General features: G+C 62.4%; 97 protein-coding genes and 1 tRNA gene (1 of these 98 running past the window's edge). 55 read left to right on the top strand and 43 right to left on the bottom strand.

Annotation, left to right across the window (positions count from 1 at the left end; translation table 11 throughout):
• A protein-coding gene (locus BPNPMPFG_RS32220) for a TIGR03808 family TAT-translocated repetitive protein (protein ID WP_258592567.1) crosses the window boundary here: on the bottom strand, positions 1-960 show its 5' portion. It extends 417 nt beyond the left edge of the window; 960 of the gene's 1,377 nt are visible here — the first part of the coding sequence; its start codon is at positions 958-960; the stop codon falls past the left edge of the window.
• A 121-nt stretch (positions 961-1,081) separates the two neighbouring features.
• Here BPNPMPFG_RS32220 and greA point away from each other — a divergent pair, with 121 nt between their 5' ends.
• On the top strand, positions 1,082-1,555 hold the full coding sequence (gene greA / locus BPNPMPFG_RS32225; protein WP_258592568.1) for a transcription elongation factor GreA: 474 nt from the start codon (positions 1,082-1,084) through the stop codon (positions 1,553-1,555).
• Here the strand turns inward: greA and BPNPMPFG_RS32230 are convergent.
• The 4 genes from BPNPMPFG_RS32230 to BPNPMPFG_RS32245 form a co-directional block, all read right to left on the bottom strand.
• Positions 1,552-1,941 carry a type II toxin-antitoxin system death-on-curing family toxin gene (locus BPNPMPFG_RS32230; RefSeq protein ID WP_258592569.1) on the bottom strand — a complete coding sequence of 130 codons (390 nt, stop codon included), beginning with the start codon at positions 1,939-1,941 and terminating at the stop codon, positions 1,552-1,554. The genes greA and BPNPMPFG_RS32230 overlap by 4 nt on opposite strands.
• On the bottom strand, positions 1,938-2,159 hold the full coding sequence (locus tag BPNPMPFG_RS32235) for an AbrB/MazE/SpoVT family DNA-binding domain-containing protein (protein WP_135863661.1): 222 nt from the start codon (positions 2,157-2,159) through the stop codon (positions 1,938-1,940). Before BPNPMPFG_RS32235 ends, BPNPMPFG_RS32230 begins: the two co-directional genes overlap by 4 nt.
• A 73-nt stretch (positions 2,160-2,232) precedes the next feature.
• Entirely contained in the window at positions 2,233-4,353 is a 2,121-nt protein-coding gene (gene scpA, locus BPNPMPFG_RS32240; protein WP_258592570.1) for a methylmalonyl-CoA mutase, read from the bottom strand.
• A complete protein-coding gene (locus BPNPMPFG_RS32245) occupies positions 4,350-5,792 on the bottom strand; it encodes a methylmalonyl-CoA mutase subunit beta (RefSeq protein WP_258592571.1) in 1,443 nt (480 codons plus the stop codon). Before BPNPMPFG_RS32245 ends, scpA begins: the two co-directional genes overlap by 4 nt.
• A gap of 355 nt (positions 5,793-6,147) precedes the next feature.
• Between BPNPMPFG_RS32245 and BPNPMPFG_RS32250 the strand changes: the two genes are divergently transcribed.
• Positions 6,148-7,695, top strand: coding sequence for a helicase HerA-like C-terminal domain-containing protein (locus tag BPNPMPFG_RS32250; protein ID WP_258592572.1), 1,548 nt, complete (start codon positions 6,148-6,150; stop codon positions 7,693-7,695).
• A 35-nt stretch (positions 7,696-7,730) separates the two neighbouring features.
• On the opposite strand, the gene BPNPMPFG_RS32255 is transcribed toward BPNPMPFG_RS32250, so the two are convergent.
• Both BPNPMPFG_RS32255 and BPNPMPFG_RS32260 read right to left on the bottom strand, forming a co-directional pair.
• Positions 7,731-8,558, bottom strand: coding sequence for a L,D-transpeptidase (locus BPNPMPFG_RS32255; RefSeq protein WP_258592573.1), 828 nt, complete (start codon positions 8,556-8,558; stop codon positions 7,731-7,733).
• Between the two features lie 230 nt (positions 8,559-8,788).
• Positions 8,789-9,451 carry a haloacid dehalogenase type II gene (locus BPNPMPFG_RS32260; RefSeq protein ID WP_258592574.1) on the bottom strand — a complete coding sequence of 221 codons (663 nt, stop codon included), beginning with the start codon at positions 9,449-9,451 and terminating at the stop codon, positions 8,789-8,791.
• 156 nt (positions 9,452-9,607) lie between these two features.
• Here BPNPMPFG_RS32260 and BPNPMPFG_RS32265 point away from each other — a divergent pair, with 156 nt between their 5' ends.
• The 4 genes from BPNPMPFG_RS32265 (at position 9,608) to BPNPMPFG_RS32280 (ending at position 12,821) form a co-directional block, all read left to right on the top strand.
• Positions 9,608-10,486 carry a branched-chain amino acid aminotransferase gene (locus BPNPMPFG_RS32265; protein WP_258592575.1) on the top strand — a complete coding sequence of 293 codons (879 nt, stop codon included), beginning with the start codon at positions 9,608-9,610 and terminating at the stop codon, positions 10,484-10,486.
• 176 nt (positions 10,487-10,662) lie between these two features.
• The gene (locus BPNPMPFG_RS32270) at positions 10,663-11,262 is read left to right on the top strand and encodes a superoxide dismutase (RefSeq protein ID WP_027053553.1); all 600 of its coding nucleotides are present in this window, start codon (positions 10,663-10,665) and stop codon (positions 11,260-11,262) included.
• 160 nt (positions 11,263-11,422) lie between these two features.
• Positions 11,423-11,860, top strand: coding sequence for a c-type cytochrome (locus BPNPMPFG_RS32275; protein WP_258592576.1), 438 nt, complete (start codon positions 11,423-11,425; stop codon positions 11,858-11,860).
• Between the two features lie 10 nt (positions 11,861-11,870).
• The gene (locus BPNPMPFG_RS32280) at positions 11,871-12,821 is read left to right on the top strand and encodes a cytochrome c (protein ID WP_258592577.1); all 951 of its coding nucleotides are present in this window, start codon (positions 11,871-11,873) and stop codon (positions 12,819-12,821) included.
• Positions 12,822-12,919: 98 nt separating this feature from the next.
• Here BPNPMPFG_RS32280 and BPNPMPFG_RS32285 read toward each other — a convergent pair whose 3' ends face one another.
• Positions 12,920-13,321, bottom strand: a complete 402-nt coding sequence (locus tag BPNPMPFG_RS32285) for an SET domain-containing protein (protein ID WP_258592578.1) — start codon at positions 13,319-13,321, stop codon at positions 12,920-12,922.
• A gap of 173 nt (positions 13,322-13,494) precedes the next feature.
• Positions 13,495-15,612 carry a S9 family peptidase gene (locus BPNPMPFG_RS32290; RefSeq protein ID WP_258592579.1) on the bottom strand — a complete coding sequence of 706 codons (2,118 nt, stop codon included), beginning with the start codon at positions 15,610-15,612 and terminating at the stop codon, positions 13,495-13,497.
• A 113-nt stretch (positions 15,613-15,725) separates the two neighbouring features.
• Here BPNPMPFG_RS32290 and BPNPMPFG_RS32295 point away from each other — a divergent pair, with 113 nt between their 5' ends.
• Together BPNPMPFG_RS32295 and BPNPMPFG_RS32300 are read left to right on the top strand one after the other, a co-directional pair.
• Entirely contained in the window at positions 15,726-16,121 is a 396-nt protein-coding gene (locus BPNPMPFG_RS32295; protein ID WP_258597014.1) for an SH3 domain-containing protein, read from the top strand.
• Between the two features lie 411 nt (positions 16,122-16,532).
• Positions 16,533-16,958 (top strand): Ros/MucR family transcriptional regulator, encoded by a 426-nt coding sequence (locus BPNPMPFG_RS32300; RefSeq protein ID WP_258592580.1) that lies wholly within the window; start codon positions 16,533-16,535, stop codon positions 16,956-16,958.
• Positions 16,959-17,141: 183 nt separating this feature from the next.
• Here BPNPMPFG_RS32300 and BPNPMPFG_RS32305 read toward each other — a convergent pair whose 3' ends face one another.
• Both BPNPMPFG_RS32305 and BPNPMPFG_RS32310 read right to left on the bottom strand, forming a co-directional pair.
• Positions 17,142-17,570 carry a SufE family protein gene (locus BPNPMPFG_RS32305; RefSeq protein ID WP_258592581.1) on the bottom strand — a complete coding sequence of 143 codons (429 nt, stop codon included), beginning with the start codon at positions 17,568-17,570 and terminating at the stop codon, positions 17,142-17,144.
• Positions 17,571-17,669: 99 nt separating this feature from the next.
• Positions 17,670-18,023 carry a DUF5330 domain-containing protein gene (locus tag BPNPMPFG_RS32310; RefSeq protein ID WP_258592582.1) on the bottom strand — a complete coding sequence of 118 codons (354 nt, stop codon included), beginning with the start codon at positions 18,021-18,023 and terminating at the stop codon, positions 17,670-17,672.
• A gap of 534 nt (positions 18,024-18,557) precedes the next feature.
• Here BPNPMPFG_RS32310 and BPNPMPFG_RS32315 point away from each other — a divergent pair.
• The 3 genes from BPNPMPFG_RS32315 (at position 18,558) to BPNPMPFG_RS32325 (ending at position 21,600) form a co-directional block, all read left to right on the top strand.
• Entirely contained in the window at positions 18,558-20,291 is a 1,734-nt protein-coding gene (locus tag BPNPMPFG_RS32315) for an ATP-binding protein (protein ID WP_258592583.1), read from the top strand.
• Positions 20,266-21,078: a peptidoglycan-binding domain-containing protein gene (locus tag BPNPMPFG_RS32320; protein ID WP_258592584.1), complete on the top strand. Its 813-nt coding sequence runs from the start codon at positions 20,266-20,268 to the stop codon at positions 21,076-21,078. Before BPNPMPFG_RS32315 ends, BPNPMPFG_RS32320 begins: the two co-directional genes overlap by 26 nt.
• A gap of 174 nt (positions 21,079-21,252) precedes the next feature.
• Positions 21,253-21,600 (top strand): DUF1491 family protein, encoded by a 348-nt coding sequence (locus BPNPMPFG_RS32325; RefSeq protein WP_258592585.1) that lies wholly within the window; start codon positions 21,253-21,255, stop codon positions 21,598-21,600.
• Here the strand turns inward: BPNPMPFG_RS32325 and BPNPMPFG_RS32330 are convergent.
• The gene (locus tag BPNPMPFG_RS32330) at positions 21,578-22,639 is read right to left on the bottom strand and encodes a hypothetical protein (RefSeq protein ID WP_258592586.1); all 1,062 of its coding nucleotides are present in this window, start codon (positions 22,637-22,639) and stop codon (positions 21,578-21,580) included. The genes BPNPMPFG_RS32325 and BPNPMPFG_RS32330 overlap by 23 nt on opposite strands.
• A gap of 212 nt (positions 22,640-22,851) precedes the next feature.
• Here BPNPMPFG_RS32330 and BPNPMPFG_RS32335 point away from each other — a divergent pair, with 212 nt between their 5' ends.
• Positions 22,852-23,031 carry a hypothetical protein gene (locus tag BPNPMPFG_RS32335; RefSeq protein WP_258592587.1) on the top strand — a complete coding sequence of 60 codons (180 nt, stop codon included), beginning with the start codon at positions 22,852-22,854 and terminating at the stop codon, positions 23,029-23,031.
• Here the strand turns inward: BPNPMPFG_RS32335 and BPNPMPFG_RS32340 are convergent.
• From BPNPMPFG_RS32340 to BPNPMPFG_RS32360, 5 genes are all read right to left on the bottom strand, one after another.
• Positions 23,028-23,597, bottom strand: coding sequence for a DUF1254 domain-containing protein (locus BPNPMPFG_RS32340; RefSeq protein ID WP_258592588.1), 570 nt, complete (start codon positions 23,595-23,597; stop codon positions 23,028-23,030). The genes BPNPMPFG_RS32335 and BPNPMPFG_RS32340 overlap by 4 nt on opposite strands.
• Positions 23,590-24,174 carry a DUF1214 domain-containing protein gene (locus BPNPMPFG_RS32345; RefSeq protein WP_258592589.1) on the bottom strand — a complete coding sequence of 195 codons (585 nt, stop codon included), beginning with the start codon at positions 24,172-24,174 and terminating at the stop codon, positions 23,590-23,592. The genes BPNPMPFG_RS32340 and BPNPMPFG_RS32345 overlap by 8 nt, the downstream gene beginning before the upstream one ends.
• Before the next feature lie 369 nt (positions 24,175-24,543).
• Positions 24,544-26,697, bottom strand: coding sequence for a transglycosylase domain-containing protein (locus tag BPNPMPFG_RS32350; RefSeq protein ID WP_258592590.1), 2,154 nt, complete (start codon positions 26,695-26,697; stop codon positions 24,544-24,546).
• 152 nt (positions 26,698-26,849) lie between these two features.
• On the bottom strand, positions 26,850-27,782 hold the full coding sequence (locus BPNPMPFG_RS32355; RefSeq protein ID WP_258592591.1) for a dimethylarginine dimethylaminohydrolase family protein: 933 nt from the start codon (positions 27,780-27,782) through the stop codon (positions 26,850-26,852).
• Between the two features lie 30 nt (positions 27,783-27,812).
• On the bottom strand, positions 27,813-29,402 hold the full coding sequence (locus BPNPMPFG_RS32360; protein WP_258597016.1) for a zinc-binding metallopeptidase family protein: 1,590 nt from the start codon (positions 29,400-29,402) through the stop codon (positions 27,813-27,815).
• Between the two features lie 83 nt (positions 29,403-29,485).
• Between BPNPMPFG_RS32360 and BPNPMPFG_RS32365 the strand changes: the two genes are divergently transcribed.
• The 14 genes from BPNPMPFG_RS32365 (at position 29,486) to BPNPMPFG_RS32430 (ending at position 42,390) form a co-directional block, all read left to right on the top strand.
• Positions 29,486-30,412 (top strand): LysR substrate-binding domain-containing protein, encoded by a 927-nt coding sequence (locus BPNPMPFG_RS32365; protein WP_258592592.1) that lies wholly within the window; start codon positions 29,486-29,488, stop codon positions 30,410-30,412.
• Positions 30,413-30,504: 92 nt separating this feature from the next.
• Positions 30,505-31,599, top strand: coding sequence for an ABC transporter ATP-binding protein (locus tag BPNPMPFG_RS32370; protein WP_258592593.1), 1,095 nt, complete (start codon positions 30,505-30,507; stop codon positions 31,597-31,599).
• A 68-nt stretch (positions 31,600-31,667) separates the two neighbouring features.
• Complete coding sequence (locus BPNPMPFG_RS32375) at positions 31,668-32,783, top strand: ABC transporter substrate-binding protein (RefSeq protein ID WP_258592594.1); 1,116 nt, start codon at positions 31,668-31,670, stop codon at positions 32,781-32,783.
• Between the two features lie 24 nt (positions 32,784-32,807).
• Positions 32,808-33,641, top strand: coding sequence for an ABC transporter permease (locus BPNPMPFG_RS32380; protein WP_258592595.1), 834 nt, complete (start codon positions 32,808-32,810; stop codon positions 33,639-33,641).
• Positions 33,641-34,447 carry an ABC transporter permease gene (locus BPNPMPFG_RS32385; protein ID WP_258592596.1) on the top strand — a complete coding sequence of 269 codons (807 nt, stop codon included), beginning with the start codon at positions 33,641-33,643 and terminating at the stop codon, positions 34,445-34,447. Before BPNPMPFG_RS32380 ends, BPNPMPFG_RS32385 begins: the two co-directional genes overlap by 1 nt.
• A gap of 83 nt (positions 34,448-34,530) precedes the next feature.
• Positions 34,531-34,938 (top strand): DUF3168 domain-containing protein, encoded by a 408-nt coding sequence (locus tag BPNPMPFG_RS32390; RefSeq protein ID WP_258592597.1) that lies wholly within the window; start codon positions 34,531-34,533, stop codon positions 34,936-34,938.
• A 173-nt stretch (positions 34,939-35,111) separates the two neighbouring features.
• A complete protein-coding gene (locus BPNPMPFG_RS32395) occupies positions 35,112-35,411 on the top strand; it encodes a hypothetical protein (RefSeq protein WP_258592598.1) in 300 nt (99 codons plus the stop codon).
• Between the two features lie 72 nt (positions 35,412-35,483).
• Entirely contained in the window at positions 35,484-36,149 is a 666-nt protein-coding gene (locus tag BPNPMPFG_RS32400) for a response regulator transcription factor (protein ID WP_258592599.1), read from the top strand.
• On the top strand, positions 36,133-37,566 hold the full coding sequence (locus BPNPMPFG_RS32405) for an ATP-binding protein (RefSeq protein WP_319945966.1): 1,434 nt from the start codon (positions 36,133-36,135) through the stop codon (positions 37,564-37,566). Before BPNPMPFG_RS32400 ends, BPNPMPFG_RS32405 begins: the two co-directional genes overlap by 17 nt.
• A 185-nt stretch (positions 37,567-37,751) precedes the next feature.
• Positions 37,752-38,189 carry an RT0821/Lpp0805 family surface protein gene (locus BPNPMPFG_RS32410; protein WP_258592600.1) on the top strand — a complete coding sequence of 146 codons (438 nt, stop codon included), beginning with the start codon at positions 37,752-37,754 and terminating at the stop codon, positions 38,187-38,189.
• Positions 38,190-38,289: 100 nt separating this feature from the next.
• Complete coding sequence (gene ccmI, locus BPNPMPFG_RS32415) at positions 38,290-39,429, top strand: c-type cytochrome biogenesis protein CcmI (protein WP_258592601.1); 1,140 nt, start codon at positions 38,290-38,292, stop codon at positions 39,427-39,429.
• 8 nt (positions 39,430-39,437) lie between these two features.
• The gene (ccmE, locus tag BPNPMPFG_RS32420; protein ID WP_258592602.1) at positions 39,438-39,881 is read left to right on the top strand and encodes a cytochrome c maturation protein CcmE; all 444 of its coding nucleotides are present in this window, start codon (positions 39,438-39,440) and stop codon (positions 39,879-39,881) included.
• Between the two features lie 59 nt (positions 39,882-39,940).
• Complete coding sequence (locus BPNPMPFG_RS32425) at positions 39,941-41,926, top strand: heme lyase CcmF/NrfE family subunit (RefSeq protein WP_258592603.1); 1,986 nt, start codon at positions 39,941-39,943, stop codon at positions 41,924-41,926.
• Positions 41,923-42,390 carry a cytochrome c-type biogenesis protein gene (locus tag BPNPMPFG_RS32430; RefSeq protein ID WP_258592604.1) on the top strand — a complete coding sequence of 156 codons (468 nt, stop codon included), beginning with the start codon at positions 41,923-41,925 and terminating at the stop codon, positions 42,388-42,390. Before BPNPMPFG_RS32425 ends, BPNPMPFG_RS32430 begins: the two co-directional genes overlap by 4 nt.
• A gap of 10 nt (positions 42,391-42,400) precedes the next feature.
• On the opposite strand, the gene BPNPMPFG_RS32435 is transcribed toward BPNPMPFG_RS32430, so the two are convergent.
• A complete protein-coding gene (locus BPNPMPFG_RS32435) occupies positions 42,401-43,291 on the bottom strand; it encodes a LysR family transcriptional regulator (protein ID WP_258592605.1) in 891 nt (296 codons plus the stop codon).
• A 97-nt stretch (positions 43,292-43,388) separates the two neighbouring features.
• Between BPNPMPFG_RS32435 and BPNPMPFG_RS32440 the strand changes: the two genes are divergently transcribed.
• The 6 genes from BPNPMPFG_RS32440 to BPNPMPFG_RS32465 all read left to right on the top strand — a co-directional run bounded on the left by BPNPMPFG_RS32440 (position 43,389) and on the right by BPNPMPFG_RS32465 (position 51,927).
• A complete protein-coding gene (locus tag BPNPMPFG_RS32440) occupies positions 43,389-44,162 on the top strand; it encodes an SDR family NAD(P)-dependent oxidoreductase (RefSeq protein WP_413776819.1) in 774 nt (257 codons plus the stop codon).
• A 164-nt stretch (positions 44,163-44,326) separates the two neighbouring features.
• Positions 44,327-45,880: a Do family serine endopeptidase gene (locus BPNPMPFG_RS32445; RefSeq protein ID WP_258592607.1), complete on the top strand. Its 1,554-nt coding sequence runs from the start codon at positions 44,327-44,329 to the stop codon at positions 45,878-45,880.
• 361 nt (positions 45,881-46,241) lie between these two features.
• Entirely contained in the window at positions 46,242-46,916 is a 675-nt protein-coding gene (locus BPNPMPFG_RS32450) for a response regulator transcription factor (RefSeq protein WP_164548653.1), read from the top strand.
• A gap of 7 nt (positions 46,917-46,923) precedes the next feature.
• Positions 46,924-48,393 (top strand): sensor histidine kinase, encoded by a 1,470-nt coding sequence (locus BPNPMPFG_RS32455; RefSeq protein ID WP_258592608.1) that lies wholly within the window; start codon positions 46,924-46,926, stop codon positions 48,391-48,393.
• On the top strand, positions 48,393-51,398 hold the full coding sequence (locus tag BPNPMPFG_RS32460) for a bifunctional [glutamine synthetase] adenylyltransferase/[glutamine synthetase]-adenylyl-L-tyrosine phosphorylase (protein ID WP_258592609.1): 3,006 nt from the start codon (positions 48,393-48,395) through the stop codon (positions 51,396-51,398). Before BPNPMPFG_RS32455 ends, BPNPMPFG_RS32460 begins: the two co-directional genes overlap by 1 nt.
• Before the next feature lie 49 nt (positions 51,399-51,447).
• Positions 51,448-51,927 (top strand): EF-hand domain-containing protein, encoded by a 480-nt coding sequence (locus BPNPMPFG_RS32465; protein WP_258592610.1) that lies wholly within the window; start codon positions 51,448-51,450, stop codon positions 51,925-51,927.
• Positions 51,928-51,974: 47 nt separating this feature from the next.
• On the opposite strand, the gene BPNPMPFG_RS32470 is transcribed toward BPNPMPFG_RS32465, so the two are convergent.
• Positions 51,975-54,296 (bottom strand): PAS domain-containing sensor histidine kinase, encoded by a 2,322-nt coding sequence (locus BPNPMPFG_RS32470; RefSeq protein ID WP_258592611.1) that lies wholly within the window; start codon positions 54,294-54,296, stop codon positions 51,975-51,977.
• A 331-nt stretch (positions 54,297-54,627) separates the two neighbouring features.
• On the opposite strand from BPNPMPFG_RS32470, the gene BPNPMPFG_RS32475 reads away from it, so the two are divergent.
• Positions 54,628-54,927, top strand: a complete 300-nt coding sequence (locus tag BPNPMPFG_RS32475; RefSeq protein WP_258592612.1) for an addiction module antidote protein — start codon at positions 54,628-54,630, stop codon at positions 54,925-54,927.
• Positions 54,928-54,970: 43 nt separating this feature from the next.
• On the opposite strand, the gene pepN is transcribed toward BPNPMPFG_RS32475, so the two are convergent.
• Positions 54,971-57,616: an aminopeptidase N gene (gene pepN, locus BPNPMPFG_RS32480; RefSeq protein ID WP_258592613.1), complete on the bottom strand. Its 2,646-nt coding sequence runs from the start codon at positions 57,614-57,616 to the stop codon at positions 54,971-54,973.
• Positions 57,617-57,772: 156 nt separating this feature from the next.
• Here pepN and BPNPMPFG_RS32485 point away from each other — a divergent pair, with 156 nt between their 5' ends.
• Together BPNPMPFG_RS32485 and BPNPMPFG_RS32490 are read left to right on the top strand one after the other, a co-directional pair.
• Complete coding sequence (locus tag BPNPMPFG_RS32485; RefSeq protein ID WP_258592614.1) at positions 57,773-60,079, top strand: xanthine dehydrogenase family protein molybdopterin-binding subunit; 2,307 nt, start codon at positions 57,773-57,775, stop codon at positions 60,077-60,079.
• A 94-nt stretch (positions 60,080-60,173) separates the two neighbouring features.
• Positions 60,174-61,154, top strand: coding sequence for a DMT family transporter (locus BPNPMPFG_RS32490; protein WP_258592615.1), 981 nt, complete (start codon positions 60,174-60,176; stop codon positions 61,152-61,154).
• On the opposite strand, the gene BPNPMPFG_RS32495 is transcribed toward BPNPMPFG_RS32490, so the two are convergent.
• The 3 genes from BPNPMPFG_RS32495 to BPNPMPFG_RS32505 all read right to left on the bottom strand — a co-directional run bounded on the left by BPNPMPFG_RS32495 (position 61,155) and on the right by BPNPMPFG_RS32505 (position 63,839).
• Entirely contained in the window at positions 61,155-61,967 is an 813-nt protein-coding gene (locus BPNPMPFG_RS32495; protein WP_258592616.1) for a helix-turn-helix domain-containing protein, read from the bottom strand. It lies immediately after the preceding gene.
• 307 nt (positions 61,968-62,274) lie between these two features.
• Positions 62,275-63,144: a uracil-DNA glycosylase gene (locus BPNPMPFG_RS32500; RefSeq protein WP_258592617.1), complete on the bottom strand. Its 870-nt coding sequence runs from the start codon at positions 63,142-63,144 to the stop codon at positions 62,275-62,277.
• Positions 63,145-63,194: 50 nt separating this feature from the next.
• Positions 63,195-63,839: a hypothetical protein gene (locus BPNPMPFG_RS32505; protein WP_258592618.1), complete on the bottom strand. Its 645-nt coding sequence runs from the start codon at positions 63,837-63,839 to the stop codon at positions 63,195-63,197.
• A gap of 213 nt (positions 63,840-64,052) precedes the next feature.
• Between BPNPMPFG_RS32505 and BPNPMPFG_RS32510 the strand changes: the two genes are divergently transcribed.
• Both BPNPMPFG_RS32510 and BPNPMPFG_RS32515 read left to right on the top strand, forming a co-directional pair.
• Positions 64,053-65,732, top strand: a complete 1,680-nt coding sequence (locus BPNPMPFG_RS32510) for an electron transfer flavoprotein-ubiquinone oxidoreductase (protein ID WP_258592619.1) — start codon at positions 64,053-64,055, stop codon at positions 65,730-65,732.
• A gap of 57 nt (positions 65,733-65,789) precedes the next feature.
• Positions 65,790-66,389, top strand: a complete 600-nt coding sequence (locus tag BPNPMPFG_RS32515) for a DUF922 domain-containing protein (protein WP_258592620.1) — start codon at positions 65,790-65,792, stop codon at positions 66,387-66,389.
• A gap of 59 nt (positions 66,390-66,448) precedes the next feature.
• Here BPNPMPFG_RS32515 and BPNPMPFG_RS32520 read toward each other — a convergent pair whose 3' ends face one another.
• The 5 genes from BPNPMPFG_RS32520 to BPNPMPFG_RS32540 all read right to left on the bottom strand — a co-directional run bounded on the left by BPNPMPFG_RS32520 (position 66,449) and on the right by BPNPMPFG_RS32540 (position 70,205).
• Positions 66,449-67,456, bottom strand: coding sequence for an endonuclease/exonuclease/phosphatase family protein (locus tag BPNPMPFG_RS32520; protein WP_258592621.1), 1,008 nt, complete (start codon positions 67,454-67,456; stop codon positions 66,449-66,451).
• Between the two features lie 217 nt (positions 67,457-67,673).
• A complete protein-coding gene (locus BPNPMPFG_RS32525) occupies positions 67,674-69,137 on the bottom strand; it encodes an AMP nucleosidase (RefSeq protein WP_258592622.1) in 1,464 nt (487 codons plus the stop codon).
• A gap of 106 nt (positions 69,138-69,243) precedes the next feature.
• Positions 69,244-69,438 (bottom strand): hypothetical protein, encoded by a 195-nt coding sequence (locus BPNPMPFG_RS32530; protein ID WP_258592623.1) that lies wholly within the window; start codon positions 69,436-69,438, stop codon positions 69,244-69,246.
• Between the two features lie 40 nt (positions 69,439-69,478).
• Positions 69,479-69,637 (bottom strand): hypothetical protein, encoded by a 159-nt coding sequence (locus tag BPNPMPFG_RS32535; RefSeq protein WP_167458833.1) that lies wholly within the window; start codon positions 69,635-69,637, stop codon positions 69,479-69,481.
• 226 nt (positions 69,638-69,863) lie between these two features.
• Positions 69,864-70,205, bottom strand: a complete 342-nt coding sequence (locus BPNPMPFG_RS32540) for a DUF2147 domain-containing protein (protein ID WP_258592624.1) — start codon at positions 70,203-70,205, stop codon at positions 69,864-69,866.
• A 452-nt stretch (positions 70,206-70,657) separates the two neighbouring features.
• On the opposite strand from BPNPMPFG_RS32540, the gene BPNPMPFG_RS32545 reads away from it, so the two are divergent.
• The 3 genes from BPNPMPFG_RS32545 to BPNPMPFG_RS32555 all read left to right on the top strand — a co-directional run bounded on the left by BPNPMPFG_RS32545 (position 70,658) and on the right by BPNPMPFG_RS32555 (position 73,288).
• A complete protein-coding gene (locus BPNPMPFG_RS32545) occupies positions 70,658-70,924 on the top strand; it encodes an SEL1-like repeat protein (RefSeq protein WP_010915070.1) in 267 nt (88 codons plus the stop codon).
• A gap of 551 nt (positions 70,925-71,475) precedes the next feature.
• Positions 71,476-72,597: an ABC transporter substrate-binding protein gene (locus BPNPMPFG_RS32550; protein WP_258592625.1), complete on the top strand. Its 1,122-nt coding sequence runs from the start codon at positions 71,476-71,478 to the stop codon at positions 72,595-72,597.
• A 421-nt stretch (positions 72,598-73,018) separates the two neighbouring features.
• Positions 73,019-73,288: a hypothetical protein gene (locus BPNPMPFG_RS32555; RefSeq protein ID WP_258592626.1), complete on the top strand. Its 270-nt coding sequence runs from the start codon at positions 73,019-73,021 to the stop codon at positions 73,286-73,288.
• Positions 73,289-74,265: 977 nt separating this feature from the next.
• On the opposite strand, the gene BPNPMPFG_RS32560 is transcribed toward BPNPMPFG_RS32555, so the two are convergent.
• The 7 genes from BPNPMPFG_RS32560 to BPNPMPFG_RS32590 all read right to left on the bottom strand — a co-directional run bounded on the left by BPNPMPFG_RS32560 (position 74,266) and on the right by BPNPMPFG_RS32590 (position 81,412).
• Entirely contained in the window at positions 74,266-76,248 is a 1,983-nt protein-coding gene (locus BPNPMPFG_RS32560) for an acetyl/propionyl/methylcrotonyl-CoA carboxylase subunit alpha (RefSeq protein WP_258592627.1), read from the bottom strand.
• A gap of 291 nt (positions 76,249-76,539) precedes the next feature.
• On the bottom strand, positions 76,540-76,911 hold the full coding sequence (locus BPNPMPFG_RS32565; RefSeq protein WP_258592628.1) for a hypothetical protein: 372 nt from the start codon (positions 76,909-76,911) through the stop codon (positions 76,540-76,542).
• A 120-nt stretch (positions 76,912-77,031) separates the two neighbouring features.
• Complete coding sequence (locus tag BPNPMPFG_RS32570; protein WP_258592629.1) at positions 77,032-77,559, bottom strand: O-acetyl-ADP-ribose deacetylase; 528 nt, start codon at positions 77,557-77,559, stop codon at positions 77,032-77,034.
• A 1-nt stretch (position 77,560) separates the two neighbouring features.
• Positions 77,561-79,168 carry a carboxyl transferase domain-containing protein gene (locus tag BPNPMPFG_RS32575; RefSeq protein ID WP_258592630.1) on the bottom strand — a complete coding sequence of 536 codons (1,608 nt, stop codon included), beginning with the start codon at positions 79,166-79,168 and terminating at the stop codon, positions 77,561-77,563.
• A 1-nt stretch (position 79,169) separates the two neighbouring features.
• The gene (locus BPNPMPFG_RS32580; RefSeq protein ID WP_258592631.1) at positions 79,170-80,333 is read right to left on the bottom strand and encodes an isovaleryl-CoA dehydrogenase; all 1,164 of its coding nucleotides are present in this window, start codon (positions 80,331-80,333) and stop codon (positions 79,170-79,172) included.
• Between the two features lie 65 nt (positions 80,334-80,398).
• Positions 80,399-81,055 (bottom strand): TetR/AcrR family transcriptional regulator, encoded by a 657-nt coding sequence (locus tag BPNPMPFG_RS32585; RefSeq protein ID WP_258592632.1) that lies wholly within the window; start codon positions 81,053-81,055, stop codon positions 80,399-80,401.
• A gap of 72 nt (positions 81,056-81,127) precedes the next feature.
• Positions 81,128-81,412: an acylphosphatase gene (locus tag BPNPMPFG_RS32590; protein WP_258597019.1), complete on the bottom strand. Its 285-nt coding sequence runs from the start codon at positions 81,410-81,412 to the stop codon at positions 81,128-81,130.
• Between the two features lie 168 nt (positions 81,413-81,580).
• On the opposite strand from BPNPMPFG_RS32590, the gene BPNPMPFG_RS32595 reads away from it, so the two are divergent.
• Positions 81,581-82,573, top strand: coding sequence for a bifunctional helix-turn-helix transcriptional regulator/GNAT family N-acetyltransferase (locus BPNPMPFG_RS32595; protein ID WP_258592633.1), 993 nt, complete (start codon positions 81,581-81,583; stop codon positions 82,571-82,573).
• Positions 82,574-82,654: 81 nt separating this feature from the next.
• Here the strand turns inward: BPNPMPFG_RS32595 and BPNPMPFG_RS32600 are convergent, their stop codons facing one another.
• Complete coding sequence (locus tag BPNPMPFG_RS32600) at positions 82,655-83,767, bottom strand: pyridoxal phosphate-dependent aminotransferase (protein WP_258592634.1); 1,113 nt, start codon at positions 83,765-83,767, stop codon at positions 82,655-82,657.
• Positions 83,768-83,880: 113 nt separating this feature from the next.
• Between BPNPMPFG_RS32600 and BPNPMPFG_RS32605 the strand changes: the two genes are divergently transcribed.
• Positions 83,881-85,539: a tetratricopeptide repeat-containing sulfotransferase family protein gene (locus tag BPNPMPFG_RS32605; protein ID WP_258592635.1), complete on the top strand. Its 1,659-nt coding sequence runs from the start codon at positions 83,881-83,883 to the stop codon at positions 85,537-85,539.
• 436 nt (positions 85,540-85,975) lie between these two features.
• Here BPNPMPFG_RS32605 and BPNPMPFG_RS32610 read toward each other — a convergent pair whose 3' ends face one another.
• Positions 85,976-87,142: a porin gene (locus BPNPMPFG_RS32610; protein ID WP_258592636.1), complete on the bottom strand. Its 1,167-nt coding sequence runs from the start codon at positions 87,140-87,142 to the stop codon at positions 85,976-85,978.
• Positions 87,143-87,291: 149 nt separating this feature from the next.
• Positions 87,292-87,382 (bottom strand) — tRNA-Ser (locus tag BPNPMPFG_RS32615).
• Positions 87,383-87,833: 451 nt separating this feature from the next.
• Here BPNPMPFG_RS32615 and BPNPMPFG_RS32620 point away from each other — a divergent pair.
• Positions 87,834-88,991: a porin gene (locus BPNPMPFG_RS32620; protein ID WP_258592637.1), complete on the top strand. Its 1,158-nt coding sequence runs from the start codon at positions 87,834-87,836 to the stop codon at positions 88,989-88,991.
• Positions 88,992-89,234: 243 nt separating this feature from the next.
• Positions 89,235-90,293, top strand: coding sequence for a tyrosine-type recombinase/integrase (locus tag BPNPMPFG_RS32625; protein ID WP_258592638.1), 1,059 nt, complete (start codon positions 89,235-89,237; stop codon positions 90,291-90,293).
• Between the two features lie 88 nt (positions 90,294-90,381).
• Here the strand turns inward: BPNPMPFG_RS32625 and BPNPMPFG_RS32630 are convergent, their stop codons facing one another.
• Positions 90,382-91,284 carry an alpha/beta fold hydrolase gene (locus tag BPNPMPFG_RS32630; RefSeq protein ID WP_258592639.1) on the bottom strand — a complete coding sequence of 301 codons (903 nt, stop codon included), beginning with the start codon at positions 91,282-91,284 and terminating at the stop codon, positions 90,382-90,384.
• A gap of 199 nt (positions 91,285-91,483) precedes the next feature.
• On the opposite strand from BPNPMPFG_RS32630, the gene BPNPMPFG_RS32635 reads away from it, so the two are divergent.
• Positions 91,484-92,584, top strand: coding sequence for an ISAs1 family transposase (locus BPNPMPFG_RS32635; protein WP_258590521.1), 1,101 nt, complete (start codon positions 91,484-91,486; stop codon positions 92,582-92,584).
• A gap of 187 nt (positions 92,585-92,771) precedes the next feature.
• Here the strand turns inward: BPNPMPFG_RS32635 and BPNPMPFG_RS32640 are convergent, their stop codons facing one another.
• Positions 92,772-94,802, bottom strand: coding sequence for a lytic transglycosylase domain-containing protein (locus BPNPMPFG_RS32640; RefSeq protein WP_258592640.1), 2,031 nt, complete (start codon positions 94,800-94,802; stop codon positions 92,772-92,774).
• Between the two features lie 290 nt (positions 94,803-95,092).
• Here BPNPMPFG_RS32640 and dapA point away from each other — a divergent pair, with 290 nt between their 5' ends.
• From dapA to BPNPMPFG_RS32655, 3 genes are all read left to right on the top strand, one after another.
• On the top strand, positions 95,093-95,974 hold the full coding sequence (dapA, locus tag BPNPMPFG_RS32645; protein ID WP_258597020.1) for a 4-hydroxy-tetrahydrodipicolinate synthase: 882 nt from the start codon (positions 95,093-95,095) through the stop codon (positions 95,972-95,974).
• Positions 95,975-96,125: 151 nt separating this feature from the next.
• Positions 96,126-96,605, top strand: coding sequence for an SsrA-binding protein SmpB (gene smpB, locus BPNPMPFG_RS32650; protein WP_136621238.1), 480 nt, complete (start codon positions 96,126-96,128; stop codon positions 96,603-96,605).
• A gap of 15 nt (positions 96,606-96,620) precedes the next feature.
• On the top strand, positions 96,621-97,364 hold the full coding sequence (locus BPNPMPFG_RS32655; RefSeq protein WP_258592641.1) for a glycoside hydrolase family 25 protein: 744 nt from the start codon (positions 96,621-96,623) through the stop codon (positions 97,362-97,364).
• A gap of 15 nt (positions 97,365-97,379) precedes the next feature.
• On the opposite strand, the gene BPNPMPFG_RS32660 is transcribed toward BPNPMPFG_RS32655, so the two are convergent.
• Positions 97,380-97,742, bottom strand: coding sequence for a winged helix-turn-helix transcriptional regulator (locus tag BPNPMPFG_RS32660; RefSeq protein ID WP_258592642.1), 363 nt, complete (start codon positions 97,740-97,742; stop codon positions 97,380-97,382).
• 111 nt (positions 97,743-97,853) lie between these two features.
• On the opposite strand from BPNPMPFG_RS32660, the gene BPNPMPFG_RS32665 reads away from it, so the two are divergent.
• Complete coding sequence (locus tag BPNPMPFG_RS32665) at positions 97,854-98,867, top strand: zinc-binding alcohol dehydrogenase family protein (RefSeq protein ID WP_258592643.1); 1,014 nt, start codon at positions 97,854-97,856, stop codon at positions 98,865-98,867.
• An 8-nt stretch (positions 98,868-98,875) separates the two neighbouring features.
• Here the strand turns inward: BPNPMPFG_RS32665 and BPNPMPFG_RS32670 are convergent, their stop codons facing one another.
• Together BPNPMPFG_RS32670 and BPNPMPFG_RS32675 are read right to left on the bottom strand one after the other, a co-directional pair.
• Complete coding sequence (locus BPNPMPFG_RS32670; RefSeq protein WP_258592644.1) at positions 98,876-99,532, bottom strand: uracil-DNA glycosylase; 657 nt, start codon at positions 99,530-99,532, stop codon at positions 98,876-98,878.
• A gap of 11 nt (positions 99,533-99,543) precedes the next feature.
• Positions 99,544-100,125, bottom strand: a complete 582-nt coding sequence (locus BPNPMPFG_RS32675; protein WP_023762095.1) for a LabA-like NYN domain-containing protein — start codon at positions 100,123-100,125, stop codon at positions 99,544-99,546.
• Between the two features lie 326 nt (positions 100,126-100,451).
• Here BPNPMPFG_RS32675 and rpoZ point away from each other — a divergent pair, with 326 nt between their 5' ends.
• The 6 genes from rpoZ to acpS all read left to right on the top strand — a co-directional run bounded on the left by rpoZ (position 100,452) and on the right by acpS (position 105,653).
• A complete protein-coding gene (gene rpoZ, locus BPNPMPFG_RS32680) occupies positions 100,452-100,853 on the top strand; it encodes a DNA-directed RNA polymerase subunit omega (protein ID WP_258592645.1) in 402 nt (133 codons plus the stop codon).
• 215 nt (positions 100,854-101,068) lie between these two features.
• The gene (locus tag BPNPMPFG_RS32685; protein WP_258592646.1) at positions 101,069-103,297 is read left to right on the top strand and encodes a RelA/SpoT family protein; all 2,229 of its coding nucleotides are present in this window, start codon (positions 101,069-101,071) and stop codon (positions 103,295-103,297) included.
• Positions 103,298-103,362: 65 nt separating this feature from the next.
• A complete protein-coding gene (gene pyrE / locus BPNPMPFG_RS32690; protein WP_258592647.1) occupies positions 103,363-103,941 on the top strand; it encodes an orotate phosphoribosyltransferase in 579 nt (192 codons plus the stop codon).
• A 46-nt stretch (positions 103,942-103,987) separates the two neighbouring features.
• Entirely contained in the window at positions 103,988-104,389 is a 402-nt protein-coding gene (locus tag BPNPMPFG_RS32695; RefSeq protein WP_258592648.1) for a VOC family protein, read from the top strand.
• Between the two features lie 254 nt (positions 104,390-104,643).
• The gene (locus BPNPMPFG_RS32700) at positions 104,644-105,243 is read left to right on the top strand and encodes a DUF2062 domain-containing protein (RefSeq protein ID WP_258592649.1); all 600 of its coding nucleotides are present in this window, start codon (positions 104,644-104,646) and stop codon (positions 105,241-105,243) included.
• Positions 105,240-105,653: a holo-ACP synthase gene (gene acpS, locus BPNPMPFG_RS32705; protein WP_095086581.1), complete on the top strand. Its 414-nt coding sequence runs from the start codon at positions 105,240-105,242 to the stop codon at positions 105,651-105,653. The genes BPNPMPFG_RS32700 and acpS overlap by 4 nt, the downstream gene beginning before the upstream one ends.
• Positions 105,654-105,731: the final 78 nt, after the last annotated feature.

Here is a 105,731-nt window from a genome sequence, read left to right on the forward strand (position 1 = left end):
GAAGTTGACGATCGAAATGCCATTGGCGGCGCCGTCGACGATGTTGTTGCTGATAATGGCGCCTTCGAACGAGAATTCCGAATAGACCGCGGTCTCGCCCGAGCGCGAGCAGGTGTTGCCTGATATCTGCAGATTGCTGGCGCTGTTGGCGCGGATTGCCGAGAAGGCGCAGTCCGAGACGATGTTGCCCGAGATGACGACATTGCCGGCGCGGAAGGCGTTGATGCCATTGCCGTTCTGGCCGGTTCCGCCACTGCGCGCCTGGATGCGCTCGACACGGTTGCCGGTGACCATGGTGCCGTCTTCCGCCGCCTGCCAGCGATGCACGAGGATGCCGCCATTGGCGCAGTCGGAGACGGTGTTGCCCGTAATCGCCAGCCCGTCGGCCTCGACCGAATAGATGCCGGCATCGGCGGCCCCCGATATGTCCGAGCGCTCGACCCGGCCCGCCGCGTGTTCCAGCGCCAGTCCGTTCTTGCCGCTGCCGGTGATCTGACAATTGTCGACGACGAGGTGCGCGATCCTCCGCAGATCGAGCAGCCCTTGCGCGTAGTCGCCCATCGAGCGGTTAGCGCCATCGAAGACCAGCCCGCTGAGTTCGATATGGTCGGCCTGTTCGGCCATGAACAGGTGGCCGTCGCCGCCATAGACGATCCGTGTTGCGCCCGGCACGCCGGAAAGACGCACGCGGCCGGGCAGCGAGAGGTTGGAGACGACATAGGTGCCGGGTGGCAGAAACACCGGCACGTCGCGATCGTTGGCGTCGCGCAGCAGCTTGGCGAAGGCTTTGCTCTGATCGTCGAAGGTGCCGGGCTGCACGCCAAGTTCGGTGGCGTTGATCGAACCGCGCATGGAGGCTTTCTCGATGCCGGTCAGGCTGGCGGCTGCCGCTCTGCCAAGCGAGAGGCCCATGACGGCAAAGCCGGCGGTTCCGGTTAAAAGTGTTCGTCTGTTCAACATCGGCACAGGGTCCTGGCGTTCAACCCTGAGATCGCAGGAATCGTGCCAGACATTCTGTCTCTCCTCTCGAGGGCAGCGACAATGGCTTGTCGAGCAGCCTCTCCACGCCTAAGTTCAACGGATGAGCAGAGCTTTTACCCGCGAGGAAGACAGCGAAAACGCCATTGCCGGTGTCGGCGAGCGGCCGATCAGCCAGCACCGCAATCTGGTGACGGAGCGCGGCCTGGCGATGATCGAGGAAAATCTCGCCGATCTGCGCGACATACTGGCCAAAGCCGAGAGGAAGGCGGACCGCGAGCGCATCGCGGTGGTGTCGCGCGACCTGCGCTATTGGACCGCCCGGCGCGAAAGTGCCGAGCTGTCCGTGCCGGAGCCGGGCAGCGACCTGGTGCGCTTCGGCATGGGCGTCACGCTCGAGGGCGATGACGACAGGAAGGTGCATTGGAAAATCGTCGGCGAGGATGAGGCCGATCCGGCCAAGGGCACGATTTCCCATGTATCGCCGATGGCTGTCGCCCTGTTCGGCAAGAAGGTTGGCGACATAGCCGTGGTCAACGGCAAGGAATGGGAAATCGTCAAGCTGTCGGAAAGCTAATCCTCGAGCTTGACGACATGGTCGCGGAAGAAAGCCGCGGCTCCGGCTTCATCGATTTCGCCTGAAGCGACTGCCATGACGAATTCGTAAAGCGTGCCGTTGTCGGCTGTCAGGACATGCCCGTTCACAATCAAAAATGCGCCGGCGGCCACGATGGCAGTCCGTTTGTTGCCATCGACAATGGCATGATTCCTGGCTATGCCGAAGACATAGGCGGCTGCAAGATCTTCAACTGAGGGATCCCCGTAGTTGGCCTTGTTCTCGGCGCGGGCGAGCGCCGATTCGAGAGCGTTTTCATCTCTCAAACCTTGCGCTCCGCCATGCCTGCGCAACTGCTCGGCATGCATCGCTTCGACCGCGCGACGTGACAGAAACTCCCAGCTCATTCGGCGAGCTTCTGAAGCGCTACCTTGTATTTGTCCATGACCTTGCGAGCAGCTTCCATCTGCCGCTCGAAACTGTCGTCCACCGGCTCAAGGGCAATCCCCTTGTCCGTTTCGACGATCTGAAGCTGATCGCCTGTCTTCATGTTCAGACGGTCGAGCAGATCCTTTGGCAGGATCACACCTTCGGAATTGCCGATCTTGCGAATGGTCGTGTTCATGATGGATCATCCTGTTGCAACGCCGATTATAACACAATCGATGTTTGTTGCAACGGATATTATAACAAGCTTGTCAGGCCGATAGCAGCCGGTCCAGCAAGCGATCCGCCGCCTCCGGAATGACGGTGCCTGGCGGGAAGATTTCCGCCGCACCGGCTTGCAGCACGGCGTCATAATCCTGCGGTGGGATGACGCCGCCGGCGACGATCAGCATGTCGCCGCGGCCGAGCTTTTTCAGCGCGTCGCGCAGTTCAGGGATCAGCGTCAGATGTCCCGCCGCCAGTGACGAGGCACCGACAATATGGACGTCCTGCGCGACTGCCAGCCTGGCGATCTCATCCGGCGTCTGGAACATTGCGCCGACGGTGACGTCGAAGCCGAGATCGGCGAAAGCCGTGGCGATGACCTTCTGCCCACGGTCGTGCCCGTCCTGTCCCATCTTGGCGACGAGAATGCGCGGCTTGCCGCCGGATTTCTTTTCGAACGCGTCGAGCTTGGCCTGCAGCCCGTCGACCACGGCATTGTCGCCGAGCGCGTTGCGGTAGACACCGGAGATCGTCTGCACCGTGGCGACGTGACGGCCGAACACCTTTTCCAACGCCAATGAAATCTCGCCGACCGTAGCATTGGCGCGCGCGGCGCGGATGGCGAACTCCAGCAGGTTTTCATTGCCCTCCGCGGCGCGGCTTAGCGCATCGAGCGCGCTTTCCACAGCGGCGACATCGCGGGTGCCCTTCAGGCTTTGCAGCTTCGACAATTGCCGCGCCCTGACTTCGGCATTGTCGATCTTCAGCACGTCGACCTCGATGTCGGTCTCCGGGCGATGCGCGTTGACGCCGACCAGCATCTGTTCGCCGGAATCGATGCGCGCCTGCGTGCGCGCGGCGGCTTCCTCGATGCGCAGCTTGGGAATGCCTTGCTCGGTGGCGGCCGCCATGCCGCCGAGAGCCTCGACCTCCTCGATATGGGCAAGCGCGCGCGCCGCCAAATCATGCGTCAGCCGTTCGAGATAGGCCGAACCGCCCCACGGATCGATGATGCGCGTGGTGCCGGATTCCTTTTGCAGGATCAGTTGCGTGTTGCGGGCGATCCGCGCCGAATGGTCGGTCGGCAGCGCCATCGCCTCGTCGAAGGAATTGGTGTGCAGCGACTGCGTGTGCCCCTGCGTCGCCGCCATCGCCTCGATCATGGTGCGGACGATGTTGTTGTAGGGGTCCTGCGCCGTCAGCGACCAGCCCGAGGTCTGGCAATGGGTGCGCAATGACAGCGAGCGCTCATCCTTGGGCGAAAAATTCTTCTCCATCAAAGTCGCCCACAACAGGCGGGCGGCCCTGAGCTTGGCGACTTCCATGAAGAAGTTCATGCCGATCGCCCAGAAGAAGGACAGGCGCGGCGCGAAGCGGTCGATGTCGAGGCCCGCCGCGACGCCGGCGCGGGCATATTCGATGCCGTCGGCGATCGTATAGGCAAGCTCAAGGTCGGCCGTCGCGCCGGCCTCCTGCATGTGGTAGCCGGAGATCGATATCGAATTGAACTTCGGCATGTTCTTCGACGTGTAGGAAAAGATGTCCGACACGATCCGCATCGAGGGCTTTGGCGGATAGATGTAGGTGTTGCGGACCATGAACTCCTTCAGAATGTCGTTCTGAATGGTCCCGGCCAGATCCTTCTGCGCAACGCCCTGTTCTTCCGCAGCAACGATGTAGAGCGCCATGATCGGCAGCACGGCGCCGTTCATCGTCATCGACACCGTCATGTCGCCAAGCGGAATGCCATCGAACAGCTGCCGCATGTCGAGGATGGAATCGATGGCGACGCCCGCCATGCCGACATCGCCGGCGACGCGCGGATGGTCGCTGTCATAGCCGCGATGCGTGGCGAGATCGAAGGCAACCGACAAGCCTTTCTGGCCGGCGGCAAGGTTGCGCCGGTAGAAAGCGTTGGACTCCTCCGCCGTCGAGAAGCCGGCATATTGCCGGATCGTCCAGGGCTGCTGGACATACATGGTTGGGTAGGGGCCGCGCACGAAGGGCGGCAGGCCCGGATAGGTGTCGAGATGCGGCAACCCCTTGAGGTCGCTTTGGGTGTACAGATGCTTGGCGACAAGGCCTTCCGGCGTCATCCGCTGGCCTTTGACCTCGGCGGGTGCGCGGCGTGGCGATACCCAGCCGATCTGGCTGAAATCAGGGATCAAGAGGCGGCTCCGATCGATTGGTCGATGCGAACCGGAAACAGCGGCTCGCAGACGGCAACGCCTTCGGTAAAGGCAGGCCGCCGTTCCGCTGTCAGCGTCTCGACCGGACGCTCGCTTTTCAACGGGTAGAGCGTGGTGCCGACGATGACCCGTTCGCCTGCCTGATAGGCTGCATTACGCTGTGCTGCCGCAGCGTGAACGCGCTTCTGGATATGTCCGTCCTGAAGGCTGGACAAGACGCCGCCCTCGGCCTCGATTGCCTGCAATTCAGCCCAGGCCATTTCGCAGAGTTCCGTGGTCAGCGCTTCGACCGCGCCGGACCCATAGGCAGGATCGGCGACATGATCGATATGGCTTTCATTGGCCATGATCAGCTGCGTGTTGCGGGCGACGCGGCGGGCAAAACCCGCCGGCAAGCCATGCGCGATCGTGTGCGGCAGGATGGAGATCGAATCGGCACCGCCAGATGCCGCCGCAAAGCAGGCAATCGTGGTGCGCAGGATGTTGGTTTCCGGGTCCATGGCCGTCATCATGCGAAACGACGTCTCGGCATGGATGTTGGCCGTGGAATTGGGGATAGAGCAGGCTTCCTGCAGCCGCGCCCAAAGCCTGCGCAGCGCCCGGACCTTGGCCATCGACAGCAACTGGTCCTGGTCGACGCTGAGCGCGAAGCCGATATGGGGTGCGGCATAGACAAGCGGTTGCCGCGCCGTCTCGAACATTCTGAGGTAGGACACGGCGGAAGCCAGCATGATGCCGAGCTCCTGCGCTTCGGTGGCGCCGGCATTGTGGAACACCCGCCCGTCCGCCTCCAGCAGCACGCCCGGAACACCCATCGAGAAGAAATGCGCCAGCGATTGCGGCATCGAGGCCTGCAAAGCCTCGATCGACATGCGCAGCCGGCCGGTTCCGGCGAAGATCGCCGCCGGATCGATGCCGAAGGAAAGATTGAGCTTTGCCGGATCGGACCGGCGCTTGCTCAGGAACGCTACCAGCCAGTCGGCCACGGCGCGGCTCCAGGGATGGGCATCGATGCGGACCTGGATGCGGTTGAGCGGCACGCCGTCCAGCACCGTCTCCAGCGCTTTAACCGTTCTCGGCAGGCCGTAGCCGAACGCGTTCGGTGCTCCTTCGAAGACAAGCGACAGTCCCGTCGCGCCTTGCGCCACGTCCTCCATGGCCTGGGCTCTGGCACGGTCGACATCCGGATCGTCGACGCGCTGGCTGACGATCCAGGGCGATCTCGGATTTGCGCGCACGATCGGTTCCGCCGCGATGCTGCGGTCGTAGAGCGGTTCGATGCGGATGTTGTCGTCGGTATGCGAGACCAGTTTTTCCTCGAAGGAAGCGCCGGCCAACGCCTTTTCCGCCAAAGCCAGCCATCGCTGGCGCTCGGCGTTCTCAGGTTCGACATCCCTAGTCAAGGCTCCGGCGCCCATCCATTTTCCTCGTTTCATGCGGCCGCACCAGCCTGGAGCGGTTCAGTCTACGGTCCCCGGTCCGTTACCGCAATGCAATGCGCTTTCACGGTCGAAATTCGATCCCTTTGATATAGGTCGGCTTGCGTGGACGAACCATGAACGATTGCCAAACACCGGCAAAATCCGCAAGTTCCAAAAATCCGATTTTCGACGATTAGCCCGGATTGGGGCGATTGGCATCATTTGAACGATTGGCCCCGATTTGGACGATTGGCCCCGATTTGGACGATTGGCATTGTCGCTGTGCAACGGCCTCACTATACCTGCGGCAAGGCCACTGGCTTGGACACATCAGTTTGCGGAGACCGGACATATGGCTGACGACACCAGTATTTTCATCGGCGCCAGCCGCAAGCCGGACGACAGCTATCAGCGTGCCGAGCATTTGTTGCTGCAATATGGGAACCGCCATGGCCTGGTGACCGGCGCCACCGGCACCGGCAAGACCGTCACCTTGCAGATCCTGGCCGAAGGGTTTTCCAACGCCGGCGTGCCGGTGTTCTGCGCCGACATCAAGGGCGATCTGTCCGGCATCGCCATGATGGGCACGGCGCAGGATTTTCTCGTCAAGCGGGCCGAGCAGGTCAAGCTCGACCCCTACGACTTCCAGGAATTTCCGGTCATCCTCTGGGACCTGTTCGGCGAGCAGGGCCATCCGATCCGCGCCACGGTTTCTGAAATGGGGCCGTTGCTTTTGTCGCGCCTGATGAACCTGACCGATGCGCAGGAAGGCATCATGAACATCGCTTTCCGTCTGGCGGACGAGGAAGGCCTGCTGCTGCTCGACATGAAGGACCTGCAGGCGCTGCTGGCCAACATCGCCGAGCGCGCCGACGAACTGGGTTCGCGCTATGGCAATGTGACGAAGCCTTCCGTGGGAGCCATCCAGCGCACGCTGCTGGTGCTGGAGCAGCAGGGGGCTGCGCATTTCTTCGGCGAGCCGGCACTGCGCATCGCCGACATCATGCGCACCACCCGTGACGGACGTGGCGCCATCAGCGTGCTTGCCGCCGACAAGCTGATGATGAATCCGCGGCTCTACGCGACCTTCCTGTTATGGCTGATGTCGGAGCTGTTCGAGGTGCTGCCGGAAGTCGGCGATCCCGACAGGCCGAAACTGGTGTTCTTCTTCGACGAGGCGCACCTTCTGTTCGACGAAGCACCGAAAGTGTTGATCGACCGCGTCGAGCAGGTGGTCCGCCTGATCCGCTCGAAGGGCGTCGGTGTCTATTTCGTTACGCAGAACCCTTTGGATGTCCCGGAAAAAGTTCTGGCCCAACTTGGCAACCGCGTACAACACGCGCTGCGCGCCTATACGCCACGCGAGCAGCAGGCGGTGAAGACCGCAGCCGAAACCTTCAGGCCGAATCCCGACTTCGATTGCGCCACCGCGATCACCCAGCTCGGCACCGGTGAGGCGCTGGTCTCCACGCTCGAAACCAAAGGCATTCCGTCCATGGTGCAGCGGACGCTGATCCGCCCGCCCGCCTCGCGCCTCGGGCCGATCACGCCCGCCGAGCGACAAAAGCTGATCCAGGAAAGCCCGGTCGCCGGCCAGTACGATCAGGTCATCGATCGCGAATCGGCTTTCGAGATGCTGCAGAAGCGGGCCAAGGAGGCGCAGGACGCCGAAGAGCAGGCACAGCAGACGAGCAGCGGCGGCTCGCGCTGGACCATTCCCGGCTTCGGCAATGACGATCCGGCACCGCAATCGGGAGGCAGGCGCCCACCGGCGCCGCGCCCATCCAATCGTCAGACGGTGGCCGAGGCCGCGATAAAGTCGGTGGTCCGATCTGTCGGCTCGTCGGTGGGCCGGGCGATCGTGCGCGGGATATTGGGCAGCCTGTCGAGGGGGCGGTAAGATTTGAGCCAGCGGCGTTGCCGCTGCCTCGTGGATCAGAAGATCGAATTGGTGATCGCTTTCACCGGGCCGAGCAGCACCGATCCTTCCGGCACGCCGGCATCGATCGGGATGGCCTTGCGGTTGGCCGTCGCCACCATTGCCTGACCGATATCAGCGGTAACAATGACCGGGCTCTTCGACGGCACGCGATCGTAGAGATCGATGATGTCCTGGTTCATGAAGCGAACGCAGCCTGAAGAGACCGACTTGCCGATCGACTTCCATTCCGGCGAACCGTGCAGGCGGTAGAGCGTGTCAACATTGCCCTGGAAGAGATAGAGCGCGCGCGCACCGAGCGGATTCTTCAGCCCGCCTGGCATGCCGCCATTGTCGGCGCTGTACGGCTTCAGTTCCGGCTGCCTGGCGATCATTTCATCCGGCGGCGTCCACTTCGGCCATTTCTGCTTCCATTGGACGACGGCGTCGCCGGACCATTCGAAGCCGGCGCGACCGAGACCGACGCCATAGCGGATCGCCTGGCCGCCTGGGCGCACGAGATAGAGGTGGTGCCCGGTCGTGTCGACGATGAGGGTGCCGGGCTTCTGTCCCGTCGGATCGGGAACGATCTGGCGCAGGTATTGCGGATCGATCTTCTCGAACGGTATGGCCGGAAGATCGAAGCCACCATCGCTGACGGCCGCGTACATCGTTGCATAGTCCGGCAGCGGCGGCTCGACATAGGTTGGCGGCGGCGGCGGCTCGACCGGTGCCGGTCCGGTGGTGGCACATGCGGAAACCGCGATCGAAGCGGCGCCCAATGCAGCGGCGTTGAGAAAGCCGCGACGGCTCAGGCGAAAGGATTCGATTTCAGTTATGGACATGATTGCCTTCTTTAGGTCTCAAATCGCAACAAAGCGTGAATTCGCGGACCGCTGCGCGGGTGCCTGACAACACCTGGCCCGATAGGCGGTTCCGATTCTGGCCCGAACGTGGGCAAACAAAGGCGAAGCTGTGACTGCGCCGCCACTGTGGCGCCAGAGACACAGGGTGTGCGACCTCTGTTTTGTGCATGGCGTTGTGCCAAAGCCCGAGCCACTTTGCGCGACATGCGCTAGCTGCCGGGCACCAGCGCTTCGAGCGATGGCAGGATCAGGGCCGGCGGAAAGTCCCGGTATTCCTCGGGCTGGTCGGAGCGGTTGATCCACACCGTGCGGAAGCCGAATTTGGTCGCTCCGGCAATGTCCCAGCGGTTGGAGGACTGGAAGGAAACCGCGCCGGGGTAGAGGCGCCAGCCGGTGGTGACCATGTCGTAGACCGTCGGGTCGGTCTTGAAGCGCCGCACGGCATCGACGGAATAGATATCGTCCAGAACCTGGTCGAGCGCTGCGGATTTGACCGCTGCCTCCAGCATTTCGGGCGAGCCGTTGGACAGGATCGCCAGCCTTGCGCCCGAAGCCTTGAGCGCCTTGAGCACGGCCGGCACTTCCGGATAGCAATCCAGCCGCCAGTAGGCGTCCAGCAGTTTCGCCTTGAGGCCGGGATCGGCCGAGGGAACCTTGCGCAAGGCGAAATCTAGCGCTTGTTCGGTCAGTTGCCAGAAATCGGCATAGGCGCCCATCAATGTGCGCACCCAGGAATATTCGAGCTGCTTGGCGCGCCAGATTTCGGACAGCAATTGGCCGTCCGGCCCAATCTGATCGGCATGGCGGCGCACGGCGGCATGCACGTCGAACAGCGTGCCATAGGCGTCGAAAACATAGGCGGCGTATTGCATGGCAACAGTTTTGAGGCGAGGCGGCGCAAGGTGCAAGCCTTGATTGCATCGCGCCCGTCGCTGGCCTCAACAAAACTCCGCGATGCCGGTTGACGGCGCCCGCCAAAGCATCTTCCAATGGTGGTGACACGAGAGCGGTTGAAACGGGATAATGCGATGACACTGGCGGCTGCGGCGCAATCCGCGACATGGACTTTCGTCGATGGTGATTGGCACGAGGGCAATGTCGCCATTCTGGGACCGCGCAGCCACGCCATGTGGCTTGGCACCAGCGTGTTCGACGGTGGCCGCTGGTTCGAAGGCGTCGCGCCCGACCTCGAGCTCCATGCCGCCAGGGTGAATTCCTCGGCGATTGCGCTCGGCCTCAAGCCGTCGATGACCGCCGACAAGATCGTCGGGCTCACCTGGGACGGGTTGAAGAAATTCGACGGCAAGACGGCGGTCTACATCAGGCCGATGTACTGGGCCGAGCACGGCGGCTACATGGGCGTGCCGGCCGACCCTGCCTCGACCCGGTTTTGCCTTTGCCTTTATGAATCGCCGATGATCCCGCCGACCGGTTTTTCGGTGACCGTGTCGCCGTTCCGCCGCCCGACCATCGAAACCATGCCGACCAACGCCAAGGCCGGCTGCCTCTACCCCAACAACGGCCGTGCCATTCTCGAAGCCAAGATGCGCGGTTTTGACAATGCACTGGTGCTCGACATGCTGGGCAACGTCGCCGAGACCGGAACCTCGAACATCTTCCTGGTCAAGGACAGCCATGTGCTGACCCCGATGCCGAACGGCACCTTCCTGTCCGGCATCACCCGCTCGCGCACCATGACGCTGCTTGGCGAGTATGGCTTCAAGACCACCGAAAAGACGCTGTCGGTACGGGATTTCCTCGAAGCGGACGAAATCTTTTCGACCGGAAACCATTCCAAGGTGGTGCCGATCACCCGTATCGAGGATCGCAACCTGCAACCCGGGCCGGTGGCCAAGAAGGCACGCGAGCTCTATTGGGATTGGGCGCATTCGACGTCAGCTGGCTGACGCGTCCGGCCTGGCCTTTTGTCGCGGCGCGGTTCGTTGCCGGAAAACCGTGTGACAGTTTTCCGCAACCCGCTTAGAAAGGGAACCGGCGCTTCATTCCGGAGTTGTTCCAGCTCAATCCAGACCTATCTTAGTCCGGTATCGACACCGGATTTTTCCACGAGGGAGTACTACCCATGGCTTTTGAATTGCCCGCCCTGCCTTACGACTACGAGGCCCTGCAGCCTTACATGTCGAAAGAGACGCTGGAGTATCATCACGACAAGCACCACAAGGCCTATGTCGACAACGGCAACAAGCTCGCCGCCGAAGCCGGCATGGGCGATCTGTCGGTCGAAGAGGTGGTCAAGCAGTCGTTCGGCAAGAATGCCGGTCTCTTCAACAATGCCGCCCAGCATTACAACCACATCCATTTCTGGAAGTGGATGAAGAAGGGCGGCGGCGGCAACAAGCTTCCCGGCGCTTTGCAGAAGGCGGTCGACAGCGATCTCGGCGGCTACGACAAGTTCAAGGCCGACTTCATCGCCGCGGGCACGACGCAGTTCGGTTCCGGCTGGGCCTGGGTTTCGGTCAAGGATGGCAAGCTGGCGATCTCGAAGACGCCGAATGGTGAGAACCCGCTCGTCCATGGCGCGTCGCCGATCCTCGGCGTCGATGTCTGGGAACACTCCTATTACATCGACTATCGCAACGCCCGCCCGAAATATCTCGAAGCGTTCGTCGACAGCCTGATCAACTGGGATCACGTGCTCGAATTGTACGAAAAGGCGAAGTGATCGATCGTCAGAAAGCCCCGGCAACCCGGGGCTTTTCTTTTTCTGCGTCGTGATCCCGTAGCAGAGGTTCGGCAAAATCATCCCGGGGGAAGGGAATATTCCCCCGGTCGCATCCGTTAGCGCTCTGTCCCGAAATGCCTTCACCCATGGAGCCAATTGAATGAGAAAGCTTGCCCTCGCCATCTCTATGCTCGCTCTCGTCGGTTCGGCGGCCTTTGCTGACCCGATCCTGGATCGGCAGGCTCTGATGAAGGAACGTGGAAAGATTGCCGGCGGATTGTCGAAAGTGGTCAACGGCCAGGAGCCTTTCGAAGCAGCAGCGGTGCTGACAGCGTTGCAGGCGCTGCAGGCGAATGCCGAAAAGTTGGATATTGACACTCTTTTCCCGGTCGGCAGCGACGCTGGCGACACCACGGCTGCACCCAAGATCTGGGAAGACATGGCCGGCTTCAAGACGGTTCACGCCAAGTATCTCGCTGACGTCAAGGCTGCGGTCGCAGCCGCGCCAGCGGATGTCGACGCCTTGAAGGCGCAGTTCAACACGATCGGCTCCGATTGCGGCACTTGCCATCAGACCTACAGAATCAAAAAGAGCTGATCGCGGGCAAATGCCCTGGCTGAAAAAACTCGTCGGCGCCCTCGTCGTTCTGGGCGGCGTCGGCGCGGTTGCCGGGTGGTTCCTGTCGGCGCCGGTGAGGCTCGACAGTGAGACCCTGGCCAAGCTTGGCCCTGGCGACGCGGCCAGGGGCAAGCGTATTTTCTATGCCGGCGGCTGCACCTCCTGCCATGCAAAGCCGGGGTCGCAGGACGTTGCGCGGCTTCAACTGGTGGGCGGCCTCGAGCTCAAGACGCCATTCGGCACCTTCGTTCCGCCCAATATTTCGCAAGACCCCAAGGACGGCATCGGCGCCTGGTCGGTCGCGGACCTCGCCAATGCCATGCTGAAGGGGGTGTCGCCTTCGGGCGAACACTTCTATCCGGCATTTCCCTATGCGTCCTACGCGCGCATGAAACCGGCCGACATTGCCGATCTCTATGCCTTCCTGAAGACGCTGCCGGCCGTCGCCGGCAAGGCGCCGGGCAATTCGCTGGCATTCCCATTCAACATTCGTCGCGGCATCGGCCTGTGGAAGCGGCTCTATCTCAGCGATCAGCCGGTCGTTTCACTCCCCGAAGGCACGCCCGACCGGGTGGTGGCCGGCCGCTATCTGGTCGAAGGGCCGGGTCACTGCGGCGAATGCCACACGCCGCGCGACTTTGCGGGCGGTACGAAGAGGAACGAGTGGCTGGCGGGCGCTGTGGCCGCCGAAGGCAGCGGTATCGTGTCGAACATCACCTCGGGCGAGGGCGGCATCGGCAACTGGTCTGACGCCGACATCGCCAACTATCTCGAAACCGGCTTTACGCCGGAGTTCGATTCCGCGAGCGGTGCCATGGTCGATGTACAAAAGAACATGGCCGAACTGACGTCGGATGACCGTGCGGCGATCGCCGCCTACCTGAAGGCGATACCGCCGCATCCAAACGGCTATCCCGCGCGCAAGAAGACGGCGAACTGACGCGTGGCGCTCAAAAGCGCGCAGCGGTTTCGAAACAACGACATGCACCAAACAAGGACCAAAGCGCGGCGTTTGAATCTCTTCAAACACCAAGCGCTTCAATTGTCGGATGGCAGGTGGCGGTCGCCCAGAAAATCGAAGCCCGTCTCGAAGAAATGGTTGTAGTTGCAGGTCAGTTCCTCGCCGGCCGCGATGTCGCGCAGCGCAAAGCTCTTCTCGGGCGAGGACACGTCGCAATTCGGCTCGTCGGCATGGTTCATGTAGCGCGCGTCGTCGGCTTCGAAGACGATGTAGTTCGGGTCGCGGCGGTCGGGATAGGAATAGCGGTCGAGATAACTCTTCACCGCTCCGGTCTCGCGCTCATAGGTCTCGACCTCGATGAGCCGGTCGAACCTCGGATCCAGCTTCCAGATCAGCGTGCCACGGGGAATGGGGCTCTTGGCAAAGACACCGATGCCCTGGATGGGCGATTTGTCGAGATAGACGTCGACGAGCAACATGGCAGACCCTTGTGAGATGGGTGATTGGAAGTTGTGAAAAAGCCGCGCACTGGGTAGCGCGCGACCATCGCAATTGCGAGCGGAAAATCGGCTGGCAATTGCATGTCACCCAAAAGTGCGCGCCGGGTTCCGCAGCGCGAAAGCGCCGCGTGAACTCTTCAAATGCAAAGTGCCTACCGGCTCGCGCCAAGACCGGCCTTTCCCATCACCTTGAGCGCGAAGGAATAGGTGTAGGCGATCTCCTCCAGCCGTGAAAACCGGCCGGAGGCGCCGGCATGGCCGGAATCCATGTTGATCTTGAACAGCACCGGATTGTTGCCGCTCTTGCGGTCGCGCAGCCGCGCCACCCATTTGGCCGGCTCCCAATAGGTGACGCGCGGATCGGTGAGACCGGCGAGCGCCAGGATCGGCGGATAGTCGAGCGCGGCGACATTGTCGTAGGGCGAATAGGCGGCGATGGTTCGGTAATCGTCGGCGGACGCGATCGGGTTACCCCATTCCGGCCATTCCGGCGGCGTCAGTGGCAAGGTTGCATCGAGCATTGTGGTCAGCACATCGACGAAGGGCACCTCGGCGACGATGCCGCCGAAACGGTCCGGCGCCATGTTGGCGATGGCGCCCATCAGCATGCCGCCGGCCGATCCGCCTTGCGCGACGATGCGATCATGGGTCGTGTAGCGCTCGACGACCAGATGGTGAGCCGTGGCGATGAAATCGGTGAACGTGTTCATCTTGTGCGCCCGCTTGCCGTCATCGTACCAGCCATAACCCTTGTCCTTGCCGCCGCGGACATGGGCAATGGCAAAGACAAAGCCGCGGTCGACCAGGGAGAACCAGTTGGTGTTGAATGCCGCCGGCACGGTGATGCCGTAGGAGCCGTAGCCGTAGAGCAGGCAAGGCGCCGACCCATCCAGCGGCGTATCGCGATGGTGCAGAAGCGAGATCGGCACCAGTTCGCCATCGGCGGCGGGCGCCATCAGCCGCCTCGTCACATAGTGGTCCGGGTCATGGCCGGACGGCACTTCCTGGGTCTTGAGCAGCACCCGCTCGCGGGTGCGCATGTTGTAGTCGAACACCTGGGCCGGCGTCGTCATCGACGAATAGGAAAAGCGCATGACCTCGGTGTCGTACTCATAGGAACCCGACAGGCCGAGCGAGAAAGCCTCCTCGTCGAGCGACAGGAGATGCTCCTCGCCGCTGGTGCGGTCGCGTACGACGATGCGCGGCAGGCCCTCCTTGCGTTCCAGGCGGACCATGTGGCCCTTGAAGCCGATCACCGACAGGATCAGCCGGCCGGGTTCATGCGGCACCAGTTCCTGCCAGTTGGCGCGCACCGGATCGCTGGCCGGCGCCGTCATGATCTTGAAATCCTTGGCGCCGTCGGCATTGGTCAGGATGAAGAAGATGTCGCCGCCTTCTTCCATGTCGTATTGAAGGCCAATCTCGCGTGGAAAGACCAGCTTGGGTTCGGCAAACGGCTCGCTGGCGCGCAACAGGCGGTATTCCGACGTCTCATGATCGTTGATGCCAATCATGATCCATTCGTTGGAACGGGTGCCGCCGACATCCATGAAGAAGCCGGGATCGGTTTCCTCATAGATCAGCCGGTCGCTTTCCGGGGTCTGCCCCAGTGCATGGAACAGCACCTTGCACGGTCGGTGGTTCGGATCGAGCCGGGTGTAGAAGAAGCCGTCATCGCCGGCGTTCCAGACGCCTGAACCGCCGGTGTCGGGAATCTGGTCGGCGAGCTCCTTGCCATCGGCAAGGTCGCGCACGCGAAGCGTGTAGAATTCCGAGCCCTTGTCGTCGAATGCCCACAGGAGCTTGCCATGGTCGGCCGAATGATCGACGCCGCCAAGACGGAAATAGGCCTTGCCCGCCGCCTCCGCGTCGCCGTCGAGCAGGATCTGCTCGGCGCCGCCTTCACGCGGCGTGCGGAAGTAACGCGGCTGTTCGCCGCCGAGCTTGAAGGACGAGCCATAGGCATGGGGTCCATCCTTCATCGGTACGGAAGAATCGTCTTCCTTGATACGGCCCTTCATCTCCTTGAACAGCTGCTTTTGCAGGTCGACCGTGTCGGCCATCAGCCTCGACTGGTAGGCGTTCTCGGCATCGAGCTGGGCGCGAATCCCGGCGTCGAGCAATGACGGGTCACGGAACATCTCCTGCCAGTTGTCGGCTCGCAGCCAGGCATAGTCGTCGGTTCGCGTGATGCCGTGATGCGTGTCGGTAACCGGCCGTTTCTCGGGCGTTGGCGGGTTGACGATCGGAAATGCGGAAGTCTTGGTCATTGCGTCTCGCTTTGCCAGTATCTTGAACGGGCCAGTATCTTGGATGGGCCAGTATCTTGGATGGGCCAGTATCTTGAATGGGGAAGTATCTTGAATGGGGAAGTATCTTGATTGTGAATGAACACGCCGATCAGGGCGGGTTCAAGAGCCGCGGTGTATGGGTCGTGTCGGCTCCGGGAGATGAGCCTGGAGGAGAGATGATGACTATTCGGTCTCGGATTGCCGCGGTTTTCGCTGTTGCTTCGCTAACTCTGGCTTTTACCGGCCAGTCTCATGCGACCGTATTCGCGGCTTGGCAAGTGGCCAATGTGCTGTCCGGCGATGCGCTCAATGTGCGCAAATACCCTTCGGGCACATCCCAGAAACAGGCAGCATATCCGAACGGCACCGTTCTGCGGACGACCGGACGATTCACCGGCGGGACAAACCTGCTCGACATCGCCAATCAGCCGGCGTGGAAGCAGCGACAGACGGTGCTATCGCTGGTTGATCCCGAGCCGGTCGGATGACAGGCACGTCGCCTGGTTGCTTGCGCGGGATATTCGGCAACCTGTGGTTTTGTGGACAGATGTGAACAACCAAGCTTGCCCTTTCGACAGGCAAGCAAAATCAAGCATTGAAACCCGCTTAGTGAGTTATCGCGAATGTAACGGCGAGCTGACGTTGCGTCAGCGGTTGCTGGTTGGCGAGCGGAATATCGAAAAATTATACAACGCACGAAAGATTGAAGCTGATCCGGGAATAATTGATCAACACTGTCCAATATAGGGCAACGAGCGAATTGACTTACTTGGTTCGGAGGCTCATTGGTGTGCGCGCGTCACGAATCGCGGAAGCTCTATCTGCATGAAATTCGTGCAATGCCCTGCCAGTAAAAAAGGGGCGCACACCGACGTAACTCTTGTTGGGGCCTGATGACCATGGATATTGTCGAAACACCTTCCAGAAACAGCGATGCGCTGATCGAATTGACCGCCGATGTGGTGGCTGCCTATGTCAGCAACAATCCCGTACCGGTCGGCGAACTGCCGAACCTCATATCCGATGTCCATGCCGCGCTCGGGCGTGTGGGCGGAACCGCCGAACTGCCGCCTGCCGACAAGCAAAAGCCGGCGGTCAACCCGAAGCGCTCGGTTCATGACGACTACATCGTTTGCCTCGAAGACGGCAAGAAGTTCAAGTCGCTGAAGCGCCATCTGATGACCCACTATGACCTGACGCCCGATCAGTATCGCGAAAAGTGGAACCTCGACCCGGCCTATCCGATGGTTGCTCCCAATTACGCCGCTGCCCGGTCCCAGCTGGCCAAGAAGATGGGTCTCGGCCGCAAGCGCAAGGCGCGGTAATCGCCGCTTGCCAGGTCGCATCGACATCAACGGCGCCTTCGGGCGCCGTTTTGATTTTGCGGATGGTAAGACGCTGATCGATTGGAGCAATTCCAGGAAAAGTGTGAAACGGTTTTCCGTCCGGAATTGCGTCAAAACAGCGAAATAGAGCGGTTCTGCGTGAAACGATGAACCGCTGACCTGTCAGGCGGTCTGCTTGAGCGCCGCCTCGGCATCGCGCTTGATGCGCTTGACCATGGAGCGAAGGCCGTTGGCGCGCTGCGGCGACAGATGTTCGTCGAGACCGAGCTCTTTCAATGTTGCGTCCGCATCGGTCTTCTGGATCTCGCTGGCCGTCCTCCCGGAAAACAGCGCCAGCATGATCGCGACCAGCCCACGCACGATGTGAGCGTCCGAATCGCCTGTGAAGGTGATGACCGGGTCGGCCCCAGGTCCGCGTTCGGTGGTCAGCCAGACTTGGCTGACGCAACCCGGCACCTTGTTGGCGGCGTTGCGATCGTCGTCCGGAAACGGCGGCAGCGCCTCACCGAGTTCGATGACGTAACGATAGCGGTCTTCCCATTCCTCAAGGAACGAAAAATCGTCGCGGATCGTCTGGATCGTGGTCGTCATGGCTCGGATATAATCACGCGGCAGCGCCGCGTCACGGAAAAAACAAGGACACCACGGGCGTCGAGAGGGCAGACAGCCCGCGGTGCGCCGTCGGACGGCTTAATTCTGAACGGGCAGGTTGACTGTCTCGGGCAAGACGATTTCCCCCGGCACGCTGCCGGTCATCGTCGAAGTATCGGGGCCTGCGGCGGATTTGTCGTCCAGCATCGCCGCCGCGATCTTGGCGGTCTCCTTGGCGCGGGCGGTGATGGTGTGCATCGCCGACTTGCCGGTTTCGCAAACCTCGGGTTTGCGTTCGCAAATGCCGGCGATGTCGCCAACCGCCTCGCGTGCCGCAAACAGGGCCTGGATCGGCCCGACGCTCTCGCGGCCCGATTCGTCGGGGCCGACAGTCAGCGGCAGCGCCAGCAGCACTAGCGAAAACCAGAAAGCCATTCTTATCAGGAAAATCATTCCCTTGCCCTCGTCGTGACCGGATCATGCATCCATATGGCATGACCTCTTTTGTAGGCAGCATGTTGGCACACAGGCGCAAAGGACGGCTTGCAGGCAAACCGAGAATTTTCCTCAAATTTTAGGCAAATTCGAAACGAACGATTGTGCAATCGATTTGTTTCAAATCCGAGCGGGTTTTCTTAACCCTGGATAACCATCTATCTTTCTGCTTTTCCTGTATTTTTCCTGAAAACCGGGAGTCCGGGTGCCGTACGCATCCACCCGATGGGCGCCGTCGCCGGATAACCCTCCGTTTACTATGGCGGCATTTGCCCGGGCATTCGGCTGCCGGCATCCCGATATTTGCCGCAGGCCGGGGCCTTGGTCGGCGCTGCCTTATCCATTCCTTAAACGCTGGATGCGAGTTTCAAAGCCAACCAGAACAATCTGCAAAGCAGAGCTGTCCACGACGAGTACGGGTGCGTTGAGTTGAGTTCGATCAAGGCCAGATACGTTGAATTGCCTGGCGCGATGGCCGCTGGTTGCGAACGCATGGTTCATCCGTCCATCCTTGGGCGGAGCGATCGCGAGCGCCAGCGTCGCTTCATCGGCGTCATGCTGGCTGCTCCCTTCTTTGCCGCCGGTGCCGCGGTCACGCTGGTCACTTCGGGCATGGGCGTCGCGGTCACCATGGCCGCCATCTTCGCGGCCTTTGGCCTGTGCTGGTTCGTTGCCTTGCTGGTGGCGGCGACCGGCAAGATGGCAGTGGCGGGTCAGGTCGCCCTGGCGATGGCGGGAGTTGCTCTCGGCAGTCTCATCGCCGCCGCCGGCGGGCTGAGTTCGCCGGTCGCCATGCTTGTCGTGGCGCTGCCGTTCGAAGCCTGGTGGATCGGCGCCTCGCGGCGTGCGGCAGTTTGGGGAGTCGTGTCGGCTGCTGTCGCCATCCTGGCTCAACCTCTGGCCGGAACCATGCTCCCGTTCGAAGGCGCGCAGATCGCCGCGTGGCACTGGCTGGTGCCGTTGGCCTGGGCGCTCACGCTGATCCCGCGCAGCTCGGCGTTTCGCAACACGACCAGTGCGGCTGATGTCGTCGACACAGCCGACCGGCTCGAAGACATCATCGATGCGGTGGTCTTGCGCGTCGCCCGCCATGGCGAGGTTCTGGACGCTTCGGCAAAGGCGCGCACGCTTTTGAAATTGCCGCCCGAACTGCTCTCCGGAAGCGGCCTCTTCGATCGCGTCCATCTGTCGGATCGCGTCTCTTATCTCAGCGCGTTGGCCGACATGCGCGATGGCGCGCTGGCGCGCCGGCTCGAATTGCGCATCAGGCTGCCTCAGAATGGCAGTGGCCTTGCGGCGGACAACTATCGGCCGTTCTCGCTCGATCTGGTGCGGGGTGAGGAACAGGGCGACGTCTTCACGCTTGTCCTGCGCGAGAATGACGAAATTGCCCGGCTGCGCGAAAATTTCGCGGCGGCCAATGAGGCGGCCGCGTCCGCCGAGGTGGCCAAGGGACGCTTCCTGGCAGTGGTCAGCCACGAACTGCGCACGCCGTTGAATGCCATCATCGGCTTCTCGGATATGCTGCTGCACGAGATGTTCGGCGCTTTCAAGGATCCGCGCCAGAAGGAATATGTCGGCCTGGTAAGGGATTCGGGCCAGCATCTGCTTGCCGTCGTGACCTCGATACTCGACGTGTCCAGGATCGAATCAGGCGTCTATGCGACCGAGCCGGAGCCATTCCGGTTCTCGGAAGCCGTCGACATGTGCCAGTCCATGATGCAGCTGCAGGCGCAGGCGAAGACCATCGATCTGCGGGCGCAGATCGCGCCGGACGCTGGCGACATCAATGCCGACCGGCGTGCCGTGCAGCAGATGCTCATCAACCTGGTCTCCAATGCGATCAAGTTCACACCCGATGGTGGCGATGTCGTCGTCGGCGCCAAGCGGATCGGCTCGCGCCTGCATTTCTGGGTCAGGGACACCGGCATCGGCATCGCCGAGGAGGATTTTGCCAATCTCGGCAAGCCCTTCATGCAGATTCAGAACGATTATACCCGCCGTTTCGAGGGGACGGGTCTCGGGCTCTCGCTGGTCAAGGGCCTGGTGGCGCTGCACGAAGGCACGATGTCCATCGAAAGCATGCCGGGCGAAGGCACCACGGTGACCATCAGCCTGCCGGTGAACGGGCCGAAGGGCCATCAGGCGGAAAAGGCTGGAGTGCTGACGATGCCGATGGCCATGGCGAAAGGGGACAGAAATGGCTCGCTCCGCAAAACAGCCTAAGGCGGTCAAGCGCCGCGGCAACACCTTTCAGGATGGCGCCGTCGCCGTCGGCGGCATGATCTCGCGCAATCCTGTGCTGGTGGGCGGGTCGACGGCATTCCTGGTGACGCTGTTCTACGTTTCCGCCAATGCCTTGTGGTATCAGCCTTTCCCGCATGCCGGCGCTTTCTTCGCGACCCGCAGCATGCAAGGCTTTCCGCGCACGGCATCCGACGAACCGGAGACGACGTTCAACATCGTGAGGCCATCCGGCGCGCCGGCACCGATCAAGGGCGACCCTGTGGTCGAGCAGGTGCAAGGCATACTGAAGGATCTCGATTTCTATCCTGGAACGGTCGACGGCATTTCCGGACCCAACACGCGCAAGGCCATCCAAGCTTACCAGCAGAAGGTCGGGCTCAATGCGTCGGGCGAGATCGACGCTGTTCTTCTGGATCAACTGGGTGCGACGCCGAAAACGGCGGCCGCGATACCAAAACCGCAACCGCGCCCGGATATGCCGGCCGCCGTTCCAGTGTCCTTGCAGACGAATTCCGGGCAGACCAATTCTGGGCAGGCGAATGCCGCACAGGTGAATGCCGCGCCACAAGCACCCGATGCCCGCATCGTCAAGATCCAGGCCGGGCTCAAGGCATTCGGCAATGACGGCATGCAACTGGACGGTGTCGTCGGCGCGCGCACCAAGGCAGCGATCAAGGAATTCCAGTCGCTGTTCGGCCTGCCGCAGACCGGCGAACCCGACGAGATCACCTACGTCAAGATGCGTGAGATCGGCCTCACCAACTGACGGCCGAAACGACGGCTCGCCGCGCGGCGGAAATATCGATAGATAGCCCGCATGCCTAAAGCGCGTCGCACCCGCAACGGATTCATGCGACGCGCTTTAGGCTTTGTTTTCGTGCATGTCGTTGTCCCAAAACCAGGGCCACTTTTGGGCAACATGCATTAGCGGAGTTCTCCCATGCGCGTCACATCGGATCTGTGGGTCTCGGCCCTGTTGCGCCGGGTTTTCGGCGCTGGCGGATTTGCCGCCGTGGTCAAGCGCGGCGCAACCGAAGCGGGCGCTGTCTTCGTGCTGGCGCGAGGCAGGTCGGGAGACATTGCCCTGTTCGGACCGGCGCCGCAGACGAGCTACGATTCGGCGAAGCCCGATGAGCGCTTCTTCAGCCTTCTCGGCGCCGGTGACGATGCCGCCGTGCTCGATGCGCGGCTGGAAAGGGAAAAGAAATTCGATCCCGACATCTGGGTGGTCGAGATCGAGGCCGGCACTGTGCCCGTCGAAGAGCTTATTTCCGTAAAGACGCCCTGAGGCCGGACGAGGCCGCAGCATCGTCGCTGTTCGATGCAGTGCGGGTATCGCTGTTTGCCGGTGCGGCGTCGCGAACCACCCTTGACAGGGTCTCGGCTTTCCAGAGCCGCACCTTGTCTTGCGCCACATCGCGATGCAGCAGGCGGTAGCGGTCGAGGAAGGTGCGGATGGCCTGCGGATGCGGGAATTGTGTAGGATAGACCGCAACCGTGATCAGGAATGCCCGGTCCTCGCTGAGGTCGAGCGAGCGCAGCGCGGCAAGCAGGGACGCATAATTCTGGTTGGCGGTAAGCGATCGTGCGATCGAGAAATCGATATCGAGCGCATCGGCGAGCGCGGTCTGGAAAAACGCGGCGTTACCGGTCAGCGCAGTCTCGCGCAATTTGACATAAGTGTCCGCGCCTGAGAAAGGATCGGCGTTCGGTCCGGCTGCCTGTTCACCGGTGCGCATCATCGAGCGCAGCCTGCGCCGTGCATTTTCGGCGGCGATGCCGGTCGCCCGTTCTCTCGTGAGCTCTTCAGAGGCGGCTTGCGTGCTCACCGGTGCAGCCTTGTCCGCTGCCGCCGCCGCGGCTTTGTCCGCCGGCGCCACACTCACATCCGGCTCCCGCACCCGCACCAGAGTCGGCCTTTCCAGCGCCCTGATCAGATCGGCGATGGTCGGGTTCAAATCCTTGCGGCGCGCAATGGCGCGTGCATGCGGCAGGCCATGCCGCCCGATCAGCGCGATGAGATCGATGTCGCTGACCGCGCGGGAGCGGATAAGCAGCGGCGCGGCAATGTCGACCGGCTCCTCGCAGAGCCGGCGCACCAACCCGGCGGGGGCATATTCGCATTCGGAAAGGGCGGCTGCCACGTAACGGCGCGATTCGACGGACACATCGCCGAACAGCGGCAGCGTCAGGTCTTCGAGCTGGCCGATCTCGCGGCGTGACGGGCGGGTGAGCGAGCAGAACGCCGACACCGCGGCGCGGAACAGCCTTTCGGCCTTTCCCGAGTCCGTCCGTATCGCGATTTGCCTGAAGTCCGAAGATGACACGAAGGATACGCCCGTACACTCGACACAAACTTGATCACGCGCCACCGGGACTGTGTCGGTTTCGCGTTGGCCTCGGGTCAGGATGTCCCGACCTCTAGACAAAGATCAAGTTAGCGACGATCCGTTAGCGCTCCGTTAACCCTCTGCCGTCCTTAATGATATTTGGAGGCGTTGCGTTGTGCTCCGGGGAAACCGAGAGGAATGCGCGAGTCATGGGCATGGTACTGTCTTTCGTGCCGCGAACGGCACCAAGCAATCGGACAAAGCAAACCGCCGAAATGCCGGCGGCGGTGATCATCTTTCCCGGCATCCGCTATGAGCGGTCTCATGCCGGCGAAGTGCGGCCGGTCGATCCGGACAAGCCGGGATCAAAGCCGGTTCCGCATCACTAGAAGTCCTGCAACTCGCAGGAACTCTGTTCGAGGAAGCTTGACACGATCGGCTTCCAGCTGTCGTCGGGCACGAAGGTGCGGATGACGAAGATGCCTTCCTCGATCGGGGCTTCGACGAAGATCGCTCCCTGAAGGTCCTCGGGAAGATCCTTGCGCACGTCGATCATCTGCGCCGGCGTCAGCACGACGGCATCCAGCACGCCGCCGGTCGCCGTGTGGTCGTTGAAGGAATAGATGTTGTGGCCGTTGCGGTCATAGACCGACACCGACCAGAACGGGACATGTCCCGGCGCCTTGATGCGGACCATTCCTTCACCCAGGTCGAACCGGCAAGCCGTTGCATAAAACAGCGGGTCGACGGATTTCACCACGGGCGCACCGCCGGCCTCGGCATCGAGACGGATCATCTTGTAAAGGTCCGATGCCATGGAAAGCCGCGACCAGGCGTCGCGTTCGGAAAATTCAGGCACCAGCAGCAGCACGATAATGTGCACGATGCCGGCGCCAAGCAGGCCGAGCAGCACAGCGTGCAAAAGCTTGCGCGTCGCCGCATAAAAGCTACGCATCGCAGCCGACCTTCACGATCTTCGGCAGCGAAACGTCCGACAGGCCGGTGCTGCTGGCGATCGGCGTGTCGTAGAATGTCAGCACGAAATACATCCTGCCGAAGCCGTCGGTCAGCAGCCAGTTGCCTGGCATCGGGTGACGGCTGACGGAAATGATGACCGAATTGTCGGGCTGGCGCACCATCCCATAGGATTGCAGCGCCGCCAGCCGCGGTTTGCCGGTTTCGACCACGCCGAGCGACTGGTCGGCGGCATAGAGCGTCCAGAACCGCGCCGTCGGAAATCCGCCCTTGATCGTGTAGGTGCATTCGCGCTTGAGCTCGTCGCCGCCCGCGTCGTGCTCGGCGACGAAGGACAGCCCTTCGGCGCGACCGAGCGCAAGCACGCCCTCGCGCGCCACACGGGCCTTCGAATAGGGATCGGCGGCTGGTGTGCCGATATCGGGAAAGGCCGTCCACTGGCCGATCCGGATGGCGCCGACACCATCCTGGACCTTCAGCGCATACCAGACGCTGCCGCCACCGCCGCCGATGGCTATGGCAAGCGAAAGCAGCGTCAGGAAGGCGTTCTTGAGCATGAGGGGCCGGGGACAAGAAGAGTTGCCGCTCGGGATATCGCGGCGTAGGGCCTCGTGGCAAGCGGCGGGCGCAGATTTGCAGACAAGCGTCGTGGCCAGGTACGGCTTCCTCCCACAGGGCTGGGCTATCGCATATGGATTCTTGCGAAGGCGGACCCCACCCTAACCCTCCCCACAAGGGGGAGGGGATGCTGCCGCGCGCCTTCTCATATTGGGCGAGATATCGACAGTGTGCCGAGATCAGCGCCTACTGAAGTCTCCCTTCCCCTTGTGGGGAGGGTTAGGGGTGGGGGTATTCGTAGAGCGAAAACCTCAGCGTCTCATATGCGATGGCCTATCCCACGAGGGGAGAGGGGAGAGCCGTACCAATCACAGAGCCGACAGCGTCTCCGGCGGTTGCGGCGCACTGAGACTGGGCGCCGACTGGAACAGCTTGGTCATGTCCCTCAATGTCTGCGTGGTCCGGCTAGACAGCACCGGCGGCCGCTCGGAGGCTGCATCGGCCGCCGCTTGCGCGTCGTTCTTCTTCTGCGCCTCCTCGGCCTTGGCCGCGACGGTCTCGTCGACGAAGGGCTTGTCGATGCCCGGGATCGGCTTGAGGTCGATGTTCTGGTGGGCGTAGACCATCAGGCGCTGCCAAACCATCGCCGGCAGCGAGCCGCCCGTCATGTTCTTGGTCGGCGTAAAGTCGTCATTGCCCAGCCATACCGCCGCCGTGTAGTTGCCGGTGAAGCCGACAAACCAGGCGTCGCGGTAGGATTGCGTCGTGCCGGTCTTGCCGGCGACGACGATGTTGGGGATCTGAGCGCGGCGCGCCGTGCCCATCACCGGCACGGCTGCCAGCATTGTATTCATCGATTTGAGCGCTTGCTCCGACAGCACCCGATGCGGTGGTGGCGCATCCTTGGCAAAGTCGTAGACCACGTCGCCGGTGCGGGTGACGAGCTGCGTGATGCCGTGCCGGGAGCCGACGAAGCCGTTCTGGGCGAACACGCTGTAGCCCGTCGCCTGATCCATCACGGTCATGCCCGAGGTGCCGAGCACCATCGTCTTGTGTGCTTCGAGCGGTGATTCCACACCCATCGCCTCGGCCATTGCCTTGATCGGCGGGATGCCGAGATGGTCCTTGGCCAGTCGCACCGGCACGGTGTTGATCGACTTGGCCATCGCCATGATCAGCGTGATGTTGCCGGCCGATTCGCCGCTGTAATTGTGCGGCGACCAGGTGCCCCAGCTGATCGGGCCGCCGGAAATGATGGAGTTGGGCGTAAAGCCGTGCTCCATCGCGGTTGCATAGACATAGGGCTTGAACGACGAGCCGGTCTGGCGCAGCGCCTTGGTGGCGCGGTTGAACTGGCTGGCGCCGTAGTCGCGACCACCGACGATGGCCCTGACCGCGCCGTTGGTCTCGATGACGACGACAGCGCCTTCGGTGACGTTGTACTCCTTGCCGAACTGGCGCAGGTGGAACTCCACCGATTCTTCCGCCGCCTTCTGGATGTTGGCGTCGAATGTGGTGTGGGCAACGAGCGAATGCTGTCCCGGCTTCGCGATCTTCTTGACCTCATCGAACGCCCAGTCGAGGTAATAATCCGGGCTTTTCTGTTCGCCGCGATCGACGACATCGGCTGGATGCAGCCTTGCCTGCAGCACTTGACCCTCGGTCATGAAACCGGAATCGACGAGATTGGACAGCACCACATTGGCGCGCGCACGCGCCGCCGGCAGGTTGATGTGCGGCGCGTATTTGGTCGGCGCCTTGAACAGCCCGGCCAGCATCGCCGCCTCGGCGAGGTTCAGGTCCTTGACGCTCTTGCCGAAATAGAAGTCGGCGGCCGCCTCGATGCCGAACGTGCCGCCGCCCATATAGGCACGGTCGAGATAAAGCTGCAGGATTTCCTTTTTCGACAGGTTGGCCTCGAGCCACAGCGACAGGAAGGCTTCCTTGATCTTGCGCTCGAAGGTGCGCTCATTGGTGAGGAACAGGTTCTTGGCCAGCTGCTGGGTGATGCTCGAGCCGCCTTGGACGACCGAGTTCGCCCGCACATTCTCGAAGATCGCGCGTGAAAGGCCAAGCACATCGATGCCGTAGTGCTCGAAGAAGCGGCGGTCCTCGGTGGCGAGGACTGCCTTGATGACCTGGTCGGGCATCTCGTCGACCGGCACCGAATCGCGTTGGATGATGCCGCGCTGGCCGATCTCGTTGCCATAGCGGTCGAGGAAGGTGACGGCGAAGTCGCCCTGGGCGCGCCAGTCGCCAGTTGTATCCTGGAAGGCAGGAATGGCCAGCGCCAGCATCACGACAATGCCGCCGGCTCCCAGCGTAAAGCCTTCGCTCAACAGTTCGATGATGCCGCGACGCCAGCCGGTGAGGCGGAAGCGCCGCGAGAAGATCGTCGCGGCTTCCCAGAACTGGCGTGCCTTGAAACCGATCTCGTAGAGCGAGGAATCGATCCATGCGTCGAGCGCCAGCAGCCGGGCGGCGATCGGACCTCTTCTCTTGCGCGGTTCAGGACTGGCCATTCAAAAACCCGGCTAGGCGATGGCGCGACCTGAAAACCGCAAGCCGGCAATTTCAGGGCCGCACACCCTGGCAGACTATTCCTCCATTTTTCCCATACTCACAAGGGCGGCGAAGACACAGTGCGGGGTTTGTTGCAGAAGGGCGAGCCGCCTCAGGCCGGCTCGCGCTTCAACGCCTGGGCCATGCAATGGATGCCGCCGCCGGTCTTGGAGATCTCGCTCATGTCGACCGCCGCGACCTCGAAACCGCGTGCCTTGAGCTGGCCGATCAGCGTCTGGCTGGAGGTCGGCGCGATCACCCGGTCCTTGCCGAGCGACATGAAATTGCAGCCGAGTGCCATCGTATCCTGGAACGGCACATCGATGATCTCGTGGCCCTTGCCCTTCAGCCAGTCGACAATGCCGGGTTCGGTGCAGGCGAGGCAGACGGCGGTCAGTTTTTCGGCGATCGGCACCACCATCAGGTCGATATGGACATAGTACTCGTCGATGAAAGCGATGCGGGTTTCCCAGCCTTCCTTGTCGAACCAGGCCTGCACCTGGCGCGCGCCTTCCTCCTGCGTGCGAGCACCGCCGCAGCCGATCAAGACGACGCCGTCCTCGATGACGTTGAAGTCGCCGCCCTCGAAGGTGCCGGCGGTTACCATGTCGTAGATCGGGATGCCGAGTTTTTCGTAGGTGCGGATGGCGGCATAATTCTCGCCGCGCCGCCACCAGTTGGCCATGGCGGTGATGACGGCGCCGTAAGGCGTCATCACGCTGGAATCGCGTGAGTAGACCTGCATGGGCAGTTCCGGCGTCGGCTCGTGCCAGTGGATGTTGACGCCGAAATGCTCGTAGGCGGCGACAAGATCCTTGTGCTGCGCCTGCGCGATCTGGACGTTGCAAGGCGCCTCGCGCAGATGCTTGCGCGACAGCGAGCTTGTCGACAGATGGCGCAGGAAATTGGGCGAGCCGAGCAGGACGTCGGTCAAGACATCGGTCTCGTTGGCAAAGCCCCAGACGGTCAGCGGCTTGGTGCCGCCGGCCGGGTTGCGGCGCTGCAGCGAAAACGGCTCGGCGACGATGCGGTCATGAACGGTCATCGGGTTCTCCTCGTGAGGCGGCTTGGTTGATCATTGGGTATTGCTCGGTATCCACCAGTCGCGTCCGCGCGGGGTGGTGACGTATTCCGGCCAACGAAATCCAATCGGCGGTTCGTAGTCGCAGAGCGGCGCGATCCAGTTGGAGCCACCGATGCCGCCACCGGTGCGGGCGACGAATTCATCCAGCGCCGCGTCCCGCGCGGCCTTGTCTTCCAGGAGGCGAAGGGCGGCCAGCGCTATGGTCTTCGATGCACAGATGACCATCGGGCCGATGGTGGCGGGAATGCCGCCCAGCGCATTCATCACCCAGGCCGGCCAGGCATGTCCGCTTGCCGAACGCAGCGCCGGACGGGCGACGTAGAATCGGGCTGTCGGCGTATGCCACGACATGTCGGTATAATCGTCGGAGGTCGAATTGATCTGCGATGGCGGCAGGTCGCGGCGCAGGATCGCTTCCGCGTCCCGCGGCGCGATCAGGCGCTCCAATTCGGCGATGAACGGCTCCTCCGTCGCCACCCCACCGGCATTGACCTGAATCTCGCGGGCGACCGCCTTGGCCGCTTCGTCCCAACGTGGCGGCCCGACCGTCGACAGCGCCTCATAGGCGATTTCGGCCATCGCATGGTTGGCAAGCCCCGGTCGCGACTTCGACACCCAGTGCCGCTCGGTGCGGCAACCGCTCATGCCCGCGGCGGCTTGCGCATTGCGGTCGAGCATGGCGGTGACCTGCTCGGCCATGGCAAGCGTCGGCACGCGGACCATGTACTGGATCTCGGCCAGCCCCGCCGGCAGATTGTCGGCGGTCGCTTGCCCTGCCGTCAGGATCGCCTCGCTGATCGACCAGCCGCCCTGATGCGGCAGCATGGAATCGCGCAACGCCTTCGAGGCCATGTACATCATCGACAGCGCGTCGTTGGCGCCGGGCGCGCGCACCGCCGAATGCGCTTGCGGGATGGGTGCGCCATCGCTTGCGCGAACCCAATTTTCAGGTTCGTCGCACACAAAGCGATAGATCATTGCGTAGGCCGCGCCGCAATGCGTGTCCCAGCGCGCCGTGTTGCAGAGCGGCAGCATGTAGAAAGGATGGAAGGAGATCATCCCGGCAAGGCCGTCATAATAACCCTTGGCGGCATGGATCGGCTTTGACCCGCGCACCTTCTCGGCCGGTTCGCCGGTGAAGCGCAGCGTGCCCGGTATGCCGTGACGCTGCATCGCCGCCTTGGCCGCCAGCAGCCCGCCAAGGCTTGAAATGCCCAGTCCGGAATGCGGATCCGTATGACCGCCGGCCTGGTCGCCAAGCCCCGGGCGCGGACGCTTGACCGTCGCGGCATCCTGGCAGTTGCCCGGCACCGCGTCGTACTCCGCGTACATGCCGATGGTCGGGCCGGGACCATTGGTCCAGTGGGCACAGAAGGCTGTCGGCATGCCGCCGGAACCTTCCTCGACGGAAAAGCCTTCGTGTTTCAGAAGCTCTACATACCAGGCGGCTGACTGATACTCCCGCCAGGCGGTCTCACCGAAATCGAAGATGGTTCGCGTCCACGCCGACAGCGACGGCTGGATGTCGTCGAGGCAGGCAAGCGCGGTTGCTTGCGCCGATGTGGTGGCCGCTTTCTCCATGGCAGAGAAGAAAGCAGTGAAGCGGTTCGCCAAAAAGTGATATGTTTTCCCGGCTCATGCAAATTCGGTTCACCTGAGGCCTCTTGCGCATACCATCGACACAAGCGCTGCGCGCGCTCGACAGCTTTGCTCGCCACGGCAGCGTCTGGCGCGCCGCCGACGAGTTGCATCTGACCCGCAGCGCCGTCAGCCATCAGCTTCGCCTGCTCGAGCGCGACCTCGGCTTCGACCTGCTCGAACGCATCGGCAAGGGCGTGACCCTGACGCCACGCGGCCAGCGCTACGCCAGCGATGTGCGCAAGGCGCTGACCGTGCTGGGTGACGCGGTGACGCGCCATGCCGGCACCGGCGTCGGCGGCTCGTTCAGCGTCAGCTGCACGACGGGCTTCGCCTCGCTGTTCCTATGCACCCATATTGGCGAGTTCAGGCAGATGTACCCCGACGTTGCGCTGCGCATTCTGACGCCGCGACGGCTGGACGATGTCAGCAACGCCGACGCCGACGCCTTCATTGCCTTTGGCGTTGGCAATTGGCCGAACCGGGCCGCCGAACTGTTGTGCGACATTTCCTTCACGCCGCTCTGCAGTCCGACGCTCCTAAACAAGGTCGGCGGATTCTCCAAGCCGGCCGATGTGCTGCGCGCCAATCTCCTGCATCTCGGCGACACCGAGGATTGGGCGCGCTGGCTGGCGCTGTCCAAGGTCGAGAACCCCGACCCGGAAGGCGGTATCTTCTTTTCCGACATGAATCTTGTCTTTTCGGCCGCGATCGCCGGCCAGGGCATGGCCATGGGCGACGAACTGACCAGTGGCAAGGCTCTGGCCGAGGGCAGGCTCGTGCGTCCCTTCGACATCGCGATCAAATCGCCACGCTCCTACTTCCTGGTCTCCGAACACGCCAAGGCGACGCACCCGGTGCTTGACGCATTTGCCGGATGGCTGCGATCGAAACTCGCGGAGAGCAATGCCAAGGGCATGGCCGACCACTGGCGCCACCGACTGGATAGATGAATGAAATTTGCCGATGCGGCGAAAACTATTCGGTTGCGGTGAGGCCGCGCGCTGCCCTACGATTTCTCTTGGGAACCGAGGAAACAGGCAGGATGCAGCAACCCGGCCGGGCCGCAGAGATCAAGGCAATCGGGATCGGCAAGAGCTTCGGCTCGTTCCGTGCGCTGGACAACCTGACGCTCGACATTGGTCGTGGCGAATTTCTGACCCTGCTCGGGCCGTCCGGTTCGGGCAAGACCACCTTTCTGATGATCCTTGCTGGCTTCGTGCAGCCGACCGAGGGCCGGTTGTTCAGCGATGGCGTCGACATCACCGAACGGCCGGCCGAACAGCGCGCCGCCGGCATGGTGTTCCAGGGCTACGCGCTGTTTCCGCATATGAGCGTCGAAGCCAACATCGCCTTCCCGCTCAAGGTGCGCAAGAAATCGGCGGCCGACATCAAGCGTCGTGTCGGCGAGATGATCGAACGCGTGGGCCTCAAGGGCCACGAGAAAAAACTGCCGGCGCAACTTTCAGGCGGTCAGCAGCAGCGCGTGGCGCTCGCCCGCGCGCTGGTGTTCGAGCCGGGCGTGCTGTTGCTCGATGAGCCATTCTCGGCCCTCGACAAGGGCCTGCGCGGCCAGATGCAGGCCGAGATGAAGCGGCTGCACCAGGAAACCGGCACCACCTTCGTCTTCGTCACCCACGACCAGAGCGAGGCGTTGGCACTGTCGTCGCGCGTCGCCATCTTCAATCACGGCAAACTGCTTCAGGTCGGCGCGCCCGACGAGGTCTACGACCGGCCGGACAATCGCTTCGTCGCCGAGTTCCTCGGCGAGATCAACATGCTGCCGCTGAAGGGGGTGCGCCCGGCCGAAAATGGCTCGACCGGCCTCTGCGAAGGCCGCGCGATCTCCATGCGCTGCAAGGCCGAGGCGGTGCGCGGCGATGCAATCCTGGCGATCCGGCCTGAATACATGTCGATATCAGGTGAGGCGGCGGCCGGCGAGAACGGCATCGCCGCGACTGCGATCAACTCCACCTATCTCGGCGCGGCAACGCGGCTCGACCTGACGACGCGGCAAGGCGCCAAGGTCACGGTCTCGGTGCCGAACGAGGTCGCTGCCGCTGCGCTGAGCAAGGGCAACTCCGTCTGGCTCACCTGGCCGGCGGAAAAGGGTTTCCTCCTTCCGCATGGAGGACAATGACGAACGGTGTGGCGAGACATCAGCACCACCGCTTTCCGGTACTATCAACGACAAAAAGGGGAACTGACATGACAAACGACACCAAAAAACAAGCCATCGAGAGCCTGTCCGCCAGGGCAGGTCGCGGCGAGATCTCGCGCCGGCAATTCGCGCAGCTGGCGGCACTGGTGCTGGCCGGCGCGCCGATGCTGCTGCGCTCGACCGGAGCCTTCGCCGCGGCGAAGGAGCTGGTGCTGGTGAACTGGGGCGGCGACGCCATCACCGCCTATGATGCGGCCTATGGCCAGGCCTTCACCAAGGACACCGGCATCACCGTCAAGATGGACGGCTCCGGCCCGACCGAAGGCGCCATCGCCGCGCAGTTCAAGAGCGGCGCCCCGACCTGGGACCTGGTCGACGTCGATCCCTTTTCCGCTATCACCCTCGGCGCCCAAGGCATGCTCGAGCCGATCGACTACAACATCGTCGACAAGAAGAAGATGCGGCCGGGCTTTGGCTGGGACTACGCGGCCTCGACCTATTTCTTCTCCTACGTCATCGCCTATGATTCCGAAAAATACGGCAAGGACGCACCGACCGGCATGGCCGATTTCTTCGATGTGAAGAAATTCCCCGGCAAGCGCTCGCTCTACAAATGGGGCGTGTCGAGCTGGGAGGCGGCACTGCTGGCCGACGGCATCGCGCCCGCTTCGCTCTACCCGCTCGATCTGAAGCGCGCGCATGACAAGATCGCCGCCTTCAAGGAAAACGTCGTCGCCTATTGGGGCGGCGGCGCCGAAAGCCAGAGCGTGCTGCTCAATGGCGAAGCCTCGATGGCCATCGTCTGGTCGACCCGCGCCTCGCTGATCGAGCAGGACTCGGGCGGGAAGATCAAGTTCATCTGGGACCAGGGCCTGATCTCGCCCGGTGCGCTCGCCGTGCTCAAGGGCAATCCCGGCGGCAAGGACGCGGCGATGAAATTCATCGCCAGCGCCCAGGACCCGCAAAAGCAGCTGATCATGTTCGACAAGCTCGGCCAGGGCCCGGCCAACCCGGCCGCCGACGCGCTGATCCCAGCCGACAAGAAGCGCATCAACCCGGTCGACCCAGAGAACATGAAGAAGCAGATCGCGCTCAATATGGACTGGTACGCTAAGAACTATGGGGCAGCGCTCGACGAATACACCAAGATCATCTCCGCCTGATCAAGGCCGGATGACCGGGTCGAAATGAGAGCATATCTCTCCGACAGGATGGGCGCGGCGCTGTTGATGGCGCCGCTGCTCCTGTTTCTTGTGTTGGCCTATGCCTGGCCGTTCCTCGGTGTCGTCAAATGGAGTTTTACCCTGCCGACGCCGGGGCTCGGCCAGTATGAGGCGCTGCTCGCGGATGATCTGGTGCAGTCAGTGTTCATCCGAACGCTGCGCATCGCGGCCATCGTCACGCTGGTTTCCGTCACCGCTGCCTATGCCATCACCGTCGTATGGGTGCGAGGAACCCCTGCACAGCGCCTGATCGCCGAATTCTGCATCCTGGTGCCGTTCTGGATCTCGGTGCTGACCCGCGCCTTCGGCTGGGTGGCGCTGCTGTCCAATCGCGGCCTGATCAACACCTGGCTGCAGGCGATCGGCTTCATTTCCGAACCGCTGGCGCTGGTGCGCAACGAGTTCGGCGTCATCGTCGGCATGACGCATTTCCTCATTCCTTTCGCCGTCTTTCCGCTGGCGTCCGCCATGCGCAGCCTTGACGACCGCGTGCTGCTGGCGGCGCGCGGGCTCGGCTCCAGCCGCATGCGCACCTTCTGGACAGTCTTCGTGCCGATGACCCGCTCCGGGATTATCGGTTCGGCGATGATCGTTTTTGTGTTCTCGCTCGGCTTCTTCGTCACGCCGGCGATCCTCGGCGGCGGGCGCAGCGTCATGATCGCCGAGCTGATCTATCTCAGGATCTTCCAGAGTCCGGACTGGGGGCTGGGCGCGGCGATCAGCGTCGTGCTGGTGCTGTTCGTCGGCGCGCTGATGGCGCTCTTGTTCCGCTATGTCAGACCGAAGCAATTGATCTGATGCCGACCTACCGCCCCGGTCCCGTCTCACTCATCATCGCCGCCTTCGTGGCGCTGTTCCTGCTGCTGCCGCTGCTCGCCGTCATCCCGGTGTCGCTGACGCCGAGCCGCATGCTGGCGATGCCATCCAGCGAACTGTCGCTGCGCCATTACCGGGCGCTGATCGAGGATTCGCGCTGGATCGACTCGATCCTGCTCTCGATCCGGATCGGCATCGTCAGCAGCGCCCTTTCCACCGTGCTGGCGCTGTGCTTCAGCCTCGGCGTGTGGATGTTCCAGCCGCGCTTCACCGCGGCGCTCGTTGGCTTCGTGCTGCTGCCCATGGTCGTGCCACCGGTGGTTTCGGCCATCACGCTCTACTTCCTGCTGACCTCGATCTCCGGCTTCAGCTCTCTCTTCGGCTATGACACCTGGCTTGGCGTCGCCATGGCGCATTCGGTGATGACGGTGCCTTTCGCCACGGTGCTGATCCTGGTGTCGCTCAGCCAGCTCGACCGGCGCATCGATCTCGCCGCGCGTGGCCTGGGCGCATCGGTGTGGGAGCGCGCCACCCGGATCATCGTACCCAACATCAAGTTCGGCATCATTACGGCAGCGCTTTTGTCCTTCGTGCTGTCCTGGGAAGAGATCGGCGTCACGCTGTTCATCACCTCGGTCAATGCCATCACGCTGCCCAGGCTGATGTGGATGGGTCTGCGCGACAACATCGACCCGGCGATTGCAGCCCTATCGGTGATCCTGATCATCATCACGGTGCTGGTGCTTGCGCTGCGCAGTTTCGTGGTTAGGCTGCGGGGCGTCCACTGATTGGCAAGCCGGGCAGAATCCGGATACCCCTTGAGGGGCAGTCCTGGCACATGATCCGCAAGCCGCTATGGTGAGGGAAAACGATGACCGCATCCGGCGACTTGCTGCAGGCACTGTTTCTGAGACTGAGAAGCGATGCATCGCTGTCGGCTCTGTTGGGCGGCGCCGGGTTGCTCGAACATGCGGCCGACAATGCCGCCTTTCCTCACGTGACATGTGGCCAGACTAGCGCCTTCGACTGGGACACTGGCGTCCAGAACGATGCCGACCAACTGGTCACGCTGCACATCTGGTCGAAGGCCCATGGCGACGCCGAAACACGTGCCATCATGGACAGCATAAGGGCGCGCCTCGCCGACGCGGTGCTCGTCATCGGCCCTCGCGGACAGACACGCCTCGTGCTGGAATTCGACGAGGCCCGCTATGACGAGGATCTCCTGGTGCATCACGGGCTGCTGCGCTTTCGCGCCATAACGCAGGAAACTGAGTGATGCGCTTTCAATATAGGCAAAACGGAGTCTAGACTGGCGCTTCGAGGATTTCGCCGGGTTGGGCGGCGAAATTCCGGATCGGTTGTCTCGCGTTGCAGGGGTGTAGCGGGCATGTTTTCAGCGGCGTTCACTGTTCATTTCACGTTCAGCACCGATGCGTTACAACGCCGACCATGAAAACGCTTCGCTCCCACTTCCGAACCGCGGCACTGGCGCTGAGTGCCGCCGGACTGTTTGCGTCGCAGGCGATGGCGGTGCCGGCGGTCGCGCCCGATCAGGCCACCCCGATTATTCTGGCGGCATCCGATTGCTACGCGATCGGCCAGCAGGTGGCCGAACAGAATGGCGGGACGCTGGCCAAGGCTTCGCAATCGACGCGTGGCGGCCAGCCGGTCTGCGTCATCGTCGTGCTCGTTCCGGGCAAGGACGGACAGCGTCCGCGCCGTTCCGAAATCGTCGTTCCGCAGAACTAGCTCCTGCCGTTTCCCAGGCCGCCGGAATCGGCCTATATCTGACCGAGTTCTTCAACAGGTATCGATCTCCGCATGCGCGTACTCGTCGTCGAGGATGACAAGGATCTCAACCGGCAGATATCGGACGCGCTGGTCGATGCCGGCTACGTCGTCGACCGTGCCTTCGACGGCGAGGAAGGTCATTTCCTCGGCGACACCGAACCCTACGACGCAGTCGTGCTCGACATCGGCCTGCCGCAGATGGACGGCATCAGCGTCGTCGAGCGCTGGCGTCGCGGCGGCCGCAAGATGCCGGTGCTGATCCTGACGGCGCGCGACCGCTGGAGCGACAAGGTTTCCGGCATCGATGCCGGCGCCGACGACTATGTCACCAAGCCGTTCCACATCGAGGAGGTTCTGGCGAGACTCAGGGCCCTGATCCGGCGCGCCGCCGGCCACGCCTCGTCCGAACTGACTTGCGGGTCGCTGCGTCTCGACACCAAGGCGTCGAAGGCCGATGTCGACGGCGTGCCGCTGAAACTGACGTCGCACGAATTCCGCCTGCTTGCCTATCTGATGCACCATATGGGCGAGGTCGTCTCGCGGACCGAATTGGTCGAACATCTTTACGACCAGGATTTCGATCGTGATTCCAACACCATCGAGGTGTTTGTCGGACGGCTGCGCAAGAAGATGGGCATCGACATGATCGAAACCGTGCGCGGCATGGGCTACCGCATGCGTGAGCCGGAGGCGTAACTCGGAACCGCTCAAACCACTCGCAAGGACGCCGCTTTCGCTGCGTTTGTGGCCGCGCTCGCTGACGTTCCGCGTGATCGCCTTTTCCACCGTGTGGGCGATCCTGACCCTCGTTGTCATCTTCACCCTGATCACCACGCTCTATCGCCAGGCCAGCGAACGCGGCTTCGACAGCCTGCTTTCGGCGCATCTGTTCAACCTGATCGGCTCCGTCGGCATTTCCGACAGCGGCGCGCTGACCGGTGCGCCCGACCTTGGCGATCTCCGGTTCTCGGAGCCGAATTCGGGCTGGTACTGGTCGGTGGAACCCGCCTCGGAAGGCGTGCATGGCGACCTCCACTCGTCGTCGATGACCAGGACGATCCCATCGCCAAGCGTCGCCGAGGTGCCTTTCAATTCCAGCTTCCAGCGCAGCTATGCGACCGAAGGCATCGACGGCGAGCGGCTCGAAGTGTTCGAGAGCGAATTCGTTCTCGATGCCAAGAACCGCGCCGCGCGCTTCCGCGTCATGGGCAACCAGAGCGAACTCGAACAGGAAATCTCCACCTTCCAGCGCCGCCTGCTGACCTATCTCAGCCTGTTCGGCGTCGGCATGATCGCCATCAATGCGATCGCCATCCTGCTCGGCCTGCAGCCGCTGCGCCGGGTCAGGAACGCACTGGCCATGGTGCGCGAGGGCACCGCGCAAAAGCTCGACGGCCGCTTCCCGGCCGAGATCGAACCGCTTGCCAACGAGACCAACGCGCTGATCGAAAACAACAGGCGCATCGTCGAGCGGTCGCGAACCCAGGTTGGCAATCTCGCCCATTCGCTGAAGACGCCGCTCGCGGTGCTGCTCAATGAGGGTCGGGCGCTTGGCGGCGCCAAGGGGCAGCTGATCGCCGAACAGGCCGCTTCGATGCAGAAGCAGGTCGAGCATTATCTGCAGCGCGCCCGCGTCGCGGCGCAACGAGACAGCGTCGTCTACCGCACGCCGGTGACGCCGCTGGTGCAGCGCATGGTGCGGGTTCTGCAGAAACTAAACCCGCAGACAAGCCTGTCGCTGACGCTGCCGGCCACCGAGATCGTCTTCGCCGGCGAGCGCGAGGATCTGGAGGAATTGCTGGGCAATCTGCTCGAAAACGCGATGAAATGGGCAAGGAGCGCCGTTTCGGTGTCGGTAGCGCCCTTGACCGGCAAGGACGACGCGGCCGGCCTGTTCGAGATCGACATCGAGGATGACGGCCCCGGCATTCCCGACGACAAGGCGCGCGAAGCGCTGAAGCGCGGGCGGCGTCTGGACGAGACGAAGCCTGGAACAGGTCTCGGGCTGGCCATTGTCGCCGACCTCGTCAACGAGTATGGAGGCATTCTGGCGCTGGAACGGTCCGGCATGGGCGGATTGAAGGCGGTGGTGCGATTGCGGAGCCTTCAGTGATGTTTTCCAGGGTCGATCGACGTCGATGGGCGGGGCGTGCCACTCTCGGCGTGTCGACTGGTCCCGAAACGGCCAGCGGCCAAATTTCCGACAAATATCAAGACTATGGCCACGCCGACTTCTCCGATGACGCGGCCCCCGGCTCATCCTTGGCAGGCTCCAACTCAAGAAAACCGGTTGTTGGCATGAAGATTCGCGTCGCGCTTGTTTCCGCATTGCTGGCTGTTTCGGGCTGCACCACCTTGGGCGGCAAGGGTCCGACCGTTGCACCGACACCGGCCTCGACGCCGCCTTCCAGCGGCAAGGTCACCAAGACGATCATTTCGGCGATGGGCGGTGGCCTCGTCGGAGGCTCGATCGGCAATGGCCTTAGCGAGACCGAGAAGCGCAGTGCGCTGGAGGCTGAATACAAGGCGCTCGAATACACGACGAGTGGCCAGAAGGTGGCATGGAAGGGCGACCAGGCCTCGCACTATGGCGAGGTGGTTCCAGCCCAGCCTTATCGCGTCGGTTCGCAGGACTGCCGCCAGTACACGCAGACGGTGTTCACCGGCGGGTCCGGGGTGACGGCGCGTGGAACCGCCTGCCGCAACGCCGACGGCAGCTGGACGCCGCTGACCTGACAGCAATCTGGCGAAGGTCGGCGCCTGGCGCCGGTCCCCGTCAAAGCGTCGCAGGATGCATGTGTTGGCAGGGCAGGGGTCTGCCTTTATTGGAAGAGCCATGCTGTTCTGGGTCATAGCCGCAATCCTGACGCTGGGTGCAAGCCTGGCGGTGCTGCTGCCGCTGGCCGGTGGCTCGAAGGGCGCGTCGTCGAGCAGCGATCACGACCTGGAAGTCTATCGCGATCAATTGTCCGAACTCGACCGCGATGCCGCGCGTGGCTTGATCCAGCCGGCGGAAGCGATTGAGGCGCGCGCCGAGATCGCTCGCCGCATTCTTCGCCTCGACAATGCGGCATCGGCCGCCAAGGCGTCCGTCCGGCAAGCCTCGGTCGCGGCAAGGCTGGTGGCGACCGCGGCTGTGCTGGCGGTACCGCTTGTCAGCTGGGGCCTCTACGTCAAGCTCGGCTCGCCTGATCTGCCGTCGCAGCCGCTCAGCGAGCGGCTGGCCAAGAACCCGGCCGACAGTTCGGTCGACGAGTTGGTGGCGCGGGCGGAAGCCCATCTCGCCGCCAATCCTTCCGACGGAAGGGGATGGGACGTGCTCGCACCCGTCTATCTGCGCATGCAACGCTTTTCCGATGCGGCGGCGGCCTATCGCAACGCCATTCGCCTCGATGGCGACAGTGCGACTCGCCAGGCGGGCCTTGGCGAGGCGATCGCGAATGCGGCGGGCGGCATTGTCTCGGCCGATGCCCAGGATGCTTTCGAGGCGGCCTTGAAGCTCGATCCGGCCAATGCCAAAGCCAGCTTCTACCTGGCCATGGCACTGGCGCAGGAGGGCCGCGGCAAGGAGGCGGTCGCGGCCTGGCAGGCGATGCTGGACAAGCTGCCACCGGATTCGCCATGGCGCGGCGCGGTCAAGCAGGCACTGGCCAAATCCGGCGGCCCCGACGTTGCGTCCGGTGCCGCCACCAATGGCCCGAATGCCGGCGATGTCGACGCCGCATCCGTGATGACGCCGCAGGATCGGGAGGCCATGATCAACACCATGGTTGCCGGTCTCGACGACAAACTGCGGCAAAATCCGCGTGACCCGGAAGGATGGATGCGGCTCGTTCGTTCCTATGTCGTGCTGGGCAAGACGGATCAGGCGCGTGACGCGCTGGGTCGCGCTATTGCCGTCTTTGGAGCCGACAGTGACGAAGCGAAAAAATTCACCGCCTTCGCCGCCTCGCTTGGCCTGACGGCGACGGAGTAGAACCGGATATGACGCGCAAGCAGAAACGATTGTCGGTGATCGCCGGTGGGCTGGTTTTCCTCGGCGCCGCCACCGGGCTGACCTTCTACGCGCTTGGCCAGAAGGCATCCTATTTCTACATGCCGGCCGATCTCGTCACCGCCAGTGTGCAGCCCGGCCAGCGCATCAGGCTGGGCGGGCTGGTCGAAAAAGGCACGGTCCAACGCGGGCAGGGGGCGACGGTCGCCTTTTCGGTCACCGATACGCACAAATCGGTCAAGGTCACCTACACTGGCATCCTGCCCGACCTTTTCCGCGAGGAGCAGGGCGTCATCACCGAGGGCACGTTCGGCCCTGACGGCGTCTTCGTTGCCGACAGCGTGCTGGCCAAGCATGACGAGCGCTACATGCCGAAAGAAGTAGCCGACGGATTGAAGGCCAAGGGCGTCTGGCAGGAGAGCAAGAGTGAATAATTCTGCTGGGAGAGCAAGAGTGAATAGCTCTGGCAGGAGAGCAAGCGTGGATCACGGGCATGGTTGAAACCGGACATTTCGCCCTGGTGCTGGCATTTGCGCTTTCGCTGGTGCAGACGATCGTGCCGCTGTTTGGAGCGCGCCTGAACAACCAGCGGCTGATGGCTGTCGGCGGTCCGGTCGCGGTGACCGGTTTTGCCTTGACGGCGCTGTCCTTCGCAGCACTGGCGAGCGCCTATGCGAACTCCGACTTCTCGGTGGCGAGCGTGTGGGAAAACTCGCATTCGCTGCAGCCTTTGATCTACAAGATCACCGGAACCTGGGGCAATCACGAAGGCTCGATGCTGCTCTGGGTGCTGATCCTGACCTTCTTCGGCGCCCTTGTCGCCGCTTTCGGGACCAACCTGCCGGCGACGCTGCGCGCCAATGTGCTTGCCGTGCAGGGCGCGATCGGCGCCGCCTTCTTCCTGTTCATCCTGGCGACGTCCAATCCGTTCATCCGGCTCAATCCGGCACCCATCGAAGGCCGCGATCTCAACCCGATTCTGCAGGATCTCGGCCTCGCCATTCACCCGCCGTTTCTCTATCTCGGCTATGTCGGCTTCTCGATCTGCTTTTCCTTCTCGGTCGCCGCCCTCATCGAAGGGCGCATCGACGCGTCCTGGGCGCGCTGGGTGCGGCCATGGACGCTGGTCGCCTGGATGTTCCTGACCGGCGGCATCGCCATGGGGTCATACTGGGCCTATTACGAGCTCGGCTGGGGCGGCTTCTGGTTCTGGGATCCGGTCGAGAACGCCTCCTTCATGCCGTGGCTGGCGGGCACCGCGCTGCTGCATTCGGCGATCGTCATGGAGAAGCGCTCGGCGCTGAAGATCTGGACGCTGCTCCTCGCCATCCTCACCTTTTCGCTGTCGCTGCTCGGCACCTTCCTGGTGCGCTCCGGCGTGCTGACCTCGGTCCACGCCTTCGCCACCGATCCGACACGCGGTGTCTTCATCCTGTGCATCCTGATGTTGTTCATCGGCGGCTCGCTGGCGCTGTTTGCGCTGCGCGCCTCCAGGCTGACGGCCGGCGGCCTGTTCCATCCGATTTCGCGCGAAGGCGCGCTGGTTCTCAACAATCTGTTCCTGACCACGGCGACCGCGACCGTGCTCGTCGGCACGCTCTATCCGCTCGCCGTCGAGGCCTTTTCGGCTGACAAGATCTCGGTTGGCGCGCCGTTCTTCAATCTGACCTTCGGACCGCTGATGGTGCCGCTGCTGGTGATGGTTCCGCTCGGGCCGCTGCTGGCCTGGAAGCGCGGCGATGTCTTCGCCGTCGCGCAGCGCCTGATGGTGGCGTTCGCCGCCGCCCTGCTGGCGACGCTGGTCACCGCCCTGTTCATCGACGGCGCATCGGTGTTCGCCGCCCTGGGCACGGGTCTTGCCGTCTGGCTGATCCTCGGCGCGCTCACGGATCTGGCCGTCAAATCGGGGATCGGCAATGTCGCGCCGGGGATCATGGTCAGGCGCCTGCTCGGCTTGCCGCGTTCGGTCTTCGGCACCGCCTTCGCTCATCTCGGCCTCGGCCTGACGACGCTCGGCATCGTTGGCACGCTTTGCTTCGGCACCGAAAAGATACTCTCGATGCATGCCGGCGAGACGGTGGAATTGTCCGGCCACACGCTGCGTTTCGTCGGGCTTTATCCCGCCCAGGGACCGAACTACAGCGAGGATCGCGGCCGCTTCGAGCTGATTGGGGTCAGTGGCAGCCCTGTCGGTGAAATCAGTTCCGCCAAGCGTTTCTATCCGGTGCGGCAGATGACGACGACGGAGTCCGGCATCAGGACGATGGGCCTCTCCCAGCTCTACATTTCGCTGGGCGACGAGGGCAAGGATGGCTCGGTCGTTGTGCGCCTGTGGTGGAAGCCGCTGGTGACGCTGATCTGGGGCGGCGGCCTGATGATGATGGCGGGCGCGGTGATGTCGCTGATGGACAGGCGCCTGCGCGTCGGTGCACCGTCGCGCCGCCGCAAGCAGGCCGTGACGTCCGCGGGCCTGACATGAGCGCAAGGCTTTCGCTGACCTCGATTGTCCTGCTGCTGGCGGTGTTTTTTGCCGGCGCGGCACTGGCGGTGAAGCCCGACGAGATGCTGGCCGATCCGGGGCTCGAGGCGAGGGCGCGGGCGCTTTCGGAAGGTCTGCGCTGCATGGTTTGCCAGAACCAGTCGATCGACGAATCCGACGCCGACCTTGCCCGCGACCTGCGCATCCTGGTGCGCCAGCGCCTCGTTGCCGGCGATTCGGACCAGCAGGTGATGGACTACGTGGTTTCGCGCTACGGCGAGTTCGTGCTGCTGAAGCCCCGCTTCGACCTGCGCAATGCCTTGCTGTGGGGCACGCCTGTGCTTCTCCTGCTGGTCGGAGGCGTTTTCATTGTGCTGACGGCGCGGTCGCGCCGCGCGACGGCAACCAAAGCGCTGACTACCGAGGAACAGGCGGCGCTGGACGCCATCTTGCGCCGGGACTGACGGCGGTCCTTCACAGTTTCGGTGCGACGATCTCGACAACCCAGTCGATGAAGACACGCACGCGTGGCGAAAGCTGACGGCTCCTGGGATAGAGCACCGAGATCGGCGTCGGCGAGGGCGGGTTTTCCGGCAACACCTCCACCAGCGTGCCGGCCGCGAGGTCTTCGGCATAGCGATAGCGGGGCGCCTGCATCAGTCCGAAGCCGAGACGGGTCAGGTCGGCATAGGTCTCGGAGTTGGTCACACTGATGCGCGACGGTAGCACCAGTGTCCGAAGCTCGCCCTCGACGGTGAATTCGAGCGGCAGCACCTGTCCCGTCCGCGATGAGGCAAAGCCGATCATCTCGTGACCGTGGAGATCGTCGAACGTGCGCGGAACGCCGTGGCGTTCCAGATAGGCCGGGCTTGCGAACGTCGCCTCCCGAGCCAGACCCAGTCTGCGAACGATCATGTCGCTGTCGGCGATCTCGCCTGCGCGGATGACGCAATCGAAGCCCTCACGCACGATGTCCACGAAGCGGTCGCCCTCGCCGATGTGGAGCGACAGGGCCGGATGGCGCTCGAGGAAGGCCGGCAGTTGGGGCAGGATGAAGTTGCGCGCCATCGGTCCGTGCACTTCGATGCGCAGCAACCCGCGAACCTCGCTGCCGGTCAGCGCCGCTTCGGCATCCTCCACCTCGGCAAGGATCGCCTTGCAGCGCCGGTAGTAGATCTCGCCTTCCAGCGTCGGCGTGACGTGGCGGGTCGTCCTTTGCAGGAGCCGAATGCCAAGCCGCTGCTCCAACTGCTTGATCGCCGTGGTCGCGCTGGATCGCGGTATGCCAAGGTGGGAGGCCGCCGCGCTGAAGCTCTGTCGCTCCACGACGCGGACCAGCAGGCGCATGCTGTCGAAATGGTCCATTGTTGTGGTTTCTGGAACGCAGATGTCAAAATGAGATAGATTGTTTCAATCTACAGACCGATTACATCGGTGTCCATGGATCAATCAAGGAAGGATTTTGAACATGGACACGCAAACACGCAAAATCGCTCTCGTCACTGGCGGCAGCCGGGGCCTGGGCCGCAACACCGCTGAAAACCTTGCTCGCAAGGGCGTCGATGTGGTGATCACCTATCATTCCCAGGCCGACGCCGCCCGCGCGGTCGTCGCGGCGATCGAGGCCGAAGGCTGCAAGGCGGTCGCCATGCAACTCGACACCGGCGCGACGCAAACTTTCGAGGGCTTTGCCGAGCGGCTGAAGGGTGTGCTGCGCGATATCTGGGGTCGCGACAGTTTCGACTTTCTCATCAACAATGCCGGCACCGGATTTCACAAGCCCATCGCCGAGACCAGCGAGGCGGATTTCGATACGCTGGTGGCGATCCATCTGAAAGGCGTTTTCTTCCTGACGCAGAAGCTGTTGCCGCTGATCGCCGATGGCGGCCGCATCATCAATCTGTCGAGTGGCCTCGCACGATTCGCGATGGCCGGCACGGCCGCCTATGCGATGATGAAGGGCGGCATCGAGGTGTTCACACGCAGTCTTGCCAAGGAACTTGGGCCGCGCGGCATCACCGCCAACACCGTCGCACCCGGCGCGATCGCCACCGATTTCAACGGCGGACGCTTGCGTGACAATCCGGACATGCAGCGCATGGTGTCCCAGATCACGGCGCTCGGGCGTGCCGGCGTTGCCGACGACATCGGCCCGATGATCGCCTCGCTGCTTTCGGACGACAATCGCTGGATCAACGCGCAGCGCATCGAAGTGTCCGGCGGCATGTTCATCTGATCGCCATGCGGGTCAGGCTCGTCGAGTCTGGCCCGCGAAAATTGGCCTGCAACATTACCAAAGTTTCATGTGTCGGAAATGGCGCCGTAATGTGCGCCTCTCTAATTCTCCTTTCCCGAGGATGCCGATCAAACGCGTCCCTTTGAAAGAGGATACGAGACCCCATGAATATTGCCCCCAATTCATATTCCGTCACCCGCAAGCGTCTCATGGCTGCCGTCGCGTCCATCGCCGTCGCCGGTGCGATCGGCGTCGGTGCTCTGACGACGGGAACCAGCCCTGTTCTGGCCGATGCCGTGCGCGTCGAGGCGCCGCAGGTGCCGGGCTTCGCCGACGTCGTCGAGCACGTTTCTCCCGCCGTGGTCAGCGTCAAGGTCAAGGCCAAGATCAGCCCGGCGGCCGACGACGGCTCCGACCAGTCCGACGATCCGGACGGCATGAACAATCTTCCCGACAATCCGCAGTTGCGCCGCTTCTTCAAGGAATTCCGTGGCTTTGGTGACCAGAATGGCCAGGGTGGCGGCAATCGCCGCTTCAGCCACCGCGACCACAACAACGACCAGCCGCGGCCGGTTGCGCAGGGTTCCGGCTTCTTCATCTCCGATGACGGCTATCTCGTCACCAACAACCACGTCGTCCAGGAAGGCTCGGCGTTCACCGTGGTGATGAGTGACGGCAAGGAACTCGACGCCAAGCTGATCGGCACCGACCCGCGCACCGACCTCGCCGTGCTCAAGGTCGATGGTGTCGGCAAGTTCACCTATGTCGACTTCGCGGACGATTCCAAGGTTCGTGTCGGCGACTGGGTGGTGGCCGTCGGCAATCCGTTCGGCCTCGGCGGCACTGTCACCGCTGGCATCGTCTCGGCCCGCGGCCGCGACATCGGCGCCGGTCCCTACGATGACTTCATCCAGATCGACGCCTCGGTCAATCGCGGCAATTCGGGTGGCCCGACCTTCAACCTCAACGGTCAGGTCGTTGGCATCAACACCGCGATCTTCTCGCCGTCGGGCGGCAGCGTCGGCATCGCCTTCGACATTCCCGCTTCGACCGCCAAGCAGGTGGTGCTGGACCTGATGAAGAGTGGCAGCGTGCAGCGCGGCTGGCTCGGTGTCGAAATCCAGCCGGTGACGTCCGATATCGCCGAATCGCTGGGCCTGAAGTCGCAGAACGGGGCTCTGGTTTCCAGCGCCCAGGACGATGGTCCCGGCAAGAAGGCCGGTATCATTGCCGGTGACGTGATCACCCAGGTCGACGGCAAGGACGTTGCTTCGCCGAAGGAACTGGCTCGTCTGATCGGCGCCTACTCGCCTGGCAAGCCGGTCGACGTCACCGTGTGGCGCGACGGCAAAAGCCAGACGGTGAAGGTCGATCTCGGCACACTGCCTTCGAGCGACAAGCGGGCATCGGCCGACCAGCCGAAGCCCGCCGCCCCGGCCAAGCCCGACTCGTTGGCCGATCTCGGCCTGACCGTCACCAAGTCCGAAAACGGCAAGGGGCTGGTGGTGACCGACGTCGATCCCGACAGCGATGCCGCCGACCGCGGCATCCAACCGGGTGACGTCATCACAGCAGTCAATTCGGCTGAAGTGAACGGCGCCGACGACGTCACCAAGGCGATGACCGAAGCGGTGAAGGCCGGACGCAAGGCGGTGCTGATGCAGATCACCCGCGACGACAACAACCGGTTCGTCGCGCTGCCCGTCGCCAAGGGCTGAAGCATGGCCCCGGAGCGTTCTCGCCTCTCCAGTCGGATGAGGACGCTCCGGCGGCAGGTTCGACTTTTCCAGTGCGGCTGTTTCAACACCCCCGAGCCGCCGCACGGGAAAGCATGGAGGAGCGCGCGTTAGTCAGTCATCGCGCTCTCCCCGGCGGCAGCGGGCTCCCATCGCCCGCTGCCGCGCCAATCCAGGCATGTCGTCAAAAAGCGTTTCAGCGATCTTGGCGCAACGACATCGCAAACAAGGACTTTTATCGCGCACCGGCCTCGAATCATCTTGATCGCGACGCGCTTTGGCAAAGGCCACAATGCAGATGTCCGCCACTCAACCTTCCAGCGAAATCGCGTATAACAGTCCTATGAAGATTCTCGTCATAGAAGACGACCGCGAGGCTGCGGACTACTTGCAGAAAGCCTTTACCGAGGCCGGTCACACCGCGCATGTCGCCGGTGACGGCGAAACCGGTTTCGCGCTCGCCGATGCCGGCGACTACGACGTGATGGTCATCGACCGGATGATGCCGCGCCGTGACGGCCTGTCGGTCATTGCCGGTCTCAGGTCCAGGGGCAACACGACGCCGGTGCTGATCCTGTCGGCGCTCGGCGAGGTCGACGACCGGGTCACCGGCCTGCGCGCCGGCGGCGACGACTATCTGACAAAACCCTATGCCTTCTCCGAGCTTCTGGCCCGCGTCGAGGTGCTGAACCGCCGCGCCAGCGCCAAGGAGGCGGAAACCGTCTATCGCGTCGGCGATCTCGAACTCGACCGGCTGTCGCATTCGGTTCGCCGCGCGGCACGCGAGATCACGCTGCAGCCTCGCGAATTCCGTCTGCTCGAATATCTGATGCGCCATGCCGGGCAGGTGGTGACGCGCACCATGCTGCTGGAAAATGTCTGGGACTATCATTTCGATCCGCAGACCAACGTCATCGACGTCCATGTCTCGCGGTTGCGCGGCAAGATCGAGAAGGGCTTCGACAAGCCGATCCTGCATACGGTTCGCGGTGCCGGCTATATGTTGAAGAGCGGCTAGCGGCAGCATGGCTCTTTCCGTGCCCGCCATCATGAGGACGACGGCTGCGCGGCTTTCGGCGCTCTATCTCCTGCTCTTCGCGCTTTGCGCCGTGGCGCTCGTCTTCTACATGACCTCGCTGTCGGCGCGTATGCTGACCGCGCAGACGCAGGAGACCATCAACGACGAGGTGCTCGGTCTCGCTCGCGCCTACCAGCGCGGTGGCCTGCCTATCCTGGTGCGCGTCGTGGAACAGCGCTCGCGCCAGCCCGGCGCCAACCTCTACCTGATCGCCGACGCCAACGGCCAGATCCTGACCGGCAATGTGCAGAGTCTGGAGCCGGGCGTTCTCGAAACCGAAGGCTGGACCAACAGCCCGTTCTCCTATCAGCGCTTTGGCGAGGGCGAACTCGAGCGGCAGCGCAATCTGCCCGCCGACCAGAACACCTCCGAGCAGAGTGATGCACAGGCGCAAGGCGAAAAGGGCCACAACGCCATAGCGCTGGTGTTGCGGCTGCCGAACCAGATGATCATGCTGGTCGGCCGCGACCTTGGCGAGCCGGAGCGGTTCCGCGCCGTCATCCGCCGCGCCCTGATGCTGGCGCTGGGCATGATGGGGCTGGGCGGATTGCTGATCTGGTTCTTTGTCGGCCGCGCGGCGCTGAAGCGCATCGACAGCGTGTCGGATGCAAGCCGCCGCATCATGGGTGGCGACCTGTCGGGCCGGCTGCCGGTGACCGGGGCCGGTGACGAATTCGACCGGCTGTCCGAAAACCTCAATGCCATGCTGGCCAGGATCGCCACGCTGAACGAGGGCCTGAAACAGGTCTCCGACAACATCGCGCATGATTTGAAGACGCCGTTGACCCGGCTGCGCAACCGCGCCGAGGCCACCCTTTCGGGCAAGCACAAGACATCAGACTACCGTCAGGCGCTGGAAGGCACCATTGCCGAGTCCGACCAGCTGATAAAGACCTTCAACGCCATCCTGATGATTTCCCGGCTGGAGGCAGGCTATTCTTCCGAGAACACCAACCGCGTCGATCTTGCGGAAGCCGTGCGCGATGTCGTCGAGCTCTACGAGCCGGTGGCGGAGGAGGCGGGGGTATCGCTGGAGGCGGACGCGCGGGAGGCGGCCTTCGTCAACGGCAACCGCGAATTGATCGGCCAGGCGCTGTCGAACATCGTCGACAACGCCATCAAATATTCGACCGGCGCCAATGCCCAACCGGCTGTGCGCGTGGCTCTCGAGCGGACCGGCACCGAAGTCCGGCTGTCGGTTGCCGACAATGGCCACGGCATCCCCGACGACGGCGACCGCGCCCGCGCGACGGAACGTTTCGTGCGGCTGGAGAAGAGCCGTTCGCAGCCGGGTTCCGGTCTAGGACTGAGTCTCGCCAAGGCGGTCATGACATTCCACAATGGCCGGCTTGAACTTTTGCCTGGCAATCCCGGATTGTCCGTGGTCATGAGTTTTCCCGCACGGGAGGATCACTGATGAGCGCGGCTGCAAAGCGGGCGGGGACAGACTGGCTGCTGAAACCCGCGGCCATCCTCGCTCCGCTCGACGAAGACCGGGCGCGGCAAGAGCTGGCCGAGATCGCTTCCGCGGCACGGCAAGAAGGGCTGCCCCGGCTGGCCAAATTCCTGGCTGGCAAGGGTGCGGCTCAGAGCCTCCTTTCCGCCGTCTTCGATCTGTCGCCCTTCCTGCGCAATACGGCACGTCGCCGGCCGCGGATCCTCGACGGGCTGTTCGACCAGACTGTCGAGGACCGGCTGAAGGCGATCGGCGCCGCCATCGACCGGGCGCATTTGGCCGAGGCGCTCTCGGAAGCCGGCCTTATGATGGACCTGCGTCAGTGGAAGGCCGAAGCGCATCTCCTGATCGCGCTCGCCGATCTTGCCGGCGAAGCCGAAACGGCGCTGACGGTGCGGCGATTGAGCGATCTCGCCGAGGCCTGCACCCGCGCCGCCGTCGACTTCCTGCTGCGCGACGCGGATAGTCAGGGCAAGCTCAAACTGCCGGATCCCGACAATCCGTCGCGGCAATCGGGCTGGATCCTGCTCGGCATGGGCAAGCTCGGCGCGCACGAGCTGAACTTTTCGTCGGACATCGATCTCGTCGTTTTCTTCGATCCGGAAGCGCCCGCCGTCGTCGATCCCCTCGACGCCACCGAGCTGTTTTCGCGGCTGACGCGCCGCCTGGTGCGGATCCTGCAGGACCGCACCGAGCACGGTTATGTCTTCCGCACCGATCTGAGGCTGCGCCCCGATCCAGGTTCGACACCACTGGCGATCCCGGTCGAGGCGGCATTGCGCTACTATGAGGCGCGCGGCCAGAACTGGGAGCGCGCCGCGATGATCAAGGCGCGGCCGGTGGCCGGCGATCTCGCCGCGGGGGCAGCCTTCCTCAAGGAGTTGCAGCCCTATATCTGGCGCAAATACATGGACTATGCCGCGATTGCCGACGTCCATTCGATCAAGCGCCAGATCCACGCCCACAAGGGCCATGGCGAGATCGCCGTGAAGGGCCACAACGTCAAGCTCGGGCGCGGCGGCATCCGCGAGATCGAGTTCTTCGTCCAGACCCAGCAGCTCATCGCCGGCGGCCGCTTCCCGGAGTTGCGCGGCCGCGAGACCGTGCCGATGCTCGGCCAGCTTGCGGCACGCGGCTGGATCACCGCCGATGCGCGCGATGCGCTGGCCCGTCAGTACTGGTTCCTGCGCCGTGTCGAACATGCCGTGCAGATGGTTGCCGACGAGCAGACGCACACACTGCCAGAAGACGATGAAGGGCTGGAACGCATCGCCCGCATGCTCGGCTTTGCCGATGCGGCCGCCTTTTCCATGGCATTCCGCGCCTCGCTGCAACAGGTCGAACGCCATTACGCGGCGCTGTTCGAAACCGCGCCGGAACTGTCGACGGGCATCGGCAATCTGGTCTTCACCGGCGATGTCGACGATCCCGATACATTGCAGACCTTGCATGGTCTCGGCTTTCAGCGACCGAGCGACATCTGCCGCGTCATCCGCGGCTGGCATTTCGGCCGCTATCGCGTCACCCAGTCGGCGGAAGCGCGCGAGCGGCTGACGGAATTGACGCCGGCGCTGCTGCGCTCCTTCGGCCAGACGCGCCGGGCGGACGAAGCCTTGATGCGCTTCGACGAGTTTCTCGCCGGTCTGCCTGCCGGCATCCAGCTGTTTTCCCTGCTGCAGTCCAATCCGGCCCTGCTGAAGCTGCTGGCGACGATCATGGGGGCAGCACCCCGGCTGGCGGCGATCATCACGCGCCGGCCGCATGTCTTCGATGGCTTGCTCGACCCGGCCTTGCTGACCGAATTGCCGGACCGCGCCTATCTGTCGGCGCGGCTTTCCGCCTTTGTCGAGGGCGACCGGCTTTACGAAGACGTGCTCGACCGGCTGCGCATTTTTGCTTCCGAGCAAAAGTTCCTGATCGGTGTCCGGCTGCTGGCCGGCTCGATCGATCCGGCCCGCGCCGGCCGCGCCTTTTCCGATCTGGCGGATCTCACCATCGAGGCGGCGTTGCAGGCGGTGGCCGCCGAATTCGCGGCACGCCACGGCACGATTGCCGGTGGCGTGGTTTCGCTGCTCGGCATGGGCAAGCTCGGCAGCCGCGAATTGACCGCGGGATCGGATGTCGACCTCATCCTGCTCTACGATCACGCGCCGGATGCCGAGGAATCCGATGGCGACAAGCCGCTGGCGCCTTCACACTACTACACCCGCATGACGCAGCGGCTGATCGCGGCCGTCTCAGCGCCAACCGCGGAAGGCGTGCTCTACGAACTCGACCTGCGCCTGCGGCCGTCCGGCAACAAGGGTCCGGTGGCCACCCACATAGATGCCTTCAAGAAGTATCAGCGCCAGGAAGCCTGGACGTGGGAGCACATGGCGCTGGCACGGGCGCGCACTATTGCCGGCGACGCCGGCCTGTGCGGTGAGGTTGAAGCGGAAGTCGCCGCCGTGCTTGGCCAACCGCGCGACGCGAAGAAGGTGATGGTCGAGGCCTCGGACATGCGCGCCATGATCCAAAAGGAAAAGCCGCCGCGCGACCTCTGGGACATCAAGCTGATCCCCGGCGGCCTGATAGACCTCGAGTTCATCGCCCAGGTGGCCGTCATCACCGGGCAGGTTGAATCCGGGCCGCGTGCCCCGGCCGTGCCAATTGCACGTGCCCCGGCCGTGCCTGCACGTGCCACGGGTACGGCCGAGATCCTGTCCCGCCTGGCGCCTGCCTTCGCCAGCGCCGGGGTCAGGCAGGACCTTGGCGATGCCTATGCGCTCTATCTGGCGCTGACCCAGATGGCGCGGCTGTGCCTCACCGGAGCTTTTGAGCGCGACGACGTTCCGCCGGGGCTTTCGGATCTGCTTCTGGCGGTGACTGACCTGCCGGATTTCGGTGTGCTGGAAGCGCACCTCAAGGAGACGTCGCAAAAGGTCAGGAAGGATTTTGACCTTTTGCTTCGTACCGGACGACCGTGAAGTGGTTCGTCTGGTCGCATCGGGGGTGACGATGCAACAGGAGAAGACCATGAGAAAGACAACCAGACTTGCCCTTGCCTTCGTAGCCCTGGCCGGCGCCGTCGGCACCACCGCCTATGCCGAAAACAATGCCAGCGAAAAAATGCGCGAGGGCACGATGATGCGTCTCGACAAGGCGATGAGCGACCACAACGGCTCCATCAGCTTCGACCAGTTTTCCGAAGCCATGAACGCGCGGCTGAAGAAGCTCGTCGCCGACAATGGCGGCAAACTGACCGTCGCCCAGCTCGCCGACGCGCTGGAGAAGGCGCGTTTCGAGCAGATGGCCAAACGCATCATCGCCCGTTACGACACCAAGGGCGACGGCACGCTGACATCAGACGACATCACCAGTCGCGAGAAGAAGGTCTTCGCCGTGCTCGACAAGAACAATGACGGCAAGATCGAAAAGAGCGAACTGCCGAAGGACGGCCGCTTTGGCCATCATCGCCTAGGGGGCGACGACGGCAACGACGACAGCATGCAGTGATGCCGTCCGATGCAGGCTCCGGCGACGTCGGCCGGAGCCTGTGTTGCTCAGGCCGCGACCTTGATCGCCGGCGCGCTCTTCTTCACCGGAATGCGTACCGACACGATTGTGCCGACACCTTCGGTCGAACGGATTTTCAGCGCGCCGCCCTGAAGCTCGGCCAACGAGCGCGAGATGGCGAGGCCCAGGCCCGACCCGGCATGGCTCTTGGAGAACTGGTTTTGAACCTGCTCGAAGGGACGGCCGAGCTTGCCGAGCGCGTCTTTCGGAATGCCGCAGCCATTGTCCTCGATCGTCAGCACCAGCGCGCCGGAGGTGTTGCGGGCCCTGACCGATATGTGGCCGCCCTGACCGGTAAATTTCACCGCGTTGGACAGAAGATTGATGACGATCTGCTTGATCGCCCGGCGATCGGCAAACAGCGTCAATGCATCGGCGATGCGTGTTTCCACCGTGATCGCCTTCTGCGCGGCTTGCAGCGAGACGACGCGAACCGTTTCGCTGATCAGCGGACCAAGGTCGATCTCTTCCTGGTCCAGCGAGAACTGGCCGGCCTCGATCTTGGACATGTCGAGGATGTCGTTGATGACGCCCAGGAGATATTTGCCGCTGCTGTTGATGTCGGTTGCGTACTCCTCGTAGCGCTCCGACCCCAGCGGACCGAACAGGCCCTGTTCCATCAGTTCGGAGAAGCCGATGATGGCGTTCAGCGGCGTGCGCAATTCATGCGACATGTTGGCCAGGAATTCGGATTTGGCCCGGTTGGCGGCTTCGGCGCGTTCGGTTTCCTTCATGTATTTGCGGTTGAGGTCGACCAGTTCGCGCGAGCGTTCCTCTTCGGCCCGGCGGGCGAGGCTGAGATCATGGATCGTCGCCATCAGCCGGCGTTCGCTGTCGACCAGCTTTTCCTGGTGCAGCTTGATCTGGGTGATGTCGGAACCGACCGAAACGATGCCGCCATCCCGGGTCTTGAGTTCGTTGACCTGCAGCCAGCGGCCGTCGGCCAGCTGCCGTTCGAACGTGGCGCCGCCCTGCAGGCCGCTGGTGTGGGCAAGCCGCCGTTCGGAAGCAAAGGCCAGCATGCGTTCTTCCAGCGCCGCACGCGCCACGCCCGGCAGGACGTCGCGGTCCGAAAGCCCGTTGTCCTGCTGGTATTTGGAATTACACATGATCAGGCGCTGTGCCGAATCCCACAGCACGAAGGATTCGTTGATGTTCTCGATCGCCGTTCGGAGGCGAAGGTCGGCCGCCTCGGAACGCAGCGCCAGATGGCGCTGCTCGGTGACGTCGACGGCGATGCCGATCAGCTGGATTTCCGGCGCCTCCGGATCGATGACTTGCGCCCGGGCGCGCATCCACACCCATTGGCCGTCGGCATGCCGCATCCGGAACACCTGGTCGATGTGGTCGATCTCTCTCGCGACAATTCTGTTGGCAAGCTGGAACAGGTCGCCATCCTCGGGATGGATGATCTCGTCGACCTCGCCGAAGGACAGCATCGTGTCGCAGGGCTCATAGCCGAGCATGTCGTACATCGAGCGCGACCAGTACATCTTGCCGCGCACCATGTCCCAATCCCACAGGCCGCAGCGGCCGCGAACCAACGCCATGTCGATGCGCTGATGCGCTTCGAGGTAGATGCGGTCGGCTGCCTGGGCGCGCGCCGCCTGGCCGAAATAGGCGTAGAGGATGATGATCAGCACGCTGGCCGTCAGCACGAACAGGGTGACGTTGAGCGAGACGGTCTTGCGCCAGGCGTCGAAAACCGCGTCCTGCGGCACCAGTGCCGCCGCGGCACCCTTTCGGCCATTCGCCAGGCTGACCGCCGCGTACCAGTCCTGTCCGCCGATGTTGACCTCCATGACGCCGGCGCGGTCGCCGAACATGAACAAGGGCTGGCCGCCCTGGACGAGACCGTCGAGCGAATGACCTTGCCATGGCACCGAGCGCGGGGTCACCGCGACGATCTTGAAGGCGCTGTCGGTGATGACAAGCACATGGCTGCGGCCCATCGCACCCTGACGGCTGGTGGTCTCCAAAAGGTCCTGGATGGCGCCCGGCACCGTGTCCGAGGTGGTGGCGAGCGAACTCGCCAGCTGGGCCGCTGCCAGCGTGAGGATCGCCTTGGCATCGCGCTCGACATCGTCGCGCTCGTTCATCAGCGACAGCACGCGCAGCGCCGCGATGACGATCAGGAAGGTGATGATGAGGGCCGGTATCGATCGGCGCAGCAGCGGCTCGGCGGCCAGAAGCCGCCGGTAGGCCGGTTCGGCGATGAGCCGCGCATTCCCCGCAAGGCCGTCGCTTCGCGTCTCGCGATGCGCAAAAGCCTTCCCTCCGGGCGCGCCCCACGCGTCCGCCTTCGCCATAAATGGCACTCCCCGAATTTGCCTGTGCTGCTTGGTGATCCGGCAAACGCCGCACATCCGAATCGTCAGTAAAGAATCAAAGCTGATTCGCCTTGTCCAGGGGCCCGGCGAAAAAAGATTAAAAATCGACTAAAATAATGCTGAAACGGTCGAACTGGCCCTTCTGGAGTTTGAGGATCTCACAACAGAACCCCGATAGGCTTCCTTTGGCCTTCATTGACAGAATGTAGTTTATAAACTACAACTCCTTATGATCGATCTAAAACAAACCGAAACGTTCCGAAAGTGGTGGACGCGGCTAAAGGAAGCGCGCCCGAGGCGCGATCTTTGCATGGCAGAAAAACTGACAACCTTTGATCCGGCTGAAGGCTTGACCTCCGATGAGGCGATTGCGGCATTCATGGCGGAGGCCTTTGCGTCTGAAGATTCCGGCTATATCGCGCATGCGCTGGGTGTCGTTGCTCGTGCCAAGGGCATGGCCCAGATCGCGAGCCAGACCGGGCTTTCGCGTGAACAGCTCTATCGCTCATTCAGTGAGAACGGCAATCCGACCCTGAAAACGATGATTGCGGTGATGAAGGCGCTAGGGATCGAGCTGACCGCAAGGCCTCAGCCCCATCAGCCGGGTTGACGGACGCGAGAGAGTTTGCGGCTCTCCCATGGAGAGTGCGCGTTCACGCCAGCGTGCGCTCGACGATATCCCTTAGATCCGCCGACAGGTTTTCGGCATTGGCGATCGAAAGCAGCGCTTCCCTGGCTTTGGCCTGCCGGCCAGGTTCAAGCGAGCGCCACGATCTGAGCGCCGTTGCCAGCCTTGCCGCCACTTGCGGGTTGCGTTTTTCGACCTCGAGCACGGTCTGCGAGAAGAACCGGTAGCCTTCGCCGTCGGCGCGATGAAAGCCGGTCTGGTTGGCGCTGGAGAAGGTGCCGATCAATGAGCGTACCCGGTTCGGGTTGGCCATCGAGAAAGCCGGATGGCCGGTCAAGGCCCGAACGGTGTCCACGGTCTGTGGGCCGGGCACGCTGGCCTGGACCTGGAACCATTTGTCCATGACCAGCGGGTCGGACCCATAGATCGTCTCGAAAGACGCCAGCGCCTTGGTCGCCTCGGGCGACCCGTGATGCCGATGCGCAAGCACGGCAAGTGCCGCCGCGCGGTCGGTCATGTTGGTCGCGGACTGGAAATGCCCGGCGGCAAGTGCCGCTCCACCCGGCAGCAGCGACAGGTAGTCCAGCAGGATGTTGCGCAGGGCGCGTCGCCCGGCGCTGGCCGCGTCTGGGCTGAAGGGGCCGTTATCGGCAAGGCGGTCGTAAAGGCCGGAGAACGTTTCCCGGTTCGCTGCCGCGATCGCCAGCGCCAGCGCCTCGCGGGCGGCGTAGATGGCGTCGGTGTCGATATTGCTACCGATGTCGCGGGCGATGTCGGCTTCGCTGGGCAGCGCCAGCGCCAGAGCCCGGTAGGCCGGCTCGAGCGCCTCGTCGCCGGCGATGCTGCCGGCGAGTTCGGTCAGCCGTGGCGCAAAACCAGGCCGTTTGCCGCCAAGGATCTCGCGGAAAGCGGCAATCAGCGCATCGGTCAGCAATGTGTTGAACGCCTGCCAGCGTGAGAAGGTGTCGCTGTCATGGCGGGCGAGGAAGAACTGGTCGTCGGCTTTCTGCTCCACCGACAGCGTCACCGGCGCCGAAAAGCCGCGGTTGAGCGACACTGCCGGGCGCTCGGTCACGCCTGAAAAACGCACCATATGGCGGCGCTTGCGGACATGGATGACGCCGTCCTCGACGCTGGCACCCTCGACGCCGCTATACTCCACCGGCTTGCCGCCGGCGCCGATCAGGCCGAAGGCGAGCGGGATGTGCATCAGCCGCTTGCGGCTTTCGGACGGTGTCGGCGGCACCGACTGCTCGATTTCGAGCGTGAACTCCTGCGACGCCGGATTGTGTGTCGAACTGACCGTCAGGTTGGGCGTGCCCGCCTGGTGGTACCAGAGCGCGAACTGCGACAGGTCGCGGCCGGACGCATCCTCGAACACCTTGATGAAATCCTCGATCGTCGCCGCGTCGCCGTCATGCCGCTCGAAATAGAGGTCCATGCCGGCGCGAAAGGCGTCAGGCCCAAGAATGGTGCGGATCATGCGCACCACTTCGGAGCCCTTTTCATAGACCGTCGCCGTGTAGAAATTGTTGATCTCGCGGTAGCGGCGCGGCCGCACCGGATGCGCCAGCGGGCCCTGGTCCTCGGGAAATTGGTGCGCCCGCAGCGTCCGCACTTCGGCGATGCGCTTGACCGCTCGCGATCGCTGGTCGGCGGAGAATTCGTGGTCGCGGAAAACCGTCAGCCCTTCCTTGAGGCAAAGCTGGAACCAGTCACGGCAAGTGATTCTATTGCCTGTCCAATTGTGGAAATACTCATGCGCGATGATCGCCTCGATGTTGGCGAAATCGGCGTCCGTCGCGGTCTCCTGGTCGGCCAGCACATATTTGTCGTTGAAGATGTTGAGGCCCTTGTTCTCCATCGCGCCCATGTTGAAGTCGGACACGGCAACGATGTTGAAGACGTCGAGGTCGTATTCGCGGCCGAACGCTTCTTCGTCCCATCGCATCGACCGTTTCAGCGCATCCATGGCGTAACCGGCCAGCTTCTCCTTGCCGGGCTCGACATAGATGCCGAGCTCGACCGTGCGGCCGGATGCGGTGACGAAGCTGTCGGCGACCTGGCCGAGATTGCCGGCCACCAGCGCGAACAGATAGGACGGCTTGGGGAAGGGGTCGTGCCATCTAGCATAGTGCCAGCCGTCGCCGAGATCGCCCTTGTCGACCGGGTTGCCGTTGGACAGGAGCAGCGGCGCCTCGTCACGCAATGCCTCGATCCGCACCGTGTAGACGGACAGGATGTCGGGGCGATCGAGGAAATAGGTGATGCGACGAAAGCCTTCGGCCTCGCATTGCGTGCAGTAGACATTGCTGGACCGGTAGAGGCCCATCAGGGCTTCATTGGTGGCCGGTGCCAGCTCGGTCTCGATCAGCAACTGGAAGCGCCGCGCGGCCGGTGGCTTGAGGATGGTCAGCTGGTCCGATGTCACCAGCAGATCCGCCGGCTTTGCTTTCTTGCCGTCGATTTCGATGCGCTGGGGCGTCAGCCCGTCGCCGTCGAGCACCAGCGGTGCCGACACGGATACGCCGTCACGGCGTTCGACCGTGAGCACGGCGGTGACGCGCGTTGCGTCTGGCGAAAGGCGAAAGGTGAGGTCGGTTTGCGGAATGAGATAATCGTTGGGGCGATAGTCTTCGAGCTTGAAGACCTGGCCGGTGTCAGTGCGCATTCCGTGGGTTTTCCTGTCGATTGCGTTGGCGGCGGATTGTTTCCGCTGGTCCAAGAAATTTGAAGTCCGCGCTCTTTACACGAAACGGCCCCTCGACAAAACTGAGACGATGCCTATTTCAGGCGTTCCTTCTCCTGTCATCCCCGCGAGGCATTCATGACCGTCGTCACACCGAAATTCGGGATGGGCGCATCCGTGCTGCGGCGCGAGGATGCCGCCTTCATCCAGGGGCAGGGCCGCTATACCGACGACATCCAGCCGGCTGGCGTCCTGCATGGCTACGTGTTGCGCTCGCCGGTCGCCAAGGCAAGTTTCACCATCGGCTCGACCGAGGCGGCGAAGGCCGCGCCCGGCGTCCATCTGGTGCTGACCGGCAAGGACCTTGCCCATCTCGGCGATCTGAAATCCGGCGTCATGCAGGGACAGCCGGACGGCACCAAGGCGCCGACCCGCGACATTCCGATCCTATGCCGCGACCGCGTCAACTATGTCGGCGACGCCGTTGCCTTCGTCGTCGCCGACAGCCGTGCCTTGGCGCAGGATGCCGCCGAACTGATCGATGTCGACTATGACAGCGAAGACGCCGCCTCTGGTACCGCCACGGCGCTTGCCGAGGCCACGCCGCTGGTCTGGCCGGAACTCGGTTCCAACCGCGCCTTCAGCTACCACATGGGCGATAAGAAAAAGACGGATGCGGCTTTCGCCAGGGCCGCCCATGTCACCCGCATCGAGTTCGTCAACAACCGGCTGGTCTGCAACTACATGGAGCCGCGCTCGGCGATCGGCGAGTGGAACATCGAGGAGAACCGTTTCGTGCTGACCACGGGGTCGCAGGGCGTGCATTCGATGCAATACATCCTGGCCGGCCTGTTCAAGATCAAGAAGGATCAGCTGCGCGTCATCACACCCGATGTCGGCGGTGGTTTCGGGCCGAAGAGCTTCGTCTACCGCGAGTATCCGCTGGTGCTCGAGGCGGCAAAGCGGCTTGGCCGCCCGGTGAAATGGGCCGGCGACCGCACCGAACATTTTTTGACCGACGCCCAAGGCCGCGACAATGTCGTGAAGGCCGAGATGGCGCTGGACAAGGACGGCCGCTTCCTTGGCATGAAGGTGGACCTGCTTGCCAACATGGGCGCCTATGTCTCGCAATACGGTCCGTTCATTCCCTATATCGGCGTCACCATGTCGACCGGCGTCTACGATATCCAGGCGCTCGACGTCTCGGTGACCGGCCTCTACACCAACACCTGCCCGGTCGATGCCTATCGCGGCGCTGGCCGGCCGGAAGCGGCCTTCCTGCTGGAAAAGCTTGTGGATGCCTGCGCTCATGATCTGGGCCTGTCTGTCGACGAGATCCGCCGCCGCAACTTCATCCGGCCCGAGCAGTTCCCTTACCGCACGCAGACCGGCCGTCTCTACGACAATGGTGAGTTCGAAGGGCATATGGACCGCGCCATAGAACGGTCCGAATGGAAGGCGTTTCCGGCGCGGTTGGCGCAGTCGAAGGCAGGCGGAAAGATCCGCGGCATCGGCATGGCGACCTATATCGAGGCTTGTGCCTTTCCGGGCTCCGAACCGGCCTTTGTCGAGCTTAACGGCGACGGCACGGTGACGCTGAAGATCGGGACCCAGACCAACGGCCAGGGGCACGCCACCGCCTATGCGCAGTTCCTGTCGGAAAAGCTCAATCTCGACATCGACAGGATCCATGTCCGCCAAGGCGACACCGACGAATTGAAGGCCGGCGGCGGCACCGGCGGCTCGCGCTCCATTCCGCTCGGCGGCGTTTCGACGTCGCGTGCCGGCGAGGACCTCGCCAACAAGATCAAGCGCATCGCCGCCGACGAGCTGGAAGCCTCGGCCGGCGACATCGAGCTGTCGAACGGCGTTGCGCGTATCGTCGGCACCGACAGGTCGATCGATTTTTCGAGCATCGCCAAGGCCGCAAAAACGCCCGACGATCTCAAGGGCTTTGGCGAGTTCGTCCAGGACGAGTGCACCTATCCGAACGGCACGCACATCTGCGAGGTCGAGATCGACCCTGATACCGGCGCGACCGATATTGTCCGCTACACCATCGTCGATGATTTCGGCGTCACCGTGAACCCGATCCTGCTCGCCGGCCAGGTGCATGGCGGCGTCGTGCAAGGCATCGGCCAGGCGCTGACCGAGGACACCATCTATGGCGAGGATGGGCAGCTTCTGACGGCAAGCTTCATGGACTATGCCATGCCGCGCGCCGACAATTTCCCGTTCTTCCATTTCGAGACCCGCAACGTGCCCTCCACCACCAATGCGCTCGGCATCAAGGGGGCAGGCGAAGCAGGCACCATCGGCTCGACACCGGCAGCACTCAACGCGGTGACAGACGCGCTCTGGCGAGCCTATGGTGTCAAACACATCGACATGCCGGCGACCCCGGCGCGCATCTGGGCAACGATCCGGGAAGCAGCCAGACCATGATCCCGGAAAGTGGGAACCGGTTTTCGGAAAAGATTATGGTCAAACAAGAAGATAGAGTCCGATCCCGATGTAATCGGGACGGATTGGACTCGAGGTGACGGCCCGGCCCGCACCGGACGCTGTCGCGGCCAGTAATCAAGCCGGCGGGCACAACAACACGCTCACCGGCATCACGCTCAAGATCGTGTCGGTGGCGGTCTTCGTAGGCATGTCGACCTGCATCAAGGCGGCGGGCACCGTTCCGGCGGGCCAGATCGTCTTCTTCCGCTCATTCTTTGCGATCTTTCCGATCATCACTTTTCTCGCCTTCAAGGGAAAACTCGGCACTGCGTTTGCCACCAAGCGCCCGCTCAATCACATTGCGCGTGGTGTCGTCGGCGTCTGCGCCATGGGGCTTGGCTTTTTCGCGCTGACACGGCTGCCGCTGCCCGAGGCGATCACGCTGAACTACGCGCAGCCGCTGCTGGTGGTGGTGTTCAGTTCGATCTTCCTCGGCGAAGCCATCCGCGTCTATCGCTGGAGTGCGGTCGCCGTCGGTCTCGTCGGCGTGCTGATCATCTCCTGGCCGGAACTGACGCTGCTGAGTTCGCACGAGGCGCTCGGCGACCAGGAAGTGCTTGGCGTCATCGCCGCTCTTGTCGCGGCGGCGATCTCGGCCGTCGCCATGCTGCTCGTGCGCAATCTCGTGCAGAGCGAGCGCACCGCGACCATCGTTCTGTGGTTTTCGGTGACGGCGAGCGTCATGGCGCTGCTGTCGTTGCCGTTCGGCTGGCAGGCACTGACGCCGCTCCAGGCGGCTCTTCTGATTGCCGCCGGCTTTTGCGGCGGCCTCGGCCAGATCCTGATGACCTCGGCCTATCGCCATGCTGAAGCCTCGGTCGTGGCGCCATTTGAATACACCTCGATGATCCTTGGCGTCATCGTCGGCTATCTCGTCTTTGGCGACGTTGCCACGCTCAACATGCTGGTCGGCGGCCTGATCGTCGTTGCCGCTGGTATCTTCATCATCTGGCGCGAACGCCAGCTGGGTCTGGAACGTACCCGCACCCGCAAGGCGGCTCCGCCTCAAGGGTGATTACGATCGTTCTGCCCGCTCCTTCGCCAGCCGCACCAGCACCGTTCGTGTCTGCTCATCGGCCGGGAAAAACGATTCGATCGCCAGTTCCGACAATGTCACGTCGAGCGGCGTGCCGAACACGGTGATGGTGCTGATGAACGACAGCACTTGATCGCCATGGGCGAGGCGTAGCGGATGTACTATGGCATTCGGCTCGACGGGCGTTGGCCTGCTGCCCTTCAGCCCGGACGGATAGCTGCGCAGTTCGCGCTCCAGATCGATCAGCACCGGGTCGCCGCTTGCGTCATTCTGGTGCTTGAGACGCTCGAGCAGATGCGTCCGCCACTCCGCGAGATTGACGATGCGCGGTGCGATGCCGCCCGGATGCAGGCTGAGGCGAAGCACATTGACCGGCGGCGTCAGCAATGACGGCTCCGTGACATCGGCAAGGAAGAGAGCGATCGCCGCATTCGCCGAAACCAGGTTCCAGTGCCGGTCGACGGCCAGAGCCGGGAAAGGCTCGTGCCCCTTGAGCACGATCTCGACGGCGGCCATCGCCGGCGCCAGCGTCGCGTCGCTGAGCGGCCGTTCGCCGAAGCTCGGCGCAAAACCCGCGGCGAGCAGCAGCTGGTTGCGCTGCCTGAGCGGGATCGAAAGCTGTTCGGCCAGATGCAGCACCATGTCGCGCGACGGCGCTGCACGGCCGCTCTCGACAAAGCTCAGATGCCGCTGCGAGATATCAGCTTCCATGGCGAGGTCCAACTGGCTCATGCGGCGTCGCGTACGCCATTCGCGAATGAGGCTGCCGGCGGAAGTTTGGGCTGTTGTCATGGGGTATGGTTAGGGCGGCGGCAGAGGGATTTCAATTACCTGGGAGGTTATAGCTCCTGCCGGCCTTCGCCTGTCGACATTGGAGATTGGCGAAGGTCGATGCGACATCCGATCTCCCCCCTCGTGGGGGAGATGCCCGGCAGGGCAGAGGGGGGCGCTGTCTCGCCGACCTCCAGATCGGCATCACGGAATCCTTCAACTCATTCGTGCGGTCAACAGGTGAGGCAAAGGATGCGATCCTTCGCGCCCCCCTTTGTCCTGCCGGACATCTCCCCCACGAGGGGGGAGATTGGCTATTCGTCCAACCTCACCCCAACTCCTTCAACTTCGCCTTCACCTCGAGAAAATCCCGCCACGCCAGCTTCTTGTGCGCAGGCGTCCGCAGGAGATAAGCCGGATGCAGCGTCGGCATGGCTGGAATGGCGATGCCGGATGCTGTCGTGTGGACGCGCCAGTTGCCGCGCAGCCGCAAGATGCCCTCCGAGGTGTTGAGCAAGGTCTTGGCTGATGGACCGCCGAGATTGATCAGCACCTTCGGGTTGACCAGTTCGATCTGCCGCTCGATGAACGGCCGGCAGATCTCGGTTTCGTGCGGCGTCGGCGTGCGATTGCCCGGCGGTCGCCAGGGAATGACGTTGGCGATGTAGACCGATGTCCGGTCGAGTCCTATCGCCGCCAGCATGCGATCGAGCAGCCGGCCCGAGCGGCCGACGAAGGGCAGACCTTCGATGTCCTCGTCGCGGCCGGGCGCTTCGCCGACCAGCATGACGGCGGCCTCGGGGTTGCCGTCGGCGAACACCAGGCTCTTGGCGGTGGCTTTCAAATTGCAACCGTCGAAGGCCGCCATGTGCTGGCGAAGCTCGTCCAGGGTCGTTGCCGTCGTCGCCAGCTGGCGCGCCAGCGCTGCTTGCGCCCCGTCGGGAACGGTGGCGGTGACCGACGGTGCGCGCGCAGCGGGCGGCGCATTTGCTCTGTCGCTCGCCTCAGCACGCGACACGCTGGTCGAGCGAGGTGGCGTAGCGGCGTCGCCGGACGGCGCCACCGCCCGTTCCACTGGTTTGGGATCGGCAAACCGGTTCACCGGCTGGTCTTCAAGTGCCTCGTCGACGCCAGCGCTGGCGTAGAAAGCCAGCAGGTCGGCGATATCAGGTCTGTTGTTTGGGGAAGCGGCAGTCATGGCAGCACATTCGTCCGCATGACGGCAATTTGCAAGGTTGGCTGCTTGTTCTACCCGGTGGGTATGCGTGGATCCTGCACCAGATAAAAGGTCCAGCGCGGCGTGTAGTCGGTCATCAGGAATTCGAACCTGGCGGTTTTCAGCGGGTCGACCTTGCCATTCCTGAACAGCAGGCGGTCATAAGGTTCGAACTCGCGGTCGAAATCGGCGAAATTGCTCGACCAGATGTTGTCGGGCGTCTTGTTGCGCTGGTCGAACGAAAGTCCGTCGCCGAACACGCTCGGCTGGTTCAGGATCTCCTGCAGCTCGAACTGGAACTCGATCCAGGCCTGGCCGCTGTTGTTGAGCGCATCGATGCGCATATACATGATGCCATTGGCGAATTCGCCGGCCGGACCGAAGGCCTGGATCTGCTTTGTCGTGCGGATGGTTGGCGTCACCGGCGTTGACGAATTCAGCTCTTCGGTGATGACCAGCGGGTCGTCCTTCGTTCCGATGCCCGAAGCGCCGGTGATGTGGAAACCGCCGAGCTCATCGGAGAAGGAATAAGCGCCTGTCGCCCAGACTTTCACCTCGTCCGCGGCGGCGTGACCCGGTGCCAGCATCGGAAGGGCCAAAAGGAGCGCCCGGCAGGCCCGGCCGGGCGTCGATGGAAAGCGCGTCGATGAAAAGCCGGCTGGCCCAGGAATGCGCATGGCGTGAAGTATGGCCGATAAGCAAGCCGTCGAACAATTAAAAACGTTAGCGCCATATCGGGCGAAAGCAGCCGCCCAGCCTCGCGGGTGCGCGACTTTTTGGCCAAAACGCCATTGTCACGTATGTGCCGGTTTCCTGTCGCCAATTGATGCGCTATGCAGCGCAGGAGCCAGCAAGATACCCGAATGGGATAAGCCAGTGCGGAGGGGTTGATGAGCGACATCGAACGCGAAAGCATGGAATTCGACGTGGTTATCGTCGGCGCCGGCCCGGCCGGCCTCGCCGCCGCCATCCGCCTCAAGCAGGTCAATCCCGAGCTGTCGGTTGTCGTCCTGGAGAAAGGCGGTGAGGTCGGAGCCCATATCCTCTCCGGCGCCGTCGTCGACCCGATCGGCATCGACCGGCTGCTGCCAGGCTGGCGCGAGGAGGAGGGCCATCCGTTCAAGACGCCGGTCACGGCGGACCATTTCCTCGTCCTTGGCCCTGCCGGCTCATTCCGTCTGCCCAACATCCTGATGCCGCCGCTGATGAACAATCACGGCAATTACATCGTCTCGCTGGGCAATGTCAGCCGCTGGCTGGCGACCAAGGCCGAGGCGCTCGGCGTCGAGATCTATCCTGGCTTTGCCGCCACCGGCCTGCTCTACAATGAAGAAGGCGCCGTCACCGGCGTCGTCACGGGCGACATGGGCGTCGAGAAGGACGGCACGCACGGCCCGGGCTTCGCGCCGGGCATGGCGCTGATGGGCAAATATGTGCTGATCGGCGAGGGTGCACGCGGCTCGCTCGCCAAGCAGCTGATAGCCAAATACAAGCTTTCCGATGGCCGCGAGCCTGGCAAGTTCGGCATCGGCCTCAAGGAACTCTGGCAGGTCAAGCCTGAGAACCACCGGCCGGGCCTGGTCCAGCATTCCTTCGGCTGGCCGCTCGACATGAAGACCGGCGGCGGCTCCTTCCTCTATCACCTCGAGGACAATCAGGTGGCGGTCGGCTTCGTCCTCCACCTCAACTACAAGAACCCCTATCTATCGCCGTTCGAGGAATTCCAGCGCTTCAAGACCCATCCGGCGATCGCGGGCACCTTCGAGGGCGCCAAGCGGCTGGGCTATGGCGCCCGCGCCATCACCGAAGGCGGCTGGCAGTCGGTGCCGAAACTGTCTTTCCCCGGTGGCGCGCTGATGGGCTGCGCGGCCGGCTTCGTCAACGTGCCGCGCATCAAGGGCTCACACAATGCGGTGTTGTCTGGAATGCTGGCGGCCGAACATGTCGCCGAGGCGATCGGCGCCGGTCGCGCCAATGACGAGCTTTCCTCCTACGAGGCGGCCTGGCGGGCGACCGACATCGGCAAGGACCTCAAGAAGGTGCGCAACGTCAAGCCGCTATGGTCGCGCTTCGGCACCATCGTCGGCATCGGTCTCGGCGGCCTCGACATGTGGCTGAACACGCTGTTCGGCGTCTCGCCCTTCGGCACGCTGAAGCATGGCAAGGCCGACTATGCAACGCTCGAGCCTGCAGCCCAGCACAAGAAGATCGCCTATCCGAAGCCCGACGGCGTGCTGACTTTCGACCGGCTGTCCTCGGTGTTCCTGTCCAACACCAATCACGAGGAAAACGAGCCGGTCCATCTGCTTGTCGGCGACATGGAGCTGCAGAAGCGTTCCGAGCACGATGTCTTTGCCGGACCCTCGACACGCTACTGTCCGGCCGGCGTCTATGAGTGGGTCGACAAGGACGGCAATGCCGCCGCCGATCCAGCGGCGAAGGACGTGCGCTTCGTCATCAACGCGCAGAACTGCGTCCACTGCAAGACCTGCGACATCAAGGACCCGAACCAGAACATCAACTGGGTGCCGCCGCAAGGCGGAGAAGGCCCGGTCTATCAGGGCATGTAAGTGACCGAGCCGGCGGCACTCCGCCGCCGGTCCACTCGTCGTTGAAAGGAAGCGGATATGCGCTTGCTCACGCTTTCAGCGCTGGCGCTCATCGGCGCGTTGTGCGGCTCCGCGACGGCCGCATCGGCTGATGTCAAGGTCCTGGTCAAGACGCGGACCTATGATATCTCCGGCACGACGGGAGAGGCCTTGATCGCGTCCATGAACCGCAACGGGCCGAGGCATGGCTTCATGGCCCGCGCCATTGCACAGACCAGCTATACAAAAGATTGGGACTTCGACTTTGTTCAGGTCAAGGGCACTTGCCGCATCAAGCAGGCCAACGGAACGCTCAACCTGAACTTTACCTATCCCCGTGTCGTGTCCACCCTCCCGCCGGTCCTCGACAAGCGTTGGGCGCGGTTCTTCGCCGGCGTTCGTACGCATGAGGGGACCCATGGCGACATTGCCACGCAGATGATGAAGGCGACCGAGAAGTCGCTTATGGGCCTGACGATCCAAAATGACGCGCAGTGTTCCAAGACACGGCGCGAGGCGCGCCGGCGGATCGACGCCATTTTTGACGAGTACGAGGCCAAGCAGAACGCCTTCGACGCGCGTGAACACCGGGAAGGCGGACACGTGGAATATCTGGTTGACGCCTTGGCGAAATCATAGAGCCTCTTCGCGGTTCCGGATGGAGCCGTGCCCCGTACGATAGATGGACTGCAAGAGGCTCAGATTCGTGGCTTGGCTGATGTCAGCGACGCAGTCGCGGTTTCATGCTCATCGACCGGCTTCTGCTCTTTCGGCCGAACCGAGAACTCGACCAGCACCGGCAGATGGTCCGAGCCGGTTTCTTCCAGCCGTGTCGCGGAATGTATGGTCACCCCGCCCTTGCTGAACACCTGGTCGATAGGCAGGCCGGCGAAGCGCCGCAGGAAATCCGGGAACTTGATATACATCCAGGTCGGTCCGACGGACGGCATGACGGTCAGCCCGCCGAGCGAGGCGACGCGGCGCACGGCGGCACTCCATGGCACGGCGTTGCAGTCGCCGGCCATGATCGCCGTCTCGCCGAGCGAGCCGAGCGATTCCGCAAGCTCACCGATCTGCCAGTGCTGCTCGCGTGGCCACGGCCAGCCGAGATGGATCGCGGCAACATCGACGCCGATGCCACCGAAGTCGACGGTCGCCATAGCCATGGCGCCGCGCCGCTCGCAATGCGGTTCGGTGCCGGCGGCAAAGGGGCGCCGTGAAAGCAGTGCGGCGCCGAATATGCCGTTGGGGTAGGGACAAAGGATCCGGTATGGGTAGGCGCTGGTGATATAGCCAAGCTCGGTCGTCCACATCGCCGACACTTCGTCGAGGGTGATCACGTCGGGATTGGTCCGGCCGATCAGCGACAGCACCTTCTTCGGAGTTGGATTGTCGTAGCGCAGATTCATTTGCAGAAGCTTGTAGACCATCCCGTCAGCGGGTTTGGCGACCGCTTGCACGGGCCACAGCTGCGGCATCGCACTCATGGTCGTGGCAAAGGCGGCTATGGCAAAAAGCAGTGCTGCGGCCGCTTGCAGGCGAAACGTCGTGGCCAGCAGCGGCAGCGCGCAAAGCGCCATCAGCACGGCAAGGTAAACGCGCAGATGCGAGAAGGAATCGAAGGCGTGGTGCAGCGTTCCGAAGAACCCGGCGACCAGGGCGACCGAGAACATCATCATCGCGATGAATGTCAGTGAAGCCGCCATGTCTCGACTGCGTCTCATCGGGTCAGGTCTGCACGGTTGCCAGAGGTGGTGCTGGCATGGTTATCGGCAAAAATGCGGCCCAATCAAGATGACGAAATGCCCAATGCATGGCGCCCAAAAGTGCGCAGCGGTTTTGGGGCAACGACATGCATAAAACAAAGACCTAATGCGGATCGCGTTTCAACGCGACACGCTTTAGGTGATACATGGATCCGTCCTATTGGAACGCCGTCTCCGAAAAGCTTCTGAGCTTGCGCGAATGCAGTCGCTCCATCGGCATTTCCGCAAGCTTCTCCATCGCCCGGATGCCGATGGTCAGGTGCTGCGCCACCTGGCGCTTGTAGAACTCGGTCGCCATGCCGGGCAGCTTCAGCTCGCCATGCAGGGGTTTGTCCGAAACGCACAGCAGCGTGCCGTAGGGCACGCGGAAGCGGAAGCCATTGGCCGCGATCGTCGCCGATTCCATGTCGAGCGCGATGGCGCGCGACTGCGACAGACGCTGCACCGGTCCGCGCTGGTCGCGCAGTTCCCAGTTGCGGTTGTCGATGGTGGCGACGGTGCCGGTGCGCATGATGCGCTTGAGATCGTAGCCGGACAGGCCGGTAACTTCCGCGACGGCTTCCTGCAGCGCCACCTGGATCTCGGCCAGCGGCGGGATCGGCACCCAGACCGGCAGATCGTCGTCGAGCACGTGATCCTCGCGAACATAGGCATGCGCAAGCACATAGTCGCCGAGCGCCTGGGTGTTGCGCAGCCCCGCGCAATGGCCGAGCATGACCCAGGCATGTGGCCTGAGCACCGCGATGTGGTCGGTGATCGTCTTGGCGTTGGACGGCCCGACGCCGATATTGACCATGGTGATGCCGCCATGGTTTGGCTTCTTCAGGTGATAGGCCGGCATCTGCGGCAGGCGCGGCGGTGCGACGCCTTCGCTGGGCGCGCTCTGCCCGGCCCTGGTGATGACATTGCCCGGCTCGACGAATTCGGCATATCCGCCGCCGCCATTGGCCATCAGGTCGCGGGCGCGGGCGACGAACTCGTCGATGTAGAACTGGTAGTTGGTGAACAGCACGAAGTTCTGGAAATGCTGCGGCGTGGTCGCCGTATAGTGCGACAGGCGGTGCAGCGAATAGTCGATGCGTTGCGCCGTGAAGGGCGCCAAGGGCCTTGGCTCGCCGAAGGCCACTTCGAAGGTGCCGTTGGCGATCTGGTCGTCGGTGCCGTCGAGATCCGGGACATCGAACAGGTCGCGGATCGGCCGCTTGATGCGCTCGGCCGCCGCGCCGTCGACATGGGTGCCTTCTAGAAAGGCGAAATGCAGCGGGATGGGGGTGGTCGATTCCGACACTGCGACCGCAACGCCATGATTGCGCATGATCAGGCGCAGCTGCTCGACCAGATAGCTTTCGAACAGGCCCGGCTGGGTGATGGTGGTCGAAAAATGCCCCGGCGTCGGCATATGCCCGTAGGCCTGCCGCGAGTCGATCTGGGTGAAGGAGTTGGTGGTGACGCCGATCTCCGGGTAGAAGGCCCGGTAGCGTTTGCCGTTGTCGCCGCCCGCTGCCGCCAGCGCCACAAAGGAGTCGCGCAGGAACTTGGTGTTACGGTTGTACAATGTCTGCAGTGCGGCGACGGCCTTTTCGGCATCGTCAAAGCTTTGCCGGCCAAAAGGCTCCGGCATGACAACAGATTCGATCGCTTGTGGGTAGATTCGCTTTTCCATGGCTTAATATAGAGACTTGGATCGGCACTTGGGAGGGTGTCGCGACCGAAGCGGCCGTTTTCTTTCAACCGCGCTGCAGGCTGACCAGAAGCACGAAGCCGAGGCCGGACTTCCTCAAAGCGGGCGCTTCGATCGTCGAGCCGGCGTCGGAGCGCATCATCGGCACGGCCAGAACCGGAGCGGCGAGAACCATCAGGATAAGCGCCGCCCGCGGCAGAAGCCGAAGGATATTGAGAGCGTTGGCGGCGATGCGGTTCATGGTGTTTCAGCTTTTCTTCTCGAGGTCTTGGTTTCTTTGTTCAGTTGCGAAGATGGGTGGGGCAGGCGAGGCGGCAGGTCCGGGAACTGGCTTCGTCCCAGGCGCGGGCCGGACGCCCAGTTTCGGCGACGAGGATGGCGAAGAACATTCCAAACAGGCTCATCAGCAGGCAGACGATGGTGAAGCGGCGAGCAAGCATTGGGTCGTTTCTCCTTCAACACGCAGGAGAATGCCCGAGCGCGACTGAACCGGCTCTGATGCCGGCGTTCATCTGCGGTTCAAAATGATTGACGGGGTTCTGAGCCGCGCCGGCGTCAGTTTCGACAGGTGCCAGCGAGACGCGGCGAGGCGAGGGCACGCGCCCTCGACAAAACGAAAACGGGGCCCGTCGAGGCCCCGTCGTCATAGTGCTAGGATGCGATCGATCAGAGCTTGTGCCAGGTCTGGCTCTTGCAGATCAGTCCGCCGAGCACGCAGCCGCTCATCTTGAGCGAAGTGCCCGACAATGTTGCCTTGCCCGAATAGGTCTTGTCGTTTGCCGGGTCTGTGATGTTGCCGGCATATTTGTTGTCGCCGGTCGCTTTCAGCGAGCCGATGGTCTTGCCGGCATATTTGCCGGACTTGAGCGTGATGGAAAATGTGCTGGCGCCAGCGATCGCCGCGGTATCGCCGGCTTGCGTCTTCCAGTTGCCCTCGATCGGATCGGCCCATGCCGCACCCGCCATGATCAATGTGGCCGCAAGGGCCAGGCTCATTTTTCGAAACATGGGTCTTCCTCCCTTTGGATGTCCGGCCGGATGCTCCGCCTCACCGGTCTGCCGCTTACGCAAACGTAAGCTAATCCAGCTCCCGGCAAAACAAAAGTGGTGCCGCAGCGGAAGACTTTTCAGATTTTGAAGGCACCTGAATGCGTTCCGTCGGCGAGGAAACGAAACGATCGACACATTGCCTTTGTCTCCCGTGGTTAGCGGAGTCTTGATTTGGCGGCGGAAGATTTTCGTCAAATTCGATGCAATCCGGCATAATTGCTGACTTCGTATCCTTAACGAATTTCCGCGTTTACCTCTTGTTTTAGCTTTGTTTTCCTCAAATTAAGCACGCCATTTAACGACGGATTCAAGCCTCCACGGCATTCTCGAAAGCATCGGAAGAGCAGCCAGCACGGACGAAAGAAGGCAGCTCTCGGGAGCCTGACAGGGGCCGGAAACAGGGGATTGAAATGGCACGTTTTGAAATGCTTGAAGCAGGTTTCGGCGCCATGGGGGCAACTGCCCAGGCCGACATTCTTTTCGAACTGGGCATGATGTATGCGACCGGCCGCGATTGCGAGACCGATGTCGTCGCCGCCCACAAATGGTTCAACATCGCCGCGATCAAGGGTTCGGCCCGCGCCGCGGAACTGCGCTCGGAACTGTCGGCAGCGATGTCAAAGGTCGAGATCGCCAAGGCGCTTCGCGAAGCCCGCGAATGGATGACCATGCACTGAGATCCGCCAATCGCGGATAGCTATCGAAGACAGGGAAGCTCCGGGATCAAGGCCGCACAGACGGCCAGACCCGGCGGAATGGAAGGCCGCGCAAGACGGTCGACGATGTAGAGCATGATCCCGAAAAGTGGAATCCGGTTTTCTCGGGCAAACGGAAACCGTTTGTCCAGAGATCATGCTCAAACAAAGACAAAGCATGGTCCCGAAAAGTGGAATCCGGTTTTCTCGGACAAACGGAAACCGTTTGTCCAGAGATCATGCTCAGACAAAGAGAAGAGAACGCGGCAGGCCAGCAAGGCCCGGCCGTGCACGACATGGGGAAGGCGAGCGGGATTTTTGGGCGCGGGGGCGCTTGGAGATTGCTCGACGGGCAAAAGCCACGACCGGCCGAAACAAGGCCGGCGTGGCTTTTTTGCGTGGATGACGTCTTGCAGGCCCAATCGAGTGCCGCCAATGCGCCTAGACAGGCCCAGCGAAGGATGAAATTGTCCCGCCTCTCTGGAAGAAGCGCGGCCGGGGCGGCCGCGCGTGAGTGGAGGAGTTCTGTTACAATGAAAAAAATGAGTATTTTGAGCGCGGCCGTTTTCGGCCTGATGATGAGTGCGCCGGTCGCATTCGCCGATGACATCACCTTTGCGGTGGTCGGCCCGATGACCGGACAGCTCGCCACCATCGGCGATCAGTTCAAGCAGGGCGCACAGGCCGCTGCTGACGCGATCAACGCGGCGGGTGGGGTCGGCGGTCGCCAGATCAAGTTGAGTATCGAAGACGACCAGTGCGATCCCAAGCAGGCCGTGTCGGTCGCCAACCGCATCGTCGCCAATGGCGTCAAGTTCATCGACGGCCATGCATGTTCGGGTTCGAGCATTCCGGCCTCTGCCGTCTATGCTGAAGCCGGCGCCCTGATGATGAGCCCGGCCTCTTCCAATCCGGTGCTGACCGACGCGGCGGCCAAGGCCGGCTGGCCGACGATCATGCGCCTTTATACGCGTGACGATGCGCAGGGAGCCTTCATCGGCCCATGGATCGCCAAGAAGTTTGCCGGCAAGAACGTCGTCGTCCTGCACGACAAGAGCGCCTACGGACAGGGCGTGGCTGACGCCGTCAGGGCAACCATGAATGCCGGTGGCCTCAAGGAGGTGTATTATGACGGCATCAATGCTGGCGAGAAGGACTATTCGGCTCTCGTCACCAAGCTCAAGGATCTGAAGGCCGACGTCGTCTATTTCGGCGGCTACCATCCTGAGGCCGGCCTGATCCTGCGCCAGTCGGCGGAACAGAACGTGAAGTTCCAGCTGATCATGCCGGACTCCATCGCCTCGCCGGAATTCTGGCAGGTTGCCGGTCCGGCCGGCGAAGGCACCATGTTCGTCTTCCCGTCGGATCCGCAGGCAAAGCCTGAAGCCAAGGCAGCCGTCGAAAAGATCAAGGCAGGCGGTTTCGTGCCTGAGGGCTTCACGCTGTTCTCCTACGCCGTCATCCAGGCCTTCGCCGAAGGCGTCAAGCGCGCCGGCAGCGACGATCCGGCCAAGGTTGCCGAAGTGTTGAAGAACGGCACGCCGATCAGCACCGTTGTTGGTGACGTTACCTTCGACGAAAAGGGCGACCTCAAGAATGCCAGCTACGACATCAACCAGTGGCATGACGGCAAATACGCGCCGATCGCGCAGTAATCGCTGACGTCGCTCCAACCCTAGGGAATGGCCGGGTTCGTCCCGGCCATTTTTTCTTTGAAAGTATTGCTTTAATTGGTATTTTTGGTCATTTCGCGCGGCTTTCATAACCACGACCGCGCCGCGGAATGACTGACGAGGTGGTCGGAGAAGTTTCGCCTATCCTGTTGATTCAACCCGCTGATCCGGATTTTTCCACTACTAATGCAGACGATTCAACGGGCTGCGCTACCTAACCTGTCGCGACTCAGTTAGCTATAGCTAATGAAACGGCGATACACCATGCGAAGGGTTCGCGACGAGCTTTGGGAAGTCTACGATATAGACGGCGATGAGGTTGTCTTCGTAGAACAAACAGCTTTGACAAATTTATCCGATGACGAGGCACTCGACGCCCTGGAATCGATCGAGGCAGGCTTCCTTGTACCTGACAGGCGAAGGGTTTCATCTCGCCGACGTGGCATTTAGCGCTCACCTTCTGCGTGATCTCTTCCACCGTCACTCGGTGCCCGCGCCGTTCTTCACAACGCAGCCCGTCGGTTGGACCCGCGCCCTATTTCACCCCAAGGAGGATGCAGGGCCGCTGCCGCCTTTGAAGCACCGACTTATGAAGAGCTTTGTCGATGTCGTTGGCATAAACTCGCCGGGCGAAGACCCCAACCACCTCAAGCCCGGCGAGCCTACAACCTGATCAGAGTACGCGATCAGGGCCGGGATCAACCGGCACCTTTCCGAAATGCAAGAGCGATGCCAGCAGCTTGGTCCAGAAAAATGGGGCAGGGGCCAAAGAGCGTCGCCTCAAGGACGGCGGGGTGTATCATTTTAATACAATCTCCAATTGGTAGACTCCCGCGATGCATCGGCAGCTAATTTCTCCGTCAGGCCAAAGGAGAGACAGGGCCGCAGACCGGAGGGCCGCAGACCGGAGGAAACGATGTCAGTGCAAAAAGAAGACTATCGGACGAACAGAGCCGACTACGTGATTGCTGCCAAGCATGGCCGAGCGACCGCCGATGATGGCGGCCGCGAAGAATTGCTGGCAAGGAGATGGAAGTCCCAGTGGCTAAGAGATCGGCGCTTCGCCAAATTGGCCGTAAACCCGTCGGAAAGCTCGCCAGGACCGAAAGCCAGACCGCGCGGTTAGCGCCGACCACTCGTCTTGACGCTGGTTGAACCCATGGAAAAGCCCCGCCGACCGGGAGTCAAGCGGGGCCCTTTGGAGCAGACCGTAGGGACTGGCTGCGGGACTGTCCAATGATCCGAGAGGATCGGCTTCAACATGGCCCACTGGATTAGATGGCACATCGGCCGAATAGATGAAAATGGGCCTCGGCCATGCCTTTTTAATCTACGCCGGCTTCGGCAGTAGATCGAACAGGAGCCAGTTCATCACGATTTCATTGGCCACGCTGCCCGTCCCATTCTGGCTGGTAGTTGCGTCGTCGTGGCTGGCGCCCATCCACTGTTGGCGAAGGCGGCGTTGACGTTCGTAACTCCAACGGTCGCGAACCACGCTCCAGAGACACGGTGAAACCGCTATCCGTATAGAAATCGCATACCAACCGAATGAAGCTACCGTTTTGCGAGCCGGTGACGCCAAAAACGTCCGTCTGGCCGGGTTCGTCCCGGCCATTTTTCCTCGTGCAATCCGTCGTCTGCCCTCGCGTGTCAGCTCGCGGCCGGGGTCGAGGCATCCTGTTCCTCGACAAACCGAACCAGCACCGTCCCATCGGTGACCTGGGCGCCCTCGGTGGCGATCTCGGCGATCACCCCGTCATGCGGCGCGGCGATGCTGTGCTCCATCTTCATCGCTTCGAGGATCAGCAGCGGCTGGCCCTTGATCACCGCATCGCCCTTTGCCACGCGCACGAGCTTGACCAATCCCGGCATCGGCGCGCGCAGACTGCCGGAGCCCGCCGCTGCATCATCGGCCCGCGCCAGCGGGTCCGGCACGGCGAAGGTATAGCCAACGGCGCCTTCGAATACCGTGATGTGGCCCGGCCAGCGGGCAAGGCGTGGCGTGGCGCGAAAATCATGCGAATTGGTGTCGTCATAGGGCTTGTCCAACGTCACCTGGAACCGCCCGTCCGGCCGCACCGAGACCTTCGCCGCGATATCGCCTTCGCCGAACTTCAGCCGTGTGCGCCGCGCCACGCTGTGGAAATGCGCATAGCCGGCAAGCGACGACCACGGGTCGCTCGATGACGGCAATGCCGCTGCGCCGGACGCGGCAAGTGCGGCGGCAGCAATGGTTTCGCCTGTCGGCGGCGGGACGATCGTCAATGCCTCATGATGCCGGCCGATTAGGCTGGTGTCGACGTCGCCGGCGGAAAAGTCCGGATCGGCGGTCAGAGCGGCAAGAAAGGCGGTGTTGACGGTCGAGCCGGCGATTTCGGTTTGCGACAGCGCCGCGCCGAGCGCTTCCAGTGCCGCCTGCCTGTCCTTTGCGTGGACGACCAGCTTGGCGATCATCGGGTCATAATAGGGCGAGATGGCATCGCCGGCCCGCACGCCGGTCTCGATGCGCATCGTGGCACCTTCGGGGGCCGCGTCCGGAAACTTCAGATGGTGCAGCGTGCCCGTTGCCGGCAAGAAACCCTTTGCCGCGTCCTCGGCATAGATGCGCGCCTCGAAGGCATGGCCGGAAAGCGTGATCTCGCTCTGCGTCTTCGGCAGCTTTTCGCCGCTGGCAATCCGCAACTGCCACTCGACCAGGTCGGTGCCGGTGACCATTTCGGTGACGGGGTGCTCGACCTGCAGGCGGGTGTTCATTTCCATGAACCAGAAGCGGTCGGCCTTCAGGCCTTGCGAGGCATCGACGATGAACTCGATGGTGCCTGCGCCGGAATAATTGATCGCCTTGGCGGCTTTCACCGCCGCATCCGCCATTGCCTGGCACAGTGCCGGCGTCATGCCGGGGGCGGGCGCTTCCTCGATCACCTTCTGGTGGCGACGCTGCGCCGAGCAGTCGCGCTCATAGAGGTGCACCGCATTGCCGAAACTATCGCCGAACACCTGCACTTCGATGTGTCGCGGCTTGTCGACATATTTCTCGACCAGCACGCGATCGTCGCCGAAGGCGGCCTTTGCCTCGCGCCGCGCACTGGACAGCGCTTCGGAAAACTCATCGGGATGCTCGACCCGGCGCATACCCTTGCCGCCGCCGCCGGCGCGCGCCTTGATCAATACGGGATAACCGATCTCGCGTGCCTTGGAGGCAAGCAGCACGATTTCCTGCGCCTCGCCATGGTAGCCCGGCACCACCGGCACGCCGGCCTTTTCCATCAGCCGCTTGGCGGCATCCTTCAGTCCCATGGCACGGATCGAGGCTGCCGACGGGCCGATGAAGATGAGCCCCGCCACCACCACCTGGTCGACGAAATCGGGGTTTTCCGACAGGAATCCGTAACCGGGATGGATGGCTTGCGCGCCCGTCGCCTGCGCCGCGGCGATGATCTTGTCGCCGCGCAGATAGCTTTCGCCGACAGGCGAGGGGCCGATGTGAACCGCCTCGTCGGCCATCTCGACATGCAGGGATTTGGCATCGGCATCCGAATAGACGGCGACGGTGCGCACCCCCAGCTTGCGCGCCGTGCGGATGACACGGCAAGCGATCTCGCCGCGATTGGCGATCAGGATCTTGGCGAACATGGAGCCTCCCGGGTTTGCAATGGGTGACGACGGCGTTCCTTCGCGCCCCCCTCTGTCCTGCCGGACATCTCCCCCACAAGGGGGGAGATTGGCCGCCGCCGCCGATTTCGCCAATCTCCAACGTTGCAGCAATGAGCGAAACGCCAAAGCTGCCAATCTCCCCCCTTGTGGGGGAGATGTCCGGCAGGACAGAGGGGGGGCTGTCCCGCCAACCTATCCGGGCGAGCAGATGCTCAACACTGTAGACCTCTCCCTTACCAAGGGAGTGCTCTACGTGGTGCCCAGTCTTGCCTATTTTGATGCGGCGATACTGCAGGCTCCGGCTGTGGAAACTTTCCACTTTTTCAGACCCGCTTGACAGGATTTCAATGCCTTCGCCTCCGCCGCCTGCTGCGACGATGCGTTTAGAGAGACACCGCAGATCGTGAATTCCGTCGCCCAGTTGAATGGCGTCATTGCGTAGGCGGAGTGGCCGCGCGCTGCGACGTATTCCCGGTAGTGTTTGCTGCAACCGCCCGTGGACCCTGGTGCCATGTAGACAGGAAAGCGGACGTGCCCCTTGGTTCCGGCAAGCGACTCCGCTTGGCCGATGCCTGTCATTCCGAATATAAGCGATCCCGCAAGTATCGAAGCCGCTGTTTTCTGGTAATATCTTTGTTTCATTTTCGCGCCATCCCCGTTGCACTGTGCAGGACGAGCGGTAGCGAATATCTTGCCTCGCCGCCAGTTCGCTAGCGGAGATTCGACGTTGCCTCTGTTGGTGAATCGGTTGGTCCATACAGTTCAGCCCTTTCGAAGAGCAGCAACGGCCTGCCGGTATAGTTCCGTCGTTTGACTGTCGAAACAGCAAAAAATGACGGTTTCAGGCACTGCTTTCTCTTTGATGAACGTGCTGACCGTGTCGACAGCGATCTGCGTCGCCTCATCTTTCGGGTAGCGGTAGACACCCGTCGAGATCGCCGGAAACGCAACCGTGCGGCAGTCATTGGCGGCGGCGAGTTCGAGGGAGCTGATATAGCAGGAGGCCAGCAGTGCGGCTTCACCTTTGTCGCCGCCTTGCCAGACCGGCCCGACGGTGTGGATGATGTATCGTGCCGGCAGTTTATGGCCCTTGGTGATCTTGGCTTCGCCGACCTTGCATCCATTCAACATGCGGCATTCGAACTCGAGCTCACGGCCGGCCGCGCGATGAATAGCACCATCGACCCCGCCACCACCGAGAAGCGAGGTGTTGGCGGCGTTGACGATGGCATCGACCGCCAGTTTGGTGATGTCGCCGGCATGAACCTGAATCCGTGGACGGTCGTTCATGTCACATCCTGAACACGCCGAAGCGCGTCTCCTCGATCTCGGCGTTGAGCGCGGCGGACAGGCTGAGCGCCAGCACGTCGCGCGTCTTCGCCGGGTCGATGATGCCGTCGTCCCAGAGGCGTGCGGACGAGTAGAGCGGATGCCCTTCATGCTCGTATTTCATCAGGATCGGCTTCTTGAATTTGGCTTCCTCTTCGGCGCTCCATTCGCCGCCCTTGCGCTCGATGCCTTCGCGCTTGACCATGGCGAGCACCGTCGCCGCCTGTTCCCCGCCCATCACCGAGATGCGTGCGTTCGGCCACATCCACAGGAAACGCGGTGAATAGGCGCGGCCGCACATGCCGTAATTGCCGGCGCCGAACGAACCGCCGATGATGACGGTCACCTTCGGCACCCTGGCGGTGGCGACCGCCATCACCAGCTTGGCGCCGTCCTTGGCGATGCCGCCCGCCTCGTATTTTCGACCGACCATGAAGCCGGTGATGTTCTGCAGGAAGACTAGCGGGATCTTGCGCTGGCAGCACAATTCGATGAAGTGCGCGCCCTTCAGTGCGCTTTCGGAAAACAGCACGCCATTGTTGGCGATGATGCCAACCGGCATGCCATGGAGATGGGCAAAGCCGGTGATCAGCGTGGTGCCGTAGTTCTGCTTGAACTCATCGAATTCGGAGCCGTCGACGACGCGCGCGATCACCTCGCGCACGTCATAGGGCTGGCGCAGATCGGTCGGCACGATGCCATAAAGTTCATCGGCCGGATGAAGCGGCGGAATCGATTTGTGTAAGTTCAGGCTTACAGTCTTGTTCCGATTCAGGTTTTTGACGATGCGACGACAGATGGCGAGCGCGTGGTCATCGTCCATTGCGTAGTGGTCGGCAACGCCGGAAAGCCGGGTGTGCACATCCGCGCCGCCCAGATCCTCGGCGCTGACGTCCTCGCCGGTGGCCGCCTTCACCAGCGGCGGTCCACCGAGAAAAATGGTCGCCTGGTTGCGCACCATGATTGTCTCGTCGGACATTGCCGGCACATAGGCGCCGCCCGCCGTGCAGGAACCCATGACGCAGGCGATCTGCGGGATGCCGGCGGCCGACATGTTGGCCTGGTTGTAGAAGATGCGGCCGAAATGCTCGCGGTCGGGAAACACCTCGTCCTGGTTGGGCAGATTGGCGCCGCCGCTGTCGACCAGATAGATGCAAGGCAAATTGTTCTGCAGCGCGATCTCCTGCGCCCGCAAATGCTTCTTCACCGTCAGCGGATAATAGGTGCCGCCCTTCACCGTGGCGTCGTTGACGACCACCATCACCTCGGTGCCTTCGACGCGGCCGATGCCGGCGATCAAGCCGGCCGCGGAAATCTCCTCGCCATACATCGACCATGCCGCGAACTGGCCGATCTCGAGGAAGGGTGAACCGACATCCAGCAATTGGGCGAGACGCTCGCGCGGCAACAGCTTGCCACGCGAAACGTGGCGCTCCCGCGCCTCGTCCGAGCCGCCGCGCTCGACGCTTGCAGCCTTTTCCGCAATGTCGGCGACCAGCGCCCGCATGCGCTCGGCATTGGCGCGGAAGGTGTCGGAGGCGGGGGAGATCTGGGAGGTCAGCACGGGCATGTTACACCCCCTCCGCCATGATTTCGCGTCCGATCAGCCAGCGGCGGATCTCGCTGGTGCCGGCGCCGATCTCGTAGAGCTTGGCGTCGCGCAACAGCCGGCCGGTCGGATAGTCGTTGATGTAGCCATTGCCGCCAAGCAGCTGGATGGCATCCAGCGCCATCAGCGTCGCCTTTTCGGCGGCGAACAGCACGCATCCGGCGGCATCCTTGCGCGTCGTCTGGCCGCGATCGCAAGCGGCGGCGACGGCATAGACGTAGGCACGCGCGGCGTTCATCGTCGTGTACATGTCGGCCAGCTTGCCCTGCACCAGTTGGAACTCGCCGATCGGCTGGCCGAACTGCTTGCGCTCGTGCACATAGGGGATCGCCACGTCGAGGCACGCCGCCATCAGGCCGATCGGCCCGCCGGCGAGCACGGTGCGTTCGTAGTCGAGGCCCGACATCAGCACCTCGACGCCTCGGCCTTCCTCATGCAGCACATTATCGAACGGCACTTCGACATTCTCGAACACCAACTCGCCGGTGTTGGAGCCGCGCATGCCCAGCTTGTCGAGTTTTTGCGCCACGGAAAAGCCGGCCATCGCCTTCTCGACGATGAAGGCGGTGATGCCGCGCGATTTCCGCTCCGGATCGGTCTTGGCATAGACGACCAGCGTCTCGGCGTCCGGGCCGTTGGTGATCCACATTTTGGTGCCGTTTAGCACATAGCGGTCGTTGCGTTTTTCGGCGCGCAGCTTGAGGGAGACGACGTCCGAGCCGGCACCGGGTTCCGACATCGCCAGCGCGCCAACGCGCTCGCCCGAGCACAGCGGCGGCAGGAATTTCTCCTTCTGCGCCGGTGTTGCCCAGCGGTTGATCTGGTTGACGCAAAGGTTCGAGTGGGCGCCGTAGGAGAGGCCAACCGATGCGGAGGCGCGTGAGATTTCCTCGACCGCGATCACATGCGCAAGATAGCCCATGCCGCTGCCGCCGAAATCGGGATCGGCGGTAATGCCGAGCAAGCCGAGCGCGCCAAGTTCGCGCCACAGATGCGCCGGGAATTCGTTCGAGTGGTCGATGTCGGCGGCGATCGGCGCGATCCGGTCCTGCGCAAAGCGCCGCACCATGTCGCGCAGCGCCTCGATATCCTCGTCATGCCCGAAGCTGAGCGTGTTCGTGTACATGCCGTTCCTCCCGCCGCATGACCCCGAAAATCGACTTCGATTTTCGGAAAGGATCATGCGCCAAATTAAAATGCTACAGCGTCCTTTGCGCGTCCGAAGGGACGCGCGGGGCTGTAGGTGCCGATGTCGATCTTCGCGCCAACCAGACGCATTGTCATTGAAAGATATGTCGCCGTCACTTCAGTGATCGACAGTCGCTCGCCCGGCCGAAACCAGACGATGACGCCGGTCATCATCTGGATCAGCGCCATGGCTGTCAGTCCGGTGTCGTCGATGCTGAACACGCCCGCCTCGGCGCCGTCGCGCAGGATGGCGCGCAGTTCCTTTTCGTAAGCCGTGCGCATCCGCAGGACCTGTGTCAGCCTGTCGGGCGACAGGCTGCGCAATTCCATATTCGACACATGCGTGGCGTGCCGACGCTCGATATGAAAAGCGATGTGGTTTTCGACATAGGTGGCGAGCCGCTGCACGGGATTGGCGCTGGTAGGGCGGGTTGCTTCCCACGCTTCGGCCAGGCTTTCCATGTGCTCGCGCATCAGCGTGAACAGAAGCTCTTCCTTGGTCGGGAAATAGCGGTAGAGCGCAGCTGCCTGGACGCCGACTTCGGCGGCAAGCTGGCGCATAGACATTGCCTCGTAGCCAAAACGCGCGATCAGATTGACGGCCGCCTCGCGGACGGCTGCCTCGGTCTTTTCGCCATCGGATCCGGTCGTGCGTGCCATGCCAGCCCCTTCATGGGGCAATAATAAAACGAACGTTCAATTAATTCAAGAGCAGCCGAACCAAATCCATCGTTATGCAACAATCCTGAATCCAACAAAGGCGTTTCCGGCTGCCAACTCCTCGACGTCGACCCTGGAAACCGAAGCCTCGGACGGCCCTTTCCAGAGCCGCTCGATCATCGCCGAAACCGCTTCATCGAGGCCTGCAATCTGGGTCGTTACAGACCCGTCCGCTTCATTGCGAACCCAGCCCGCAAGACCAAGGCTTGTGGCCTCGCCCCGAGCCCAGATTCTGTAGCCGACGCCTTGCACATTGCCGTAGACGCGCGCCCGCACTTCCCTGCGATGACCTACCATGAATCTCACCAAGTCTGTCTCCTTGGAATCTGGCGCATGGCTCGGGGAATGCAACCCGAGACTTGCGCGAACGACGCAGTGGCTGGGCTCTCGGGCCTTTTGAAAATTAATTGACTCAGTCCATTAATTTTTTGGAAAATGGAGCTGCCTATTGGGAGTTGGACGCAGATGTTGGATGAACGAAACGCGTTGGTGGCCGACATCAGGCGCTTCAATCGCTTCTACACGCGCACCGTTGGCCTTCTCAATGAGACGCTGACACAAAGCGCATTCACCTTGACCGAGGCGCGCGTACTTTTCGAACTCGGCCACCTTAATCGTCCGGCGACTTCTGAAACTGGTGGGGAGCGGGGTTTTCTTGCCAGGGCTTTTCATCTGGAGATGGGCCCAACTGCTTCCAATATCGCCAGGCAACTGCGTATCGATGCCGCCTATCTGACGCGAATTCTGCGCAATTTCGCCGGTGAGGGCCTGACCGAGACGCGGACCGATCCGGCCGACAAGCGCCGGCGGATTCTGTCGCTCACGGCAAGAGGCGAGGCGGCCCTTTCAGGGCTCCAGGCTGCGGCGGATCGCGATACGGCACGGCTCATCGCGAATTTGCCTGACCACAGATTGCATGAGCTGGGCAGCGCCTTGCGCAAGGCCGGGGAATTGCTGGGCGATCCTGTCAGTGAAAACGGCGAGGTGACGCTGCGGCCGCACCGTGTCGGCGACGTGGGCTGGGTCGTGCAGCGGCAGGCCCAACTCTACGCCGAAGAGTATGGCTGGAACATCGAGTTCGAAGCCATGCTCGCCGAAATCGGCGCCGATTTCATCCGCAATTTCGTGCCCGGCCGCGATTTCTGCTGGATCGCCGAACGCGGCAGCGAGCCGGTTGGCGCCGTGTTCCTGGTCCATCTGGACGACGAGGCGGCAAAGCTGAGGATGCTGCATGTCGAGGCGGCGGCGCGCGGCCTGGGCATCGGCAAACGCCTGGTCGCCGAATGCGTGAGCCAGGCTCGCGCTTGCGGCTACAAGCGGCTGGTGCTGTGGACCAACGACATTCTCGTCGCGGCGCGCGCGATTTATGAGCGCGCCGGCTTCAGGTTGATCTCGGAGGAACACCACCACAGTTTCGGCAAGGAATTGACCGGCCAGACCTGGGAGCTGGATTTGTAAGCGCGAGCCGGCCCCTGAGCATGATCCGCGAAAAGTGGGTACCGGTTTCGGAACCGATTATGCTCAAATGAAAAATAGGCTCTAATTCCCGCGCGCCGCCGCCAGCGCGCCGGGCAGTTCTTCGGCGAAAATGTCGAGTTCGTGATCCAGGCCGACGCTGACGCGGATGCAACGGTCGAGCACTGGCACCATCGGCTTGCGGATGAACACGTCGCGCGACAACAGCCCCTGGAGCACTTTCAGCGCGAAGGCGCCATCGCCGCCACAGTCGATGGTGACGAAATTGGTTGCCGAGGCCAGCGGCTTCAGCCCGTTCGCCTCGGCTATCCCGGCAATGCGTCGGCGGCCGGCCGCGACCCGCGCCACCACGCTCTGCAGATAGTCCTGATCGGCAAGCGCCTCGACGCCGGCGATCTGCGCCATGCGGCTGACCCCGTAATGGTTGCGGATCTTCTCGAAATCTCGGATCACCTGGGCTTCCGCCACCGCATAGCCGCAGCGTATGCCCGCCAGCCCATAGGCCTTCGAAAAGGTGCGCATGCGGATGACGTTCGGCCTGGAGATATCGATCGGCGGCAGCGCCGAGGCTGGTCCGAGTTCGCCATAGGCCTCGTCGAGCACCAGCATGGTGGTTTCCGGCAACGCCTCGATGAAGCGGATGAGTTCGCCCGCCTCCCACCAGCTGCCCATCGGATTGTCGGGGTTGGACAGGTAGACCAGCGGCGCCTTGTCCTTGCGCACCGCCGCGAGCAGGCCGTCCAGGCTCTCCCTGTCGTTCTCGTAAGCGACCGTGACCAGCCGCCCGCCGACACCGGCAATATGGAAGTTGAAGGTCGGATAGGCGCCGAGCGACGTGACCACCGCATCGCCTGATGCCACATACATGCGCGCCACCAGGCTGAGCAGCCCGTCTATGCCTTCGCCGACCACGACGTTCTCGGCTTTCACACCGTGATGCGCGGCGGCCGCCACTTTCAGATCGTGATTGTCGGGATCGCAATACATCCACATGTCGCGCGCGATCCCGGCCATGCGCTCGATGACGCGCGGCGAGGGGCCAAAGCTGCTCTCATTGGCGCCGATGCGGGCGCGAAAAGCACGGCCGCGCTCACGCTCCTGCGCTTCGGGGCCGACAAACGGCACGGTCGACGGAAGCGCTGCGACGAGCGGCGCTAGGGGAGGGCGTTGGTGCATGGCGGAAGGCTCGCTTGAAAAGGGCTTTCTTGCTAGCGTGACCGGATGGCGGGCGCAAGCAAGTCCGGATCGTCGCGCTGGATTCAATTGGTGTTTTTTGCTAGCCAGCAACCATGAGCAATCGACTGCCACCTGCTTGGTCCAAGCATCTCAGAGTCCCATCCGGGCCAAAGGCATCGCCGCCCTTGCCGAAAGCCAAACCACTACCGCCTGTACAGAGCGACGACATGTTGCTGAGGCTGGCGCTCGAGCTTCAGAAGGCCGAGCGGCTTGCCGAGGCCCAGGAACTGTGCCTCCGTGTGCTGGCCCGTACACCCAACCATCCTCTCTCGTTATACATACTCGGCACGCTGGGGCTCGGTTTCGATAATGAGCTGGCTATCACGTATTTTGCTCGCGCGGCCGACCAGCAACCCAGCAACCCATACTATCAATTCAGCCTGGGCGAAGCGTATTTGAAGGTTGGCGACTATCCTCCGGCGATCAAGTATTTGCAACGCGCCTGTGAACTGAAGCCTGATCTGGTTGAAGCCCATTGTGGCTTGGCACAAGCCTATGGCAAGTTTGACAAGGCCGACACGGCCTTGCTTATCTACTTGAGGGCGCTGGAGATCGATCGCGATCATCCGCAGGTCAGGATTGGCCTGGCGGATACGCTTATCGACCTCGGACGAATGGATGAGGCCGCAGCCTGTCTAAAAGAAGCCATCGCTCGGCGTCTGAATGTAGCTGGAGCCTACCAAGTTATTGTGAATACTCGAAAATTTTCCACTGAACCACCCGAACTCACGTCCATCCTCGGCGAACTTGGCAAACCATCGATCTCCGCCGACGAGTCGAGTGGGCTTCATCTGGCGGCAGGCAAGGTTCTGAACGACCTTGACCGTTATGACGAGGCGATGGACCATTTTGTAAAGGCCAAGGCACTTAAGGCCCATGACTTTGACATTGGTTCCCATCGCAGGTGGGTCGATTCCCTGATCGGGCTGTTCGATGCAGACCTTCTGGCATCCAAAGCGGGGTATGGTAACCCCTCCGAAGCGCCCGTGTTTATCCTCGGGATGCCGCGCTCGGGCACAACCTTGACTGAGCAAATCTGCTCAAGCCACCCCGAAGTTCATGGGGCAGGAGAGCTTACGAAACTGTGGCGAATGGCGACCTCCATCGGCCTGAAGCGGGAGCCGGGACAACCTTTTGGCGAGACCCTAAGGTCGATGACGATCCAGCAATCGCAGGCGCTGGCTGAGGAATATCTATCGGACCTGAGTCTCTATTCGTCTACCGCGCCGCGCATTCTCGATAAATTACCTCATAATTTCGAGCGTATAGGTCTGATCGCCATCCTCTTCCCGAACGCGCGTTTTATTCATTGCAGGCGTGACGCAATCGACAATTGTCTTTCTTGCTTCTTTTCAAATCTTCAACAAGACCATAGTTACAGTTACGATCTCAGGACTCTTGGGTTGGCCTATCGTGAATATGATCGGCTCATGCGCCATTGGCAGGCGATGTTCCCAGGGCGAATTTTTGAAAATCGCTACGAAGACATGATCTCCGACCAAGAAGGGCAGTCGCGTCGCCTGATAGACCACCTCGACCTGAACTGGGATGATGCCTGTCTTCGCTTTTTCGACAAGCCTGGGTCGGTCAGGACAATCAGTCGTTGGCAAGTTCGCCAGCCGATCTACACGTCGTCGGTCAAACGCTGGAAAAACTACGAAGGTCGAATCCAGCCATTGATTGAAGCCTTGGGAGATCTGGCTGAACTTTGAACAGATGCGCTTGATGCCGCGCGCATCGACGTCGGGCTGCGGCTTGGACATGACCTAACGGCACGCGAGGCACTTTGAACCCTTGGTTTTATGCATGTCGCCCAAAACCGAGCGGCGGTTTTGGGCGACATGCATTAGGCAGCCTTGACGAGGCCGGAAGCGGGCGGCATGCCATCGGGAAATTTTTGGCGGCAGCGACTGCTCAACTGACAGCACTGTGATCACTGTCGAGGCGCGCTAATGGTGCGCCTGGCGCTCACGATGCTCATTTGGCGTACGGAGTTGGCCATGTTTTGGTCACCGAAGCCTCGCCAAGGGGACCGTGCAGTACATTGTGGCAGCTTGGCCACTCTTGTACTCAGCGCCTTTGTAGCAAAATGGGCACGAAAAAACCCGGCGGTTGCCCGCCGGGTTCGATTCGATCAGGCGAGGCCTGTTAGAACGAGCGCTGGAAGCGGAGCATGCCGCCGACGCTGTTCTTCTTGTTGGCATTGGTCCAGTTGACATTGGTGAAGCTGGCGGGATCGCCAAAGCGACCGTAGTGGTTGTAGTCGACTTCGGCCGTGACCGTGAAGCCGGGAACGACGTCGTAGGCAACGTTCGCCGCCACGCCATAGTTCTTGTCCTGGTCACCCGACACCTGGAGGTTGAACGAGGTCTTCTCGTTGAACTTGTAGGTGCCGCCGGTCCAGAATGCCCAGTGACCGCCCCACTGCTTGTAGAAGCCGCGACCGAAAGCGGGGATAGCGTTGGTCGAGTCATTGAGACGACTGTTGGTGCCGTAGCCGCCCATGGCGAACAGCGACAGCTGGCTGGTGACGTTGAAGTCCACACGGATCTTGCCGGCGAACTCGTCATAGTTGGCGTCATAGGCAGCGACGCCGGTGACCGCGCCCCAGCCCTGCGTGTACTTCAGGCCGCCGACGACATGCGGAACATAGCTGTCGATCGTGCCCGTCACGCCCGAGCCCTCTTCGAGCGAGGCCACGGCCGAGAAGCCGTTGCCGGCGTCGAAGTAGTACTGGACGACGTTGGTGTCGAAGTTGCCGTAAGGAACGATCGTATCCTGGATCACGTTGCCGGCGTAGCCGATGAACGTGTTGAAGGCCGATTCGTCCTTACCGACGCGGAGACCACCGAGCTGGATCCAGGCGAAGTTCAGCGAAACGCTCTTGTTGCCGGCGGGATTGCCGATGTCGGCACCGGTGTCGGCGCCGTAGGCGTTGTGGTTGCCGAAGTTGAAGCGGGTCTCGGTGTAGGTCTTCAAGGTGCCGAGTTCGGTTTCCTGGCCGGTCCAGGTCTTCAGCGTGAAGCGGGCATTCTTGTACCAGGTAGCCTGGTCCTTGCCGGACCGCGCGTCGAAGCTACGCGCACCGTCAAACGAACCAACGTCGCCGAGGCCGATGTCGTAACGGATATAGCCGCCGATGCGCAGGCAGGTTTCGGTGCCGGGGATGTAGAAATAGCCAGCGCCGTAGACGTCGCAGATCTTGACGTATTCAGCGGGTTCCGGCTCGGCGACGACGACGGCGTCGGCGGCGCGCGCACCGGAAACTGCGATCAGGGCCGCAGCGGAGCCGAGAAGAAGGCTCTTGATGTTCATTTTCTGACCTCCAGTCAGAATCGAACAAAATTGCGTTGTGTCGGGTGCATTTCAGCGCTGAATCGCGCGGCGCTGGCGACGGGATATCCAGCCATCCATCTGTTTTTACGTGGTAATTTTGGAAAGTCTGCCGTCGAAGCAGGCAAAAGTGGCGGAGAGGATGGGATTCGAACCCACGAGAAGCTTTTGACCTCTACTCCCTTAGCAGGGGAGCGCCTTCGACCACTCGGCCACCTCTCCGTTGCGCCGCTGGATAAAGAAAAGCGCCGGCACAATCAACAAGCCCGCGTCATTATATGGAAAAATAACAACGCACCGAACCGCGGCTTTCCCGCGATACGGCGGTTCTGCGGCAATTCCCTGGCTGGCGACTCGGGGCGTTGCCATGATTCCGTCGGCCGATCGCCGGATTCGGCGCGAAATAAGCGGTTGTGGCAGGCCTGATGGTTAACGAGAGCTTTCTGAGTGAGGCCAAATCGTGTCATTTGTGCAACAACGCCAGGGGATAGCAGCCGAACATTCCTTTCGCCGGTACGATCGTGGTTGAACGCCGCCGGCTCATGGGTAATGTCGATTTCGAAGGAGCGGCGCGGTGCGCATCTTTTTCGGTAGTGGGGATGGGGCAGGGAACGCTGTCCTTCAGCAAAGAATACCCAGACCCGTTTTTTAACTTTTGACTGGAGGTCAGAAAATGAACATTAAGAGCCTTCTCCTCGGCTCCGCTGCGGCCCTGATCGCAGTTTCCGGTGCGCGCGCCGCCGACGCCGTCGTCGTCGCCGAGCCGGAACCCGCTGAATACGTCAAGATCTGCGACGTCTACGGCGCTGGCTACTTCTACATCCCCGGCACCGAAACCTGCCTGCGCATCGGCGGTTATATCCGTTATGACGTCGGCGCCGGCGACCTCGGCTCGTTCGACGGCGCGAAGGCTGGCGATGTCAGGAGCGGCAAGGAACAGGGCACCTGGTACAAAAAGGCCCGCTTCTCGCTGAAGACCTGGACCGGCCAGGAAACCGAGCTCGGCACCTTGAAGACCTACACCGAGACCCGCTTCAATTTCAGCAACGACCAAGCTGCTGAATTCCCTAACGATGCCTACAACAGTGGCGTCTCACTGAATTTCGCCTGGATCCAGCTCGGTGGTCTACGCGTCGGTAAGGACGAATCGGCCTTCAACACGTTCATCGGCTACGCCGGCAACGTGATCCAGGATACGCTGGTTCCCTACGGTAACTTCGACACCAATGTCATCCAGTACTACTTCGACGCCGGCAATGGCTTCTCGGCCGTGGCTTCGCTCGAAGAAGGTTCCGGCGCAACCGGAACGATCGACAGCTATGTTCCGCATGTCGTCGGCGGCGTGAAGTACACGCAGGGCTGGGGAGCGATCACCGGTGTGGCTGCTTATGACAGCAACTATGACGAGTTCGCCGGCAAGGTTCGCTTGGACGTGAACGTGTCGAGCGCGCTGGCGCTGTGGGTGATGGGCGGTTACGGCACAACCAGCCATCTTGAGGAAACCTTCCCGACCGCCGCTTTGCCGGCTGGAGGCCGTGGCTTCTACAAGCAGTGGGGTGGTCACTGGGCAATTTGGGGTGGCGGCACCTACAAGTTCAACGAGAAGACCTCGTTCAACGCCCAGGTCTCCTATGACCAGTGGAAGAATCTTGGTGTTGCAGCTAACATCGCCTATGACATCGTTCCTGGCTTCACGGTCACGGCCGAAGTCGACTATCTGAATGCAGGCAGGTTCAGCGATTTCGGATCTGACCCGCAGAACTTGAATTGGACCGGTGCCAACAAGAAGAGCAGCATCGGCGGTATGCTTCGCTTCCAGCGCTCTTTCTAAGGGCTGGTTCCTTACAGGTGAAATCCAGCCCGGGCGCTTCAACGCCCGGGCTGTTTTTGTTTCGTGACTGGGTCAAGGCAGACAGAAGGAACAGGGGGTAACGGTAGCTGAATAGAGTCCGTGGGATGATTTCGTGGGATCCGCTGATGGGCGGATGAAATCACAACCGCGTGATTCAAACCTCTTGAAAGGACGCTTCCAAGCGGATAGGGCTGATCTATCCACTCGGGGGTGTGGCAAATAATGACGAACGAAGCGATTCAAGAGGGTAAGCCCTCTGATCAGTTTACGATGTTTTCTTCTCAGAATTCGAAGATACGATACAGTTATAACAAGATACGAGAAGTAAAGTCGTTCAGGGTCGGAGAGCTGTTTTTAGCATACCGGGACATATTGTGGGATGATGGGCGGCATAAATACAATGTCAGCTCTTTCATCGGCGAGATAGATGAGCTTCTCCTCGGAGAGCGATTCAGCGCCTTTGACCAGAGTACCCTGGACAATCTTATCGGCACCTTGCGCCAGCGCGGCAACAGCAACGCAACCATCAATCGAAAGATGGCTGCTCTCAGCAAACTGCTGCGCAAGGCTCACAAGATGGGGGATATCCACAGCCTGCCCGAGTTCCGCCGCCAGAAGGAGCGGGCGGGGCGGATTCGTTTCCTCGAGAGGGACGAAGAGGCACGGCTGTTCGCCGCCATCAAGAGTCGTAGCGAGGATGCTTACCGGCTTTCCGTCTTCCTGGTCGATAGCGGATGCCGTCTCGGTGAAGCACTCGGGTTGATCTGGAACGACATCCAGGAGCATCGCGTCAGTTTCTGGATCACCAAGTCCGGCCGCAGCCGCACCATTCCGATGACCGAGCGGGTCAAGGAGGTCATCAAGCTGCCAGCCACTGAAGGCCGCCGGCCCAAGGGTCCGTTCACCAAGCTCAGCCAGGCACAGTTCCGTGCCATCTGGAACGATGCGAAGGCTGAAGTCGGCCTCGGCGCCGACGACCAGGTAGTGCCGCATATATTGCGCCACACCTGCGCCTCGCGTCTCGTCCAGGGCGGCATCGACATCCGTCGCGTGCAGATGTGGCTCGGCCATCAGACACTGTCGATGACCATGCGTTATGCGCATCTGGCCACGAATGACCTCGACGGCTGCGTCATCGTTCTGGAAACGCCTCGATGCAATGGTGCGGCCAGCCCGGCGGCAAAGCCCGAATCGTCTCCCTGTGCTGCTGTGCAGGAAACAAAGAGCGAGCCGGTAGCGGCAAGGACCAAGATTGTCCGAAAAGCCTCGAAATCCCAATAGCATATGACATTTTGGCACGCCCTCGACCTGTCTCGGGTCGGGGGCGCTTTCGTTTTCGATGGTGCCTGTGCCTTCCGGCCAGATATTCTCAGTCAGTGGTCGTGCCGCGTTGCTCCGCCCCGTCCAGGAACGTGGCGATGGCCTCCGGCAAATCGCCGGTTTCGAGGAAAGGGGCGTGGCCCTGGCCCTCGACGGTCATCGTTTCCATCATCGAATGATGCTCTCGCATCTGCTGCAGCGTGTCCGTGGACAGCAATCTCGAATTGGCCCCGCGTATGGTGAGCAAGGGGATTCCGCCCAACGCGTCGAATTGCGGCCATAGATCAGGCAAAGGCTGCATCAGATCGAGACCTGCAACGGTGTCGATCAGCTTCGGGTCGAAGTCCGGCAACAGGCCTTGATCCGTCTCGCGGTTGAGCGCCCATGCCATCCGCGTCCAGTCCGCGTCGGTGAGCGCGGAAAAGTCCTGGCCGTGAGCGCTGCGCTGGGCATCCACGGCTTCAGTGAAGGTTTTGGGCTTCGGCGCGCGTTCGAGATAGGACTGGATGTGGGCGAGACCGACCGCCTCGATCACCGGCCCGATGTCATTGAAAACAATGGCTTTCAGGATAGCCGGCTGCAACGCACCCAGAACATGGATGATCAGCCCGCCGCGTGATGTGCCGATGAAGGCGGCCGCCTCTATTCCCAATGCCATAAGTCCGGCAAGGATGTCGCCGGCTTCGACGCCGACATTGTAGTTCTTGACGTCTGGATCATACGCCGACTGCCCGCGCCCGCGGTAGTCGAAGGCGACGACCTTTCGCGGATTTGCAGCATGCATCGACAGATAGAGCGCAAGCTCGTGGAAATCCCGGGCATTGCGGGTCAGGCCGGGCAGGCAGACGACCGGCCAGCGTCCGGAATTCGCTTCACCGTAGACGCGGGCGTGAAGCCGCAGCCCATCCGATGCGCTGTAGAAAAAGTCGGAAAAACCTTCGGTGCTCGACATCTGGACGCGATTCCTTCCGGCTGCCGGATTGTCTTGCGACTGCTACAGGCGAGGGAAGGTGAGGTCAAATAGAGGGCGGGACGCTGAAGCTGCCGATCTCCCCCTTGCGGGCAGGGGAATCGCATTTGAGTAAAAGTAGGTCTTGCGGACTGTGGAAAGGTTGATTCTTTAGGGGCTTTGTCTTTGAAGGAGAGGCCCAATGCCATTGCTGCTTTCGATTTTGCGGGAAGTACAAGACCCGCGTGACGTCAACGCGCGTCATGATCTGGCGGAGCTTCTGTTTTTGGCCTTGGCTGCGACGTTGTGCGGCGCCAAAAGCTGCGTGGATATTGCCGATTTCGTCGAGGGTCAGGAAGAAGAGCTGAAAGAGATCGTGGTGCTGGAGCATGGCTGTCCGAGCCACGACACGTTCAGCCGGGTGTTTCGACTTCTCGATGCCGATGAGCTTGCGCGCAGCTTTGCCAGCTTCATGGCGGCGCTGCGCCAAACGCTCGGACTTTCGCCGCCACGCGGCGTGGTGGCCGTCGACGGCAAGGCGTTGCGGCGCGGCTATGCGAAGGGGCGGGCTTTCATGCCACCTTTGATGGTGAGCGTGTGGGACGCCGAGACGAGGCTGTCGATTGCCGCTGCCCGCGCGCCTGAGGGCGACGAGGTCAAAGCCACGCTGGATCTTCTGAAGAGCTTGGATTTGAAGGGCTGTACAGTGACGGCCGATGCGCTGCACTGCCGCCCCGACACCGCCAAGGCGCTGATCGGCAAGAAGGCGCATTATGCGCTGGGGCTGAAGCCCAATCGTCCCAAGCTGTTTGCCGCGGCCGAACGAAGCTTCGCCCAAGCCGGCGAGATCGCGTTCTTTGAGACCAGCGACAGCGCGCATGGCCGCACCGAGACGCGAAGGGCTTCGGTCCTGCCGCTCAAGCGGCTGCTCGACCTGCCGGGCTTTCCCGGCCTCAAGGCGATCGGACGCATTGAGGCCTCTCGCAGCGTGGCAGGCGGCAAATCCAGTACCTCCGTGCGCTATGTCGCGCTCTCCAAAGTGCTTACCCCCAAAAGACTGGCCGAGACGCTCAGAGCACATTGGACAATCGAGAACCAGTTGCATTGGAGCCTCGACGTCGTCTTCCATGAGGACGACGCTCGCTCCCGCAAGGACAACGCCCCGCAAAACCTCGCCGTCATCAGACGCCTCGCGCAAAACATCTTGCAAGCCCATCCTCTCGACAAACCCATCGCAAGCAAAATGCGCAGAGCCAGATGGAACAAAGACTTCTTCTTCCAGCTCTTTACTCATATGCGATAGCCCTGCCCTTGCGGGGGAGATGGCCGGCAGGCCAGAGGGGGGTGGGACGGATCACGGCGTTTGAATGGCGCACTTCTACTGGAAATGAGCCAATGAATTGGCTGATGAGCCGAGGGCCAGCACCCCCTCTGCCTTGCCAGGCATCTCCCCCGCAAGGGGGGAGATCGGCAGGAGCCATCAGATTCGGTCAACTACGTCCGTTCACCAGATCCCCGACGATGTCGTATTTGCCGGAAATACGCATCTTGTAGACTTCGTAGTTCTCCATCACGCGCTGCACGTAACTTCTTGTTTCCGTGTAGGGAATCCGCTCGATCCAGTCGACGACGGCGTCGATGTCCTTGCCGCGCGGGTCGCCGTATTTCGCGACCCACTGGCTTGCCCGGTTGGGGCCGGCATTGTAACCGGCGAAGGTCAGCACATAGGAGCCGTTGAAGCGGTCAAGCTGCTCGCCGAGGAAGGCGGCGCCCAGCGTCGCGTTGTAGCCGGCGTCGGTGGTCAGCCGTGTCTGCGAAAACTGCAATCCGGCCTTCTTCGCCAGCTGTCTGGCGGTTCCCGGCATCAGCTGCAGCAACCCGCGCGCGCCCGCGCTCGACACGGCGCCGATGTTGAACTCGCTTTCCTGGCGGGCGATCGCATAGGCCAGCGCCTTGCCCGAGCCGGAAATGTTGGCCGAATCGGGAATGACGCCAAGCGGATGCGACAGCGCGCCGACATCGATGCCGCGCGCCCCGGCGATCTTGCCAACCTTCAGCGCCATGAAATGGTTGCCCTGCTTTTCCGCAAGAACGGCAAGCAGCGCCAGCTCGCCCGGGCTGGTCAACTGCCCGGCAAGGTCGCGGTAGAGCGTCTCGGCATAGCGGTCGTAACCTGCCTCCTGCAGCCGCTTGATGGCACTGACCGCCTCGCGGCCGGCAAAATTCCGCCGGTCGGCGTCGTCAGGCTGCGGATAGACAATGGTCAGCGCCGGCCGGCCGACGCGTTCGGCGGCAAGCTGGCCGTAAAATGTCGTGCCATAGGCAGCGGCACGCGCAAAATAGTCCTTGGCGTTGCCCGGGCCACCGACTTCCGCCGCACGGCCGAGCCAATAATAGGCGCGTGACAGCGTCATCGGCCCCTGGGCAAGGTCGGCGATGCGCGCAAAATGCGTTGCGGCAAGCTTGGGGTCGTTCAGGCCGCGCAGCGCATACCAGCCGGCGTGGAATTCGGCGTCCACCGCATTGGCGGCACTTTCGGCCGCATGCGTGGCGACGATCCGGTAGGCCGTCTTCATGTCACCCTGGTCGACCAGTTCGCGCGACAACACCCGGCGCTCGACCCACCAGGCGTCCGGATCGACCAGAGCTTCGCGATCGGTCGGTGCCTGCATCACCACGGCCGCGGCGTCGGCAAAGTTCTCCTGCCTGCGCAGATATTCAGCCTGCGCGAAGAAATAGCCGGCCGAACGCTGCGCCACCGGCACTGCTTTCAGCAGTTTAGGTGCGTTCTTGTCGCCTCTGTCGGCCGCGGCCCAGGCATCGGCAACCTGCTGTGCACCGGCGAGGCCGGCGACGCGCTGTGCGGAATTCGCCCGACCGGCATAGAACATGCGCTCCATGCGAAAACGGTGGTCGGCGGCCGGAATCAGGCTGCCGAATTCCTTGATCAGCGCCGTCTCATCCTTGGCTTCGAGGATCGCGGTGCGCCAGAATGGCGACAGCACCGAGCGCGCCGCCTTGGCATTGCCCGACGACACATAGGCGCGGGCGAGAACCATCACGCCCTCGAATGTCTGCGGTTGGCTGCCGTCGAACGTCCGAATGACGGTGTCGGGGGCAGGGTTCTCGCGATAGAGCGCGCGCTCGCTGTTCTTGCGCAAGGCGACGGTGCCCGGCCAGTTGGGCAGCATCTTGGCGGCGGCGGTAATGTCGCCGCTTGGAACCTTGTCGCCGCCGTAAAGCGCGATCGCCCAGGCAAGGATATGCTGGTCGAGCGAATGAGCGGCAAGTGAATCACGCACCGCACGGGCAGCAGGAATGTCGCCAGCCGCCAGCGCATCCAGTCCGCTCTTCAACAGGGCGACGCTGGGCGAGGCATCCTGTTGCGCTTTGTCCTGAAGGCCCGGCATAGGGATGGCCGAGGTGACCTGCACATCCACGCTGCCGCCGATCGCCATGCCCGGCATCAGCGCGAGCGTGGCGCCGAGCAGCGCGAAGAGGTGAGGCCGAGTGGCCGGCATGATCGTTACGCCTTTCCTTGCCCTGGCATTTTACCACCAGTGCGCAATGGTCCGAAGGCTAAACTTAGGTCGTGAAGAGCCCGTAAACAAAAGGTTATCGAGGCCATTCGAATTGCGCTTGCTGGCACCATGGCAATGCTTGCCGCGTAACAGTGTCGAGACTATGGTGCGCCGCTTCGCTTTCGTTTAGAAGGCGCGCGATAAAACACCGATGCATGTCGCCTGAAAGTGGGTACCGGTTTTGGGACAACGACATGCATAAACAAAGAAGTCCCAAGGAGTTGGACGACATGCTGAGAGGCTCGCTTACCGCGCTCGTGACACCGTTCGAAAAGAGCGGGCGTTTCGACGAGAAAGCCTTTCGCGCGTTCGTCGAGTGGCAGATCGGCGAGGGCACGACGGGCCTTGTCCCGGTCGGCACCACTGGCGAGTCGCCGACGCTGTCGCATGATGAGCACCGCCATGTCGTCAAGGTCTGTGTCGAAATGGCCAAGGGCCGGGTTCCGGTCGTTGCCGGCGCCGGTTCCAACAACACGGAAGAGGCGGTCGGGTTGGTGCAATATGCCGAGAAGGCGGGCGCCGACGCTGCCCTGGTCGTTACGCCCTATTACAACAGGCCGACCCAGCGCGGCCTCTACGCGCATTTCGCCGCCGTCGCCAAGGCGACCAGCCTGCCGATCATCATCTACAACATCCCGCCGCGCTCGGTCATCGACATGAGCCCGGAGACGATGGGCCGGCTATGCCGAGACTTCAAGAACATCGTCGGCGTCAAGGACGCCACCGGCAAGGTCGAGCGGGTGTCCGAGCAGCGCGCCACGTGCGGCAAGGACTTCATCCAGCTTTCGGGTGAGGACGCTTCGGCACTCGGCTTTAACGCGCATGGCGGTGTCGGCTGCATTTCGGTGACCTCGAACGTCGCGCCGCGGCTCTGCGCCGAGTTCCAGGAAGCAACGCTTTCCGGCGACAGCGCCAAGGCGCTGGAGTTGCAGGATCGCCTGCTGCCGCTGCACAAGGCGATCTTCCTCGAACCCGGCGTTTCCGGCGCCAAGTATGCGTTGTCGAAGCTTGGCAAGGTCGAGAATGTGCTGCGTTCGCCGTTGATGACGGTCGAACAGTCGACCGCCGACAAGATCGATGCGGCGATGAAGCACGCCGGCTTGGTAAATTAGCGAGCCCGTTTGGAAACTCTACTCCTGCGGCCATCTGAAGGCGTCACCTGCGCTTCCGGTGCTCACGTACTATATGTACGTTCCGCTCCGGGTCTCGGTTACACCATCATCTGACTCGCAGGAGCGAGTTTCGAAACGGACTCTGGACGTCATGAATCAAGTCAGAAAAGCCGATCCCAACAACAAGACCGTTTCGGAAAACCGCAAGGCCCGGTTTTCCTATGAGATTCTCGATACGATCGAGACCGGCCTGGTGCTGACCGGCACCGAGGTCAAGTCGCTGCGCCAGGGCCAGGCCAACATCCAGGATAGTTATGCCTCGGTCGAGGGCGGCGAAATCTGGCTGATCAATTCCTATCTGCCGGAATATCTGCAGGCCAACCGCTTCAACCACGAGCCGCGCCGGCGCCGCAAACTCCTGCTCAACAAGCGCGAGATGGCCAAGCTGTCGCAGAGCGTCGACCGCGAAGGCATGACGCTGGTGCCGCTAAAGATCTATTTCAACGATCAGGGCCGCGCCAAGCTGCTGCTCGCCGTCGGCCGCGGCAAGAAGCTGCATGACAAGCGCGAAAGCGAGAAGCAGCGCGACTGGTCGCGTGAGAAGGGCAGGCTCTTAAAAGAGCGTGGGTAGGCTGGGGCCATTCGTTTGAAGAGCCGGATCGTCCTTTTGGGCTTGGCCAGCCTGGTTTTGGCGTGTTTCATCGCTGTGGGCGGCCATTTCTATTTCAGGGCATTCTCGCCAGACCGTGGCAAATATCCGGTCAGGGGCATCGACGTCTCCCACCATCAGGGCCAGATCGACTGGCGCCGCGTTGCCGCCGACGATGTCGCCTTCGCCGTCATCAAGGCGACCGAAGGCGGCGATCATGTCGACGACGCCTTCGCAAGGAACCTGCAAGAGGCCCGCGCCGCCGGGCTTGCCGTCGGCGCCTATCATTTCTTCACCTTCTGCCGGCCAGGTGGCGACCAGGCGAAGAATTTCATCTCGGTGGTACCGCACGATCAGCCGCTGCTGCCGCCGGTCGTCGACATCGAGTTCGGCGGCAATTGCCCGCAGCGGCCAACGCCCGAGCAACTGAATGCCGAACTCGCCGCGTTCCTCGCTCCGGTCGAGGCCGCATTCGGCAAGCCGGCGATTGTCTATCTGACCGACGAGGCTGAGCAGGCCTATGCCGGGCGCATCGTTGCCCGGCCGCTCTGGCTTCGCTCATTGCTGCTGCAGCCGGCCAGCGACGACTGGATCTACTGGCAGTACCACAACAAAGGGCGTGTCGACGGCATCAACGGCGATGTCGATCTCAATGTGCTGCAGGGCGGGCCGGCCGTGTTGGCCGCGCTGTATTCAGCCTCGCCGGGATCGATCTCTCCGGAGGCACCACGATCTCCCTGAACCCGGTCGGGGCATTCATGCCGCGGCCTGGGAGACCTCCGGCGCGAGCGTCACATTGGCATCGCCCCAGACTTTCAGCGCGGTGATCACCGTTTCCAGGCTTCTGCCGCGCGGCGTCAGGCTGTATTCCACCTTCGGCGGCACCTGCGGGTAGATCTTGCGCGCAATCAGTCCGTCAGCTTCCAGTTCGCGGAGCTGGTTGGTCAGCATGCGCTGCGTGCAGTTCGGAATGCGCCGGCGTATCTCGTTGAAGCGCAGCGTGCCCTCGAACAGATGGTAGAGCACGACGCCTTTCCACTTTCCGTCGATGTAGCGGAGCGTTCCTTCCACGGTGCAGCCAGGGCTGCAATCGAATCGTTCGTGGCGAATGCGCGGCATAACGGTATCCTTTTCGACACTATGTGCTTTATATGTGCATTCTTGCGCTTCCGGCACATAATCCGCATCTCTGCTCCGAACAACGTTCAACAGCAATCGCGGAGACCAAAAATGCGCGCCGTCGGCTATCAAATTCCAGCCCCCATCACCGATGAGGTCTCCCTTGTCGATATCGACTTGCCCAAGCCAGAGCCGAAAGGCCGTGAACTGCTGGTCGAGGTGAAGGCAATCTCGGTCAACCCGGTCGACACCAAGGTGCGGCAAAGCGCCAGATCCGAAGCCGGAGCGTGGCGTGTGCTCGGCTGGGACACCGCCGGCCGGGTCGTCGCGACCGGTCCGGACGCCAGCCTATTCAAGGTGGGTGACGACGTCTTCTATTCCGGCGCCCTGGCGCCGCAAGGCACCAATGCCGAGTTCCACAATGTCGATGAGCGTCTTGTGGGGCGCAAGCCCGGCTCGCTCGGCTATGCGCAGGCAGCGGCGCTGCCGTTGACCGCGATTACCGCCTGGGAGGCTCTGTTCGATCGCCTCGATGTCAGGAAGCCTGTCGCGGGCGCGGCGAATGCCATCCTGATCATTGGCGGCGCCGGCGGTGTCGGCTCGATCGCGGTGCAGCTAGCGCGGCAACTGACCGATCTGACGGTGATCGCCACCGCATCACGGCCCGAGACACGCGACTGGGCGCTTGGGCTCGGCGCCCATCATGTCGTCGACCATTCCAGGCCGCTCGCCGCCGAAGTCGCAAGCCTCGGCATCGGCGCGCCAGCCTTTGTGTTCTCGACAACCAACACTGACCGGCATCTGGCCGAGATCGCCGAATTGATCGCCCCGCAAGGCCGGTTCGGACTGATCGACGATCCCAAATCGCTCGACATCAATCCGTTCAAGCGCAAGAGTGTGTCCGTGCATTGGGAATTCATGTTCACCCGCTCGATGTTCGAGACGCAGGACATGGCCGCGCAAGGCCAGCACCTCAACGAATTGGCCCGGCTTGTCGAAACGGGTACGATCCGCACGACATTGGGCGAGACCTTCGGTCCTATCAATGCCGCCAATCTGAAGCGCGCCCATGCCCTGATCGAGACCGGCAAGGCCAAAGGCAAGATCGTGCTGGAAGGGTTCTGAAGGCGGCGCTATGTCTGCAGGAACGCCGCGATCTCGCTGAAGACGCTGACGAACATCGCTTCGGTCAAGACGCCGGTGTTGGTGTTGTAGCGCGAGCAATGATAGCTCGAAAACAGCGTGATGCCACCGGCCGGCAGTTGCCCGCCATGCTTGAACGGATAGGCGGCGACGCGCGCGCCCAACGCGCGCACTGTCGATTGGTGCGCGATCGATCCCAGCGCCAGCACGGCACGCAAATTGGCAAACCGGGCGATCGTCGGCACCAGGAACGTCCGGCAGGTGGCAATCTCGGCGCCCACCGGCTTGTTCTCCGGCGGCACGCAGCGCACCGCATTGGTGATCGCGGTGCCGACGAGCTCCAGCCCGTCATCCGGCCGCGCCTTGAACTCACCGCGCGCAAAACCGTGCGAAATCAACGTCGAGTACAGCAGGTCGCCGGCATAGTCGCCGGTGAAGGGGCGTCCGGTGCGATTGGCGCCGCGCAGGCCGGGCGCCAGCCCGACGATCAGAAGCCGGACGGCATCGTCGCCCTCCGGCGGCAGGAAGGTCGGCACCGGCGCGTTGAACCAGGACGGCTCGCGTTGCCGCCATTCGGCGATAAACTCATGCAGCCGCGGGCAGAGCGGGCAGTCGCGGCCGGGTTCGGAAGAGGAAAGGGCGGTCAAGGCGACCGGCCTCAGTAGTCGTCCTCGTCGACTTCGGCTGGCTCGGGACGGCGCACCGGCCGTTCGGACGGATCGCGACCGACCTCGTTCTTCAGCGTTGTCAGGTCGATGAAATGATCGGCTTGGCGGCGCAGATCGTCGGAGATCATCGGCGGCTGCGAGGCCATGGTCGAGACGATCGATACCTTGCGGCCGCGCCGCTGCAGCGCCTCGACCAGCGTGCGGAAATCGCCGTCGCCGGAAAAGATGACATAGTGGTCGACGACATCGGCGAGTTCCAGCGCATCGACCGTGAGTTCGATGTCCATATTGCCCTTGATCTTGCGGCGGCCGGTCGAGTCGGTGAATTCCTTGGCCGGCTTGGTGACCACCTTGAAGCCGTTATAGTCGAGCCAGTCGATCAGCGGTCGGATCGAGGAGTATTCCTGATCCTCGACCAGCGCCGTGTAATAGTAAGCGCGCAGCAGATAACCGCGCTTCTGGAAGCTCGCCAGAAGCTTGCGATAGTCGATGTCGAAGCCGAGCGCGCGCGACGTCGCGTAGAGATTGGCGCCGTCGATGAACAAGGCGATTTTTTCGCGAGGGTCGAACATGGAAAATAGTCCTTTTCGAAATAAGTGGTCGTCTAAACGAAAAGCGGTAGCGACTATCGGTCAGGCTCATAATAAACCGGCTGACCTTGGCACCATCCGAGATAACCCCAGTTTCGCGGCAATCCAAGGGCGTGTTGTCGCACTGCAAGCAATTGTGATCGGCTGCCGAACCCATGGATGCAGCCTGGTTTTGCCAAATCGGGTGTTTGAACGAAGGATTGAGCGCCCGGCGACCCGGCCATTGCCATGATGCTTGTATTTTGGTGGCGTTCGGGTTATGGACCGCGCCTGTTTTCCATCAAATCCATCGCATGAAAGGGGCATCCATGGCCCGCGTAACCGTTGAAGATTGCATCGACAAGGTCGACAACCGCTTCGAGCTGGTGCTCCTTGCCGGCCACCGTGCCCGCCAGATCAGCCAGGGCGCGCCGATCACCGTGCCGCGTGACAACGACAAGAACCCGGTCGTGGCGCTGCGCGAGATCGCCGACGAGACGCTGTCGCCCGACGACCTCAAGGAAGACCTGATCCATTCGCTGCAGAAGCATGTCGAGGTCGACGAACCCGAGGCCGACGGCGAGGTGATTGCCGATCAGACCGGTGCCGCCGTCGCGGCCACCAACGCCGATGACGCCGAGGAGAACATTACCTTCGACCGGATGACCGAGGAAGATCTCCTGGCCGGCATCGAGGGCCTGGTGCCCCCGGAAAAGAGCGACGATTACTAAGCGAGCCTCTGTCGCGGAGGTCGCTGGAATAATCGTCCGCCACTTCCGTATCGGCAGTTTCGTGGCTATCTAGTACCAACTGTCGCAAATACCAGATGCAGTTTTGGCCGCGTTCGGCATAATGCATGAATCTGGTATTTGCGACAGTTGGTACCGGACATGCGCCGTACAGCAGTGCGGCGCATGATTCATTTCACCGCTGCGAGATCCCGCCCATGATGCGTCAGTATGAGCTTGTCGAGCGCGTCCAGCGCTACAAGCCTGACGTCAACGAGGCGTTGCTCAACAAGGCCTATGTTTATGCCATGCAGAAGCATGGCCACCAGAAGCGCGCTTCCGGCGATCCCTATTTCTCGCATCCGCTCGAAGTCGCCGCCATCCTCACCGAAATGCATATGGACGAGGCGACGATCGCGGTCGCCCTGCTGCACGACACCATCGAGGACACCACGGCGACGCGGGCCGAGATCGACGAGCTGTTCGGACCCGAAATGGGCAAGCTGGTCGAGGGGCTGACCAAGCTGAAGAAGCTCGACCTGGTGTCGAAGAAGGCCGAGCAGGCGGAAAACCTGCGCAAGCTTCTGCTGGCGATTTCGGAAGACGTCCGTGTGCTTCTGGTCAAGCTCGCCGACCGCCTGCACAACATGCGCACCCTCGACCATATGCCGGAGGCCAAGCGCCTTCGCATCGCCGAGGAGACGATGGACATCTATGCGCCGCTGGCCGGGCGCATGGGCATGCAAGGTATGCGCGAGGAGCTGGAGGAGATCGCCTTCCGCTACATCAATCCGGAAGCCTACCGCGCCGTCACCGCCCGGCTCGCCGAAATCTTCGAGCGCAACAAGGATGTGCTGTCGGACATCGAGAAGGCGCTGTCGGCGCTGTTCGAAAAGCATGCGATCAAGGCTGGCGTGAAGAGCCGGCAGAAGAAGCCGTGGTCGGTATTTCGCAAGATGGAGGCCAAGGCGCTGTCCTTCGAGCAGCTGTCCGATATTTTCGGCTTCCGCGTCGTCGTCGAGACGGTCGAGGATTGCTACCGGGCGCTTGGCGCCATCCACACCACATGGTCGATGGTGCCCGGTCGCTTCAAGGATTACATCTCGACGCCGAAGCAGAACGACTACCGGTCGATCCACACCACCATCGTCGGGCCGTCGCGCCAGCGCGTCGAGCTGCAGATCCGCACCCACCAGATGAACAAGATCGCCGAATACGGCGTTGCCGCGCATTCGATCTACAAGGACACCGGCGGCAAGACCAATGGTGCTGCCCACGCGATCTCGAAAGAGACCAACGCCTATGCCTGGCTGCGGCGCACCATCGAGCAGCTTGCCGAGGGTGACAATCCGGAAGACTTTCTCGAGAACACCAAGCTGGAACTGTTCCAGGACCAGGTGTTCTGTTTCACCCCGAAAGGCATGCTGATTGCGCTGCCGCGAGGTGCCACGCCCATCGATTTCGCCTATGCGGTGCACACCGATGTCGGCGACACCTGCGTCGGCGCCAAGGTCAATGGCCGCATCATGCCGCTGATGACGGAGCTGAAGAACGGCGACGAGGTCGAGATCATCCGCTCCAAGGCGCAGGTGCCGCCGGCTGCGTGGGAATCGGTCGTCGTCACCGGCAAGGCGCGCTCGGCCATCCGCCGTGCCACCAAGAATGCCATCCGCAAGCAATATTCGGGGCTCGGCATTCGCATCCTGGAACGCGCCTTCGAACGCGCCGGCAAGACCTTCACCAAGGAGAGTCTGAAGCAGGTGCTGCACCGGCTGGCGCGCAAGGACATCGAGGACGTGCTGGCCTCGGTCGGCCGTGGCGAGCTTGCCTCCACCGACGTCATGAAGGCGGTATTTCCCGACTACAAGGACGAGCGCGTCACCACGGCAGCACCCAAGCAGCGCGAGGAAGGCTGGTCGAAGATCCGCAACGCCGCCGGCATGCTGTTCCAGATTCCAGGCCGTGCCGCGCGCAAGGACAAGGACCAGCCGCGCGACGGCGCCGTGCCGATCCGCGGCGTGCGTGGCGATCTGCCGGTGCGTTTTGCGCCGGAAGGGGCGGTGCCTGGCGACCGCATCGTCGGCATCGTCCAGCCGGGCACCGGCATCACCATCTATCCGATCCAGTCGCCGGCGCTGCAGGCCTTCGACGACCAGCCCGAGCGCTGGATCGACGTGCGCTGGGACATTGACGAGCGCACCAAGGAACGGTTTCCCGCGCGCGTCTCGGTCACCGCCATCAATGCGCCGGGCTCGCTCGCCGATATCGCACAGGTCGTTGCCTCGAACGACGCCAACATCCATACGCTGTCGATGGTGCGCACCGCGCCCGACTTCACCGAAATGCTGATCGATCTCGAAGTCTGGGATCTGAAGCACCTCAACCGGCTGCTGTCGCAGCTCAAGGACAATTCGAGCGTCAGCGATGCAAGGCGTGTGAACGGCTAGACCATGATCCCGAAAAGTGGGGACCGGTTTTCGGAAAGGATCATGGTCAATCAAAAGAGGCAGACATGAACACCGATGAAGTGCTGGGGATTTTCCGCGAGGCGGGCGCTGTTCTCGAAGGGCATTTCATTTTGACCTCGGGCCTGAGAAGCCCGGTCTTCCTGCAGAAGGCGCGTGTGTTCATGCATGCCGACAAGACCGAGCGGCTGTGCAAGGCGCTGGCCGAAAAGATCCGCGCTAGCGTTCCCGGCAAGATCGACTATGTCGTCGGTCCGGCGATCGGCGGGTTGATCCCGGCCTATGAGACCTCGCGCCACCTCGGCGTGCCAGCCATCTGGGTCGAACGGGAGGGCGGAGAATTCCGCCTGCGCCGCTTCGAAATCGCCAGGGGCTCGCGCGTCGTCATCATCGAGGACATCGTCACCACCGGCCTGTCGATCCGCGAAACCATCGAATGCCTGCGCGAGCTTGGCGCCGAAGTGGTTGCCGCTGCCTGCATCATCGACCGTTCAGCCGGCAAGACCCATGTCGGCGTGCCTCTGATCGCGCTCGCTGAATACGAGGTTCCAGCCTATCCGGCAGACCGTTTGCCGCCGGAACTGGCCGCCATCCCGGCGATCAAGCCCGGCAGCCGCAATATCTGACCCATGCGTGCCGCCCGAAAGTGTGCAGCGGTTTTGGGGTAACGACATGCATGAAAACAAATTGACGATGATCGCAGGCATCGATCATCTCGTGCTGACGGTCGCTTCGCTGGAAGTGACCTGCGCCTTTTACCAGCGTGTACTTGGGTTTGAACGCATCGACACGCCGGGCCGGCCGACGGCGCTGGCTTTCGGCAATCAGAAGATCAATGTGCACGAGGTCGGCCGCACGTTCGAGCCGAAGGCGAAGTCGCCGACATCAGGCTCGGGCGATTTCTGCCTGATCACCGACAGGCCGCTGGGTGAAGTCAGCACCCGTCTCGAGGCCAATGGCGTGGTGGTGGAACTCGGTCCTGTCGAACGTGTCGGGGCCCGGGGTCCGATGATGTCGGTCTATTTCCGCGACCCGGACGGCAACCTGGTCGAGGTCGGCGAATACGGGTCTTAGCGTCATCGACGCTCCGCTTGCGACGACAAACTGAAGCCGCTTCTCAAATTCGCCGCGATTGTTCGGTGTAGGGAGAGACGAACCTTACCAAAAATTATTGCTGCTCGGGCGCTGTCTAGGCGGCCTTCGGTTGTTGTTGAGGTTGGGGTTGGCTATATCAAGGGGGCGATTGCCATTGGGTGATCGTCAAGCGCAAGATGGTGCTGTTACGCCCGGCTGAAAGTGCCGGTGTCGGCGCCGTGGAACGGAACAGAGTGCTTTTTCGACGTCGCAAGCCTGATGGTCTTCTCGAACGGGTGCGTACCTACCTTTGGCCGCGCCGCTCGTTTTCGCGCTCGCTTCAGTATTTCTCCAAGCGCATCCTGCGGCTGAAGGCCACGCCGCACGCAGTGGCGGCCGGCGTCGCTGCCGGCGTCTTCGCCTCTTTCTTTCCGGTCGGGTTCCATTTCGTCATTGCCGCCGTTCTGTGCTGGGTAATCGCTGGCAATTTGGTGGCGGCGGCACTCGGCGCGGTGTTTTTCGGCAATCCGCTGACCTTTCCGCTGCTGTGGGGCGCCTCCTGGGAAACCGGCAAGCTGATCCTGCATGATCGCCTGCCGAAGCATGGCCCGCCGGCGCATCTGGGCGAGATGCTGCATAATCTTTCCTTCGCGCAACTGTGGAAACCCGTGCTTGAGCCGATGCTGATCGGCGCGGTGCCTCTCGGGCTGGTGTTCGGCCTCTTGTTCTATGGCATCACCCGGTGGGGCATGAGCGCTTTCCGCGAGCAGCGTCGCAAGCGCCTGGCAGAGCGCGCAAGCCAGCATGGGCAATCGTCCCATCCCGGCGGAAGCGTCGGTTCCACCGCGCGATGATCATCGGCATCGGCAGCGACCTGATCGATATCAGACGCATCGAGAAGTCGCTGGAGCGTCACGGCCAGCGCTTCATCCAGAGAATCTACACCGATCTTGAGCAGGCCCGTTCCGAGAACCGCCGGGCGCGTGCGGCGTCCTACGCCAAGCGCTTCGCTGCCAAGGAGGCTTGCGCCAAGGCGCTCGGCACCGGTCTGGCGCAAGGCGTGTTCTGGCGCGACATGGGTGTCGTCAACCTGCCCAGCGGCGCGCCGACCATGGCGTTGACGGGAGGGGCACAGGCGCGGCTGGACAAAATCCTGCCAAAGGGCCATCGGGCGGCAATCCACCTCACCATCACGGATGATTTCCCGCTCGCTCAAGCCTTTGTGATCATCGAAGCGTTGCCCGTCGAAGAAGCGCCACATTGATTGCATCTGACGACCGGCATTGACGTTGCCCAGCGCGCGCCGAGACTCTATACCATCCAACGCACAATCGAGGACGAC

Origin of the sequence: Mesorhizobium sp. AR07, assembly GCF_024746815.1 — a bacterium.
GTDB lineage: Bacteria > Pseudomonadota > Alphaproteobacteria > Rhizobiales > Rhizobiaceae > Mesorhizobium.

Excerpts from the sequence above, each read along its gene's own strand:
- greA (WP_258592568.1), top strand. The coding sequence starts at position 1,082 with ATGAGCAGAGCTTTTACCCGCGAGGAAGACAGCGAAAACGCCATTGCC.
- BPNPMPFG_RS32230 (WP_258592569.1), bottom strand. The coding sequence starts at position 1,941 with ATGAGCTGGGAGTTTCTGTCACGTCGCGCGGTCGAAGCGATGCATGCC.
- BPNPMPFG_RS32235 (WP_135863661.1), bottom strand. The coding sequence starts at position 2,159 with ATGAACACGACCATTCGCAAGATCGGCAATTCCGAAGGTGTGATCCTG.
- BPNPMPFG_RS32245 (WP_258592571.1), bottom strand. The coding sequence starts at position 5,792 with ATGGGCGCCGGAGCCTTGACTAGGGATGTCGAACCTGAGAACGCCGAG.
- BPNPMPFG_RS32250 (WP_258592572.1), top strand. The coding sequence starts at position 6,148 with ATGGCTGACGACACCAGTATTTTCATCGGCGCCAGCCGCAAGCCGGAC.
- BPNPMPFG_RS32255 (WP_258592573.1), bottom strand. The coding sequence starts at position 8,558 with ATGTCCATAACTGAAATCGAATCCTTTCGCCTGAGCCGTCGCGGCTTT.
- BPNPMPFG_RS32260 (WP_258592574.1), bottom strand. The coding sequence starts at position 9,451 with ATGCAATACGCCGCCTATGTTTTCGACGCCTATGGCACGCTGTTCGAC.
- BPNPMPFG_RS32265 (WP_258592575.1), top strand. The coding sequence starts at position 9,608 with ATGACACTGGCGGCTGCGGCGCAATCCGCGACATGGACTTTCGTCGAT.
- BPNPMPFG_RS32270 (WP_027053553.1), top strand. The coding sequence starts at position 10,663 with ATGGCTTTTGAATTGCCCGCCCTGCCTTACGACTACGAGGCCCTGCAG.
- BPNPMPFG_RS32275 (WP_258592576.1), top strand. The coding sequence starts at position 11,423 with ATGAGAAAGCTTGCCCTCGCCATCTCTATGCTCGCTCTCGTCGGTTCG.
- BPNPMPFG_RS32280 (WP_258592577.1), top strand. The coding sequence starts at position 11,871 with ATGCCCTGGCTGAAAAAACTCGTCGGCGCCCTCGTCGTTCTGGGCGGC.
- BPNPMPFG_RS32285 (WP_258592578.1), bottom strand. The coding sequence starts at position 13,321 with ATGTTGCTCGTCGACGTCTATCTCGACAAATCGCCCATCCAGGGCATC.
- BPNPMPFG_RS32290 (WP_258592579.1), bottom strand. The coding sequence starts at position 15,612 with ATGACCAAGACTTCCGCATTTCCGATCGTCAACCCGCCAACGCCCGAG.
- BPNPMPFG_RS32300 (WP_258592580.1), top strand. The coding sequence starts at position 16,533 with ATGGATATTGTCGAAACACCTTCCAGAAACAGCGATGCGCTGATCGAA.
- BPNPMPFG_RS32305 (WP_258592581.1), bottom strand. The coding sequence starts at position 17,570 with ATGACGACCACGATCCAGACGATCCGCGACGATTTTTCGTTCCTTGAG.
- BPNPMPFG_RS32310 (WP_258592582.1), bottom strand. The coding sequence starts at position 18,023 with ATGATTTTCCTGATAAGAATGGCTTTCTGGTTTTCGCTAGTGCTGCTG.
- BPNPMPFG_RS32315 (WP_258592583.1), top strand. The coding sequence starts at position 18,558 with ATGGTTCATCCGTCCATCCTTGGGCGGAGCGATCGCGAGCGCCAGCGT.
- BPNPMPFG_RS32320 (WP_258592584.1), top strand. The coding sequence starts at position 20,266 with ATGGCTCGCTCCGCAAAACAGCCTAAGGCGGTCAAGCGCCGCGGCAAC.
- BPNPMPFG_RS32325 (WP_258592585.1), top strand. The coding sequence starts at position 21,253 with ATGCGCGTCACATCGGATCTGTGGGTCTCGGCCCTGTTGCGCCGGGTT.
- BPNPMPFG_RS32335 (WP_258592587.1), top strand. The coding sequence starts at position 22,852 with ATGGGCATGGTACTGTCTTTCGTGCCGCGAACGGCACCAAGCAATCGG.
- BPNPMPFG_RS32340 (WP_258592588.1), bottom strand. The coding sequence starts at position 23,597 with ATGCGTAGCTTTTATGCGGCGACGCGCAAGCTTTTGCACGCTGTGCTG.
- BPNPMPFG_RS32345 (WP_258592589.1), bottom strand. The coding sequence starts at position 24,174 with ATGCTCAAGAACGCCTTCCTGACGCTGCTTTCGCTTGCCATAGCCATC.
- BPNPMPFG_RS32350 (WP_258592590.1), bottom strand. The coding sequence starts at position 26,697 with ATGGCCAGTCCTGAACCGCGCAAGAGAAGAGGTCCGATCGCCGCCCGG.
- BPNPMPFG_RS32355 (WP_258592591.1), bottom strand. The coding sequence starts at position 27,782 with ATGACCGTTCATGACCGCATCGTCGCCGAGCCGTTTTCGCTGCAGCGC.
- BPNPMPFG_RS32360 (WP_258597016.1), bottom strand. The coding sequence starts at position 29,402 with ATGGAGAAAGCGGCCACCACATCGGCGCAAGCAACCGCGCTTGCCTGC.
- BPNPMPFG_RS32370 (WP_258592593.1), top strand. The coding sequence starts at position 30,505 with ATGCAGCAACCCGGCCGGGCCGCAGAGATCAAGGCAATCGGGATCGGC.
- BPNPMPFG_RS32375 (WP_258592594.1), top strand. The coding sequence starts at position 31,668 with ATGACAAACGACACCAAAAAACAAGCCATCGAGAGCCTGTCCGCCAGG.
- BPNPMPFG_RS32380 (WP_258592595.1), top strand. The coding sequence starts at position 32,808 with ATGAGAGCATATCTCTCCGACAGGATGGGCGCGGCGCTGTTGATGGCG.
- BPNPMPFG_RS32385 (WP_258592596.1), top strand. The coding sequence starts at position 33,641 with ATGCCGACCTACCGCCCCGGTCCCGTCTCACTCATCATCGCCGCCTTC.
- BPNPMPFG_RS32390 (WP_258592597.1), top strand. The coding sequence starts at position 34,531 with ATGACCGCATCCGGCGACTTGCTGCAGGCACTGTTTCTGAGACTGAGA.
- BPNPMPFG_RS32395 (WP_258592598.1), top strand. The coding sequence starts at position 35,112 with ATGAAAACGCTTCGCTCCCACTTCCGAACCGCGGCACTGGCGCTGAGT.
- BPNPMPFG_RS32400 (WP_258592599.1), top strand. The coding sequence starts at position 35,484 with ATGCGCGTACTCGTCGTCGAGGATGACAAGGATCTCAACCGGCAGATA.
- BPNPMPFG_RS32410 (WP_258592600.1), top strand. The coding sequence starts at position 37,752 with ATGAAGATTCGCGTCGCGCTTGTTTCCGCATTGCTGGCTGTTTCGGGC.
- ccmI (WP_258592601.1), top strand. The coding sequence starts at position 38,290 with ATGCTGTTCTGGGTCATAGCCGCAATCCTGACGCTGGGTGCAAGCCTG.
- ccmE (WP_258592602.1), top strand. The coding sequence starts at position 39,438 with ATGACGCGCAAGCAGAAACGATTGTCGGTGATCGCCGGTGGGCTGGTT.
- BPNPMPFG_RS32425 (WP_258592603.1), top strand. The coding sequence starts at position 39,941 with ATGGTTGAAACCGGACATTTCGCCCTGGTGCTGGCATTTGCGCTTTCG.
- BPNPMPFG_RS32430 (WP_258592604.1), top strand. The coding sequence starts at position 41,923 with ATGAGCGCAAGGCTTTCGCTGACCTCGATTGTCCTGCTGCTGGCGGTG.
- BPNPMPFG_RS32435 (WP_258592605.1), bottom strand. The coding sequence starts at position 43,291 with ATGGACCATTTCGACAGCATGCGCCTGCTGGTCCGCGTCGTGGAGCGA.
- BPNPMPFG_RS32445 (WP_258592607.1), top strand. The coding sequence starts at position 44,327 with ATGAATATTGCCCCCAATTCATATTCCGTCACCCGCAAGCGTCTCATG.
- BPNPMPFG_RS32450 (WP_164548653.1), top strand. The coding sequence starts at position 46,242 with ATGAAGATTCTCGTCATAGAAGACGACCGCGAGGCTGCGGACTACTTG.
- BPNPMPFG_RS32455 (WP_258592608.1), top strand. The coding sequence starts at position 46,924 with ATGGCTCTTTCCGTGCCCGCCATCATGAGGACGACGGCTGCGCGGCTT.
- BPNPMPFG_RS32460 (WP_258592609.1), top strand. The coding sequence starts at position 48,393 with ATGAGCGCGGCTGCAAAGCGGGCGGGGACAGACTGGCTGCTGAAACCC.
- BPNPMPFG_RS32465 (WP_258592610.1), top strand. The coding sequence starts at position 51,448 with ATGAGAAAGACAACCAGACTTGCCCTTGCCTTCGTAGCCCTGGCCGGC.
- BPNPMPFG_RS32470 (WP_258592611.1), bottom strand. The coding sequence starts at position 54,296 with ATGGCGAAGGCGGACGCGTGGGGCGCGCCCGGAGGGAAGGCTTTTGCG.
- BPNPMPFG_RS32475 (WP_258592612.1), top strand. The coding sequence starts at position 54,628 with ATGGCAGAAAAACTGACAACCTTTGATCCGGCTGAAGGCTTGACCTCC.
- pepN (WP_258592613.1), bottom strand. The coding sequence starts at position 57,616 with ATGCGCACTGACACCGGCCAGGTCTTCAAGCTCGAAGACTATCGCCCC.
- BPNPMPFG_RS32485 (WP_258592614.1), top strand. The coding sequence starts at position 57,773 with ATGACCGTCGTCACACCGAAATTCGGGATGGGCGCATCCGTGCTGCGG.
- BPNPMPFG_RS32495 (WP_258592616.1), bottom strand. The coding sequence starts at position 61,967 with ATGACAACAGCCCAAACTTCCGCCGGCAGCCTCATTCGCGAATGGCGT.
- BPNPMPFG_RS32500 (WP_258592617.1), bottom strand. The coding sequence starts at position 63,144 with ATGACTGCCGCTTCCCCAAACAACAGACCTGATATCGCCGACCTGCTG.
- BPNPMPFG_RS32505 (WP_258592618.1), bottom strand. The coding sequence starts at position 63,839 with ATGCGCATTCCTGGGCCAGCCGGCTTTTCATCGACGCGCTTTCCATCG.
- BPNPMPFG_RS32510 (WP_258592619.1), top strand. The coding sequence starts at position 64,053 with ATGAGCGACATCGAACGCGAAAGCATGGAATTCGACGTGGTTATCGTC.
- BPNPMPFG_RS32515 (WP_258592620.1), top strand. The coding sequence starts at position 65,790 with ATGCGCTTGCTCACGCTTTCAGCGCTGGCGCTCATCGGCGCGTTGTGC.
- BPNPMPFG_RS32520 (WP_258592621.1), bottom strand. The coding sequence starts at position 67,456 with ATGGCGGCTTCACTGACATTCATCGCGATGATGATGTTCTCGGTCGCC.
- BPNPMPFG_RS32525 (WP_258592622.1), bottom strand. The coding sequence starts at position 69,137 with ATGCCGGAGCCTTTTGGCCGGCAAAGCTTTGACGATGCCGAAAAGGCC.
- BPNPMPFG_RS32530 (WP_258592623.1), bottom strand. The coding sequence starts at position 69,438 with ATGAACCGCATCGCCGCCAACGCTCTCAATATCCTTCGGCTTCTGCCG.
- BPNPMPFG_RS32535 (WP_167458833.1), bottom strand. The coding sequence starts at position 69,637 with ATGCTTGCTCGCCGCTTCACCATCGTCTGCCTGCTGATGAGCCTGTTT.
- BPNPMPFG_RS32540 (WP_258592624.1), bottom strand. The coding sequence starts at position 70,205 with ATGTTTCGAAAAATGAGCCTGGCCCTTGCGGCCACATTGATCATGGCG.
- BPNPMPFG_RS32545 (WP_010915070.1), top strand. The coding sequence starts at position 70,658 with ATGGCACGTTTTGAAATGCTTGAAGCAGGTTTCGGCGCCATGGGGGCA.
- BPNPMPFG_RS32550 (WP_258592625.1), top strand. The coding sequence starts at position 71,476 with ATGAAAAAAATGAGTATTTTGAGCGCGGCCGTTTTCGGCCTGATGATG.
- BPNPMPFG_RS32560 (WP_258592627.1), bottom strand. The coding sequence starts at position 76,248 with ATGTTCGCCAAGATCCTGATCGCCAATCGCGGCGAGATCGCTTGCCGT.
- BPNPMPFG_RS32565 (WP_258592628.1), bottom strand. The coding sequence starts at position 76,911 with ATGAAACAAAGATATTACCAGAAAACAGCGGCTTCGATACTTGCGGGA.
- BPNPMPFG_RS32570 (WP_258592629.1), bottom strand. The coding sequence starts at position 77,559 with ATGAACGACCGTCCACGGATTCAGGTTCATGCCGGCGACATCACCAAA.
- BPNPMPFG_RS32575 (WP_258592630.1), bottom strand. The coding sequence starts at position 79,168 with ATGCCCGTGCTGACCTCCCAGATCTCCCCCGCCTCCGACACCTTCCGC.
- BPNPMPFG_RS32580 (WP_258592631.1), bottom strand. The coding sequence starts at position 80,333 with ATGTACACGAACACGCTCAGCTTCGGGCATGACGAGGATATCGAGGCG.
- BPNPMPFG_RS32585 (WP_258592632.1), bottom strand. The coding sequence starts at position 81,055 with ATGGCACGCACGACCGGATCCGATGGCGAAAAGACCGAGGCAGCCGTC.
- BPNPMPFG_RS32590 (WP_258597019.1), bottom strand. The coding sequence starts at position 81,412 with ATGGTAGGTCATCGCAGGGAAGTGCGGGCGCGCGTCTACGGCAATGTG.
- BPNPMPFG_RS32595 (WP_258592633.1), top strand. The coding sequence starts at position 81,581 with ATGTTGGATGAACGAAACGCGTTGGTGGCCGACATCAGGCGCTTCAAT.
- BPNPMPFG_RS32600 (WP_258592634.1), bottom strand. The coding sequence starts at position 83,767 with ATGCACCAACGCCCTCCCCTAGCGCCGCTCGTCGCAGCGCTTCCGTCG.
- BPNPMPFG_RS32605 (WP_258592635.1), top strand. The coding sequence starts at position 83,881 with ATGAGCAATCGACTGCCACCTGCTTGGTCCAAGCATCTCAGAGTCCCA.
- BPNPMPFG_RS32610 (WP_258592636.1), bottom strand. The coding sequence starts at position 87,142 with ATGAACATCAAGAGCCTTCTTCTCGGCTCCGCTGCGGCCCTGATCGCA.
- BPNPMPFG_RS32620 (WP_258592637.1), top strand. The coding sequence starts at position 87,834 with ATGAACATTAAGAGCCTTCTCCTCGGCTCCGCTGCGGCCCTGATCGCA.
- BPNPMPFG_RS32625 (WP_258592638.1), top strand. The coding sequence starts at position 89,235 with ATGACGAACGAAGCGATTCAAGAGGGTAAGCCCTCTGATCAGTTTACG.
- BPNPMPFG_RS32630 (WP_258592639.1), bottom strand. The coding sequence starts at position 91,284 with ATGTCGAGCACCGAAGGTTTTTCCGACTTTTTCTACAGCGCATCGGAT.
- BPNPMPFG_RS32635 (WP_258590521.1), top strand. The coding sequence starts at position 91,484 with ATGCCATTGCTGCTTTCGATTTTGCGGGAAGTACAAGACCCGCGTGAC.
- BPNPMPFG_RS32640 (WP_258592640.1), bottom strand. The coding sequence starts at position 94,802 with ATGCCGGCCACTCGGCCTCACCTCTTCGCGCTGCTCGGCGCCACGCTC.
- dapA (WP_258597020.1), top strand. The coding sequence starts at position 95,093 with ATGCTGAGAGGCTCGCTTACCGCGCTCGTGACACCGTTCGAAAAGAGC.
- smpB (WP_136621238.1), top strand. The coding sequence starts at position 96,126 with ATGAATCAAGTCAGAAAAGCCGATCCCAACAACAAGACCGTTTCGGAA.
- BPNPMPFG_RS32660 (WP_258592642.1), bottom strand. The coding sequence starts at position 97,742 with ATGCCGCGCATTCGCCACGAACGATTCGATTGCAGCCCTGGCTGCACC.
- BPNPMPFG_RS32665 (WP_258592643.1), top strand. The coding sequence starts at position 97,854 with ATGCGCGCCGTCGGCTATCAAATTCCAGCCCCCATCACCGATGAGGTC.
- BPNPMPFG_RS32675 (WP_023762095.1), bottom strand. The coding sequence starts at position 100,125 with ATGTTCGACCCTCGCGAAAAAATCGCCTTGTTCATCGACGGCGCCAAT.
- rpoZ (WP_258592645.1), top strand. The coding sequence starts at position 100,452 with ATGGCCCGCGTAACCGTTGAAGATTGCATCGACAAGGTCGACAACCGC.
- BPNPMPFG_RS32685 (WP_258592646.1), top strand. The coding sequence starts at position 101,069 with ATGATGCGTCAGTATGAGCTTGTCGAGCGCGTCCAGCGCTACAAGCCT.
- pyrE (WP_258592647.1), top strand. The coding sequence starts at position 103,363 with ATGAACACCGATGAAGTGCTGGGGATTTTCCGCGAGGCGGGCGCTGTT.
- BPNPMPFG_RS32695 (WP_258592648.1), top strand. The coding sequence starts at position 103,988 with ATGCATGAAAACAAATTGACGATGATCGCAGGCATCGATCATCTCGTG.
- acpS (WP_095086581.1), top strand. The coding sequence starts at position 105,240 with ATGATCATCGGCATCGGCAGCGACCTGATCGATATCAGACGCATCGAG.